Here is a 112,864-nt window from a genome sequence, read left to right as displayed (position 1 = left end):
GCCTTCTGCTGGGCCTCCCGGGCGACCACCTGCGCGAGCCGGGTCTTGCCGAGGCCGCCCGCGCCGACGATCGACACGACCCGCCAGGTGCGCAGCAGTCCGGCCACGGCCGCGATGTCGTCGGCGCGGCCGAGCAACGGGTTCGGCTCGTGCGGGATGCCGCGGCGCACGCTGGGCGTCTCCTCCCGCAGCAGTTCCTGGTGGACGGTGCGCAGGGCGGGGCCAGGGTCGGTGCCGAGGTCGTCGCGCAGGGCGCGGCGGTGGGCGTCGTAGCGGGCGAGCGCGGCGGCCGGGCCGGCGGTCGCGGCCTCGCAGCGCAGCAGCTCGGCGAGGATCTCCTCGTCACGTGGGTGCCCGGCGGCGAGGGCGGTGAGCGGTTCGACGGCCTCCGCGCGGCGGCCCAGGCGCGCCAGCGCCAGCGCGCGGGCGCGCACCAGGGCGGTGTACGTCGTCGCGCGCGCCGCCCGCAGCGCCGAGACCGGGTCGTCGGCCGGTACCTCCCAGTGGGCGGGTCCGGCCGGGGTCCGCTGTCAGTGGCCCGTGCGATGCTGACGGCGTGGATGTGGAGGACCTGGTCCGGCTGCGGCGGGCGCGCGACCGGATGGACCGTGAGTACGCCGAGCCGCTGGACATACCGGCGCTGGCGCGCACCGCGCTGATGTCGCCGGGGCACTTCCAGCGCAGCTTCCGCGAGGCCTACGGGGAGACGCCGTACAGCTACCTCATGACCCGCCGTATCGAGCGGGCCAAGGCGCTGCTGCGACGCGGGGACCTGACGGTGACGGAGGTCTGCATCGCCGTGGGCTGCACCTCGCTGGGGTCCTTCAGCTCACGGTTCACGGAACTGGTCGGCGAGACCCCGAGCGCCTACCGGGCGCGGTCGCACGAGCAGGGGGCGGCGATACCGCCGTGCGTGGCGAAGGGACTGACGCGCCCCCGCCGGGGGCGGCCGGGCGACACGCGGACAGATCCCCGTGAGCAGCTGTAGCGCTCTAGCCTGGCCTCATGGACGTGAAACTCTCCCAGTGCTTCATCGCCGTCGACGACCACGACAAGGCGCTCGCCTTCTACCGGGACGTCCTCGGCCTGGAGGTGCGCAACGACGTCGGTTTCGAGGGCATGCGCTGGGTGACGGTCGGCTCCCCGCTCCAGCCGGACGTGGAGATCGTCCTGGAGCCCCCGGCGGCCAACCCGGACGCCTCCCCCGCCGACCGCCGTGCGATGGCGGAGCTGCTCGCCAAGGGTCTCCTGCGCGGTGTCATCTTCTCCACCGATGACTGCGACGCCCTCTTCGCCCGCGTCCAGGCGTCCGGCGCGGAGGTCCTCCAGGAGCCCATGGACCAGCCGTACGGCGTGCGGGACTGCGCCTTCCGCGACCCGGCGGGCAACCTGCTGCGCTTCAACGAGCGCCGCGGCGCCTGACCCACGGGAAACGCGTTTGCGCGACCGGACGGCGAGGGGAGACGGTACGAGCCCGTGAACCGTCTGCCAGGGAGAGCGCGTGCCCCTCATGAGCGAACCGATCCGCTGGACGTACGTCTTCGTCGACCGGCCCGCCGAGGAGTTCGGCCGGGCTTGCGACTTCTGGACCGCCGTCACCGGCACCAAGCCCTCCGAACCGCGGGGCGACGACGGTGAGTTCGTCACGCTGGTACCGGAGGCGGGCGACGCCTGTGTGAAGGCCCAGGCGGTGCGCGCGGGCGGCGGCGCCCATCTCGATCTCGCCGTCGAGAACGTGCCCGCGCTCGTCGCGGCGGCGCGAGGGCTGGGCGCGGACCTCGTCTCCGACCATCCCGGCTGGGCGGTCCTCCGCTCACCCGGCGGCGTGCTGTTCTGCGCGGTGCCCTGGCACGGCGAGTCGGCGCGACCGCCGGCCGTCGAGGGCCCCGGCGGCTCGGCGACGCGCCTCGACCAGGTGTGCCTCGACCTCGCCCCGGCCGTGTTCGACGCCGAGGCCGCCTTCTGGACCGAGCTCACCGGCTGGGAGTCCTCCCCCGGCTCGCTCCCGGAGTTCCACGTGGTCAGGCCGCCCGCCGGCCTCCCCGTCCGTATCCTGCTGCAACGCCTTGGCACCGACCGCCCCGCCTCGGCCCACCTGGACCTCGCGTGCGCGGACATCCAGGCGACCCGGGCCTGGCACGAGCGCCTCGGCGCCACACACGTCTCCGACGGCACCCACTGGACCGTGATGAGCGACCCGGCGGGCGGCACCTACTGCCTGACGGGCCGCGACCCCTGGACGGGCGGCCTGCCGGGCTAGCGGTCTCTCCTGGTGCGTTCGCCGTGCCGTTTCGGCTGCGTCTCCCCGGGTTCCCGCACGTACGCCGGGCATTGCGGATTCCGGCAGGGGCCGGGGCGCCATACGGGGACGACGGCGCCCAGCGTCTTGTGGCGGCGTACGACGGTGGCGACGGGCTGCCCGCAGGACGGGCAGAGGGTGTCCTGGCTGCCCATGCCTCCAGCCTAGGCCGGGTCGGGGGGCCTGCGCCCGTCCGCCGACCGCGTCGCCAGGTTCAGCGGTTTTTTCAGCGCGGCTCGCGCCACATCGGCCACATCCGCGGGCCGTCCGGGAGGTCCAGGGTGCGTCCGGTGAAGGCGAAGCCGAGGCGTTCGTACAGCCGGGTGCTGCGGGCGCTGCTCGCCTCCAGATAGGCGGGCCGGCCCTCACTGTCGCAGCGGTCGAGGACGTGCTGGATGAGCGCGGTGCCCAAGCCCCGGCCCTGGTGTCCGGGGGCCACGCCGATCATCCACAGGTACTCGTGGGCGCGGTCCGCGGGGTGCGCCTCGGCCATCAGCCGGGCGATCCGCTCCACGCGCTCGTTCTCCGGGTCGACGGCCTCGCGCAGCCGCATCCCGTCGTCCCCCTCCTCGGCCTCCGCCCTGTCCTTGCCCACGTCCGCCGAGTGGTCGCCCGCGGGTATGGACAGCCACAGCGCGCACGCCGTGCCGTCCTCGGTCACGTCGATGCGCCCGTCGGCGAGCACGATGTCGGTGAACGCGGCCATCAGCCGGTGGTGCGTCCTGCGGCGGTGCTCCTCGTCAGGGAACACCCAGCTGCTGACCGGGTCGTTCCGGAACGCGTCGTCCAGCAGCCGGACGACCAGCTCCCGGTCGCCTCGGTCAGCCGCCCGAATGGCCACGCCCATCAGCCCACCCCTTCACGTCAACTCCCCTTGCGTGTACGGCGGTTGCAGCCTAACCGGAACTCGATCGGCCGGGGCGACGCGGGTGGGAAGGGGCGGTCCCCCGCACATCCTGGGGAGGTGCGGAGGGCCGCCCCGGGCCGGAGTCCCCGGGACCGCGCGGGGTCAGGAGCCGCGCGGGCCCGGGTCTCCGGGGTCCAGCGGCGGTGCCGGTCAGGTGCTGCGCCGGGTGACGAACTCGGCCAGCGCCAGCAGACCACCCGCCGCCTCCGGGTCGGGAACCGCGCGGGAAAGCTCCTGCATCGCCCGGCCCATCCGGTCGGCCGCCTGTGACTGCGCCCAGTCACGACCGCCCGCCCGCTCGACGGCGAGCACGGTGCGCTCCAATTCCCCCTCCTGATACGGCCCCTCGTACAGCTCCGCGAGATCGGCCGCCGCCGGTGTACCGGAGGCGAGCGCGGCGACCACGGGCAGCGACTTCTTGCGGGCCATGAGATCCGCGCCGGCCGGCTTGCCGGTGCGGCTGGGGTCACCCCAGATGCCGATCACGTCGTCGATGAGCTGGAAGGCGAGCCCCGCCTCACGGCCGAACGCGTCCAGCGCCTCCACGTCCGCCGCGTCCGCTCCCGCGTACAGCGCGCCCAGCGCGCAGGCGCAGCCGAGCAGGGCGCCCGTCTTCGCCTCGGCCATGGCGAGCACCTCGGCGAGGGTGACCTCGTGGGGGCCGCGCCGCTCCATGGCCGTGTCCGCGTGCTGCCCGGCGCACAGCTCGACGACGCAGGCCGCGAGGCGGGCGGCGGCCGCGGCCGAAGCCGGGTGCGGGTCCTCGGCGAGCAGCCGCAGGGCCAGCGCCTGCAGGGCGTCTCCCGCGAGGATCGCGTCGGCGTCACCGAACACGGTCCAGGCGGTGGGGCGGTGCCTGCGGGTGGTGTCCCGGTCCATCACATCGTCGTGGAGCAGCGTGAAGTTGTGGACGAGTTCCACCGCGGCGGCGGCCCCTACGGCGGCCGACTCCTTCCCGCCCAGCGCCCGGACGGCGGTCAGCACGAGCGCGGGTCGTATCGCCTTGCCCGCCTCGCCGGTCGCCGGGGTGCCGTCCGCGTGCTCCCAGCCGAAGTGGTAGCGCGCGATCCGGCGCATCGAGCCGGGCAGCGAGTCGACGGCCCGGCGCAGCTCGGGGTCGACCGTGGCGCGGGCACGCTCCAGGATCGCCGCGGCCTCGTGTCCGTCGGGCGGCGCCGGCCGGCCAGGGAGCGGGTCACGCCGCCTCGGGATACCGGCCGGGCCGCGCCGCGCGAGGGCCGGGCCCCGCTTCGGCTCCGTCATGAACTCACTCATGGAACCGCCTCGTAGAGTCTGCGGACGGTGACGCTTCCGCTGCCGCTGGGCACATTCCCGGAGGATCTACCCACGGTGACGGGCGGAACACCGAGTGCCGCTTCTGGGCCGCGATCGAACGCGCCCCCGTGGACGGACGAGCCGGGGAAGAGCATCACCTCCAGCGACCGATCTCGACGTTCTCCAGGACCCCCAGCGCGTCCGGGACCAGGACGGCGGCCGAGTAGTACGCCGTCACCAGATAGCTGATGATCGCCTGCTCGTTGATGCCCATGAACCGCACCGACAGGCTCGGTTCGATCTCGTCGGGGATACCGGACTGGCGCAGTCCGACGACGCCTTGGTCCTCCTCGCCGGTACGCATGGCGATGATCGAGGTCGTACGGGCCTCGGTGACCGGGATCTTGTTGCACGGGTAGATCGGCACCCCGCGCCAGGTGGGGATGCGGTTGCCTCCGATGTCGATGGTCTCCGGGACGAGTCCGCGCTTGTTGAGTTCGCGGCCGAACGCGGAGATCGCACGTGGATGGGCGAGGAACAGCTTGGTACCGCGCCGCCTGCTGAGCAGCTCGTCCATGTCGTCGGGGCTCGGCACGCCGTCGTGCGGCTGCAGCCGCTGGTCGTACTCGCAGTTGCTGAGGAGCCCGAAGTCGGGGTTGTTGATCAGCTCGTGCTCCTGGCGCTCCTTGAGGGCCTCGACCGTCAGCCGGAGCTGGTGCTCGGTCTGGTTCATCGGCTGGTTGTAGAGGTCGGCCACGCGCGTATGGATGCGCAGGACGGTCTGGGCGATGCTCAGCTCGTACTCGCGGGGCGAGGCCTCGTAGTCGACGAAGGTGTGCGGGATCTCCGGCTCACCGGTGTGGCCGGCGGCGAGGTCGATCGCCTTCTCGCCGTACTTGTTGGTGCGCTGGGCGGGGATCGAGCGCTGCCGGTGAAGGTGGTCGCGCAGCGACTGGGCCCGCTCCGCGATCTGGTCGACGTCCCGGCGGGGCAGGGCGAGCACCGTACAGGTGGTGACCGCGCGGGCCGTGTACTCCCAGATGGCGTCCGGGTCGAGCAGCGCCTGGTCGCCGAAGTAGGCGCCGTCGGCGAGGACGCCGAGCACCGCGTCGTCCCCGTAGGGGCCCGTGCCGATCTTCTCCACCTTGCCGTGCGCGAGCAGGAACACCTCGTCGGCCTGACTGCCGAACTCGGCGAGCACGTCCCCCGGTGCGAACCTGCGCTGCTGGCAGCGCTGGGCGAGTTCGCCGAGCACGTCCAGGTCGTCGTACGCGCGCAGGGCGGGCAGCTCGCCCAGCTCCGCGGGGATGACCGCGACCTGGTCACCGGTCTTCACGAAGGTCACACGGCCGTCGCCCACCGCGTAGGTCAGGCGGCGGTTGACCCGGTACGTGCCACCCTGCACGTTCACCCACGGCAGGGTGCGCAGCAGCCACCGTGAGCTGATCTCCTGCATCTGGGGTGCGGACTTGGTGGTGGTGGCCAGGTTCCGCGCCGCCGCGGTGCCGAGGCTCTGCTGCGGCCTGTTCTCCTCGGCGCGGACCTCTTCGCCTACCGACATTGGTAACGCCCCTCCCGGTCATGCATCCGATCTGCGAGGACAAGCCTTCCATCACGCAGCGTGGTCGCACCATTACACGAAAGAGCGGGAATGGATCATCGCTGCGCTGGGCACTTGAGCGCGCGTTCCCGAGCACGCTCGGCCGGTCGCCGGTGTTCGACAATGTCGGGGTGACCAGCCCTGACGCGCGAGACGATCGCGACACGCCCGACCCGGCGACCGCGCTGCGCCCGCGCCTGCCGTCGCCGCTGCGGGAGGTCGTGGACGAGCGGTTCGCGCGGTACGGCGTGCGGCTGCTGCTCAAGCGCGACGACCTGATCCACCCGGACCTGGTCGGCAACAAGTGGCGCAAGCTCGCCCCCAACCTGCGGGCCGCGGCAGGCCGCCCCCTGCTCACCTTCGGCGGCGCGTACTCCAACCATCTGCGGGCCACGGCCGCGGCGGGCCGGCTGCTGGGGCTGGAGACGATCGGAGTGGTGCGCGGCGAGGAACTCGCCGACCGCCCGCTCAACCCCTCGCTGGCCCGGTGCAGGGCCGACGGCATGCGACTGCACTTCGTCGACAGATCGACATATCGCTACAAGGCGGAGCCGGAGACACTGACCGGCATCCTGCGGGCGGCGGACGCCGAGGAGGCGTACGTGGTTCCGGAGGGTGGGAGCAACTCCCTCGCCGTGCACGGCTGCCGCGCGCTCGGTGAGGAGCTGCGCGGCCGGGCGGACGTGGTCGCCGTGGCCTGCGGCACCGGCGGCACGCTGGCGGGCCTCGCGGCCGGCCTGGCCCCCGGCCAGCGAGCCCTCGGCATCCCCGTCCTGAAGGGCGGCTTCCTGACCGCCGAGGTGACCGCCCTGCAGAACCGCGCCTTCGGCGCCCGCCGCGGCACCTGGTCCCTCGACGACCGCTTCCACTTCGGCGGGTACGCCCGCACCACCCCCGAACTGGAGGCGTTCGCGACCGGCTTCGCCTCCCGCCACGGCCTGCCGGTGGAACGCCTCTATGTCGCCAAGCTGCTGTACGGACTGGTCACGCTGACCCGGGAGGGGGCGTTCCCGAGGGGGACGACGGTGGCGGCGGTGATCACGGGTCGCCCCTTCCCCTAGGGCAGCCCTCGCCCCGGCCGTGGGCTCATGTCGCCTCCCGGTACGCCGCAGCCTCCTCCAGGTCCAGGCGACGCAGCAGGGTGCGGAGCATCTCGTCGTCGATGTAGCGGTGGTTGCGGAGTTTGACGAAGACCTCCCGCTCGGCGCCGATCATCTCGCGGGACAGCCGCCGGTAGGTGTCGTCGACCGTTTCGCCGGTCACCGGGTTCACCGAGCCCAGCCGCTCCCAGACAGCGTTACGGCGGCGCTCCAGGACGGTGCGGAGCCGGTCGGCCAGTGGCGGCGGCAGTGCGTTGCGCTCGTCCTCCAGGAGTTCCTCGAGGCGCTGCTCGGCGGCCCGGGACGCCTGTGCCTGCGCGTTCGCCTCCGCGAGCGTCTCCGCCTGGAGGTCGCGCCTCGGCAGGCGCAGCAGCCGGATGATCGGCGGCAGGCTCAGCCCCTGCACCACCAGCGTGCCGATCACCGTCGTGAAGGTCAGGAAGAGGACCAGGTTGCGGTCGGGGAACGGGCCGCCGCCGTGCACGGTTCGCGGGATCGAGAAGGCGATCGCGAGTGACACGACCCCCCTCATCCCCGCCCAGCCGATGATCAACGGCCCCTTCCACGTCGGGTTCTCCTCGCGCTCCCGGATGTGCCCGAAGAGGGCACGCGGCAGGAAGGTCGGGTACACCCAGACGAACCGGGACACGACGACCACCAGGAACACAGCCACCGCGTACCAGGCCGCGCGCGGGCCCTCGTACGGACCGAGCCCCCTGAGGACGACCGGCAGCTGCAGTCCGATGAGCGCGAACACCGCCGACTCCAGCACGAACGCGACCATCTTCCACACCGCCTCCTCCTGGAGCCGGGTCGCGAAGTCGACCTGATAGTTGTGGTAGCCGAGGTAGAGGGCGACGACGACCACGGCGAGAACACCGGAGGCGTGCGCCCATTCCGCGGCGCCGTAGGCGACGAACGGGATCAACAAGGAGAGCGTGTTCTGCAGCAGCGCCTCCTTCAGGTGGGTGCGCAGCCAGTGGAGCGGCATCATCAGCAGCAGACCGATCACCACACCGCCGACCGCCGCGAGCAGGAACTCCCGCACCCCGCCCGACCAGGTCGCGCCTTCGCCGACCGCCGCGGCCAGCGCCACCTTGTACGCGGTGATCGCGGTCGCGTCGTTCACCAGCGACTCCCCCTGCAGGATCGTGGTGATCCGCGAGGGCAGGCCCACCCGCCGGGCGACCGCCGTCGCCGCGACCGCGTCCGGCGGCGCGACCACCGCACCCAGGACCAGCGCCGCAGTCAGCGGCAGGCCCGGCACGATCAGGTATGCCGCCCAGCCGACGGCGAGCGTCGCGAAGAGCACGTATCCGACGGACAGCAGGGCGACCGGCCGCATCTGCGCCCTCAGGTCCAGGTAGGAGCTGTCGGTGGTCGCCGTGTACAGCAACGGGGGCAGCACCAGCGGCAGGACGATCTCGGGGTCGAGGGTGTACTCGGGCACCCCGGGCAGGTACGAGACCGCGAGGCCCACGGCGACCAGCAGCAGCGGCGCCGGCACCGGGGTCCGGCGCGCCGCCCCGGCGACGGCCGCGCTGCCGGCGACCAGCAACAGCAGTGGCAACACGTTCATCGTCTTCCGCCCGCCCTCTTTTTCCGCGCCGCTTCCCGCGGACCCGTCGTAATCTGGCCATCATGAAACAGTGCACGCACGGCGACGCGCTGCCGGAACCCGAGCCCAAGCCCCAGAGCGAGACCTGCCTGGAGTGCCTCGCCGCCGGTACGCACCCGGTGCAACTGCGTCTGTGCCTGGAGTGCGGACACGTCGGCTGCTGCGACTCCTCACCCCTTCGGCACGCCACGGCGCACCACGAGGCCAGCGGCCACCCGGTGATGCGCACTTTCGAACCGGGTGAGAACTGGCGCTGGTGCTTCGTCGACCATGTGCTCGTGTGACCCCGGACCGGCGCCCGTGTGACCCTAGACCCGGACGGTTCACCGGTCCGACGTCCGGGTACGTCAAACCGGCGCACGCTCTTCCCGATTGGTTCCGCCAGACCCCTAGCCACTGTGCGTATACATGGGTTTACTATGAGTGACAGCAAGGGGTCGGGGTCCCGGGGACAGGTACGTTGAGAGCGCGATAGCGTCACCGCTGAACCACGAGGGGCGTTACCCCGGGGGGCGGCCCTCGGCCCCCGAAACAGCTTGTACCACCTTGGAGGTGAGGGTGTCCCAGATCGCAGGCGAGCCCGCGACCCAGGACTTCGTGGAAGTCCGGCTGCCGGCTGCGGGTGCCTACCTGTCGGTGCTGCGCACGGCCACGGCCGGTCTCGCGGCCCGTTTGGACTTCACCCTCGACGAGATCGAGGACCTGCGCATCGCGGTCGACGAGGCCTGCGCGATCCTGCTGCAGCAGGCCGTGCCCGGCTCGGTGCTCAGCTGTGTCTTCCGGCTCATCGACGACTCGCTGGAGGTCACGGTCGCGGCCCCGACCACGGACGGCCATGCCCCCTCGCGGGACACTTTCGCCTGGACAGTCCTGTCGGCCCTGGCCGGCAAGGTCTCCTCCGCGGTCTCCGACGACAAGACCGTGTCCATCAGCCTCTACAAACAGCGCGGCGCGGGACCCGGGCCGGCGTGACGAACGGGGACGGGCCGGTGCGGGACGAAGAGCGCGGCACACGGAAGTTCTCCGCCGGGAGCGCGGGCGGCCCGGGCGGGGCGCCGCGCATGGCGGAAGGCGTGGACGGCATCCCCGAGCAGGCCCGTCCGCACCCGGAGGGCCAGGCGTCGGCGGTCATGGCACCCGTGCAGACGGGTACGGCCGGAGCGGACGAGGCGCTCTCCGTCCGGGGCGGCGCACGACGGGATGCAGGCGGAGCCACGGGCACGTCCTCCGGAGGGCGGCGGACGACGGGCGGGACGATGAGCGAGCACGAGCGAAACGCTGAGCAGGGTGTGCCGGTCGGCGCACAGCACGACCCACAGGACCGCAGCGGCGCGCGGGCGATGTTCGTCGAACTGCGCAAGCTGAAGGAAGGCAGCCCGGAGTACGCCGAGCTGCGCAACCGGCTGGTCCGTATGCACCTGCCGCTCGTCGAGCACCTCGCACGCCGCTTCCGCAACCGCGGTGAGCCGCTGGACGACCTGACCCAAGTCGCCACCATCGGGCTGATCAAGTCGGTCGACCGCTTCGACCCGGAGCGGGGCGTCGAGTTCTCGACCTACGCGACCCCGACGGTCGTCGGCGAGATCAAGCGGCACTTCCGCGACAAGGGCTGGGCGGTGCGGGTGCCGCGGCGCCTGCAGGAGCTGCGGCTGGCCCTGACGACGGCCACGGCCGAGCTGTCCCAGCAGCACGGCCGCTCTCCGACGGTCCACGAGCTGGCCGAGAAGCTGGCCATCTCGGAGGAGGAGGTCCTGGAGGGCCTGGAGTCCGCCAACGCGTACTCGACGCTGTCCCTGGACGTCCCCGACACGGACGACGAGTCCCCGGCGGTCGCTGACACGCTCGGCGCGGAGGACGAGGCGCTGGAGGGCGTCGAGTACCGCGAATCGCTGAAGCCGCTGCTGGAGGATCTTCCGCCGCGGGAGAAGCGGATCCTGCTGCTGCGCTTCTTCGGCAACATGACGCAGTCGCAGATCGCGCAGGAGGTCGGCATCTCGCAGATGCACGTCTCGCGTCTGCTGGCGCGGACGCTGGCGCAGCTGCGGGACAAGCTGCTGGTGGAGGAGTAGGACGGCGACACGCGGGGCTGCCGGTCAGCGGCGCCCCGCGACTACCGAGCGTTGCCCCGCCCCCGCGTCGGCCCGGGGCGCGGAAGGTCGGCGGCGGCCGCGAGGTCGCCGGGGTCGGTGGGGTCGCTGCTGTAGTCGGGCAGGGAAATCATCGGGCGCGGTCCCGTGCTCGGCGTCGCGACGCCCAGCCGGCACGGCCGGACGTTGCTACTCTCCGGCTGCTCCGCGGGGCCGGACGCCGACCACCTCTTCGACACCGACCACCGCTTCGACTCCTCCGCGGAGCCGGACACCGACCACCGCTTCGGCTCCTCCGCGGAGCCGGACGCCGGCTACCGCTTGGGCTCCTCCGCGCGGCCGGGTCCGCGGATTCCGAGGGCCTGGGTCGTGGCGGGGTTCACCAGGAGCACCAGGGCCGTCACCGCGACGATCGCGAGCACGATGCCGACCGGGATCGCGACGCTGTCGGCGCGGAGCAGGTTGTACGCCACCGGCAGCGCCATGATCTGGGTGATGACGGCGGGCCCCCGGCTCCAGCCGCGCCGCAGCAGCAGACCACGCGCGGCCAGCAGGGGAAGCAGCGCGAGCACGATCAGGGTGATGCCGAGGGTGACGGCCTGCTGACGATCGTCCGGCGAGCCCGTGAGGCCGAGGACGAGCGTCCAGACGCCGCCCGCGACCAGGGCCAGCCCCTCCAGGCCGGCCAACGCCGCCGCGGCGGTCAGCCGCGCGGGGCGGGGCCCGGCTTCGCGGGCCTCAGGGGTGGGGTTCTGCTCAGCGCTCACCCCTGAAGGGTAGCCCTCGCCCCGGGCACCGCCGCCGAGGCCTTCGGCCCCTCCCGTGCCCAGACCACTCCCGGCCCTCTTACCGGATCCCTACCCGGGCTAGGGGCGAGTACCGCCCAGTAGGTACGCTGCACACCATGCGTGCACTTCTCGTGGTCAATCCGGCGGCAACCACCACAAGCGCACGTACCCGTGACGTCCTCATCCACGCGCTGGCGAGCGAGATGAAGCTCGAGGCGGTGACCACCGAGTACCGGGGGCACGCCCGGGACCTCGGTCGGCAGGCCGCGGAGAGCGAGGACATAGACCTGGTCGTGGCGCTCGGCGGGGACGGCACGGTCAACGAGGTCGTCAACGGCCTGCTGCACCACGGCCCCGACCCCGACCGCCTCCCCCTGCTCGCCGTGGTGCCCGGCGGCTCGACCAATGTCTTCGCCCGGGCCCTGGGCCTGCCCAACGACGTCGTGGAGGCCACCGGCGCCATCCTCGACGGCCTGCGCGAGCGCCGTGAGCGTGTGGTCGGCCTCGGTCTGGCCGCGGGCACCCCGGGCACCGAGGACGAGGCGGTGCCCTCCCGCTGGTTCACCTTCAACGCAGGCTTCGGCTTCGACGCGGGAGTGGTCGGACGGGTGGAGCAGCAGCGGGAACAGGGCAAGCGGTCCACGCATGCGCTTTACCTGCGCCAGATGGTCCGTCAGTTCCTGGACGAACCCCATCGCAGGCACGGCACGATCACCCTGGAGCGGGCGGGTGAGGAGCCGGTCACCGATCTGGTCATGTCCATAATCTGCAACACCGCGCCCTGGACGTTTCTCGGCAATCGTCCGGTGTACGCCTCACCTAAGGCCTCGTTCGATACCGGCCTCGACGTGCTGGCCCTCAGCCGCCTCTCGACAGCCTCGGTTGCCCGGTATGCGACCCAGTTGCTCACTTCGTCCCCCGAGCGGGGACCCCAGGGCAGGCATGTGGTCTCGCTGCACGACCTGACGGGCTTCACCTTGCATTCCAAGGCGCCCCTGCCCCTGCAGATGGACGGCGACCACCTGGGGGTGCGTACGAGCGTGACGTTCACAGGCGTACGCCGTGCACTGCGTGTGATTGTGTGAGCAGAAGGGGCTAAAGTCCTTTCACTCGAACGTTTAGGCCAGGATCCACCCCTTGGAAGTACGGCTGTGACCTAGTCGACACCAAGGAATCAAAAAAAACTTTCCGGAAGGGGTTGTATCCGCCGCTGAGGTTTGCGAGTCTCTACGTGGCGCTCGGGACAGCCCGCAACACCGGCTCCCATCGAGAGTGCCCGAACCCCTCCTCAATCCACAGGACCACGTCAGTGAGTCTGACGATCGGCCCTTCACTTGTTGAGGGATTCGTGAAAGCGTTCACATTCACAAGCAATCTGCACGTAATACCACGGAGAGGTAGCAGCCATGGACTGGCGTCACAACGCCGTTTGCCGCGAGGAAGACCCCGAGCTCTTCTTCCCCATCGGCAACACTGGTCCTGCGCTGCTGCAGATCGAGGAAGCCAAGGCCGTCTGCCGTCGCTGCCCGGTTATCGAGCAGTGCCTGCAGTGGGCGCTCGAGTCCGGCCAGGACTCCGGCGTCTGGGGTGGTCTCAGCGAGGACGAGCGCCGCGCCATGAAGCGCCGCGCCGCCCGCAACCGGGCCCGTCAGGCCTCCGCCTGACACACCCGCCCCGACGAGCCTGAGCTTGGCGGCGCGTACAGCGAGTACGCTTCTCCCGCCCCCGAGCCGCAGCGCGCAGTCGCTAGCAGCAGCTGGCACCAACGAGCTTTAGCCCCGGACCACTTGGTGGTCCGGGGCTCATTGCTGTGGGGACGACACCCTGAGGGGCCGGGAGGACGGCGGTGTCCGTACTCGCTCGGCGACCGCCCGGGCTCACTTCTGCGCACGGACCGGGATGTCCAGGATCACCCGAGTGCCGCGCCCCGGAGCCGGGACCATGTCGAAGGTCCCGCCCAACTCGCCCTCCACCAGAGTCCGTACGATCTGCAGCCCGAGGTTGCCCCCGGTCTGCGGGTCGAAGCCCTCGGGCAGGCCGACCCCGTCGTCCTGGACGGTGACCAGGAGGCGCGCCTCCTTCGGCGTACCGCCGCGGACGGCCGAGACCTCGACCGTGCCGGTGTCGCCCTGACGGAAGCCGTGCTCCAGCGCGTTCTGCAGGACCTCGGTGAGCACCATGGACAGCGGGGTGGCGACCTCCGCGTCGAGGATGCCGAAGCGGCCGCTGCGCCGGCCGGTGACCATGCCGGGCGAGATCTCCGCGACCATGGCGAGCACCCGGTCGGCGATCTCGTCGAACTCCACGCGCTCGTCCAGGTTCTGGGACAGCGTCTCATGGACGATGGCGATCGAGCCGACCCGTCGCACGGCCTCCTCGAGGGCCTCCCTGCCGCGATCGGACTCGATGCGGCGGGCCTGCAGGCGGAGCAGGGCGGCGACCGTCTGGAGGTTGTTCTTCACCCGGTGGTGGATCTCCCGGATGGTCGCGTCCTTGGTGATCAACTCTCGCTCGCGGCGCCGCAGTTCGGTGACGTCCCGCAGCAGGACCAGCGAGCCGATGCGCGTGCCCTTGGGCTTGAGGGGGATCGCGCGGAACTGGATCACCCCGTCCTTGGCCTCGATCTCGAACTCGCGTGGCGCCCATCCGCTGGCCAGCTTGACCAGTGCCTCGTCCACCGGTCCCTTGGTCGGGGCGAGCTCCGCGGTGGTCTTGCCGAGGTGGTGGCCGACGAGGTCGGCGGCGAGGCCGAGCCGGTGGTACGCCGACAGCGCGTTCGGTGACGCGTACTGGACGATGCCGTCCGCATCGAGCCTGATCAGGCCGTCGCCGACGCGCGGTGAGGCGTCCATGTCGACCTGCTGGTCGGGGAACGGGAAGGCACCGGCCGCGATCATCTGGGCGAGGTCGGAGGCGCTCTGGAGGTAGGTGAGCTCCAGGCGGCTAGGGGTGCGCACGGTCAGCAGGTTGGTGTTGCGCGCGATGACGCCGAGGACGCGCCCCCCGCAGCGTACGGGGATGGACTCGACCCGGACCGGGACCTCCTCGCGCCACTCCGGATCGCCCTCACGCACGATCCGGCCCTCGTCCAGGGCCGCGTCCAGCATGGGGCGGCGGCCGCGGGGGACGAGGTGCCCGACCATGTCGTCCTGGTAGGACGTGGGGCCGGTGTTGGGGCGCATCTGGGCCACCGACACATACCGGGTGCCGTCGAGGGTGGGCACCCACAGGACCAGGTCGGCGAAGGAGAGGTCGGACAGCAGCTGCCACTCCGACACCAGCAGATGCAGCCACTCCAGGTCGGAGTCGCTGAGGGCGGTGTGCTGGCGGACCAGTTCGTTCATGGAGGGCACGTCTGCGAGGGTACCTGGGCGTTCGGACATCGATCGAAATCGGCCGGTGCAGGTACCCCGCGGTACGACCCTGCCGGGGAGGCGGTGCAGGTGCTGTGCTCGTACGGCCCCGAAAGCACCCGCGGGCCGCGGCGCCTGGGAGGGACCCTCAACCCTCCCGGCACCGCAGCCCGGAGCTTCAACGGCCGCGGGGTGTGCGGTCCCGGTCGGCCGAAGGTCGAGGAGCCGGAGCAGTCAGGGCAGAGAGCGCCGGTTCCTCGGTCCGTCTTCCTGTGCGGGGAAGACGGGGCTTGTGGCTTTACTTACTTTACCCAGCGTTGTCGGCCTGGTGGACTAGACCACGCGGACGACACCATGGTGCCCGGGTCCTGGTGCGTGTGTCCATGCGTTTGAGGATGTTTGTTGTTGTCTCTTTATCAGACATCCACGCCTCTTCGCATCCGTCCTGGCCATCCCGACGGCCCACTTGGAGCGTAGTCCCCGTCGGTTCGTGCGTGGGGCCAGACGGCGAGGGCGACCTCGGCGAGCGCTTCGAGTTCCTCCCGGCTGGCCCCGTCGCGCGCCTGCTGGGACATGCCCTGGATGATCGCTCCGGTGTACCGGGCGAGGGCGCGGGCATCGGTACCGGCGGGCAGCTCACCGGCGGCGACTCCGGCCCGGATACGGCTCTCGAAGGCGTCGATGTTGGCGTTGCGCCGCGCCCGCAGGGACTCCTCGATCTCCGGCGTCGTGCAGTTGGCGGCGGCATGGATGACGAGGCAGCCGTGCGGGTGTCCGGGGGCGGTGTAGATCTCGGCGGCCTCGCGCAGCACCCGCTCGACAGCGGCACGAGCGGTGGGCTCCTCGGCGAGGGCACGGTCACCGAAGGATCCGTACCGCTCGTCGTAGACGCCGACGACCTCCTCGAAGAGGGACCGCTTGTCACCGAACGCCGCGTACAGGCTCGGCGCACCGATACCCATGACCCGGGTGAGGTCGGAGACCGAGGTGGCCTCGTAACCGTGCTCCCAGAACGCGAGGAGGGCCTTTTCGAGCGCGGTCGCACGGTCGAAGGAACGGGGGCGTCCGCGTGGGCGGGAGGACCCGGAACCGCCGCGCGCCGGCGTCGACTTGGTCGCCGGCTCGCCCTCGGCCGCGGCGCGCGTCAGCCCCCCGGGTAGCGGCTCGGTCTGCCGGTCGCTGTCCTGGCTCTCCACCATGGGGTGGATTTTATAGCGGGTGCTAGAGAAATGACCCCGCCCTGCAGTACGGTCTTTTCTGTATCGATCGCTAGGGAATGGGAGGGACGTCGGCATGGGCGTGCTCACGGGGAGGACCGCGCTCGTCACCGGGGCGAGCAGGGGCATCGGCCGGGGAATCGCCGAGCGGCTGGCGCGTGACGGTGCGCGGGTGGCCGTGCACTACGGCCGGAACGAGGCGGCGGCGAAGGAGACGGTGGCGGGGATCGAGGCGGCCGGCGGTTCCGCGTTCGCGATCGGCGTCGAGCTGGGGCTGCCGGGCGACGCCCAGGCCCTGTGGGAGGCGTTCGACCGCCATGCGGACGGCGTGGACATCCTGGTCAACAACGCGGGGATCGGCGGTGCACCCCCGCTGTCGGAGATCGAGGAGGAGGAGTACGACAAGGTCTTCGCGGTGAATGTGAGGGCGCCGTTCTTCATCGTGCGCCGCGGCCTGGACCGGTTGCGGGACGGCGGTCGCGTCATCAACATCTCCTCCGGCCTGTCCAGGACCGCGGCGATGCCGCAGCAGGTCGCCTACGCGATGACGAAGGGCGCCCTGGACGTCTTCACCCGCGACCTGTCCAAGGTGCTGGGCCGTCGCGGCATCACCGTGAACTCGGTGGCGCCCGGGATCATCGACACCGACAACACCGCCGGGTTGCTGCACGGCACGCAGGACGGCGCGGCCTGGGCCGCCTCCATATCGGCACTGGGCCGCGTGGGCACCCCTGCGGACGTCGCCGACGTGGTGGCCTTCCTGGCCTCCGACGCCGGCCGCTGGGTCACGGGCAGTTGGGTGGACGCGACGGGAGGTTCGCTGACCTAGGGCCTCCCCGCGGACTTCCGGCACATCCAGCCGCTTCTCAGTGCGTCTCCGTCACCTTCGCCAGGGCCCGCGGGGCGTCCGGGTCCTGGCCGCGGGCGATGGTGACCTCGTACGCGAGGAGCTGGAGCGGGATGATCTCCAGGATCGGCTGGACCTCCTCGGCCACGCCCTCGGTCGGCAGGACGAACCCCGCCGATGCCTGCTCGACCTGGCCCGGCGGTCCGATGACGACGAGGTCGGCGCCGCGGCCACGCAGCCGGTCGAGTACGGGCTGGAGCGCGGCGCCGCCCTTGCCGTCCGTCACGACGGCGATGACCGGCGAGACGTTGTCGACCATGGCGAGCGGGCCGTGCAGGAGATCGGCGCCGGAGTAGGAGAGCGCGGGGATGTAGCTGGTCTCCATCAGCTTCAAAGCGGCTTCCTTGGCGGTGGGGTAGCCGTAGCCGCGCGAGGTGATGACCATGCGCTCGGCGAAGCGGTAGCGGGCGGCCAGGGTGCGGACCTCGTCCTGGCGGGCGAGGAGTTGCTCGGCGAGGTCGGGCAGTGCCTTCGCGGGGGCGCCGTCGCCGCCGCGCAGTCCTTCGACGAAGAGATAGAGGGCGAGAAGGGAGGCGGTGTAGGTCTTGGTCGCGGGGAGGGCCTTCTCCTCACCGGCCATGACGTCGATGTGGTATTCGGAGACGGCGGCCAGCGGTGAGTCGGGGTTGTTGGTCACGGCGAGCGTGAGGGCGCCGGCCTCGCGGGCGGCCCGCGTCGAGGCGACCAGGTCCGGGGAGCCGCCGGACTGGCTGACGGTGATGACGAGGACGTCGGTCAGGTCGGGGCGGGCGCCGTAGGCGGTGGTCGTGGACATCGAGGTGAGACCGCAGGGCAGGCCGAGGCGGATCTCCAGGAGGTACTTGGCGTAGAGCGCGGCGTTGTCCGAGGTGCCGCGGGCCGTCAGCAGCACGAACCGGGGCTTGCGGGCGGCGACCTCGCGGGCCACCTCCCGGATGCGCGGCGCCCCCTCGTCGAGGATGCGGCGCAGCACGGCGGGCTGTTCGGCCATCTCCCGGGCCATGGTCCGTCCCGGGAGGTCTCGCTCAAGGTCCGGTGTCGTCGGCGTCATGGGGGTTCCTCCCGGGGTGGGCAGTGCCTCTCGCTCTGGCCTGACGGCTCCTATTCCACCCCCTCGGACCCGGCGATGCCTCGGCGGGGAGGCAGTGGCGGATCCGCGCCGGGCGATACCGGGCAGAGCGGGGCAGATCTGTAAGCCTGGCGGCCCGAATCCGCCAGGTAAGCGGCCTTGGGCAGGCCCCGCGTTCGAGTCGCCGCCGGCTCCCGCCGGACGGCCGCGTCACCTCCCGACCGACACCCCTGTCCGCAGCCCCTCCGACGGCCCCGCTCTGTTAGATTGGTCTAAACCACATGGTCCCTTTCCCCGGTTCCCAGTCCCCTCTCCTCAGATCGGCAGGCCCAGCGTGGAAGTTGTCATCGTTCCGGACGCCCAGGCGGGTGGCGAGCTCATCGCCGAGGCCATGGCACAGCTGCTCCGACGCAAGCCCGACGCCCTGCTCGGTGTGGCCACCGGGTCGACACCGTTGCCCGTGTACGAGGCCCTGGCGGCCAGGGCGCGTTCCGGTGCCGTGGACGTTTCGCGGGCGCGTGTCGCCCAGCTCGACGAGTACGTAGGACTGCCCGCGGACCACCCGGAGTCGTACCGCTCCGTCCTCCGGCGGGAGGTGCTGGAGCCGCTCGGGATAGGCATGGACGCCTTCCTGGGGCCCGACGGCACTGCGCAGGACGTGCAGGCCGCGTGCGAGGCGTACGACAGGGCGCTCACCGAGGCCGGTGGCGTGGATCTGCAGCTGCTCGGGATCGGGACCGACGGGCACATCGGGTTCAACGAGCCGTGCTCCTCGCTCGCCTCCCGGACCCGTATCAAGACGCTCACCGAGCAGACCCGCATCGACAACGCCCGCTTCTTCGACGGCGACATCGATCAGGTACCGCACCACGTGATCACCCAGGGCATAGGCACCATCCTCGAGGCGCGGCACCTGGTGCTGCTGGCGACCGGCGAGGGCAAGGCGGACGCGGTCGCCGCGACCGTCGAGGGCCCGGTCGCCGCCGTCTGCCCGGCCTCCGCGCTCCAACTCCACCCGCACGCGACCGTCGTAGTGGACGAGGCCGCCGCGTCCAAGCTGAAGCTCGCCGACTACTTCCGCCACACCTACGCCAACAAGCCCGACTGGCAGGGCATCTAGCACCCTCACAAGGAAGACGCCTCACAAGGAGGACGCCGGGTCCGGACGGCACCCGGACCCGGCGTCCTCCCCGCCACGGCTCAACGGCCCGCGATGGCCTCCGCCGCCGCCCGACCGCACACCCGTGCCGCCCCGTGGGTGGCGATGTGCAGGGCGCCGCGAGGAGCGGCCTGGGGCACGCCCATCTCGACCACGATCGTGTCGGGACGCTGCGCGAGGAGCGTGTCCAGGGCGGAGGCCATCCAGGGGTGGCGGTGCTCGTCGCGGACCACCGCCACGATCCGCCGGGGCCCGGCGGCCGCCAGCGCCGCACGGCCCGCCGCCTCCCCGGCGAAGCTGCCCGTCTCCGTGCCGGGAATCAGGCGGAGCAGGTCGGCGGCCACGCCCCACGGGGTCTCGTCGCCCACCGCGATGTTGGCGACGGGGGTGAGGGCGGCGACGTAGGGCGGCTCGGTGAGCGGGGTGAAGCCCTCTTCGCCGGTGACCGTCAGCGCGCGGCGGGCCGCGAGCAGTCCGATGTCGGCGACGGGCGGCCGGTGCGGGCCGGCGCCGTCCGCTGCCGCCGAGGCCGTCCACCGCGCCAGTGCCCGTACGCGTTCCGCGGCCTCGGCGAGCCGTTCCTCGGCCAGCTCGCCGGAGCGGACGGCCGCCACCAGGGCGTCCCGCAGGCGTCGTACCGTCTCGTCGTCCGCGAGGCCGCCGCCCACGCAGATCGCGTCGGCACCGGCCGCGAGGGCGAGGACGCTGCCGCGCTCGATGCCGTACGTCCCGGCGATCGCCTGCATCTCCATGCCGTCGGTGACGATCAGGCCGTCGTAGGCGAGTTCGTCGCGCAGCAGGTCGGTCAGGACGCGCCGGGACAACGTTGCCGGACGGTCCGGGTCCAGGGCCGGGACCAGGATGTGCGCGCTCATCACCGCCCGCGTGCCGGCGGTGATCGCCGCGCGGAACGGGGCGAGGTCGCGGTCCTGGAGCACCGCTGGTTCCGCGTCGATGCGCGGGAGGGCGAGGTGGGAGTCGACCTCGGTGTCGCCGTGGCCCGGGAAGTGCTTGGTGCAGGCGGCGACACCGGCGGACTGCAGGCCGGTGACGTAGGCGGCGGTGTGGCGGGCCGCCAGCTCGGGGTCGGCGCCGAAGGACCGGACGCCGATCACCGGGTTGGCGGGGTTGGAGTTCACATCGGCCGACGGCGCCCAGTTGAAGTTGACCCCGCACTCGGCGAGGCTGCGGCCGAGTGCGTACGCCACCTCGCGGGTCAGGTCGGCGTCGTCGACCGCGCCCAGCGCGTGGTTGCCCGGGAAGGAGGAGCCGGTCCGCACCTCCAGGCGGGTGACGTCTCCTCCCTCCTCGTCGATCGCGACGAGCACGTCGTCGCGTTCGGCGCGCAACTGGGCGGTGAGGGCGGCGAGTTGCCCGGGTGAGGTGATGTTGCGGCCGAACAGGCCCACGGACGCCAGGCCCTCGCCGAGGCGCCGCAGCAGCCAGTCGGGGGCGGTGGTGCCGATGAAGCCGGGTTGGAGGACCGTCAGCGCGTCGCGCGTCAGAGTGTCCGTGCCGCTGGCGAATGTCGTCATCAGGGGGCGTTATCCCTTCACGGCGCCCGCGGTGAGGCCCGCGGCCATCTTGCGCTGGACGAGGAGGAAGAGCACGACGATCGGCACCGCCATCATCGTGGCGCCGGCCATCATCGGGGCGTACTCGGTGCCGTGCTTGGTGGTGAAGTTGCCGAGCCAGACGGTCGCGGTCTGGTGCTGCTGGCTCATCAGCATCAGGGCGTACAGGTACTCGTTCCAGGCCTGGATGAAGCCGTAGACCGAGGTGGCGACCAGACCGGGGGCCAGCAGCGGGAAGACCACGCGCAGGAAGGCGCCGGTGCGCGAGCAGCCGTCCACCATCGCCGCCTCCTCCAGTTCGCGCGGGATGTTGACGATGAAGCCGCGCAGCGTCCACACCGTGAACGGGAGGATGAAGGTCAGGTAGGTGATGATCAGGCCGGACAGCTTGTCGTACTGGTCCAGGTCGTTGAGCAGCAGGAAGACTGGGATGATCATGGCGACCAGCGGGACCATCTGGACGGCCAGGATGCCCACGATCACGATCTTCCGGCCGCGGAAGGCGAACCGGGAGATGGCGAGCGCGGCCAGCGTGCCGACGACGATGCCGATCGCGACCACCGACAGCGACACGATCAGACTGCGTCCGACCGGTCCCCAGAAGTCGGCGATGTCCAGCGCCCGGCGGAAGTTGGCCAGTGTGATGCCCGTGGGCAGCAGGCTCGGGTCCGGGTCGATGGCGTCCTTCGCCGGTTTGAACGCCGTGTCGATCATCCAGTAGACGGGGAAGCCCACGGTGAGGAAGACGAGCAGGCCGAGGAGGTTCCAGCCGAGCCGGGACCTGGTCCGGCGGCGGGCCATGGCGCGCCCGGTGAGCGTCACCGCACTCGTGGCGTTCATGCCGCTCATGCCGCTCATTCGACTTCTCCGATCTTCAGCATCTGGCGCATGTAGAGGGCGACGACGCCGAGCAGCAACAGCACGGTGATCAGCGCGATCGCGGAGCCCTGCCCGTAGTCGTTGACCACGAACGCCCGGTCGTACGAGTACGTGGTGAGCAGCTGGAACTCGGCCTCGGGGTGGCCGCCGCGCATCACGAAGACCTGCGGGAAGACGCCCATGTCCCAGATGACGGAGAGGGTCGTCAGCATCACGATGATCGGCTTCAGCACGGGAAGGGTGACATGGCGGAACACGCCCCAGGAGCCGGCGCCGTCGAGCCGGGCCGCCTCCTCCAGCTCCTTCGGCACCTGGGTGAGGCCCGCGCCGAGCGTGATGACGACGAACGGGACGGCCCCCCAGACCACGAGCAGCATGATCACGGCCAAGCCCTGCGGTCCGCTCGCGAACCAGTTGTGGCCGATCAGATGCACGCCGGGCAGCTTGCTCAGCAGGGCGTTGAGGATGCCGTAGTCCGAGTCGAACAGCCACTTGAAGACGGTGGTGGCCACGATGACCGGCATGCCCCAACTGGCCACCAGCGCGATGTTGATCAGCGTCTTCATCCAGCCGGAGACCCGCTGGAGCAGCAGTGCGATCAGCATGCCGAGGACCATGGTGAAGATCACCGAGCCGGCCGCGAAGACGACCGTGCGCACGACGACCGCCCAGAACTCGCCGTCCTGGAGCACGTTGGTGAAGTTGGCGAACCCGGCGGACTGTGCCGGCTGGAACCCCCACAGCTGGGACTGGCCGAACTTCTGGAAGGACAGGGTCACCAGGCGGACCAGCGGATAGCCCATCACCAGGGCGAGGACCAGCAGACAGGGGGCGAGCAGCGCCCAGGGGACGGCGGCCCCGCCCGGTGCCCGCCCTCTGCGTGGCCTCGCGGCGGCGACGCCCGGTGGTGGAGGCGCCGGCCGCGGCGGCGGCACCTTGGCAGGGGTGGTCGTGTCTGCGGCACTCATCGCGCGCTCCTCAGCGGTCCCTGTAGGTCGTACGAGACGCAGGGCCCCTCCCCGAACACCCCCCGGGGTCCACGGGGCCCTGCCGTCGGCTCACTTCGTGTTGATGACCTTGTCGATCGCGGCGTCCGCGTCCTTCGCGGCGGCCTCGACCGACTTCTTGCCGGTGCCGATGTCCTGCAGCATCGTCTGCAGGACCTGCGCCTTCTCGACCTGGCCCCAGCCGGGTGCCATGGGGACGAACCAGTTGGACTCGGCCGCGGTGGCCGGGACCGCCGTCGCCGGGTCGTTCTTCAGGGTCGCGAGGTCGGTCTTGTTGTTGGGCAGGTTGCCCTTGGCGATGAGGCCCTTCTGGCCCTGCGATCCGGTGAACGCGTTGATCCACTCGGCGCCCAGCGCCTGCGCCTTGGACTTCACCGGGATCGCCAGGTCGGAACCGCCCAGGAAGACGGGCATGTTCTTGCCGGACGGACCGGGCATCACGAAGTTCTCGAGGCTGGTCTTCAGCTTGCCCCCGGTCTTGTCGGCCTTCGGGTCGGCCGCGGCCGCGCCCTCCCAGGCGGCGCCGAAGATCATGGCGGACTTGCCCTGGCCGTAGACGATGTACCGGTCGGACTCGTCCTTGGTCTTGTCACCGTGCATGTACTTGTCGATGACCGTCTTGAACTCGCTGAGGCCCTTGAGGGACTCCGGCGAGGAGAGGTTGGCCTTCCACTGGCCGCCGTCCTGCTTGGCGATGGAGCCGCCGGCGTCGTAGACGAAGGACATGGCGGCGTACCAGTCGCGCGTGGGCTGGTACCAGGCGCTGAACCCGCTGCCCTCCTTCTTCTGGATCTTGTCCAGGTCGGCGGTGAGCTCCTGGTACGTCTTCGGCGGCGTCTTGGCGCCGACCGAAGCGGCGATGTCCTTGCGCCAGTTGGCGACGCGGCCGCCGGCGTAGTAGGGGACACCGTAGGTCTTGCCGTCGTACGTCACGGAGGCCTTGAGGCCGTCCAGCCACTGGGCGGAGTTGTCGAACTTGGCCACGTCCACGGGGGCGAAGGCGCCCTTGACCATGTAGCCGAGCATCTCGGTGTTGCCCATCTCGACCACGTCGGGCGCCTTGTCGGTGGCGAGGACGGCGTCGAGCTTCGTGTTCTTGTCCGGCCAGCCGTAGTACTCGTGGTTGATCTTCAGGCCCGGGTGCTTCTTCAGCACCGCGTCGTCGGCGGCCTTCACCAGCGCCGGCCAGTTGTTCTGTGCGTCGACCGTCAACCAGACGGTGAGCTCCTTGGCGTCCGCCCCCGTGCTCGACCCGCCGGACTTCCCGCCCCCGCACGCCGCGATGGAGATCATCATGCCCGCGATACCGATCGCGACTGTCAGTTTGCGCTTCACGCCATCCTCCTCAGGGATGCCACAAACCCCCCTTGTCCCCGCGGCGTGACGACGCGCACCGCCCGTGGGGCCGGGACCTGGACCAATGGTGTAGACCAGTAGGGGGGAGCTTGGCTCAGACCAATAGGCGCGTCAAGGGTGTTCGAGCCGCTCAGGACGTTCGTTATGCGACCTACATATGAAAGGACCTTTAAGTAGGAACCCAGCGAAAACGGGCATCCGGATTCTCGCGGCCGCGACTGGACCACTTCCACGATGTGGACTAGACCAGCGAGGGTGCCGACGGTATACAGAGGGGATCCCCGTCCGTGGAACGGGGATCACGGAGCGTGGGGCTCTGCTCCCCATGAAGCCGTGCCACGATGTGAGCCGTGACCGACGGCCTGTCGGTCGCTTCGGCATCCGGAGCCGGGAAGGCAGAGCATGAGCACCGACGTCAGCAGTGCGGAGAGCGAGGGCGGGACGACCGTCCGCACCGCGCGCGTGCCCAAGTACTACCGTCTGAAGAAGCATCTGCTCGACATGACGGAGACGTTGGCGCCGGGCACGCCGGTGCCGCCCGAGCGCACTCTGGCCGCGGAGTTCGACACCTCCCGCACCACGGTGCGCCAGGCGCTGCAGGAGCTGGTCGTCGAGGGACGGCTCGAACGCATCCAGGGCAAGGGCACGTTCGTCGCCAAGCCGAAGGTGTCCCAGGCGCTGCAACTGACCTCGTACACGGAGGACATGCGCGCGCAGGGCCTGGAGCCGACCTCGCAGCTGCTGGACATCGGCTACATCACGGCCGACGACACGCTCGCCGGGCTGCTCGACATCTCGCCCGGCGGCCGGGTGCTGCGCATCGAGCGGCTGCGGCTGGCGAGCGGCGAGCCGATGGCGATCGAGACGACCCACCTGTCCGCCAAGCGCTTCCCGGCGCTGCGCCGCTCGCTGGTGAAGTACACCTCCCTCTACACGGCGCTCGCGGAGGTCTACGACGTCCATCTCGCGGAGGCCGAGGAGACCATCGAGACCTCGCTGGCCACTCCGCGCGAGGCGGGCCTGCTCGGCACGGACGTGGGCCTGCCGATGCTGATGCTCTCCCGCCACTCGCTGGACCGCGAGGGCAAGCCGGTGGAGTGGGTGCGGTCCGTCTACCGAGGGGACCGCTACAAGTTCGTGGCCCGGCTGAAGCGGCCCTCGGAGTAAACCAGCAGCGCTTTTCCGACCTGGTCACGACCGATATGCGGACGAGGGCTTCCGCTTTCATGACGGGGTCACCTACATTGCCTGCGCATTACACAGGTGCACAGGTGACAGTGAGGGGACGGAGCCGCATGTCCGATCAGCCAGATGCAGCCAGAGCGGCGGTGGTGACGCCGGTGCGCGTCGTCATCGCCCTCTGCCTTGTAGCACCCTTCGTCGCGATGCTGTGGGTCGGCTCGTACGCCAAGACGGACCCCGCGTTCATCGGCATCCCGTTCTTCTACTGGTACCAGATGCTGTGGGTGCTCATCTCCACGGCGCTGACGATGCTCGCGTACAAGCTGTGGCAGCGTGACCAGCGCGCCCGCGCCGGCCAGAAGGGGGGTGCGTCGCAGTGAAGAACGGCGTGAACGGCGTCGCGCTCGGCGTCTTCATCTTCTTCTTCCTGGCCGTCACCGTCATGGGCTTCCTGGCGGCGCGCTGGCGCAGGGCCGACAACGAGCACAGCCTCGACGAGTGGGGCCTCGGCGGCCGCTCGTTCGGAACCTGGATCACCTGGTTCCTGCTCGGCGGCGACCTGTACACCGCGTACACGTTCGTGGCCGTCCCGGCGGCGATCTACGCGGCGGGCGCCTCGGGCTTCTTCGCGGTGCCCTACACCATCCTGGTGTACCCGCTGATCTTCACCTTCCTGCCGCGCCTGTGGTCGGTCTCGCACCGGCACGGATATGTCACGACCTCGGACTTCGTGCGCGGCCGGTTCGGTTCGAAGGGCCTGTCGCTGGCGGTGGCGCTCACCGGCATCCTGGCCACCATGCCCTACATCGCGCTCCAGCTGGTGGGCATCCAGGCCGTGCTGGACGTGATGGGCGTGGGCGGCGGCGAGAACACCAACTGGTTCGTGAAGGACCTGCCGCTGCTGATCGCCTTCGGTGTGCTGGCCGCGTACACGTACTCGTCGGGCCTCAGGGCGCCCGCTCTGATCGCGTTCGTGAAGGACGCGCTGATCTACATCGTCATCGCGGTGGCCATCATCTACATCCCGATCAAGCTGGGCGGGTTCGACGACGTCTTCGCGAAGGCGGGCCAGGCGTTCGCACAGGTCAACCCGGCGACGGGCAAGCCGCGCGGGGCCCTCGCGCCCGTGGAGGCGACCCAGTGGACGTACGCCACGCTGGCGCTGGGCTCGGCGCTCGCGCTGTTCATGTACCCGCACTCGATCACGGCGACGCTGTCCTCGCGCAGCCGTGACGTGATCCGCCGCAACACCACGATCCTGCCGCTGTACTCGCTGATGCTGGGACTGCTGGCGCTGCTGGGCTTCATGGCGATCGCCGCGGGCGTGAAGGTCAAGAACGGGCAGCTGGCGATTCCGCAGCTGTTCGAGAACATGTTCCCGGACTGGTTCGCGGGCGTGGCCTTCGCGGCGATCGGCATCGGCGCGCTGGTGCCCGCGGCGATCATGTCGATCGCGGCCGCGAACCTCTTCACCCGCAACATCTACAAGGACTTCATCAAGCCGGACGCGACGGCGGCAGAGGAGACCAGGGTCTCCAAGATCGTGTCGCTGCTGGTGAAGGTGGGCGCCCTGGTCTTCGTCCTGACCATGGACAAGACGGTCGCCATCAACTTCCAGCTGCTGGGCGGCATCTGGATCCTGCAGACCTTCCCGGCCCTGGTCGGCGGTCTGTTCACCCGCTGGTTCCACCGCTGGGCGCTGCTTGCGGGCTGGGCGGTCGGCATGGTCTACGGCACGCTGGCGGCGTACGGCGTGGCGTCCCCGACCCAGCCGCACTTCGGCGGCTCCGCCAAGGAGATCCCCGGCATCGGGGAGATCGGCTACATCGGCCTGACGGCGTTCGTGATGAACGTGGTGGTGACGGTGGTGCTGACGTTCGTCCTGAAGGCGCTGAAGGCTCCGGAGGGCATCGACGAGACGAGGCCGGAGGACTACACGGCGGACGCGGGCGACCCGGGGGTGCAGGTGGAGCTGCCGCCGGCCACGGCCGGCACCTCGCACTGAGTCCACGTCGTACGCGGGTCAGCGGGCCGTCGGAGAAAATCCGGCGGCCCGTTGTCGTACCCGTCCGGCACACTCGGCCCCATGGACCTCACCATCCGGCAGGCGACCCCCGACGAGTACGCCACGCTCGGCGAGATCACCGCGCGGGCCTACCTCCAGGACGGCCTCCTCGACTTCGGGGAGAGCGACGCCTACCTCGACGAACTGAAGGACGTGGCAGGGCGGGCGGCCGCGGCAGAGGTACTGGTGGCCGTGGCGGACGGGCATGTGCTCGGCGGCGTCACCTTCGTACCGGCCGGCGGCGGCCCCATGGCCGACATCGCGGGACCGGGGGAGGCCGAGATACGGATGCTCGCGGTCGCGCACGCCGCCCGCGGCCGGGGCGCGGGAGAGGCTCTCGTCCGCGCCTGCGTCGACCGCGCACGGGCCACGGAAGGCTGCGTACGGGTCGTCCTGTCGACCCAGCGCACGATGCGCACCGCCCACCGCATCTATGAACGCCTGGGCTTCGTTCGCACACCCGAGCGGGACTGGAGCCCCCTCCCCCATCTCGACGACATCACTCTCCTCACCTACGAGTTGACGCTCTGAGGCCACTGGGACACAACATCTGGGGGTGGCGTCGCAGCCCGGCACAAGATGTATGCTCATGCTCGCTGTCGCCGCAGGGGAATCCGGTGCGAATCCGGAACTGTCCCGCAACGGTGTACTCGTACACGTATGCCTGCATGTCGTCGTACGAGCGTCAGTCCGAGGACCTGCCGACAGCGCGCCCGGCCGTCCGGTCCGGGTGCCCTGACGTCCGGGCCTCGCGGAATGGGCCGGTGGACGCGACGCCGCGTGCGCTCGTGAGCTGCCCCCTGCCCTCCGCCAGGCCCCGTGCCGAGCGAGGGAGAGCCCCACGTGACCATCGCGCCAGTCGATCCGGCTTCAGCCACGGGCCTGGAAACCGACGGTCCCGGTGCCGCGCTGCTGCGGACCCTGACCGAGCTGACCGCCGACCTTCCCGACGCCGACCCCGGCCGGGTCGCCGCCGCCGCGCTGCGCGGCCGGTCCGCCCGCGCCGACGAGGCGGAGCTGCGCGAGCTGGCCACGGAGGCGGCCGCGGGCCTCATCTCCGAGGACCCCGCCTACTCGAAGCTGGCCGCCCGCCTGCTGACCATCGGCATCCGCGCCGAGGCCGCCTCCCAGGGCGTCACGTCGTTCACCGAGTCCATCGCCGTCGGCCACCGGGAAGGGCTCATCGCGGACCGCACCGCCACGTTCGTACGCCTGCACGCCGACCGTCTCGACGCCCTGGTGGACGAGCGCGCCGACGACCGCTTCGGCTACTTCGGCCTGCGCACCCTGCACAGCCGCTACCTCCTGCGCCACCCGATCACCCGCAAGGTCGTCGAGACGCCCCAGCACTTCATGCTCCGCGTCGCCTCCGGGCTCGCCGAGGACACTGCGTTCGATCCACAGGCGGGCAGCCGGGCGGTGGACGACGTCGCCGCGCTGTACGAGCTCATGAGCCGGCTCGACTACCTCCCCTCCTCCCCCACCCTCTTCAACTCCGGCACCCGGCACCCCCAGATGTCGTCCTGCTACCTCCTCGACTCCCCGAAGGACGAGCTCGACTCCCTCTACGAGCGCTACCACCAGGTCGCCCGCCTCTCCAAGCACGCCGGCGGGATCGGCATCGCCTTCTCCCGCATCCGCTCCCGCGGCTCCCTGATCCGCGGCACCAACGGGCACTCCAACGGCATCGTCCCGTTCCTGAAGACCCTCGACGCCTCGGTCGCCGCCGTGAACCAGGGCGGCCGGCGCAAGGGTGCCGCCGCCGTATACCTGGAGACCTGGCACTCCGACATCGAGGAGTTCCTCGAGCTGCGGGACAACACCGGCGAGGACGCCCGCCGCACCCACAACCTCAACCTCGCGCACTGGATCCCGGACGAGTTCATGCGCCGGGTCAACGCGGACGAGCAGTGGTCGCTGTTCTCCCCCTCGGACGTGCCCGAGCTGGCCGACCTGTGGGGCGAGGAGTTCGACGCCGCCTACCGCAGGGCCGAGGCGGCAGGTCTCGCCAAGAAGACGATCCCCGCCCGCGACCTGTACGGCCGCATGATGCGCACCCTCGCGCAGACCGGCAACGGCTGGATGACGTTCAAGGACGCCGCCAACCGCACCGCCAACCAGACGGCCGAGCCGGGCCACGTGATCCACTCCTCCAACCTCTGCACGGAGATCCTGGAGGTCACCGACGACGGGGAGACGGCGGTCTGCAACCTGGGCTCGGTCAACCTCGGTGCCTTCGTCGACACCGCGACCGGCGACATCGACTGGGAGCGGCTGGACGAGACGGTCCGCACGGCCGTGACCTTCCTCGACCGCGTCGTGGACATCAACTTCTACCCGACCGAGCAGGCGGGCCGTTCCAACGCCAAGTGGCGCCCGGTCGGCCTCGGCGCGATGGGCCTGCAGGACGTCTTCTTCAAGCTGCGGCTGCCCTTCGACTCCCCGGAGGCCAGGCAGCTGTCCACCCGTATCGCCGAGCGCATCATGCTCGCCGCGTACGAGGCCTCCGCCGACCTCGCCGAGCGCAACGGCCCGCTCCCGGCCTGGCAGAAGACCCGTACGGCCCGGGGCGTGCTGCACCCCGACCACTACGGCGTCGAGTTCACCTGGCCGGAGCGCTGGGCGGCGCTGCGCCGGCGGATCGCGACGACCGGGATGCGCAACTCGCTGCTGCTGGCCATCGCCCCGACCGCCACCATCGCCTCGATCGCCGGCGTGTACGAGTGCATCGAGCCGCAGGTCTCCAACCTGTTCAAGCGGGAGACGCTGTCCGGGGAGTTCCTCCAGGTCAACTCCTACCTGGTGAACGACTTGAAGGAGCTGGGCGTGTGGGACGCCCGGACCCGTGAGGCGCTGCGCGAGTCGAACGGCTCGGTGCAGGACTTCACCTGGATCCCGGCCGACGTACGGGCGCTGTACCGCACGGCCTGGGAGATCCCGCAGCGCGGTCTGATCGACATGGCCGCCGCGCGCACCCCGTTCCTGGACCAGTCCCAGTCACTGAACCTGTTCATGGAGACGCCGACCATCGGCAAGCTCTCCTCGATGTACGCGTACGCCTGGAAGCAGGGCCTGAAGACGACGTACTACCTGCGTTCCCGCCCGGCGACCCGTATCGCCCGCGCCGCCCAGGGCCAGGCCCAGTCCCAGAAGCCCATCCCCGTCCAGCAGGCCGCCGACCCCGAAGCGGTCGCCTGCTCCCTTGAGAACCCCGAGTCCTGCGAGGCCTGCCAGTAATGACCACCCGATTCCAGAACCTCCTCGACCCGGGCTTCGAGCTGACCCTGCGCCCCATGCGCTACCCGGACTTCTACGAGCGCTACCGGGACGCCATCAAGAACACCTGGACCGTGGAGGAGGTCGACCTCCACTCGGACGTCGCCGACCTCGCCAAGCTCACCCCGGGCGAGCAGCACCTGATCGGCCGACTGGTGGCCTTCTTCGCGACCGGCGACTCGATCGTCGCGAACAACCTGGTGCTGACCCTCTACAAGCACATCAACTCCCCCGAGGCCCGGCTGTACCTGTCGAGGCAGCTCTTCGAGGAGGCCGTCCACGTCCAGTTCTACCTGACGCTCCTGGACACCTACCTCCCCGACCCGGACGACCGGGCGGCGGCCTTCGCGGCCGTGGAGAACATCCCGTCCATCCGCGAGAAGGCCGAGTTCTGCTTCAAGTGGATGGACTCGGTGGAGAAGATCGAGCGTCTGGAGACCAAGGCCGACCGCCGCCGGTTCCTCCTCAACCTGATCTGCTTCGCCGCGTGTATCGAGGGTCTGTTCTTCTACGGCGCCTTCGCGTACGTCTACTGGTTCCGCAGCCGGGGCCTGTTGCACGGCCTGGCCACCGGCACCAACTGGGTGTTCCGCGACGAGACGATGCACATGTCGTTCGCGTTCGACGTCGTGGACACCGTCCGCAAGGAGGAGCCGGACCTCTTCGACGACGAACTCCAGCAGCAGGTCACCGACATGCTCCGGGAGGCCGTCGAGGCCGAGCTGCAGTTCGCCCGCGACCTGTGCGGTGACGGCCTGCCGGGCATGAACACCGACTCGATGCGGCAGTACCTGGAGTGCGTCGCCGACCAGCGCCTCACGCGCCTCGGGTTCGCCCCGGTGTACGGCTCGGAGAACCCCTTCTCCTTCATGGAGCTGCAGGGCGTCCAGGAGCTGACCAACTTCTTCGAGCGGCGTCCGTCGGCGTACCAGGTCGCGGTGGAGGGCACCGTCGACCTGGACGAGGACTTCTGAACGCCTGCCGGCGCGGGTTCAGGCGGCCCGAGGGCCGCCTGTACCTGCGTCCGGTGCGGGTGGTCAGCGGGGCAGGGCCCGCAGCAGCAGCCGGCGTGGGCGGAGCGTGATGCCGATGCGGGGCCCGGGCTCGGACCCGGGTGCCTGTTCGAAACGGTAGGCGGAGGCCATGGCCGCGGTGAGGAGCGTGAGTTCGGCCATCGAGAAGTGGTCGCCCGGGCACTTGCGGTTGCCGACGCCGAACGGGGTCATCGCGTGCTTGGGGACCTCCTTGGCCCGCTCAGGAAGCCACCGGTCGGGGTCGAACTCCAGATGCCGCCCGTACGAGCGCGGATCACGCTGGATCGCGTACGGGCTGTAGACGACGTCGGCCCCGGCCGGGATGCGGTACCCGCCGAGCTGCGTGTCGGCCACCGCCCGCCGCGTCAATATCCATACCGCGGGATGCAAACGCATTGTCTCGACGATGACGTGCGCGGTGTACGTCAGCTTCCGGACGTCCTCGAATGCGACCGGCCGGTCGCCCACGACGGTTTTCACCTCGTCGCGGATCTTGTCACCCTGGTCCGGGTGCTCGGTGAGGACCTTCAGGAGCGACATGATCATGGAACCGACGGTTTCGCTTCCGGCGGTGATGATGGCGACGACCTGGTCGTGGATCTCCTGTTCCCCGATGGCCTCGCCATTCTCGTCCTTCGCCTCCAGCAAAGCCGTCAGCAAATCGTCCGGCTTTTGACCGGATGCCCGGCGGTCGGCGACGATCTCGTCGACCAGGAGATGCAGATCGGCCAATGCCCGGTTGAATTCGCGGTTGGCCGGAAGCGGCAGGCGATAAAGCGGCCCCAGGGGCAGGACCATGCGCTGGTACATACCGCTGAACAGTGTGGTGAGCGCCGCACAGATCCGCTCGGCCCGGGCGTCCATGTAACTGCCGCGCATCAGGCAGCGGGTGGCGACGCGGACGGCCACGCGGAAGGCCTCCGTGGTGGCGTCGAGGGCGGCGCCGGAGCGCCAGCGTTCCACGAGCGCGTGCGCCTCCTCCGCCATGATCGGGCCGTAGGCGGGGATGGCCTCGAGCCGGAAGGCGGGCTGGATGGCCCGCCTCTGGCGCCTGTGCAGCGGCCCGTTGCTGGTGGCCACACCCTGCTTGCCGAGCAGGTCCTCGAGCGACTCCCACAGCGCCCCGCCGATCTGGAAGTCGGTGCTGAGCGCGAGGGCGCCGGCGAGTTCGGGGCTGGTGACCGCGTACAGCGTCTTCGGGCCGATCCTCAGCCGTACGACGTCGCCGTCGTCCCGCAGCCGGGTGAGGAAGCCGAGCGGGTCGCGGGCCAGTTTCCAGCCGTGTCCGAGAGCGGGGACGCCGCCCGCTGCGAGTGGCGGAACAGACGGCTCCATGGGCGCCTGGGTCCTGACCGATTCCAGAGTCATTTCTCACCTGCCGCTTCGTTGTCGACGTACGGGGGTGTCGACCGGTCGTCCCAGCTGTCGACCCGGTACCGGCCGGACTCGTGATGGAACCAGTACACGGTGCTGAACCAGTTCCGCATGTTTGCGACGATCGCCCTGACCGCGATGCCAAGTTCCTTTTCCCGCACCGTTCCGGCCGCGAGGGTGTCGGCGAAGCGCAGTGCCTCCTTTTCGGCGGCGACGAAATCGGTGACGCATTGCCCGACCCGCCGCCGTATTTCCGTGACGGCCTCTTCGAGCGTCAGCCCCTCATGATGGATGAGACTGATTCCGAGATTGTGGACCTCGTCCCCCGCTATTTCCTTGGGGAGCGAACACAGGTCGTTGTACCAGGCGGCGAACTCCTGGCTCAGCAAGGCCGCCCGTCGGTATGCGGGGTGTTTCCTGACGTGGTCCGGCAGTTCGCATTCGGCGCTCAGCTCCAGCAGATCCGTCCAGATCCAATGCGCGAAGGTGAGCCGGCGCAGTTCGAGGTAGGCCTCCACCGTCGGGACGCGTCCCAGGGTGCGGTTGCGGAACTCCCGGTCGTACGCCTCGATCACCGCGTGGAAGTGCCGGGCGAAGCGCGCGTTCCACGTGGGGCCGAGGAACGAGTACAACCGCAGCACGCTGTCCGCGAACCCGGCGACCAGGGGATCCCGGTGGTGCAGATGGTCCGCGGGAGAGTCCAGGGCCGTGTGCAGTCGCGACCTCAGCCTCCCCCAGGCGGCGGGCCGGCGGTGCACGATGTCCCGGTCGTGGCGGTCGTCCCAGACGAAAAACCACGCGCTGTAGTCGGCTATCGCCTGCAGGACCTCGTCGGGAGCGCCGATGTAGTAGCCCGCCATGAGGTCGGTGTAGCACAGTCCGTCGGCATATTCCTCGACCTTGTCCGCCGGCATGAGCCGCTTTTCCAGCAGCCAGGAACGTGTCTTCTCCTGCAGGCAGGGCCAATACGGGTGCAGTCGACGGGGAAACGCGGCCTCGATCACCGGCAGTCGGAGCGCCGGTGGAACCGCGGCCGCGGTCGCCGTCGGTGAAGTGCTGTGTGGGAAAGCTGGCACGAACAAACCCCTCTCAGCAGCCGGTTGGCGCCGCGCCCCCTCCGTCGTGCCGGGCGCACCGCCGTCGCGTTGTCCCGCGCATTCCATTCAGCACTACAACTGACCGGCATGGGAACGGATTTGCTTCACTCACTCCCCTACTGTGCCGAGATTCTCCCCTTGTGTGACTGATTAAGGATCAGTTCATGCGTACAGGGGATCGAATGTGCGACGCACACATGAACGCGACACCTACGCGAACGGCGCCGGGCAGGGCGGAGTGCCCGGCCCGGCGCCGTCGACGAGGGAGTGCCGGGGGTGTCCGAGACACCCCCTGGGGTTCAGTCGTTGGCCACCACGGGGTAGCGGGGTTCGTTCTCGGCCATCTGCCGCAGGGCATCCTTGCGTTCGCGCTTGGAGAGCCGGTCGATGTAGAGGTAGCCGTACAGATGGTCCGTCTCGTGCTGCAAACACCGCGCGAAGTAGCCGGTGCCGCGCACCTTGATCGGGTTGCCCTTCTCGTCCTGCCCCGTGACCTCGGCGTAGTCGGGGCGGGCGAGCGGCGCGTAGGCGGTCGGCACGGACAGGCAGCCCTCGTTGCTGTCGTCCAGACGGCGCTTGTCGGCGGGCAGGTCGACGAGCTTGGGGTTGCAGACCACGCCCACGTGGCGCACACCCTCGTCGTCCTGGCAGTCGTAGACGAAGACCTTCAGATCGACACCGATCTGGTTCGCGGCCAGGCCCACGCCCTCAGCGGTGCGCTGGCTGGCGAACATGTCCGCGACCAGCTGCTCGAGCTCCTCGCCGAACTCGGTGACGTCCTTGCACTCCTTGTGCAGCACCGGGTTGCCGACGACCGTGATCGGCCGCGAGGTGCCCCGCTCCCGCCAGGCCGTCTCGCGCTCCTCGCAGTCCTCCGTGTCGACGACGAAGCCCTCGCCGTCGACGGGGAGCACGCCCGCGTGCTGCTGATCGGTGTCCTGCTGCGCCATGACCGACGTACGCCTTCCTGCAACCATGGGAAATCTGCGAGTACAGCCTACGGGGCGTGGTCGGGTGACTTCCCCGGGAGGCCGGTGAAGGCCCGGTCAACACACCTCTTCGAGGTCCCGCCAGTCCCGGGAATCGGGACTGTCCGCGACCCACCCGTCCAGCAGCCCCCGAACGAGCGAAGCCGGCGCGGCCACCCCGCACTCCCGCTCAGGCACCCACAGCTGCCCGTCCGTACGGTGCCCCAGCGGCCCCGGGTGGCCGGGCTCGCTGTGGTCGTGCGGGTCGAGGTGCTCGCCGTCGCCCTCGTCGGCCGGCATCCGGGACTCGGAGCACGTACGGCACAGCAGCCGCACGGACGAGGACCAGTCCTCCGCGGCGAACCCGGCGTCGGCGGCCAGCTGCTCCAGCGCGTCCCGGTCGGCCTCCGTGGCGGCCTCCAGCAGGACCACCCAGGTGGGCACCGGCGAGGGCGCCCACAGCTCGATCTCGTCGAAGACGGGGTAGGTGTGCCCGGCGGCCGTCGTGCGCTCCCCGTGCGGCACCCCGTCGTGCAGCACGACCTCGCCCCAGCGGCGCCCGGAGGACGGCAGCGGGATGGAGAGCACCTCGATACGGGCGGGGTCCAGCCGGCGGCCCCAGACCACCTCGGCCTCGCCCTCCGGCGACAGCCGCACGGCCGCGCTGCCCAGTTCCATCCCGGCGGGCTCCGAGGATACCGCGGCACCTCCCGGCACCTTCAGCCCGTACGCCTGCCAGGCGCGGCGGGCCAGCGGCCAGTCCTGCAGGGCGGTAGCGGCGATGCCCACGTTCCACCAGTCGGGCGCCCCGGTCTCCTTCTCGAGCAACGCCACGGCGCGCAGCCCGGCGGTACGGGCCTGCTCCCAGTCGTGGCGGAACTTGTGCAGCAGCGCCAGGTTGAACCAGGACTCCGATAGCCAGGGCTCCAGGTCCGCGGCACGGGTCAGCAGCGCTCCCGCGTCCTCGTACCGGCCGTCACCGATCAGGGTGAACGCGCGGTCGGTGGCCTGCCGCCAGGAGGCGGAGGGCCGGTGCCGTCCCTTCCCGAAGATCCTCACGATTCCGCCTGCCAGTCCCTTGCGATTCCCGCCTGCCGGATTCCTGCCGTCTGCGGGGGCCACGGACCGAGCTGTGCCCCCGAACACCCTCTCCTCGCATCCAACCACGTACGGCCGGACGGGCGCTCATTACCGATGGGTTACCCCACCACTGGGGCCCTCAGACCGTCTCGCTGCAGCACTCGTGCGAGTGATTCCACGACCTCCGGCTGGTAGTCGCGGGCGCAGGCGAGCCGCAGCCGCTCCAGCGCGCTGAGCGGTCCCCCCGGTCCTGTCTCTTCCCTCGCCATCTCCTCGTACGCGTTGACCGCCCGGACGATTCTGGCGCTCACCGGCTGTTCCCGGTAGGGGTCGGCCTGCCGTTCCACGACGACGGCGACCTCGGCGTCCACACCGGTCTGACGCACCACGGCGCCGCCGAGCAGGGCGATGCGCCGCTGTTCCTCGGCCGGCAGCCGGGCGGTGGCCCCGGCGGGAACGGGATCGACCAGGCTGAGCTGCCCGATGTCGTGCATGAGGGCCGCGTACTCCAGGACGGTCAGCTCGGGCTCGGTGAGGCCCATCTCACGGCCGACGGCCCGGCTGAGCTCGGCCACGCGGCGGGCGTGTCCGGGGGGCGTGTACCCGGCGATCTCGGTGGCGCGGGCCAGGGAGGCGATGGTCTGCCGGTAGGTGGTGCGCACGGCCGCGTAGCGCCGGTAGGAGAGCTGGGTGAGCAGCAGCGGAAGCGAGAAGACGGGCAGCGCCCACAGGCCGGCGACCGCGACGGCCAGGGACATCACGGCTCCCGTGGCGCACACCGCGGAGCCGATGCCGCACCTGCCGCGCAACTCCTCGCGCAGCAGCGGCCCGAACGGCCAGCGGGTCCGGCAGTGCGCGAGCGCGGCGGCGAGCACCGCGTCGCAGAGGGTGGTCAGGACGAGCAGGGCGACGACGATCAGCGCGTACGCGGGTCCGCTCCGGTGATGCGGTCCGCCGTGGTGGTAGAGGGGCTGGAAGCAGACGGCGGCGAAGCCGACGGTGAGCAGGCGGCGGGTGAGGTGGTCGGTGGTTGGGCCGCGCCCGCGGGCCACGTGCGGCACGCAGCCGGCGAGGGAGGCCGCGAGCACCACGGCGACGACCTGGGGCACGCCGTGGTGGGTGGGCCGGCCGGCGGTCTCCCCGAGCAGGGCGTAGGCGAGCGCCCCGGCCGCCCCGAGGGGTGCGGGCTCCCGCTCGCCGCTGCCGCTCCACCGGCCGAGCTCGCCGACGCCGACCAGCACCCCGAAGGCGAGGGCGGCACCGGGTTCCTCGATGCCGTGCCAGAGGGTGGGGGCGAGAGCGCCGGCGCCGAGGAGCCCGGCCGCCGCGTGGGCGAGGAGGAGGGGGAGGCGGCGGGCGGTCATGCACCGCCCCCACCGGGTCCCCGCCCGGCCGGGCGGCCGGCCACGGGCAGGGCCGGAGGCGGTACGTTTCCGCGCGCCCGGGCGTCCCGGGCCTCCTCGCGCCGTTCCTCGTCCGCGGTCACCACCGGGTGCCAGCCGTGGCGCGCGAGGGCCCGGACGAACGCCCCCACCATCGCCGGGTCGAACTGCGACCCCGCGCACCGCCGGAGTTCGTCCAGGGCAGCGGCGACGGGGCGGGCCCGCCGGTAGGAGCGGGTGGAGGTCATGGCGTCGAAGGCGTCGGCGACGGCGACCACACGGGCGCACTCGGGGATGCGGTCGCCCGTCAGCCCGTACGGATACCCGCTGCCGTCGAGGCGTTCGTGGTGGTGGAGGATCGCGGACCGCGCCTCGTCGAGGAACCCGATGCCGCGGACCATCTCGTGGCCGTACTCGGGGTGCAGTTCGATGATCCGCCGCTCCTCGGGGGTGAGCGGCCCGTCCTTGCGCAGCAGCCGGGTGGGCACGCCGAGTTTGCCCACGTCGTGCAGGATCCCGGCGAACCGCAGCACCTCGACGCGTTCGTCGTCCATGCCGAGTTCCCGGGCGATCATCATCGAGGCCTGTCCGACCCGTTCGCTGTGCCCGCGGGTGTAGCCGTCCTTGATGTCGACCGCCTGGACGAGCGCCCGGATCGTGGCCTGATGGGCCGCCCGCTCGCGGTGGTACTGGGCGAAGACCCAGCAGGAGACGTACATGGGCAGCAGCACGAGCAGAGCCGCGACCGGCCCGTACGTGCTGCGCCACAGCACGGCCATCATCAGCCCGGCCAGGCCGTGCACGGTGACGGGCGCGAGGGAGCGCAGGAACAGGCCGCGCCAGGCGGTGTGCGCCGGTACGCCCTCGGCGAGCGCCAGGATCCCGCCGTCGAGGGCGGTGAGCGCCAGGCAGAACGCCACCACGGCGGCGCCCGCGGGCAGGAGCGCGTACGGGAAGCGGGCGCCGACGACCGCGTCGTGGCCGCCGAGCGACCAGTGCACCCGGGAGGCCGCCCACACGGCCAGGGCGAGCTGTGCGGCCCGCCACGTCCGGCGCAGCCGGGCCGGCCGCCCGTCGACCCGGGCGAGCAGGGCACCCGGCAGCGGCACGAGCGCGGCGGCCGGGGGCGGCAGCAGGAAAGCTCCGGCGAGCAGCACGGGGAAGAACGTGCCCATGCCGTCGGGTGCGTGGCGGCCCACGAGGGAGCACCGGGGGACCTGCTCGCAGCCGGCGTAGAGCACGGCGAGCAGGGCGACCGCCCACCAGGGGACGGGCAGCTCCGGCACCGGGGCCACGCAGAACAGGGCGGCCAGGGCGGCACAGCCGACGTACACGTAGCCCCAAGGCCGAACCGGTCCCACGACGCCACCTCCCGCCGACCGGCGCCCGGCCTGGAACCGGGCGGGCCCGGTCATGCCCCATTCAGGCTCGGGAGCCTAGAGGGGGAGGTGGCGCACCGGGGCGGCATTGGCCGAATCCATGGGCTTCCGGCCCGTGGATTAGCACGTTCGAGTGACGAACTGCCGAGGATTGACCGAGTGTCCGAACTCGAGTTCAGGACTCCTGCGGAGTGGCGGTCACATCGTGCTCGGGGACCGTCTGGCCGGAGCGGATCAGCTCGATGCGGCCCATGACCTTCGCCCGCAGGTCCGTCGGCACGTCGTCATGGCCGCAGCACCGCTTGACCAGCTTCTTCACGGCCTCTTCCAGCCCGTACTTCTCCAGGCAGGGAGAGCACTCCTTGAAGTGCTGCTGGAACTTGGTGCGATCGACGTCCGGCATCTCACTGTCGAGGAACTCGTAGAGATGGTCCAGGACCTCACTGCAGTCCGTCTCGTGCGGCTCTCCGCAGCTCATGAGCCCGAGCCTTTCTCGTTCGACTCTCCGGCGCCGGCCGGGACCAACCCGCGCTCGCGGGCGTAGTCCTCGAGCATGCCGCGCAGTTGACGGCGGCCCCGGTGCAGCCGGGACATCACCGTGCCGATGGGTGTCCCCATGATGTCGGCGATCTCCTTGTACGCAAAGCCCTCCACGTCCGCGAGGTAGACGGCGATGCGGAATTCCTCGGGGATCGCCTGGAGCGCTTCCTTGACGTCCGAGTCGGGAAGGTGGTCGAGCGCCTGCGACTCCGCCGAGCGCAGACCGGTCGACATGTGCGACTCGGCACGTGCCAGCTGCCAGTCCTCGATCTCCTCGGCCGCGCTGCGCTGGGGTTCGCGCTGCTTCTTGCGGTACGAGTTGATGAACGTGTTGGTCAGGATCCGGTACAGCCAGGCCTTGAGGTTGGTGCCCTCGCGGAACTGGTGGAAGGACGCGTACGCCTTCGCGTACGTCTCCTGCACCAGGTCCTCGGCGTCGGCCGGGTTGCGCGTCATGCGCAGCGCGGCCGAGTACATCTGGTCGAGGAATTCGAGCGCGTCCCGCTCGAAGCGCGCACTGCGCTCGGCGGACGACTCCATGCCCGTGCCCCGGCCCTCGGGCTGCTCCGCCTGGCCGTAGTCGGTCCCTGCGTCGGTACCGGTGACCGGACCCACCTCCTCCAGCGACATGGCAGGACCGAAACCGATCCCACTCGAATCGGAGGATAGACGAACATCGTTGCCCGCCGCCGCTCGAATCGGAGCGGTCTTGGCCGCGTGCAGCACCGTCCAGTCCAGGTCAGCGCTGCTGCTGCGGCGCGAATCAGACTCCGCCGGGCGCAGCCCGTCCACGGGGTGGTGGTGGGCGACGGGCGGGCAGATGGTCGAACCCATGCGGCGGACTTCCTCTCGTCGGTGCGTTCAGCACGCCCGGTGCTGTCTGATCCCGACAACAGTGGTCCGCCTCGCCACATTCCCGGCCGTCACCCGAGTGACGTGGCCCACTTCACCACGGCGTCGGTGATGGTCTCCAGGGCCTGTTCCTGGGTGATGTCCGCGCGCTTGGGCACGGCGAAGCCGTGGTCGCCGTACGGCACCTCGACGATCTCGTAGGAGCCCCGGGGGAACTCCTCCGGCTTGCCGAACGGGTCGTTGCCGCCCTGCACCACCAGCGTGGGCACGCCCGCGCCCAGCAGTTCGTCCGCGCGGGACTTCTCCGGCTTGCCCGGCGGATGCAGCGGGAAGCTCAGGGCGAGGACCGCGTGCGCGCCCAGCTCGGCGGCGGTGCGGCAGGCGACCCGGGCCCCGGCGCTGCGTCCGCCCGAGATCACCGGCAGCCCGGGGGCGACGAGCGCGGGCCACACCCCGAGCCAGCCCAGATCCAGCGTCTTCGGCGCGGGCGCCACCTTCTTGCCGGCGACGCGCCAGGGCTGCTCCACGAGCGCGACGCTCACGCCGTGCGCGGGCAGGACCCGGGCGAGCGCCTGGAGATCGCGTGCCTCGATACCGCCGCCGGCGCCGTGGCTCACGGCCAGGACCAGCCTCGCCTGCTTCGCCCGGTGCCAGGTGACGCGGGCCGTACCGGCGTCCGTCTCGACGCTCTGTGTCACATCGGTCACGTCAGAACAGTGTGCCCTCTTCGGGCCCCGCCAGCTCCTTCAGCAGCTCCGGGCCGTTGTTGCGGACGTTGCTGACCGCCGTGGAGACCGGGTAGGCGCGCATCAGGCCCGGGGGTGGCGGGTCCAGCAGGGAGCGCAGCTCGTCGGGGTCCGTGCGGGAGGGGTCGAGCCAGGCGTCCCAGCGGTCCGGGGTGAGCATCAGCGGCATCCGGGGGTGGATGTCTGCCAGGGTGCGCGGGCCCTCGGCCGGCGCCACGGCCAGCGGTGTCGTCTCCGCCTCCGTGGTGATCACCGAGCAGGTCGCCCACCAGGCCTGCGGGTGGTCGTCGGGCAGGGTCCTGTCCCTCCAGAACTCGTACAGCCCGGCCATCGCGAAGACCGACCCGTCGGCGGGCAGCACGAAGTACGGCTGCTTGCGCGGGCGCTTGCGCCTGCCCTCGACCTCCAGGTCGCGCTCGTCCTTGCCGGTGACCCACTCGTAGTAGCCGTCGGCGGGGATGATGCAGCGCCGGGCGGCGAAGGCCCGGCGGTACGACGGTTTCTCGTGCACGGTCTCGGCGCGCGCGTTGATCATGCGGGCGCCGCCCTCGGGCGTCTTGGCCCAGGAGGGGACGAGGCCCCACTTGAGCCGGCGCAGCTGGCGAACCGGGCGTGGGTCGCCGGCGTCCTTCACAGGACGGTCCAGGACCGCGTAGACCTCCTTGGTCGGAGCCACGTTGTAGTCGGGCGCCAGTGTCTCCTCCGGCTCCCTCCCCCCAGCTCTCGGCTCCGCTCCGGCAGAGGGGACCCCCATCTCGATCTCGAAGATTCCTGCGAGATCCTCGGGCCTGCGACTCGCTGCGTACCGTCCGCACATGCGTGCCACACTGCCAGATCCGCCGACACCCCTGGAGCCACTCACCGCAATGGACAGCCTCGCCTCGACCTCGCTGAGTTCGCTGCCCGATCTCTGGGACGCGGTCTTCGGCAGCCAACCGGACCCCGCTCTGTGGGTGGTGATCGCCACGATGGTCGCGGCGCTCGCCGTGGTCGTCCCGCACAACCTGTGGCGGATATCCCGTAACGCGATCACCATCGCGCACGAGGGCGGCCACGGCCTGGTCGCGCTGCTGACCGGCCGCACGCTCACCGGCATCCGGCTCCACTCGGACACCAGCGGCCTCACGGTCAGCCGTGGCAAGCCGTACGGGCTCGGCATGATCCTCACCGCCGCCGCGGGCTACACCGCTCCCCCGCTCCTCGGCCTCGGCGGCGCGGCGCTGCTCGCCACCGGGCACATCACCGCGCTGCTGTGGCTGGCCACCGCGCTGCTCGTGTCGATGCTGGTCATGATCCGCAACGCGTACGGGGCGCTGACCGTGCTGCTGACCGGCGGCACGTTCCTGGCGGTGTCCTGGCTGACCGGCCCGCAGGTGCAGGCGGCGTTCGCCTACGCGGCGGTGTGGTTCCTGCTCCTCGGCGGCGTACGCCCCGCCTTCGAGCTGCAGGCCAAGCGGTCCCGCGGGAGCGCCGGGGACTCGGACGCCGACCAGCTCGCCCGGCTGACGAACGTGCCCGCCGGGCTGTGGCTGTTCCTGTTCCACGCGGTGTCGCTGTGCTCCCTGATGGGCGGCGGACGCTGGCTGCTGGCGATGTGACGCCGAACGGGGCGCCACCGTGCCGATGTGCGGCTCCGCCGCGTCGGGGTCCCCCTGTCCGAACCAGGCCGAGGACTCGGGCAGCGACCGGCCACGACGGCGCCGCTCCCGAACGATGCTCCCCTCAACAGCGCCCTTATAGAGTGGGGCCATGGCCCCGAACCCCCCGCACACCGCCCTCTGGCCCGCCCCGCACGCGAGCGGAGCCGTCGACGCGACGGTTCACGTGCCCGGTTCCAAGTCGGTCACCAATCGCGCCCTCGTGCTCGCCGCCCTCGCCTCCGAGCCGGGCTGGCTGCGCCGCCCGCTGCGCTCCCGCGACACCCTGCTGATGGCCGCGGCCCTGCGCGCGATGGGCGTCGGCATCGAGGAAGGGGTCGGCCCGGACGGCTCCGGCGAGACCTGGCGCGTCATCCCCGCCGCACTGCACGGCCCGGCCACGGTCGACGTCGGCAACGCCGGCACCGTGATGCGCTTCCTGCCCCCGGTGGCCGCGCTCGCCGACGGCCCGGTCCGCTTCGACGGCGACCCGCGCTCGTACGAACGCCCGCTGAACGGCGTGATCGACGCCCTGCGCATCCTCGGCGCCCGCATCGACGACGACGGCCGCGGCGCGCTGCCGCTGACCGTCCACGGCGGCGGCGCGCTGGACGGCGGACCGGTGCCGGTCGACGCGTCCTCGTCCTCCCAGTTCGTCAGCGCCCTGCTGCTGTCCGCCCCCCGTTTCAACCAGGGCGTCGAGGTCCGCCACACCGGTGCGACGCTGCCCTCCCTGCCGCACATCCGCATGACGGTCGACATGCTGCGCGCGGTCGGCGCCCAGGTGGACACCCCGGAGTCGGGTGGCGAGCCCAATGTCTGGCGGGTCACGCCGGGCGCCCTGCTCGGCCGTGACCTGACCGTCGAGCCGGACCTGTCCAACGCCCAGCCGTTCCTCGCCGCCGCCCTGGTGACCGGCGGCAAGGTCGTCATCCCGGACTGGCCCGCCCGCACCACCCAGCCCGGCGACCGCCTGCGTGAGATCTTCACCGAGATGGGCGGCTCCTGCGAGCTGACCGAACGGGGCCTGGTCTTCACCGGTTCCGGTGCCATCCACGGCATCGACGTGGACCTTGGCGAGGTCGGCGAGCTGACCCCGGGCATCGCGGCGGTCGCGGCCCTCGCGGACTCCCCGTCCACCCTGCGCGGCGTGGCCCATCTGCGGCTGCACGAGACCGACCGCCTGGCCGCCCTGACCAAGGAGATCAACGAGCTGGGCGGCGACGTCACCGAGACCGCCGACGGTCTCCACATCCGCCCGCGCCCCCTGCACGGCGGGGTCTTCCACACCTACGACGACCACCGCATGGCCACCGCGGGCGCCGTCATCGGCCTCGCGGTCGAGGGCGTGCGGATCGAGAACGTGGCGACCACGGCCAAGACACTGCCGGACTTCCCCGACCTGTGGACCGGGATGCTGGGGAACTGACGGGCGGACTGACGACCATGCGCCGCTACGGCAAGCACACCGACGAGGACGACATCCGCACGCGTCCCAACCGCAGGGGCAACCGGCCGCGTACGAACATCCGGCCGAAGCACGAGGACGCGGCGGAGGGCATGGTCCTCACCGTCGACCGCGGGCGGCTGACCTGCCTCGTCGACGGCCGTACGGTCATGGCGATGAAGGCCCGTGAACTGGGCCGCAAGGCCGCGGTGGTCGGTGACCGCGTCGCCCTGGTCGGCGACCTGTCCGGCCAGAAGGACACGCTCGCGCGGATCGTCCGCATCGAGGAGCGCTCGTCGGTGCTGCGCCGCACCGCCGACGACGACGATCCCTACGAGCGCGTGGTCGTCGCCAACGCCGACCAGCTGGCCATCGTCACCGCCCTCGCGGACCCCGAGCCGCGCCCGCGCCTGATCGACCGCTGCCTGGTCGCGGCCTACGACGGCGGCCTGGAACCGCTGCTGGTGCTGACCAAGTCGGACCTCGCCCCGCCCGAGAAGCTCCTGGAACTGTACGGCGACCTGGACATCCCCTACGTCGTCACCAGCCGTGAGGAACTGGAGACCGGCGACGCCGCGGACCGGGTGCGCGAGCATCTCGACGGCAAGGTCACCGCGTTCGTCGGGCATTCGGGCGTGGGCAAGACGACCCTGGTCAACGCGCTGGTTCCGGAGGACCGGCGCCGTCTGACGGGGCACGTCAACGCGGTCACGGGCCGCGGCCGGCACACCACGACCTCGGCGCTGGCGCTGCCGCTGTGGGAGGCGGACGGCTGGGTCGTCGACACCCCGGGCGTACGGTCCTTCGGCCTGGCCCACATCGACCCGTCCCGCGTCATCCACGCCTTCCCGGACCTGGAGCCGGGCACCGAGGGTTGCCCGCGGGCGTGCAGCCACGACGAACCGGACTGCGCGCTCGACGCGTGGGTCGCCGAGGGGCACGCGGATCCGGCCCGGCTCTACTCCCTGCGCAGGCTGCTCTCCACAAGGGAACGCAGGGAGGGCGACTGACCTCGCCGGTGTTTGCGTCGCTCACCCGCAGGTAAAGGCTTACTCGCATCGAGATCCGACAGGACCTGAGCAGTCGGCGTGGGGACGCGGGAGGACGACACATGGCGTGGCTGCTGGTCATCGTGGCCGGACTTCTCGAGACCGGTTTCGCCGTCTGCCTCAAGCTCTCCCACGGTTTCACCAGGCTCTGGCCGACCATCGCGTTCTGCTGTTTCGCACTGGGCAGCTTCGGCCTCCTCACGCTGTCCTTGAGGAAGCTGGACGTGGGTCCGGCGTACGCGGTGTGGACGGGGATCGGGGCAGCGGGGACGGCGATCTACGGGATGGTGTTCCTGGGGGACCTCGTGTCCACGCTGAAGATCGTCTCGATCTCGTTCGTGATCGTGGGCGTGATCGGCCTGCAGCTTTCGGGTTCGGCTCACTGAGACCGAGGGTCACGCCCGTTGAAAGGCGCGGGGCCGGCGGCGCACCGTCACCGAACCTGCCGCGGCAGAGCGGCCCGCACCAGTTCCGCGACCCCACCCTCCCCCGGCGGTGCCGCCACACACGACAGCGACAACCGGACGGCCACCTCACAGGCACGGGCCAACTCCGCGGCATCGCCCTTGCCCATCCCGGGCCCGGCCACCGTCGCCACGGCGCGATCACGGACCAGGCCCACGAGATCCGCCGGTGAGGGCAGTGGCCCATCGGCCCGCCGCTGTGCCGGTACGGCGGAGCCGGACGGCACGGCGGCGAGCGGCGGCGACGGCAACGACTCGCTCCAGCATCCGGTGAGCATGGCGCGGACGAGGACGTTCTCGCGGGCCGCCGAGACGGTCCACTCCGCGGCCGAAGCCAGTCGCTCGCCGACGTCCCCGTGTGCGGCGAGCGCCCTCTCGACACCGGCGAGGTACCCGTCCGCCTCCCGGCGCACCAGGGCGCGGGCGAGCCCGTCCTTGCTGCCGAACTCGTTGTACAGCGTCTGGCGGGAGACACCGGCCGCCGCGGCCACGTCCACCATGCGTACGGCGGACCACGGACGGCGCAGGAGCGCCGTATAGGCGGCGTCCAGCAGGGACTCCCGCGCTGCAGGCATCATCGCCTCCCTCGGGACCAGCGGCTCTGACGCACAGGGTTGACGCGTGCACCAACAGTGTCAAGGGTTCCCGGCGGCATTGAAGGGCGCGTACCGGCCGTCACACGCCGCGATCACACGGCAGCGCGGGGCCGCCCGCGGAGGCGCCCCAGGAAGATCCCGCGTCCCGTGTGGCCGGTCCGGCGAAGGGGCAGATACGGTTCGGTCATGCCCGACTATCTCGATGACCTGCGGCTCGCCCATGTGCTCGCGGACGCGGCCGACGCCGCGACCACGGGCCGGTTCAAGGCCCTTGACCTCAAGGTCGAGACGAAACCGGACATGACACCGGTGAGCGAGGCGGACAAGGCGGCCGAGGAGCTCATCCGCGGCCAGCTCCAGCGCGCCCGGCCGCGCGACGCGATCCTCGGCGAGGAGTACGGCGTCGAGGGCACGGGTCCGCGCCGCTGGGTGATCGACCCGATCGACGGCACCAAGAACTACGTGCGGGGCGTGCCGGTGTGGGCCACGCTGATCTCGCTGATGGAGGCGGGCGAAGGGGGCTACCAGCCCGTCGTCGGTGTCGTCTCGGCGCCCGCGCTGGGGCGCCGTTGGTGGGCGGCGAAGGGGCACGGCGCGTTCACGGGGCGCAGTCTGTCCTCGGCGTCGCGGCTGCACGTCTCGCGCGTCTCAAGGCTGTCGGACGCGTCCTTCGCGTACTCCTCGCTGTCCGGCTGGGAGGAGCAGGGCCGGCTGAACGGCTTCCTCGACCTGACGCGCGTGGTGTGGCGCACCCGCGGCTACGGCGACTTCTGGCCGTACATGATGGTCGCGGAGGGGTCGGTGGACATCTGCGCCGAGCCGGAGCTGTCGCTGTGGGACATGGCGGCGAACGCGATCATCGTGACGGAGGCCGGCGGCTCCTTCACCGGCCTCGACGGCCGCCCGGGCCCGCACAGCGGCAACGCGGCTGCGTCCAACGGGCTGCTCCACGACACCCTGCTCGACTATCTGAACGACCGGTACTAGTCCATACCGGATGTGAACGACCGGTACTGGCCCCTACCGGCCGGTACGAGACACCAGGGGTGCACAGTGGTGGTTCTGTGCACCGCGAGCGCCCCTGAACTCGCGTCGTGCGCCCTCTTGTTGACCGGCCCTTTGCCTGGGAACCTAGGCATCACCCACTTGTGAATTTGTGAAGCCTGGGGCGGGCGTTTCCGGCGGGCGGCATCCTACGGTTCCGGAGCCCTGAGCCAGTGCGGTCGAGTGGGTTCGGTCCAGCGCACTCGCACTTGTAGCTCCAGCGCACTCGTAGGAGGTGGCTCCGCCCCATGCTCGTCCGCGACGCCATGAGCACCGTGGTCCTCACCATCGGCCCCGCACACACTCTCCGCCAGGCAGCAGCCCTGATGTCCGCCCGCCGGGTCGGCGCGGCCGTGGTCCTCGACCCGGACGCCGGCGGCCCCGGCATCCTCACCGAGCGCGACATCCTCAACTCCGTCGGCCTGGGCCAGAGCCCGGACATCGAACGGGCCCAGGCCCACACCACCATGGACGTCGTGTTCGCCGCGCCGTCCTGGACCCTCGAGGAGGCCGCGCGGGCCATGGCCCACGGCGGTTTCCGGCATCTGATCGTCCTGGACGACGACGAACCGGTCGGCGTCGTCTCGGTCCGCGACATCATCCGCTGCTGGGCCCCGGCCCACCGCCCGGCAGCGGTGAGCTGATGCACCACGGTGCCTGTACGGACAATCCGTACAGGCACCGCACTCGACCGCGACCATCGCTCGGGCGACCCCGACGGCGGGCAACCAGGTCCGCGTGAGCGGCGCCGGTTCAGTCGCGAAGGGGGCGCAGGGCCTGCACCGCGGCCTCCAGGCGCTTGCCGAAGTCGTCGTCGGCCCGACGGAAGTTGTCGATCGCGCGCTCGACGATGTCGTCGTGCGAGACCTGCGAGAGGGAGCCCGCGAGGTTGCCGATCAGGCGCTCCCTCTCGTCCTCGGACATCAGGCGGTACAGGTTGCCCGCCTGCACGAAGTCGTTGTCCTCGGCGTGCACCGGGGCCTCGTGGTTGCCCGTGGCGCCCTGCACCGGGACCGGCTGCCACAGTGGCCGGTCGGTCTGGGACGGGCCGCCGAAGCTGTTCGGCTCGTAGTTCCTGGCGCCCTTGTGGCGGCCGTCGTACAGGAAGCCGTCCCGGCCGTGGGTGCGCGCCTCGGTGGCGTGCGGGCGGTTCACCGGCAGCTGGTCGGCGTTGATGCCGACGCGGTAGCGGTGCGCGTCGCCGTAGGCGAACAGGCGACCCTGGAGCATCTTGTCCGGGGAGGGACCGATACCGGGCACGAAGTGGGCGGGGCTGAAGATCGACTGCTCGACCTCGGCGAAGACGTTCTCCGGATTGCGGTTGAGCTCGAGCTTGCCGATCTCGACCAGCGGGTAGTCGCCGTGCGGCCACACCTTGGTCAGGTCGAAGGGGTTGAAGCGGTAGGTCGCCGCCTCGGCCGCGGGCATGATCTGGACGGAGACGGTCCAGGTCGGGTACTCGCCCCGCTCGATGGCCTCGCGCAGGTCGCGCTGGTGGGAGTCGGGGTCCTTGCCCGCGAGGATCCCGGCCTCCTCGGCGGTGAGGTTCTTGATCCCCTGGTCGGTCTTGAAGTGGTACTTGACCCAGAAGACCTCGCCGGCCTCGTTGTTCCACTGGAAGGTGTGCGAACCGAAGCCGTCCATGTGGCGGTAGGACGCCGGGATGCCGCGGTCGCCGAAGAGCCAGGTCACCTGGTGGGTGCTCTCCGGGCTGAGGCTCCAGAAGTCCCAGACGTTGTCCGCCTCCTGGCTGCCCGTGTACGGGTCGCGCTTCTGGGTGTGGATGAAGTCGGGGAACTTGATGGCGTCCTTGATGAAGAAGACCGGGGTGTTGTTGCCGACGAGGTCGTAGTTGCCCTCTTCGGTGTAGAACTTCAGCGCGAAACCGCGCGGGTCGCGGACGGCGTCCGCGGCGCCGAGGTTGCCGGCCACGGTCGAGAAGCGCAGGAAGACCTCGGTCTGCTTGCCGATCTCGGAGAGGAAGGCGGCACGCGTGTACGGGGTGACATCGGCGGTGACCGTGAAGGTGCCGTAGGCACCCGCGCCCCGGGCGTGCACCACTCGCTCCGGGATGCGCTCCCTGTTGAAGCGGGCGAGCTTCTCCAGCAGGAGCTGGTCCTGAACGAGAACCGGGCCGCCGACGCCTGCCGTCTCGCTGTTCTGGTTGTCGGCCACCGGAGCACCGGCTTCCGTCGTGAGCGGTCCCTGCGTCACCTGAGCCTCCTGAGTCACTGCCACTGCCTTCTTCCAGCCCGGTCACCCGACCAGCGCTGAACTCGATCCTATATTAGACGAAGTCCAAGTCAAGCAGGCATCCAAAGTCACACCTATTCGGAAACTGGTCCCTTGCTGTTAGGCTGGGGGGTATGAGTGACCTGTTGGAACGGCTGCGCGGACGTGGATGGCGGATGACCGCGCAGCGGCGCGTCGTGGCCGAGGTCCTCGACGGCGAGCACGTCCACCTGACGGCCGACGAGGTGCACGCGCGTGCCGTCGCGAAGCTGCCGGAGATCTCCCGGGCAACCGTCTACAACACGCTGGGTGAGCTGGTGTCCCTCGGCGAGGTGCTCGAGGTCGCCACGGACAAGCGCGCCAAGCGGTACGACCCGAACGCGCACCGGCCGCACCACCACCTGGTGTGCGCCAACTGCGGCACGATCCGCGACGTCCACCCGATGGGCAACCCGCTGGCGGACCTCCCCGACTCGGAGCGCTTCGGCTTCACGGTGTCGGACGTAGAAGTGACGTATCGCGGGCTGTGCCCGAACTGCGCGGCGGCGTAGCGGCGCTTCCCCGGGCTTTGCGTCCGCCCGCGCAAGGGGCGCATCACAGCGTCACAAGGGACGCATCAACAGACCGAGGCCGGAACCCATTTGGGCTTCCGGCCTCGGTCTTTCAGTAGCGGGGACAGGATTTGAACCTGCGACCTCTGGGTTATGAGCCCAGCGAGCTACCGAGCTGCTCCACCCCGCGTCGGTGAACGCAACACTACGTCAACGACAAGGACAGAGGCAAATCGCTTCAGCGGCCCCCGCTCCTCCGGTGCCCGCAGCGGCTCTCCGTCACGCCGACAGCTCCTCCCGCAGAGCGTCCCGCAACCGCGCCGCCCGCTCCGTCACCTCCGCCGGCCCCAGCGACACAGCCCGGTCGGCCCACCGCTGCCCCTCCGCCAGCTCCCCCCGACGCGCGTAGACCAGCGCCAGGCGCAACGCCGCCCGACCGTGCCCGGCGTCGGCCGCCCGGGTCCACCACAGCGCGGCCTCCGGCTCGCTCCCCTCCCGCGCCAGCAGCAGCCCCAGATTGAACGCGCCGTTGCGCGACCCGCCCTCCGCCGCCTCCCGGTACCACCGCGCCGCCTCCACCACGTCCCCCCGCGCGGCGGCCAGCATCCCGACCCTTACCTGCGCCCGCCGGTGCCCCTGCGAGGCGGCACGCTCGTACCACTCCTCGCACTCGCTCTTCTCCTGCGACGGCTCCCCCAGCTCGTGCGCGGGCGCCGGGGGCCGCCGCGCGTCCAGGAGCGTGGCCAGCCGGTACGCCGCCTCCGCGCTGCCGCCCCCCGCGGCGCAGCGCAGATGCCGCTCGGCCGTCTGCTCGTCCCCCTGACGCAGCCGGGCGATCCCGACCTGGAGCGCCGCCTCGGTGTGCCCGGCGGCAGCCGCCCGCTCGTACCATCCGAGGGCCGTGTCGTCGTCGCCCCGCCCGGCGTAGAGGATGCCCAGGTTGAACGCGGCGTCCACGCTCCCCGCCTCCGCCGCCTTGGAGAACCACGGTTCCGCCCCCGTCGCGTCCCCGCCCTGCAGCAGCAGGATGGCGAGCGCGTTCGCCGCCTCCCGATGCCCGGCGTACGCCGCGCGCCGGTACCACTGCTCGGCCTGCGCGGTACGCCCCTGCTCGGCACAGAGCAGCCCCAGGTTGTACGCGCCGTTGACGTCGCCCGCGTCCATCGCCGCCCGGTACCACCGCTCGGCGGTCTGGGTCTCTCCACGCTCGGCGTGCAGGGCGCCGAGCGCGTTCGCCGCGTTGCCGTCGCCCTCCTGGGCGGCTCTGAGCCACCACACCGCGGCGCTCTCGGTGTCCCCCGCGTCCCGCAGCAGGAAGCCGAGCGCGCAGGCGGCCCGCGCCTCGCCGTCCTTCGCGCTGGTCAGGTACCAGCGACCGGCCTCCTTCAGATCGCCCCGCCGCTCCAGGATCGCCCCGAGGTGCAGCGCCGCCCGCCGGTGCCCGCGCGCGGCGGCCTGCCGGTACCACTGCTCGGCCTCCTCGAGCGCGGACGTCTCGAGCGCGGACGTCTCGACACCGTTGTCGGCGCCGGCCTCCTGCTCACACAGCGCCCTGCGGTCGAGCGTTCTCGCCAACCGGTACGCGGCCTCACGGTGCCCGCGCTCCGCGGCGGCCCGCATCCACTGCTCGGCGCTGTCGTCACCGCGGTGCTCCAGCAGGTCGGCGAGCGCGTACGCGCCCAGAACATGCCCCTGCTCGGCCGCCTGGCGCAGCCAGTACTCGGCCGCCGGCTCGTCCCCGCGCTCACGGTGGTGCCGCCCGAGCGCGTGCGCGGCCGCGGCGGACCCGGCGACGGCGGCGATGCGCCACCAGCCGGCCGCCTCCTCGGCGTATCCGCGCTGGTGCAGAAGGACACCCAGGTTGTTGGCGGCGGCGCGGTCGCCCGCGGCGGTGGCGGCGCGCAGCTGGGGCTCGGCCCCGTCGAGATCGCCGCGGCGCAGCAGCATGGCCCCGAGGACACTCATCGCCTGGACGTCGCCGGCCTCGGCGGCGAGCCGCTGCCGCGCCTCCTCTGCCGCCTCACCGGCCTCGTCCCCCTCGACGGCCTGATCGACGGAGGGGTCGACGGAGGAATCGGCCGAGTGGTCGACGGACTGGTGGGCGAGCCGGTGGGCGGACATGTCGGCGGACTGCTCGGCCGGCCGGTCCACGAGCCGGTCGGCGGACCGCGCAAATCGGCCCGTCCCGAACAGAGTTGCCTTGTCCCCCATAACGTCCATCGTCGCACCACCTGCAACCTGGGTACACCTGGTATACCGCAGCCAGTGAGGTCACTTCAGCGTTTTGTCGACATGCCCACAGAGAGACAAGTCAAACACAGAAGTGGCCAACTGCCCCCACAAGCAGCCGCATTTCAGGCAAGTCGCCTGGTCACGCCGTACGCCCCTCGTGTCGCACACACGTCGAGGGCCCGGATCCACGATCAGGATCCGGGCCCTCGACTTCAGTAGCGGGGACAGGATTTGAACCTGCGACCTCTGGGTTATGAGCCCAGCGAGCTACCGAGCTGCTCCACCCCGCGCCGTTGTTTACCCACCGTATCACGGCGCGGGAGGGGCCTGGTTCAGCCCCCGCCGGAAGCGCTCGGGGAACTCCTGGGCGAACCGCTCGGGCTGCCGCTCGGCGAACTGCCGGGCGAGCTGCCGGGAGTGGCGGAGGGACTGCTGCCGCTCCCGCCGCTGCCACCGCCACTGGTCTTCCCGGCCTTGGTCTGGGCCTCCTCGGCCCGCTTCAGCGCGTCCTGGAGGTCCTTCTGCGCCCGCCCGTACGCTTCCCAGTCGCCCTTCTTGAGGGCCTCCTGGCCCGCGTCGAAGGCCTTCTGGGCGTCCTGGAGTGCCTGTTGGACGGTCGGGTTGCCGGGCGTCGGCTGGTTGCCGGTCCCGGTGTCCGGCGGCGGGGTGGGACCCTGTGCGCCGAAGACCTTGTTCAGCGCCTCGTCGAGCGTGTCCTCGAACGCGGTGTTGCCGCCGTAGGTCACCAACACCTTGCGCAGCAGCGGGTACTTGAGCCCGCCGCCGCGGACGTAGACGGGTTCCACGTACAGCAGTCCCCCGTCGAGCGGCACGGTCAGCAGGTTGCCGTACTCGATGTCGGAGTCGCCGCCCTTCAGCAGCCTGATCGACTCGGCGATGCTCTGCTCGGAGTTGAACTGGCTCTGGACCTGCTTCGGCCCGTCCACCGTTCTGCTCGTCGGCAGCTTCAGGATTCTGATCTTGCCGTAGTCGGGGGTGCCCGCCTCGGAGTCGACCGCCATGAAGGCGCTCAGGTTGTCACGGCCGTTCGGCGTGAGCGTCGTCGTCAGGGAGAACGCCTGCGCCTGCTGGTCGGGCATCTTCATGCTCAGGTAGTACGGCGGCACCGCGTTGCCCGTCTTGTTCGTCGGGTCGTCGGGCACCTGCCAGACCTCGCTGCCGCTGAGGAACGTCTGCGCGTCCTTGACGTGGTAGCGGGTCAGCAGCTCGCGCTGGACCTTGAACAGGTCCTGCGGGTAGCGCAGATGGGACATCAGCGACGGCGAGATGTCGCTCCGCGGCTTCACGGTGCCCGGGAACGCCTTCATCCAGGTCTTCAGGACGGGGTCCTCGGTGTCCCACTGGTAGAGCTTGACCTCGCCCGTGTACGCGTCGACGGTCGCCTTCACCGAGTTGCGGATGTAGTTGACCTGGTTCTGCTGGGCCATCACCGCGCGCTGGGTGTTGCCCGCGGTCAGCGAGTCGGCCGTCGTGTCACCCAACGTCGTACGGGAGGAGTACGGATAGCCGTTCGACGTCGTGTAGGCGTCGACGATCCACTGGATGCGGCCGTCGACGACCGCGGGGTAGGCGTCACCGTCGATGGTCAGCCACGGCGCGACCGCCTCGACGCGCTCCTTGGGCGTGCGGTTGTACAGGATCCGCGAGCCGTCGCCTATGGCGCCGGAGTAGAGGATCTGCGGCTCGCTGAACGCCACCGCGTATGCGGCCCGGTTGATCGGGTTGGAGAGGCTGACCCCGCTCTTGCCCCGGTAGCTGGTGGTCTTCTCGCCGTTGTCGTCGGAGTAGTCGATCTCCTTCTGGGGACCGCCGACGATCGAGTACGTGCTGGTCTTCTCGCCGTAGTAGATCCGCTGTTCGTACGTCCCCAGGTCACCGGTCGACGGCAGGTCGGACTCGGTGAAGACGGGCTGGCCGTTGGCGTCGGCGGTGGTGCCCTTGGCGGCGACCACACCGTAGCCGTGGGTGTAGCGGAAGTGGTCGTTGATCCAGTTGTTCTTCGGAATGCCGTTCAGGTTCAGCTCACGCAGACCGATGACCGTGTCCTGGTCCTTGCCGTCCTTCGTGTACCGGTCGACGTCCAGGTTGGTCGGGAAGGCGTAGTAGTTCTTCATCTGCTGGAGCTGCTGGAACGTCGGCGAGACGATGTTCGGGTCCAGCAGGCGGATGCTCGCCGTGGCGTCCGCGGCGTCGCGCAGCGTGCTCTTGTCCTTGGTGCTGCTCGTCCCGGCGTACTCGCTGACCTGGGCGTCGTCGATGCCGTAGGCCTCGCGGGTCGCCTTGAGGTTCTTGTCGACGTACGGCGCCTCCTTGGCCTGCTCGTTCGGCTGGACCTGGAACTTCTGGACGATCGCCGGGTACAGCCCGCCGATGAGGATCGCCGAGAGCACCATCAGGCCGAAGCCGATCACGGGCAGCTGCCAGGTGCGCCGCCACAGGGTGGCGAAGAACAGCAGCGCGCAGATGACCGCGATGCAGAACAGGATCGTCTTGGCCGGCAGGTAGGCGTTCGCGTCGACGTACCGCAGGCCCGTCCAGTTGCCGGTCGCCTTGAAGTCGCTGGACTTGACCGCCAGTCCGTACCGGTCGAGCCAGTAGGCGACCGCCTTCAGGGCGACGAAGACACCGAGCAGCACGGACAGGTGCCCGGTGGCGGCGGCCGTGGCGCGCGCTCCCGGGGAGGTGATCCTCAGCCCGCCGTACAGGTAGTGGGTGAGCGCGGCGGCGATCAGCGACAGGACCGTGGCGGCGAAGCCGAAACCGAGCAGGAAGCGGTACCAGGGCAGGTCGAAGGCGTAGAAGGAGACGTCCAGGTGGAACTGGGGGTCCTTCTGGTGGAACGGCACGCCGTTCACCCACATCAGCCAGGTCCGCCACTGGCTGGACGCCGACGCGCCCGCGACCAGGCCCACCAGGGCGGTGATCCCGAGCAGCAGCCACGTCTTGTAGGGCGCGATCCCCATCCGGTAGCGGTCCAGGCTCTGCTGCTCCATGGACATGGCGCTCAGCGGCGGACGCAGCCGGTGCGCGAGCCAGATGTTGACGCCGACCGCTGCCGCCATCAGCAGACCGAAGACGAAGAAGAGCCCGATCTTGGTCCACAGGGTGGTGGTGAAGACGGACGAGTACTTCACCGACCGGTACCAGAGCCAGTCCGTCCAGAAGCCGGCGAACATGACGAACGCCATACCGAGGACGGCGAGGACCCCGAGCGTCATGAGCAGGGTCCGGGCCCGCCCGGACGGGCGGCCCACTCTGATCCGTGGCCCCGTCGGGCCTCCGCCGCGGTCCGGCATCTGGAAAGCCAAGGTGCGCACCTCGAAGTTCGCTGTTGATCCGAGTTGATCCGTCAGGCCCCCGTGAACGCGGACCATGGATGAGGCTCCACGATCGCGGAGCCTCACCTATGCAACTTACTGGCGCTTTACTCGGTTCCCGCTTCCGGGTGGGAACGAGGCAGGATTGTGACCATGTCCAACACTCCCATGGCAGCGAACCCGCTCACCCGGGCCGTGCTCGAGATCGACGAGTACGCCTCCGGCCTCGGCTGGGACCAGCCCGCTCGCCTCTTCGCCCTCGTCGACACCGCGCGTCTGCGGACCGAGGAGCCCGCGCTCGCGACCCAGCTCGGCCTGGAGGTCGAGTCCGAGGCCGCGGGCCTCACCCCGATCGAGCAGGACGAGATCCCTGCCGACCGGCCGCTGGACGAGTTCCTCGGCACCATCGCCTGGCCCGACGCGGTGGCCGGCTGTGCGCTCACGGTGGAGCGGCTGATGCTGCCGCCGTCCGCGGAGTCCCAGGTCCCCCAGGGACTGAGCGAGAAGAAGCTGGCCGCGTGGGTCGCCGAGCACCCGGAGCGCCAGGAGGTGCGGATGACGGTGGCGGTGCTGCGGGACGGCGCGCGGGAGTCGGCGCTGCGGCTGCGCGAGAAGGACTCGCCGACGGAGGTGTTGACGGGCCCGGACCTGGTGCCGGGCCTGGCGGAGGCACTGGCGGCGACGTTCGAGGACTGAGCGCTCCGCGTACACGTGGGGGCGCCTGGAGGTTTCCGGGCGCCCCCCACTCATGTGAAGGCTCTGCCCGTCAGCCCTTGGCGGTGCACTTCGGCAGATCGGCTGTCTTGCCGGTGCGGATGTCCTTGAGGGCGTTCAGGGCGTCCTCGATGGTGTTGACCTTGACGAGGGTGAGCCCCTTGGGGGTGTCCTTGGCGGCGGCCGCGCAGTTGTCCTTGGGAGTCAGGAAGTACTGGGCGCCCTTGCTGCGCGCGCCGACGGTCTTCATCTCGACACCGCCGATCGGCCCGACCTGGCCGTCGTCGCCGATGGTGCCGGTGCCGGCGACGAACTTGCCGCCGGTGAGGCTGCCCGGGGTGAGCTTGTCGTAGATGCCGAGCGCGAACATCAGCCCGGCGCTCGGTCCGCCCACGTCGGCGAGCTTGATGTCGATGGTGAACGGGAAGGTGTGATCGGTCCCGGCGGAGATCCCGACGATGGCGCGCTCCCTGCCGGTGTCGTGGGACCTCGTCGTGGTGATCGTCACGTCCTTGGTTTCGGAGGCCGTCTTGTGCGCCTTCTCGGCGGCGACCTGCTCCTTGGCGGGCACGATCGTGAACACGACCTTCTCGCCGGGCTTGTGCTTGGTGACCAGCTTGGCGACGTCCTCGGGCACCTTCACGGCACTGCCGTCGACGGCCTTGATGACATCACCGGCGTGCAGCTTGCCCTCGGCGGGCGACCCCTTGAGCACGGTGGAGACGATCACCCAGGACGTCACCGGGATGCCCAGCTCCTTCAGGGCGGCCACCTTGGCGCTCTCCTGGGACTGGCTGAACTCCTCGGCGTTCTCCTGCGTGGACTGCTGTTCGGTCTTGCCGTCCGGGTAGAGCGTGTCGTGCGGGACCACCTTGGTGTCGTGCGCCAGCCAGCCGTAGACGGCCTCCACCAGGTTCATGTTGTAGTCGGCGCTGGTGACCCGGACGGTGGTCATGTTCAGGTGTCCGCTCGTCGGGTATGTCCTGCGCCCGGAGATCTGCAGCACCGGCTGGCCGTCGTGGTCGTCCAGGGTGTTCACCGTCGGCCCCGGGGACATCTCCGAGTACGGCACTTTGATGAACACTCCCGCACACAGGAGCGCGATCAGCATCAAGGTGGAGGCGAGCATCGTCGCGGTGCGGCGTGGCATGGAACGACAGTACGGGACGGTGCTGTCAGCGGACCGTCAGGGCCGTCCGTGCGAGCACGGGCGGCCCCTGGATCCTCGGCGCGCTCAGCCGCCCGAGTGGGACCTCTCCATGGCCTCGCGGAAACGCGCGTACCCGGCGAGCTCGGAGCCGTCGCCCGCGGCCTTGCGGTTCCGACTGGCCCAACTGCCCCACAGTCCTGCACCGATCGCAGCCATAAGCGGAATCAGCAACCAGGCGAGCGCCGCCATGCCGACCTCCCAACCCCGATGAGCGACCGCAACTGACTGATCAGCAGATTAATCATCCGCAATGTCAACGCTCACGCGAGGGGTACGGTTACGCAACCGGAGCCCGGGTGAGAGGTTGGTTAACCCCAGGAGAGGTATGGGCTCCCCCACTCAGCAGGCACCCACCCGCCCTCCCGTCGCCCGGCCACCACCCCTCAACGACGGCGCTACGCGCCGACCCATTCATCGGTGCCATCGGAGAACCTCTGGTGCTTCCAGATGGGCACCTCGTGCTTGAGGTCGTCGATGAGCTTGCGGCAGGCCTCGAAGGCCTCGCCCCGGTGGGGACAGGCCACGGCGACGACGACGGCGAGATCACCTACGCGCAGGTCCCCCACACGGTGCACCGCCGCGAGCGCCCGCACGGGGTACTCGGCGACGACCTTCTCGGCGATGCGCCGCATCTCGGCCTCGGCGGTCGGATGGCACGAGTACCCGAGCGCGTCGACGTCGGCCCCGTCGTCATGGTTGCGCACGGTCCCGACGAACATGGCGATCCCTCCGGCGGCGTCGTCCCCGACGGCCCGGAAGACCTCGTCGACGGAGAGCGGGGTGTCCCTGATGGCCAGCAGCTTGATCGGCTCGTCCGCCACCTGCTCACCGGGGTGATCACTGTTGGGTGCCATGCCCCCATCGTGCCGTACGCCTGCGACAACCAGGAACAGTCCGCTGTGCTCGGCTCAGCGGAGCCCGGCCACATCCAGCCCGTCCGGGGCCCTCCTCGAAGAGCTTCGGAGAGTTAGAGGACGAGGCCGAAGGCAGATGAGCGGGGTCTGGGGGCGTAGCTCCCGAGCAAGGGTGCAGGGGACGCAGTCCCCGGCGGGGACCGGGGGGCGGAGCCCCGGGGGATGGGAAGGACAAGGGCGGCGGGGGCGATCCCCCTCGGCCCCCCAGCCAACCCCTCAGCCCCTCCGCCGCGCCTTCCGTGCTCTCCGCACCACCGCCGCCGCACCCAGCAGAGCGACCGTCGCCCCCGCGGCTCCCGCCGCCGTCGCGTCCTTGCGTCCCAGCCGCCGCCCCACCACGGTGTGCCGCCCGGCCACCTCCTCCAGCAGCTCGGCCAGCACCTCCTCGTTCGTCCACTTCGGCCGCCACCCGGCGTCGTGCAGCCGACTCCCGCTCACGACCCACGGGTACATCGTGTACGCGAGGTCCCCGGCCGGCGACGGCGTCAGCCCGATCCGGTGCAGCCGGGCCGCCGCGCCCAGCGCGACCGCGGACGGCAGCTCCATCCGCCGGATCCCGCTCAGCTCCTCGACCTCCTCCTGCTCCAGCCACCCCTCGCACCCGACGGCCAGTTCCCCCTCCACCTTCTCCAGAACGGCGTACTCCAGGGCACTGCACAGGTCCTCGACGTGGCAGAACTGCCACGCCGGCCGCGACCCCGCCACCACCAGAAGCCGAGGCGACTCGAAGTACCTGGTCAGCGCCGTGTCCGTGCCCCCGACCAGCACAGCGGGCCGCACCACGGTCACGTTGAGCCCCGGATGCGCCCTCGGCGCCCGCCGCGCGAGCCGCTCGATCTCCAGCAGGTCTCCGACCCCGGTCGCCTCCGCCGTCGCCCGCAGCTCGGCGTCCTCCGACAGCGGCAGCTCGTTGTCCGGCAACGCCCCGTAGACCATCGCGGACGTGCACAGCACCACCCGGTGCACCCCGGCGGCCGCCGCCGCGGTCAGCACGGTCTGCGTTCCGCGCACGTTGTACGCCGTACGCGCCGCCGGGTCCGTCTCCAGGTCCAGGTCGAGCGCCAGGTGCACCACCACGTCCGCACCCCGCAGCTTCTCCGCGATCGCCGGGTCCCGCACGTCCAGGATGTGCCACCGCGCCGCCGCGCACTCCCCGCGCCGCTCGTCGATGGCGACGACCTGCCTGATCTCGTCGGACGCGGCGAGCCGCTCGGTGAGCAGCGCGCCGACCCCGGACGCGGCGCCGGTGACCGCGACGACGGGCCCGCGGATGGCGGGACTGGTTGAATGGTTTCGCGCTGCGCGAACCTGCGGATCTGGGGAACTCACCGGGCGTCTCCAGCGGTTGTCTTCCATACGGACGCAAAGCACGCGTGCGTACCAGGTGGCATCCATCCTGCCGCAGGCCGGGAGTCGGCGAAGCACCCAGGCCCGATCGGGTCAAGGTGTCTACGCTGGGTGGTGTTGTCGGGCAGCCAGCCGCCGGAAGGAACCGGTGGCCTTACCAGCCGAGGAATCCCGTGAGTGACACCCCATTCGGATTCGGCCTTCCGCCGGAGGAGCCGGAGAACGGCGACGAGGGCAAGAAGAAGGACCAGCAGAGCGGCGGTGGTCAGGGACCGGCCAACCCGTTCGGTTTCGGGCTGCCCGGAGCCGGCGGAGCCGGAGCCGACAACCCGCTCGCAGCGATGTTCGGTTCCCTGAACCCCACCGACCTGGGCGCCGCCTTCCAGCAGCTGGGCCAGATGCTCTCCTACGAGGGCGGCCCGGTGAACTGGGACATGGCCAAGCAGATCGCCCGCCAGACGGTCTCCCAGGGCACCCCCGACGGCACCAAGGACCAGAGCGTGAGCCCCGGCGAGCGCTCCGCCGTGGAGGAGGCCGTCCGCCTGGCCGACCTGTGGCTCGACGACGCGACGTCGCTGCCGTCCGGATCGGGCTCCGCGGTGGCCTGGAGCCGCGCGGAGTGGGTCGAGGCCACCCTGCCGGTGTGGAAGGAGCTCGTCGACCCGGTCGCCGAGCGCGTCGGCGCGGCCATGGGCGACGTCCTGCCGGAGGAGATGCAGGCCATGGCGGGCCCGCTGATCGGCATGATGCGCTCCATGGGCGGCGCCATGTTCGGTACGCAGATCGGACAGGCCGTCGGTGTGCTCGCCGGCGAGGTCGTCGGCTCCACCGACATCGGTCTGCCGCTCGGCCCGGCCGGGAAGGCCGCTCTGCTGCCGCTGAACGTCGAGGTGTTCGGCAAGGATCTGGGCGTGCCCAAGGAGGAGGTGCGGCTGTACCTCGCGCTGCGCGAGGCCGCCCACCAGCGCCTGTTCGCGCACGTGCCGTGGCTGCGCTCGCACCTGTTCGGCGCCGTCGAGGGCTACGCCCGCGGCATCAAGGTCGACACGGCGAAGCTGGAGGACGTGGTCGGCCAGTTCGACCCGCAGAACCCGGAGGAGCTGCAGCAGGCGCTCCAGCAGGGCATGTTCCAGCCGGAGGACACACCGGAGCAGAAGGCGGCCCTGGCCCGTCTGGAGACGGCGCTGGCGCTCGTCGAGGGCTGGGTGGACGCGGTGGTGCACGCGGCCGCGAAGCCGCGCCTGGCCTCCGCGGACGCACTGCGCGAAACCCTGCGCCGCCGTCGCGCCTCGGGCGGCCCGGCCGAGCAGACGTTCGCCACGCTGATCGGCCTGGAGCTGCGCCCGCGCCGGCTGCGGGACGCCTCCCGTCTGTGGGCGTCGCTCACGGACGCGCGCGGTGTGGACGGCCGGGACGGCCTGTGGGCCCACCCGGACATGCTGCCGACGGCGTCCGACCTGGACGACCCGGACGGCTTCGTACACCGCGAGCAGATCGACTTCTCCGAGCTGGACAAGATGCTCGGCGAGGCGGCGGACGGCTCCGCTCCGAAGCCTGACCTGAAGAAGAAGGACGACGGCGAAGCCGAGGGTGACGACGCCGAGTGAGCCTCTACGACGACGCGGTCCTCGTGCTCAAGTCCTACGAGGACCAGGAAGAGCTGCGCCAGGCCTATCTGGATCACCTCCAGGCGCACCCGGACGGCATGTGGAAGTCCTGTGGGGACGGGCACATCACCGCGAGCGCACTGGTGATCGACCCCGAGCACGGCCGGGTGCTTCTGACCCTCCATAAGAAGATCCGGATGTGGCTGCAGATGGGCGGCCACTGCGAGCCGGACGACGCGACGCTGGCGGACGCGGCACAGCGCGAGGCGACCGAGGAGTCGGGCATCGAGGGACTGATCCTGCTGCCGGGCGGGCCGGTGCGCCTGGACCGGCATCACACGCCGTGCGCCTGGCACCTCGACGTCCAGTACGCGGCGCTCGCCCCGGCCGGTGCCGTGGAGGCGATCAGCGACGAGTCCCTGGACCTGCGCTGGTTCCCGTACGCCGAGGTGGCGGACGTGGCGGACGACTCCGTCGTACGGCTGCTGGAGGCGACGCGCGCCAGGCTGTGAAGGTGTGAACGGGCAAGGGTGACCGCCGCTGCGGTCACCCCTCACTCATGCTCAGCTCCAGACGTTGCCCTGGTTCTGTCCCCGTGCCCCTTGCTGCCCCATGCCGAACTGCGCGGCCAGCCCCTGCCCGATCTGGGCGTTCTGCGGCGGCAGCAGCTCGCTGGGCTGCACCAGCGCGAAGCCGTTGCCCATGAAGCTGAGCTCCCAGCCCTCACCGGTGTTGCCGCGGCGCCGCCACACCCCGGAGGAGTGCGTCTGGGCCTGCATCTGCACCCGCAGGCCGGTGGACCAGGCGACGATCGCGTCGGCGTCGCAGTTGACGTACTTGTCCGGCGTGACCTGCAGCAGCAGCGGCGCACCCGACGTCATCAGCGCGACCTTGCCGCGGCCGGTGATGTTGAGCTGGTACTTGCCGGAGCCGGAGATCCCGTACAGGCTGTCGACGGCGATGACCTCATGGTGCAGCGAGGAGTCCATCGCGAGGACGTAACTGCTGTCGACGGTCAGCCCGTCCTGCTCGACGTCCATGATGTGCACGTGCTGGGCGAGGTTGGCGAGGTAGACGGTGCCCTGTCCGTGACAGCGCATCAGGTCCAGGCCCTCGCCCGTGTGGGCACGCGCACGCCGCTGACCGCCGCTCTGGTACTCGGCGTCGAACTCGATGAGCCCCTGGTAGGCGACCATGGTGCCCTTGCGCGCCAGGACGTCGTCGTGGCCCTCCATCAGGACGCGCAGCATCTGCGGGTTCTGCAGGCTGTAGCGCTCCTGGGTCTGCTGCTCGTTGTAGGCGAAAAGCGAGCTCTGCATGGTGTGCGGTTTCCCCCTCAGCCCCGGATCCGGAGGCGGTCGGTGCTGTCCTCGCTGGGCTGGACGACCACGATGCCCTGCCCTGAGAACGCCATCTGGTAGGCCTCGCCGCTGCCGCGCCCGATGAGCGACTGCGCCTTGAAGCTGCGCTTGCCCTTCACCTTGAGGTTCGGTGACCAGGCGACGAGGGCGTCCGGGTCGACGTACGTCTCGTCCTCGCCTCCGCCGCAGTCGACCACGATCGGGGTGCCCCGGGAGGTAAGGGCCACCCAGCCCTGCCCGGAGATCTTCGTGTTCCACAGGCCCTGTCCGGCGAACTTGGCGAGTCCCTTGACGCGTTCCACACCCCACTGCAGGTGGGCGTCGAAGGCGAGCAGGTTGGTGGCGTTCACGGAGATCGCGTCGCCGCCCAGGTTGATGACGACGACGTTCGCCCCGTAGTCGGCGAGGTAGAGCAGACCGTCGCCGGAGCACTTCATCAGGGGCGCACCCTCGCCGGTCATCCAGTCCCGCGCGACCTGGCGCACGGCGGGCGGGTTGGGCTCGTACTGGATGAACCCTTCGTAGGCGACCATCGAGCCGACGCGCGCGAGGAGGTCGTTTCCGGTCTGCATGGCGACCTTCAGCATGTGGCTGCCGTGGTTCTCCATGCGGGCGGTGACGGGTGCGGGGGCGTAGCCCGCGAGCGGCTGGTTCATGACGGGCTCCCTCAGACCTCGTACGGCTGGACGACGACGAAATTGCCGGGCGCGGCGCGGAACTGCAGGTTGACGCCCTCCCCGGTGTGGCCCGGGTAGGCGTTGCGGCGCATGCGCACCTGACTGGAGACGATCACCTGGGCGGCGGCCGACCAGGCGACGACGGCGTTGGAGTCCACGAACGTCGTCGGGGTGACGGGCAGCACCACGGGTGCGCCGTGCGTCTTGACGACGATCGTGCCGGTCCCCTGGAACTGCATGGTGAACAGGGCGCCCCCGGGGATGCCGTGCCCCTCGATGCGCCGCACCTCGTGCTGGAGGGATTCGTCGAAGGCGAGGACGTTCTCCGCGGAGACACAGATCGCGTCCCCCTGGAGCTCGATCGGGTGCAGATCGGTGGCGTTCTCCGCGAGGAACACCTGCCCCTGGCCCGTGCAGCGCATGAGCTGCATCTCCTGGCCGGTGGCGTTGCCCACGATCCGCCCGGCGAAGCCGGCGCCCTTGTAGCCGAAGTCGACCTTGCCCTGGTAGAGCACCATGCTGCCCTGGCGGGCCAGTACGGGCTGGCCGCCGATGCCGAGGTCCACGCGGACGAGCTTCTTGTTCTGCTGCGTCCACCGCTGCCCGGTGGGCGTCTCCTTGAACGCCTGCAACGCGGCGGCCACACCGGCGGCCTGCGGAGCGCCCTGGGGAGCGCCGTACGGGGAGGGGGCGCCGGGCGGGGCGGGGTACTGGCCGGGAGCCTGGCCGTACGGCGGCTGCTGTGCGTATCCGGGTGGCATCGACGCGGCCGGCTGCTGTCCGTATCCGGGCGGGGGGCCGGGCGGAGCGGGCGGCTGGGCGTGCGGCGCCGGGCCCGGCGGCGGCACGGCTCCGGCGGGAGGCGTGTTCAGGGGCGCGACGATGGTGGGCGCGGCGTGCACGGAGGGAGCGGGCGCCGGGGCGTGCGGATTGGCTCCCTGAGACGGCGCGTAGCCCTGGGGGACGGGCTGCGGCATCGGCGCGGGAGCGGGTGCCGGAGGTGCGGGGGGTGCGGGCGCCGGAGCAGGTGCGGCGGGGGCGGCGAACGCCGGCGGGGCGAACCCCGGGGCGGCTCCGGTCCGCGGCTGCTGCGGGGCGGGCGTCTGCTCCTCATCGAGGACCTCCCCGCCGAAGTTCTTCAGCAGTGCCTCGAGGCCGCCGTCGAAACCCTGCCCGACCGCGGCGAACCGCCAGACGTCCTTGAGGTAGAAGTCGCCCAGCATGACGGCGCGTTCGGTGGTGAACTCCGAGCCGCTGAAGGGGTAGCGGGCCACTTCCTCGCCGCCCGCGACGATACGCAGGTACCCGGGGCCGATCTGCGACATCTGTCCGGTGCCGTCGATCGTCGCCGTGAAGGACAGCTTGTGGATGTGCGGCGGGATCTTGTCGAGCGTGACCCGGAAGGACTCCGTGTCCCCCGCCTGCGGACCGAGGAGCTGAATGGCCTCCTCCGGCGTCTTCGGCTGGTTGAAGAAGACGAAGTACCGGTCGTCCGAGAGCCGTTCGTCGGCGTCCAGCCCGAAGCAGCTGATGTCGAAGGCCAGTCCCGGCCCGGAGATCTGCACCCCTACGTACAGGTCCGTGCCCGCCGTGAGGTCACTGATCCTGGCCTTGTGGCCGCGTTGGAATTCCCTGGCCATGCGTAACGACCGTCCCCCATCCCGAATGCGAGTGCGTCGCGCCAGGCTAACGGCAAACGCACGGAGCGGAGCGAGCCGGTACAGACCCGGTACACAACCGCATCGTCGCGAGGACCCGACTGCTTCTGGCCGCTCTGCGGCGTGCGCGCGGAGTACGGAAGTGACTCGTACGACCGCTGAGACCGGTGCGGGCGGGGCGCCTCTACTCCTCGTCCTGCGCCGGCCGGTACGGCAGCCGGTCGGCCGCGACCACCCCTTCCAGATAGCCGCGGGCACGCTCGGTGCGCGGATACGCCTCCAGCAACCGCCAGAAACGCGGCCCGTGTCCCGGTACGAGCAGATGTGCGAGCTCGTGCAGCAGGACGTAGTCGATGACGTACTCGGGCATGCCCTGCAGCCGGTGCGACAGACGGATGCTGCCCTCGGTCGGGGTGCACGAGCCCCAGCGTGTGTTCTGGTTGGTGACCCAGCGGACCGAGGCGGGCCGCGCCCGGCCGTCCAGGTACTGCAGCGACAGCCGCTCGGCGCGCTCGGCCAGATCGGCGTCGCCGATCACCCGGCGGCTCTCCTGGGCGGCCAGTTTGTCGAGCATGACGGTCACCCAGCGCTGCTCCTCCGCCTTGGACATCCGAGCGGGGATGAGCACGACGGTGCGATCACCTTCGCGGTACGCGGACACCGTTCTACGGCGTCGCGCGCTTCTGCGAACCTCGATCGCGCTCGTCCCCGAGCCGCTCGGCGGCTGGCTCGTCGTGCTGCGCTGTGGCTTTCCGGCACGGTGTGGTGGGTCGGCGGGCACGCCCCGACGTTACCCGCTGCACACGGGGGAAGTCCCGCCTCCGGCGCGGTTCCGCACCTATCCCCACCCCCGCGCACTTGATTCATATGACGAACGCCTCCGCCTGTGGACAACTCTCGGCACGCTCCCGCCGGGTCCAGGCATGCTGGCATGCGTCGGCGGACCGACACATCCGCCGCCACATGACGACGTACTGGCGCATTACGGACTACGGGGGCCGGTCATGCATCCGATGGTGAAGCCCGCGCTGCGGCGCGGCTGGCGCGATCTGAACACCGTCCAGTTCGGGATGGCACCCGCGCACGCGATGGTGCTGGGACCGGTGGACACCGCGACGGGCAGCTTCCTCACCCTGCTCGACGGCACCCGCGGGCTGCCGCTGCTGCGCGAGGAGGCCCGCCGCATGGGCCTGCCGGACGGACACGTCGACGCGCTCGTGGGCAGTCTGTCGGGCGCGGGCCTGCTCGACGACGCCACCGGCGGTGGCCCGCAGGCCGACAGCCTCCGCGGCAAGGCGACCCTCCTCGACCGCCTCCGTGCCGATCTGGCATCCCTGTCCCTGGTCACCCGCTCACCCGGCGAGGCCGCCCGGCGTCTGGCCGCCCGCCGCTCCCTCCGCGTCCAGGTCCGCGGCGCGGGCCGTGTGGGCGTCCTCCTCGCCTCGCTCCTCGCGGGCGTCGGCGTCGGCGAGGTCGACGTCCGCGACACCGGCTGCGTCGAGCCGTGGGACGTGGCCCCGGGCGGCTTGCTGGCGGACGCGATCGGCGAGCGCAGAGAGGAGGCGGCCCGCCGTGCGGTCCGCGCGGCCGCCCCCGACCGGTCCCCGCGCCGGGAACGCGCCGCGCGCCGCTCTCTCCACGACGACCCGGACCCCGGCTTCTCGCTGGTGATCCTCGCCCCGCGCGACGGCGTCGACGTGCACGCTCCCGACCCGCTCGGCGCGGAACCGCTGATCGCCTCGGGAACACCCCATCTGTATGCGGGTGTCGCGGAAGGCACGGGCATCGTCGGCCCGTTCGTCCTGCCGGGCGAGACGAGCTGCGCCGGCTGCCTCGACCGGGGGCGCGCCGACCGGGACGAGACCTGGCCACGTCTGGTCGCCCAGTGGCGCTCGGGGCGCCCGCCCCAGGTCCAGGCGTGCGACCTGGCGTTGGCGACCGCCGTCGCGGGAGTCGCCGTCGGGCACGCGCTCGCCTTCCTGGACGGCTCCGAGCCCGCCAGCTCGGGCGCACGCTGGGAGGCGTCCGTACCCCGGTTCGATTGGCACGCCCGGCCGGTGTGGGCGCATCCCGCATGCGGATGCGGCGCGACGGAGAGAGGTAACGAAGGACACACCTCAAAGGACGAGGAGCCGCGCGAGACAATGGCGGAGCAACGGCCGTCGAGGAACCTCTCCCGCAAGGCACACGCGGCACGGCTGTCTGGGACTTGGAGGGCGCATGTCTGATCTTCCCCGGAAGGCGGTCACCCGGACCGCCAAGCTCGCCGCGCTCCCGCTCGGCTTCGCCGGGCGGGCTACCTGGGGGCTCGGCAAACGGATCGTCGGCGAGTCCGCGGAGATGGTCGGCCGCGAACTTCAACAGCGCACAGCCGAACAACTGTTCAAGGTGCTCGGGGAGCTCAAGGGCGGCGCGATGAAGTTCGGGCAGGCCCTGTCCGTCTTCGAGTCGGCGCTCCCCGAAGAGGTCGCCGGCCCCTACCGCGCGGCCCTGACCAAGCTTCAGGAGGCGGCCCCGCCGATGCCGACGCGCACGGTGCACGGGGTCCTCGAGGCGAGGCTCGGCGCGGACTGGCAGGACCTGTTTCTGGAATTCGAGGACAAGCCGTCGGCGGCGGCCTCGATCGGGCAGGTGCATCGCGGGGTGTGGCACGACGGCCGCGAGGTCGCGGTCAAGGTCCAGTACCCGGGCGCGGGCGACGCCCTGCTCTCCGACCTGAACCAACTCAGCCGTTTCGCCCGTCTGCTGGGCCCCCTGATCCCGGGCATGGACATCAAGCCGCTGATCGCGGAGCTGCGCGACCGGGTTTCGGAGGAGCTGGATTACGGGCTGGAGGCGCAGGCGCAGCGGGCCCACGCGGAGGAGTTCGCGGGCGACCCCGACGTCACGGTGCCGGCGGTGGTGCACCAGTGCGAGCAGGTCCTGGTGACCGAGTGGATCGACGGCATACCGCTGTCGGAGGTGATCGCCGACGGCACCCCGGAGCAGCGGGACCGCGCCGGGCAGTTGCTGGCCCGCTTCCTCTTCTCTGGTCCGGCCCGTACGGGCCTGCTCCACGCGGACCCGCATCCGGGCAACTTCCGTCTCCTGCCCGGCCCCCGCCGCGGTGAGGGGAAGGACGGCTGGCGCCTCGGCGTCCTGGACTTCGGCACGGTCGACCGCCTGCCGGGCGGCCTGCCCACCCCGATCGGGCACTCCCTGCGCATGACCCTGGAGGGGGACGCCCAATCGGTGTACGAACTGCTCTGCGAGGAGGGCTTCGTCAAGGAGTCCATCGCACTCGACCCCGACGCGGTCCTCGACTACCTCCTCCCGATCATCGAACCGGCACAGGCGGAGGAATTCACCTTCACCCGCGGCTGGATGCGCAGCCAGGCGGCCCGTATCGCCGACCCGCGCTCACCCGCCCACCAGCTGGGCAAGCAGCTCAACCTTCCTCCGGCCTACCTCCTCATCCACCGGGTGACCCTGAGCACGATCGGCGTGCTGTGCCAGCTGGGCGCGACGGTCCGCCTGCGTGACGAACTGGAGGAGTGGCTGCCGGGCTTCCTGCCGGATGAGGCACCGGAGGAGGAGCCGGCGGCGGAGGCCTGACCGGCCTGGCCCCGCACCGGTCCGGGCTGCCCGTGGGCGACCGGTTCGCCCCGCATCTCCCAACGCGCCGCAGGGGCCGGCCCCTCGGGCCGGCCCCTGCGTGGTTGTCCTGGTGCCGACGGCGGTCGGCTACTGCATCACGGCCATGGCGAGCGCTCGGCGGGCGCGCAGCGAGGCGCGCTCGGCCCGGCGCTGCATCCGGCGGGCCACCGCCAGACGCACCGCCTGGCGTTCCCGCTCGGCCTCGTGCAGCCGCTCGTGCATATGCGCACGAGCCAGGGCTTCTGGGATGAGTTGCATCTCTCGGGTCCTGTTCTGACGCGAGGCGTTCGCGCCGCTGGTGGTGACGTCTGGGATCGCGGAGCCCATGGGCTCACTCGTGGACGGCTTCATCGGGGCCTGCTTCTTGGGGTCGTGCGTGAGGGGGCGGTCGATCGTTCCTGCGGTGTTCATGCCGTGACCGGGTTCTTGCGCGGGCGGCCACGCGGCCGCTTCCGGGCGACGACGACACCCTGGACGAAGAGCTCGCCACCCCAGACGCCCCAGGGCTCACGCCGCTCCTTGGCGCCGGCGAGGCAGGCCTCGATCAGCGGGCAGGTACGGCAGAGGGACTTGGCGTACTCGACGTCGGCCGGCGACTCGGCGAAGAAGACCTCCGGGTCGTACGAGCGGCACGGGACGGGTACGCCGAGGTTCTCGATGGCGTCGTCGAGCGCGGTCAGCGCGGTGAGCGGGGTCAAGGTGGAGTCCTCCGTGAGGCCGGGCGGGGGGATCGTTTCGGAAGGCGGTACGGACGGGGCGTGCGCTTCGAGTTGCACGGTTCGTCTTCCTCGTCTGGTCGTTCCGGTCCGATCGGACCGGGTGGCGGCTGGTACCGGGTTCTTTTCTTGTCCCGAGGCCCCTTCGCTCCGCCGTCCCCGTTCGGGGAAAACAGAAGGGCCGCGGATCCCGGATGGGGTTCCGCGGCCCTGAAGGCGCCGGCCTGATCATCGATCAGGCTGGATCACTCCAGGGTTCTGGCCCACGGAAGGCCCACATCAGGTGGTGCTGCGTCGTCTGCTTCCGGAATCCGGCACCGGCCGCCGCAAAGGCATAGGCATGGGCCTGTGCCACTACTGCTTCCAGTGCCTTGGTCGGTCGCTCATTGCGCTCGCGGATGGGAAGACCCGCGAGAGACAGGGAGGACGCCGGACGCACGGCACGAATGCCGGACAGACCGGTGCCCAGGTCGGAGGCGCCGAGCATGCACGTGGAGACGACCGAGCGATCGGTCAGTTTGGCGGTGCTGGTGGAGCGGGTGCTGATGCTGATCACTTCAATCGCCTCCTCTCGGCGTCTCGGGGGACTGGGGTGAGCCAGTCCGACGGATATGCAAGTACAACACGGAATCAGGGCCTCCGAGAAGGCCGCTGTCCCCGTGGCTAAGAACCTATGGGGATCGCTGGGGCATGCGCAAACTATTTTTTCGACGAGTTGGTATCAGTCACCGTTGTCCTGTTCCCCGACATCGCGACCTGCGCAGATGGCCAGAACATCGGCTCCGTAGCGGCCCAGTTTGCGCGCTCCGACCCCCGGAATGCGGGCCAGTTCACGTTCATCGGCGGGCGTGGCCTCGGCGATCGCGATCAGCGTCCTGTCGGTGAAGACGCAGAACGCGGGCTGCCCGCTGCGCTGCGCCTGCACCGACCGCCACTCACGCAGCCGTTCGTACAGGCCCTCGTCCATGTCGGAGGGGCAGTCGTCACAGCGCATCAGCTTCATCTCCCCCGCCTCGGACAGCGTGCGCCCGCAGACCCGGCAGCGGGCCGGAGTTCTGCTGGTACGGCGTGGGGCGAGGGCCGTGGCGGCCGTGCTGAAGGCGCTGACGCCCCGTTCGATGCCTCCGGTGCCCCCGGTGGAGGTACGGCCGGTGGTGGCGGAGGAGCCGGGACGCAGTCCGTCGAGGAAGCGGCTCGGCCGTCTCACCGGGCGGCCACCCGGTGAGCGGGACAGGGACCAGGAGACGTGGAGGCGTTCCCTCGCGCGGGTGACGCCGACGTACAGGAGGCGGCGCTCCTCCTCGATCTGCTCGTCGGTCCTCGCGTAGGTGATGGGCATCATGCCCTCGGCGACCCCGACGACGAAGACGGCATCCCACTCCAGCCCCTTGGCGGAGTGCAGGGAGGCAAGGGTGACGCCCTGCACGGTCGGGGCGTGCTGGGCGTTCGCCCGCTCGTCGAGTTCCGCCACCAGGTCGCCGAGGGTGGCGCCGGGTTTGGCCGCGGCGAAGTCCTGGGCCAGGTTCACGAGCGCGGCCAGCGACTCCCACCGCTCTCTGACGGCTCCGGAGCCCGCGGGCGGCACGGATGTCCATCCTTCGCCCGCAAGGACGGCACGCACCTGGGAGGGCAGGTCGACGGCGTCGTCGAGGAGGGAGTCGTTCGCGCCGAAGCGGGCGGCGCCGCGCAGGGCGACGCCCGCCTTGCGCACCTCGGGGCGGTCGAAGAACCGTTCGGCGCCACGGAGCTGATAGGGCACCCCGACGTCCGCGAGGGCTTGTTCGTAGATCTCGGACTGGGAGTTGGTGCGGAACAGGATGGCGATCTCGGACGCGGGCACACCGTCGGCGAGCAGGTCGCGGATGCGGCGGGCGGCGCCCTCCGCCTCGGCGGGCTCGTCGGCGTACTCCGTGTAGACGGGTTCCGGGCCGGGGTCGCGCTGCGAGACCAGTTCGAGGCGGTGTTCGGCGGCGCGCCCCCGGGCCTGGGCGAGCAGGCCGTTGGCGAGGTGGACGACCTGCGGGGTGGAGCGGTAGTCCCGGACCAGCTTGACGACCGTGGCTCCTGGGTGGCGGATACGGAAGTCGAGCAGGTAATCGGGCGTGGCGCCGGTGAAGGAGTAGATCGTCTGGCTGGCGTCGCCGACCACGCACAGGTTGTCGCGGTCGCCGAGCCACAACTCCAGCAGACGCTGCTGCAGGGGGCTGACGTCCTGGTACTCGTCGACGACGAAGTGCTGGTACTGGGCACGGACCTCCTCCGCGATGTCGTGCCGGTCCTGGAGGATGCCGACGGTGAGGAGGAGGACGTCCTCGAAGTCGATGACGCCGCGTTCCCGCTTGAGGTCTTCGTAGGCGGCGTAGAGCTGGGCGATCTCGGCGGGGTCGCGGGGCGCTTCGCGGCCGGTCTTGGCGGCCGCGGCGGCGTAGTCGGCGGGGACGGTCTGGGTGACCTTGGACCATTCGATCTCGGCCGTGGCGTCCCGTAGCTCGTTGCGGTCGAGACGGATGCGGCAGGCGGTGGCCGCGTCCGCGACGATCTGCACCTTGCGGTCGACGATCTTCGGGAGGCTGCCGCCGATCGCTTTCGGCCAGAAGTACTGGAGCTGGCGCAGGGCGGCGGAGTGGAAGGTACGGGCCTGGACGCCGGCGGCACCGAGCTGGCGGAGGCGCCCGCGCATCTCGCCCGCGGCACGGTTGGTGAAGGTGACAGCGAGCACGCTGGAGGGCTGGAGGATGCCGGCCCGCACTCCGTAGGCGATGCGGTGGGTGATGGCCCGTGTCTTGCCGGTGCCGGCGCCGGCCAGCACGCACACCGGTCCGTGCAGGGCGGTCGCCACCTCGCGCTGCTCGGGGTCGAGCCCTTCGAGCACGGCGTCCGCCCCGCTCGGCGGAGCCGAGTACGGGGAACTGCCGGAAACCGGGGAGAAGAGGGTGGAATGCCTTGCTGCTGTCACCCCGCCATGCTGCCAGGTCGGCGGAGGCGGGTGCGGCGGTTGTCCACAGGCGGACGGTTACGGTCGTACTAATACGACTGCGACAGCCATCACGCCCATACGACGGCCGTCACGTCGGTGCGCACGTCGGCGCGGGCGGGGAATGGTGGAACCTTCACGGACGTTGCCTCCTCAGCGACCACGCACCATAGCCGTAAAGGAGCGCAACCGACATGTCGGGCACTGTGACGATGTACAGCACCTCGTGGTGCGGCTACTGCCGTCGGCTGAAGAGCCAGCTGGACCGTGAGGGAATCGCGTACAACGAGATCAACATCGAGCAGGACCCGGAGTCGGCCGCGTTCGTGGAGAAGGCGAATGGCGGAAACCAGACGGTCCCGACCGTGCTGTTCCCGGATGGGACGACCCTGACGAACCCGTCGCTGGCACAGGTCAAGCAGAAGATCGGCGCGTAACGGCCGCAGGGGCCGGCCCCGCGCGGAAGGCGGTTCCTGAGATGTCTCAGGGGCCGCCTTCTTGTGGTTTGTCCCAGATCAGCGTGTACCGCCACAGGAGCCTGCGGCGGAACCGGCAACCGGGCAGCAGTTGCCGGGCAGTCTTCCGGACCTGACCCCAGTGCATGGTCGAGTCCTCGATCGGCATGCCGACCGGGCCGCGCTTGCCTCCGTGCAGCAGCGCGTGAAGCCGGCTCGCCGACAGGCCACAGCCGCTGATCACCCAGTCCATGGATGTCCGGTTGTACGCCAGCCCGACGATCACCAGTCGGCCGCCGGGTGCCGTGAGCCGCACCAGACGCCCCACCGCCTCCTCGAAGGCCGCGTGGTGCACGACGGCGACCGCGCTGACGAAGTCGTACCCGCCTTCCGGCAGCGAGGCGTCGTCGAGGTAGTCCGCTTCGAGGAACGTGACGTTCGGGGGCACGTCCCGGCGCGCCAGCCGGATCATGTCCGGCGAGCGGTCCACGCCCGTGACGGATCCCGCCCTCGACGCGAGCTTCCGGGCGAGCAGGCCGTCGCCGCAGCCGACGTCCAGAGCCGCGCCGCAGTCGTCGGGGACTGCGGCGAGGACCGCTGGGTGGTAGTGGACGTTGTGGTTCCAGTACGGGTCGTTCGTGCGCGCCGGCACCAGGTCAGACGCTCCGGGTCGGCAGGGGCTTGCCGTACCAGAGCTCGATCAGACGGGCCGCGATGGAGATTCCGTACGGCGGCAGGACCTCTCCGGTCTCGAACGCGGAGCGCAGTTCCTCCCGGGAGAACCAGCGGGCCTCGTGGATCTCGTCCCCGTCGACGTCGATGTCCGTGGTGGTGGCGTGCGCGAGGAAGCCGAGCATCAGGCTGGACGGGAAGGGCCAGGGCTGGCTGGCGATGTACTGGACCTCGCCGATGGTGATGCCGACCTCTTCGAACACCTCGCGCCGCACCGACTGCTCGATGGACTCCCCCGGTTCGACGAAGCCGGCGAGGGTCGAGAAGCGGCCCTCGGGCCAGTGCACCTGGCGGCCGAGCAGGATGCGGTCGTCGTCGTCCGTGACCGCCATGATCACCGCCGGGTCGGTGCGCGGGTAGTGCTCGGCGCCGCAGGCGGGGCAGCGGCGAATGTGGCCGGCGGCCGCGATGACCGTGCGCTCGCCGCAGCGCGAGCAGAAGCGGTGCAGGCGCTGCCAGTTCTCCAGCGCGACCGCGTGCACCATCAGGCCGGCGTCGCGTGGGGACAGCAGCAGTCCGGCCTCGCGCAGGCCGGCCGGGCGCGCCGACTGGTCGATCCGGCCGGGAAGTGCGTCCTTCTGGAGGGCGAAGTAGCTGACGCCGTCCGCGTCGGTGCCCAGGAAGTAACGGTGGGCCTCGGTGAGCGGTGCCTCGAAGGAGGGGGTCATGACGAGTTCGGTCCGGCCGTCGGGCGTCTCGTCGATGAGGGCCTGGCCCCCGGAGACCACGAAGCAACGCGTCGAGGGGTGGCTCCATGCCGCGGCGAGCCATGCCTCGTCGAGCCGGTGGTGGGCGGCCCGGTCGATGCCACTCGGCGCGGTGAGCGAGATGGGCCGGTCGGCGGTGTGGTCGGTCCAGGTGGTCACGAGTGCTTCCAACTCCCCCGGTGCAACGGTGGTTTCGGCGGGCGGTTCAGCGAGGCTTAGGTCGGGCGGGGACCGGGTCGGGCGGGCCTGAGGCGGGCGGGGCGGCCCTTCCAGTGTGCCGCGCCGGACGGTTCGCCCGGGCGACCCTGTGCCCCGCGCCTTCGTCAGTCGGTATCGCGCCGGTTCTCCCCCAGGTCGTCCCACAGGTATGCGGCGGTTTCCACGCCTTTGAGGAGCAGATCGAGTTCGACCTTCTCGTTCGGCGCGTGCCAGCCGTCGGAGGGGATGGAGATGCCGAGGAACAGGACGGGTGCGCCGAGGACCTCCTGGAGGTCGGCGGCGGGTCCGGATCCGCCCTCGCGGGTGAAGCGGACGGGCTGCTGGAAGGCGCGGCCCATGGCGCGTACGACGGACTGCAGAGCGGGGTGGTCGAGGGGCGTCAGGCAGGGGCGGGTGGCCGAGCCGAACGTGATCTCGTGCCGTATCCCGGCGGGCAGCGCGTCCGCCGCCCAGGCGCGCACCACCTTCTCGACGTGGTCGGGGTCCTGGCCGGCGACCAGCCGGAAGGAGAGCTTGACCATGGCGGAGGACGGAATGATCGTCTTGCTGCCGGGGCCCTGGTAGCCGCCGCCGATGCCGTTGACCTCGGCGGTGGGGCGGGCCCAGATGCGCTCCAGCGTGGTGTGTCCCGCCTCCCCGTACGTGGCGGTCGACCGGGCGGCCCTCAGCCACTGCTCCTCGTCGAAGGGCAGTTCGGCGAAGAGTTCGCGTTCGCGGTCGGTGAGGTCGACGACGCCGTCGTAGAAGCCCGGTATCGCCACGCGCGCGTGTTCGTCGTGCAGGGCGGCGACCAGGCGGGCGGCCGCGGTGGCCGGGTTGGGCACGGCGCCGCCGAAGGACCCGGAGTGGATGTCCTGCTCGGGTCCGTACAGGGTGATCTCGCATTCGGCGAGGCCACGCATTCCGGTGCAGACGGTGGGGGTGTCCGCGGACCACATGCCGGTGTCGGAGACGATCACCGCGTCGGCGGCGAGCCGGTCGGCGTGCCGTTCGACGAGGGTGCGGAAGTTCGGGGAGCCGGATTCCTCCTCGCCCTCGATCAGCAGCTTCAGGTGGACGGCCGGGGCGGTACGCCCGGTGGCGGCGAGGTGGGCGCGGACGCCGAGTGTGTGGAAGAACACCTGGCCCTTGTCGTCGGCCGCCCCGCGCGCGTACAGGCTGCCGTCGCGGATCACCGGTTCGAAGGGGTCGCTGTCCCAGCCGTCCTCGCGGGCGGCGGGCTGGACGTCGTGGTGGCCGTAGACGAGGACGGTGGGTGCCTGCGGGTCGTCGGAGGGCCACTCGGCGAAGACCGCGGGGGCTCCGGCGGTCGGCCATACCTCGGCCGTGGGGAAGCCGGTCTCCCGGAGCTTGGCCGCGAGCCAGTCGGCACTGCGCCGCACGTCCGCCGCGCGCTCGGGCTGGGCGGACACCGACGGGATGCGCAGCCACTCCGCGAGGTCGTCGAGGAAGGCGGCGCGGTGGCTGTCGATGTACGTGCGGACGGCACTGTCCGGGGTCTCGCTCATGGTCACGAGCCTATCGGCCCGCGCCGACATCCTGGTCCGCCGGTTCCCCACCGGAGGGGCCGGCCAGCAACAGCCGCTCGAGGGCGGCCCGGTCCGGGAGTCCCTCGGGGCTTACGACCTCGCCACTGCGGACGTACAGGAACGCGGCCCTGACGGCGTCCAGGGGCACGCCCTGCTGCTCTGCCCAGGCGAGCCGGTACAGGGCGAGCTGGAGCGGGTCGGCGGTGCGGGCCCGGCTGGTCTTCCAGTCGACGATCTCGTACTGCGTGCCGTCCTCGCCGTCCACGCGGTAGACGGCGTCGATGCGGCCCCGCACCACGCGGCCGGCGATGCCGAGCTGGAAAGGCGCCTCGATTCGGTACGGGGTCCGATGGGCGTACGGGGTGCGTTCGAAGGCGTCCTTGAGGGCCTCCAGGTCGCGCTCGTCGGCGATCTCGGCGTCGCTGCCGGGCAGCTCCTCCGGCTCCAGCACGGGCAGCCGCAACTCCTCGAAGCGTGCCTCCACCCAGGCGTGGAATCGGGTGCCCCGGCGCGCCGCCGGCTGCGGGGGGCGGGGCATGGGGCGTGCGAGTTCCTGTGCGAGCCCATCCGGGTCGGCGGCCAGGCGCAGCACCTGGGAGGCGGTCAGCGACGGCGGCAGCGGCACGTCGGTGACGGCCGCGCGGGCGCGCAGCAGCTCTCCGGTGAGGGCGTCCAGATCGCGGTCCCAGGAGGCGACGGTGCGGGCCTCCTCCGGGGTGAGCGCGGGGGCGTCCTCGGACGGGTGCCGCCGGGCGTGCGGGACGGTGGGGGTGCCCTCGCCCGCGGGTACGCGCGCGTGGGGGGCCGTGGCACGGTGGGTCGTCCAGGAGTCCCAGTCGGAGGCGTCCTCTTCGGGGTGGTCGTCCCAGGCGGCTTCCTCCTCGGCGGGCGGCAACGCGCCGTGGGCGGCTTCCTCCCCGTCGAGGTCGTCGTAGAGGTCCTCGTCGTCCGGCGGTGGCGGCCATTCCGGGTCGTCGTACGCGGAGGGGTCGTGATCGGCCGCCGGGTGGGCGTCTTCGTGTGAGGCGACCTGCTCCAGGTGGGCGAGTACGGTCACGGCGGCGGCGCGGCGGCGGGCCAGGGCCGCCTCGTCCAGCGGGAGCGGCCAGGCGTGGTCGGTGGCGGCCTCGTGGAGTGCCGGGTTCTCCTCGTCCTCGGCGGGCGGGTCGGCCCACACCTCGATCTCGCCGTACCCGGCCTCGCAGTGCTCGTAGAGGGCCTGGAGGAAGTCCGAGGGACCTCGGGGGCGCTTCTGGGCGGGGCCCCACCAGTGGCCGGAGCCGATCAGCAGGGAGCGGGGACGGGTGAAGGTGACGTAACCGAGGCGCAGCTCCTCGGTGTGCTGGTGTTCCTTCATGGCCTCGTGGAAGGCCTTCAGGCCGCGGGAGTCCCAGGTCTCGACGTCGGGGAGGGTGTCGGCGTCGCCGCGCAGCGCGTGCGGCAGCACCTTGCCCTGCGCGGTCCACTTCTCTCGGCCCTGGGCGCTCGGGAAGGTTCCTTTGACCAGCCCCGGGACGGCGACGACGTCCCACTCCAGGCCCTTGGACTTGTGAGCGGTGAGCACCTTGACTGTGTTCTCGCCACCGGGGAGGGCGTTGTCCAAGCCCTTCTCGTACTGGGCGGCGGTGCGCAGGAAGCCGAGGAACGCCAGAAGGCTGGCGTCCGGTTCGTTGGCGGCGAAGGACGCGGCGATGTCCAGGAAGTTCGAGAGGGTCTCGCGGCGGCGGGCGGCCAGCGCGTGCGGGGACGCGGACAGCTCCACTTCCAGGCCGGTGACGGCGAGCACGCGGTGCAGGACGTCCATCAGCGGGTCGGCGAGGGAGCGGCGCAGGTCGCGCAGTTCGGCGGCCAGCCGTGCGAACCGTACGCGCGCGTCGGGCGAGAACGGCAGCCCGTCGTCCTCCCGGTCGGCCTCCATGGGCAGTTCGAGGAAGGTGTCGAGGGCATCCGCGAGCGAGATCACCTCGGACGGGTCGACGCCCTCGACGGCGGCGGCGAGCCTGCGGTCCGGGTCGTCGTCGCCGTCCACCCGCGCGTGCGACACGAGAACCCGGGCGCGCCGGCCGAGGAGCGCGAGGTCGCGGGGGCCGATGCGCCAGCGCGGCCCGGTGAGGAGGCGGACCAGGGAGGCGTTGGCGCCGGGGTCCTGCAGGACCTCGCAGACGGCGACGAGGTCGGCGACCTCGGGCAGGTGCAGCAGTCCGGACAGGCCCACGACCTCGACCGGGATGTCGCGTGCGACGAGGGCGCCCTGGATCTGAGCGAAGTCGGTCGCGGTGCGGCACAGGACGGCGATCTCACCGGGAGCGGTGCCGGTGCGCACCAGGTGGGCGAGGGAGTCGGCGATCCAGTCGATCTCCTCGGAGTGGGTGCGCAGCAGGGCGCAGCGCACCAGGCCGTCACGCTCGGCGCCCGGGGCGGGGCGCAGGGCCTCCACGCCCGCGTGCATCGCGCGCAGGGGGGCGGCGAGGCCGTTGGCGAGGTCGAGGAGGCGGCCGCCGCTGCGGCGGTTCTCGCTGAGGGCCTGGCGGGTCGCGGGGCGGCCGTCGGCGTCCGGGAAGTGCTCGGGGAAGTCGTCCAGGTTGGCGACGGAGGCTCCGCGCCAGCCGTAGATCGCCTGGCAAGGGTCGCCGACGGCGGTCACGGGATGGCCGCTGCCGCCGCCGAACAGTCCGGCGAGCAGGACGCGCTGGGCCACCGACGTGTCCTGGTACTCGTCGAGCAGGACCACGCGGAACTCGTCCCGCAGGATGCGGCCCACCTCGGGGAGGCCCGCGAGCTGGGCGGAGAGGGCGATCTGGTCGCCGAAGTCGAGCAGGTCCCGCTCGCGCTTGGCCGCCCGGTAGCGGATCACCAGCTCGGTGAGTTCCCGGCGGGCGGCGGCCGTCTCGGGAACCTTGCGCAGGTCGGCGTTGGTGAGCCGGACGCCTTCCAGGGTGCGCAGCAGCCCGGCGTCGTGGGCGCGCAGGTCCTCCGGAGCCACGAGGTGCTCGGCCAGTTCGGCGTCGAGCGTGAGGAGGTCGCCGACGAGGTCCGGGAAGGACCGGGTCAGCGCCGGATAGGGGCCCGGCGCCTCCCGCAGCACGCGTGCGGCGAGCTGGTAGCGGGTGGCGTCGGCGAGCAGGCGTGATGTGGGTTCGAGCCCGATGCGCAGGCCGTGGTCGGTGAGGAGCCTGCCCGCGAAGGCGTGGTACGTGGAGATCACCGGCTCGCCCGGCGGGTCGTCCGGGTCGATCACGTCCGGGTCGGTGACGCCCGCCTTGATCAGCGCCTTGCGGACACGCTCGGCGAGTTCACCGGCCGCCTTGTTGGTGAAGGTCAGGCCGAGGACCTGCTCCGGGGCGACCTGACCGGTGCCGACGAGCCACACCACGCGGGCCGCCATCACCGTGGTCTTGCCCGACCCGGCTCCGGCCACGATCACCTGCGGGGCGGGCGGCGCGGTGATGCAGGCCGTCTGCTCCGGGGTGAAGGGGATGCCGAGGAGCTCCTTGAGCTGCTCGGGGTCGGTGATACGAGCGGGCATGACGGAGAGGCTATCGGTGGCCACCGACAGTGGGTGCCGAACTGCCTGCCGCGCCGGACGATGTGCTGGTCAGCACGGGTGGTGCGACTGGTCACACCACCCGTGCTGTCAGTCCACGACCTGCCGGCCCTCCGGCCGCGCGCTGCACGACGCCCGGAACGCGCAGTGCGTGCAGTGCTGCCCGGTGGTCGGCGAGAAACGCTCGTCGAGGACCTTGCCGGCGGCGGTGGCCAGCAGCTCCCCGGCCCACTCACCTTCCAGGGGGTGCTGCGCCTGCACCTTGGGCAGCGTTTCCCCGCCGTCCTTCCTGGCGGCGCCCTGCCGCAGGTGGACCAGTTCCGCACCGCCCGGCTCGGGACGCCGGCCGCCGAACGCCTCGTCGACGGCGCCCTCACGCACGGCCAGCTGATACACCGCGAGCTGCGGGTGACGGTCCACCTCGGCGGCGCTGGGCGCCTGCTTGCCGGTCTTGAAGTCGACCACGTAGGCGCGGCCCTCGGCGTCGGATTCCACCCGGTCCATGGAGCCGCGGATGCGCACCTGGTAGTCGCCCGCTTCCAGGGTGACGTCGAAGTCGTGCTCGCTCGCCACCGGGGTGCGCCCGGCGCGCGCGCCATTGGAGTCGACGTGCCACTTCAGGAAGCGTTCGAGTGCCGCGCGCGCGTTTTCCTTCTCCTGGGCGGACTTCCACGGCGCGTCGAAGGCGAGCGCGTTCCACACCGAGTCCAGCCGTTCCATGAGCACGTCCAGGTCGGCGGGGGTGCGACCGGAGGCGACCTCGTCGGCGAGGACGTGCACCACGTTCCCGAACCCCTGGGCGGCGGTCGCCGGCGTGTCGGCCTTCACCTCACGGCCCAGGAACCACTGCAGGGCACAGGTGTTCGCGAGCTGGTCGAGGGCGCTTCCGGAGAGCACGACGGGCTGGTCGCGGTCGCGCAGTGGCACCTTGCTCTCGGTCGGGTCCCACATGCCCCACCAGCGGTACGGGTGGGCGGACGGCACCAGGGGCCGTCCGTCGTCGTCGGTGAGGGCGGCGAGCCGGGCCAGCCGGCGGGCGGCGGCCGCACGGAGGGCGTCGGAAACGCGCGGGTCGACGGTCGTGGCGCGCAGTTCGGCGACCAGGGCAGCGACGGACAGGGGACGGCGTGGGCGGCCGGTGACGTCCCTTGGTTCGACGCCGAGTTCCGCGAGGAAGCGGGAAGGCTGGTCGCCGTCGTCGGCGGGGGCCTTCACGGCCGTGACGACCAGCCGCTCGCGCGCGCGCGTGCAGGCGACGTAGAACAGGCGGCGCTCCTCCGCGAGCAGCGCGCCCGGGGTGAGGGGTTCGGCGAGCCCGTCACGGCCGATGCGGTCGGCCTCCAGGAGGGAGCCGCGGCGGCGCAGGTCGGGCCACAGGCCCTCCTGGACGCCGGCGACGACGACCAGGCGCCACTGCAGTCCCTTGGAGCGGTGCGCGGTCATCAGGCGGACGGCGTCGGGCCGCACGGCGCGGCGGGTGAGCGTGTCGGCGGCTATGTCCTGGGCCTCGATCTCCTCCAAAAAGTTCAGGGCGCCCCGGCCGCCGGTGCGCTCCTCCGCGCGCGCGGCGGTCGCGAACAGGGCGCACACGGCGTCCAGGTCACGGTCGGCGTTGCGCCCGGCCGCGCCGCCGCGCCGGGAGGCGTTCTCCAGGCGCCTGGGCCACGGCGTGCCGTCCCACAGCACCCACAGGGCCTCCTCTGCGGTGCCGCCGTCCGCGAGCCGCTCGCGGGCCTTCCTGAGCAGCGCACCGAGGCGCTGGGCTCCGCGCGCGTACGCCGGGTCGTGCGTCACCAGTCGCTCGGGTTCCGCCAGCGCCCGGGCGAGCAGGTCGTCGGAGGGCGGGGGTACGGGATTGCCGGCCGCCCGCTCCTCCTCGCGCAGCGCACGGCCGAGGCGGCGCAGGTCCGCGGCGTCCATGCCGGCGAGCGGGGAGGCGAGGAGGGTGAGCGCGGTCTCGGTGTCCAGCCAGGGTTCCGGTTCGGCCCCCTCCTGCTGGGCCGCTTCCTGCTGGGCCCCCTCCTGCTGGTTCCCTTCCTGCTGGGCCACCTCCGGCCCTGTTCGCGACGCCTCCGCCCGCGCCACCGCTCGCAGCGCCGTCAGCAGCGGGGCCACCGCCGGTTCGTGACGCAGCGGCAGGTCGTCGCCGTCGATGTCCAGGGGAACTCCCGTGGCCGTCAGGGCGCGGCGGACCGTCGGGATCGTGCGGGCTCCGGCGCGCACCAGGACGGCCATCTCGCTCCACGGAACGCCGTCCTCCAGGTGCGCCCGGCGCAGGATGTCGGCGATGTTGTCCAGTTCCGTGCCGGGGGTGGGGTACGTGTAGACCTCGACGCGGCCCCCGTCCCGGACGGCGGCGAGTTCCCGGTGGGCGCGCACCTTCTCCGCCGGAAGCCGGGTCAGTGGCATGCGCTGGGTCAGCAGCCGGGTCGCGGCGAGGAGAGCGGCTCCGGAGCGGCGGGACGTCCTGAGGACCTCGACGGGCGCCGGTGCGCCGTCGGTGCGCGGGAAGGCGTGGGGGAAGTCCAGGATGCCGTTCACGTCGGCACCCCGGAACGCGTAGATCGACTGGTCGGGGTCGCCGAAGGCCACCAGGGTCCGGCCGTCGCCCGCGAGCGCCCGCAGGAGCCGTACCTGAGCGGGGTCGGTGTCCTGGTACTCGTCGACGTAGACCGCGTCGTACTGGCCGGCAAGGCGCTCGGCGACGCCGGGGCGGCGGGCCAGCAGGACCGCGCGGTGGACCAGCTCCGCGTAGTCGATCACTCCCTGGAGGTCGAGGACGTCCAGGTACTCGGCGAGGAAGACGGACGCGGCCTGCCAGTCGGGGCGGCCCGTCCGCTCGGCGAAGCGGCGCAGGGCGTCCGGGCCGAGGCCGAGTTCACGACTGCGGGCCAGCACGGCACGGACCTCGTCGGCGAAGCCACGCGTGGTCAGACAGGCGCGCAGCTCATCGGGCCAGCGCACGTGTGCGAGGCCGAGGCGCTCCAGATCCGGCTGGCCGGCGAGCAGCTCGCGCACGGCCACGTCCTGCTCGGGACCGGACAGCAGCCGCAGGGGCTCGGCGAAGAGGCGGCTGTCCTGGTGGGCGCGGACCAGGGCGTAGCAGAACGAGTGGAACGTGGTCGCCTGCGGGGCGTGCGCCGCGCCGGTGCGCAGCGCCATCCGGTCGCGCAGGTCGACGGCGGCCTTGCGGCTGAACGTGAGCACCAGGATGCGTTCCGGGTCGCCGCCGCGGGCGATCCGGGCGGCGACGGACTCCACAAGCGTGGTCGTCTTCCCGGTGCCCGGACCAGCAAGAACGAGCAGGGGGCCGGACCCGTGCTCAACCACCGCGCGCTGGCTCGCGTCCAGTCGAGGGGGATCCACCCGGACAGGCGGGGTACGCACCAGTCGGTAAGCGCCACGGCTCCCCTCCCGCACCCGGGGGTGCGGCAGGCGCCTGGTGGAGGAAGAGGAGCTCACGTGGTTCGCCGGTCCTGGTGGTCGTACTCGTGCTGGTCACTGCAGGCGTGGAACGCCGTCGTCGAGGGTGGTCGTCGGGCGGCGGCCGGCAGGGCTGCCGCGCGTGGCGGGCGGTGGTGACGGGATGAGAGGGACGCGCGTCCTCGACGCTACGCCCGCCCGGTCCGCGGAAGCAGGGCTTCCCCGACCTCCCGCATGCCCCTGCTGTCACCGGCCTCACGGCGGTCGCCCAGTCCACGAAGGTACGCCACGCCACGCTGGTGCCGCACTTCACCCGTTCGAGCGATGCGTGCCCGTTCGGCCCGTCCGATGCCGGAAGCTGTCAGACGTGACCCTCCGCGCGTTCGGCGCCGTCCCAGCGCGCCCGCCTCATGTCGACCCGCGGCAGATGCCCCTCCGAGGCGCGGCCGGCCTGCCGCAGTGGGGTGCCCTCCGCCCGGTAGTGGCCGAGCGCCTCCAGTTCATGGCCCGGGAGCAGTACGCCGTCCGCGCGGATGACGCGCCACCACGGGACCGCTCCGCCGTAGAGAGCCATCACACGGCCCACCTGGCGCGGACCCCCGTCCCCCAGCCACTCGGCGACGTCCCCGTACGTCATCACGCGGCCCGGCGGAATGCGTTCGGCCACGTCAAGGACCCGTTCCGCGTACTCGGGCAGGGCGTGCGCCGCAAGGTTCTCCTCGCTCATCCGCCCCATCCTGCCCCACGCCACCGACAATGTGATGAGAGAGCGGCCGAGCGTGACCCTCGCCCCGGCGCAGCGCTTCGGGCAGACTGTGCGCCCCCGCATTTGCACCCTGATGCCCCCGTGTGTCGGGTGGGCATGCCACCATCGTGCGGGCGGTGACCGGTGATACGAGACCAAGAAGAGACGATGAAGCAGCAGGGCGTGCACCCCGACGGCGCGGAGGGCACCCCTGGGGGTTCGTCGCGTCCTGACACCGCCGCCGCAGGCCAAGGCGCCGGCGAAGAGGCGGACGAAGAAGCGAACAAGGAGAGGCGCGGCGACGGCCTCACGCGCGAGACGGCGCAGGACAGCCGCGGCGAGAAGGCGCCCGACAGCGAAAACGCACCCGCCCCGGCACCCGGCGACGACACGCCGCGGACAGCGGCTCACCATCGGGGACCGCAGCGGGACGAGAAGAGCGCCGACGCCCACAACGACGAGGTGGAGGGCGACGAACCGCTGCTCCCCGCGCGCGTGCACCGTCCCTCGGACCTGATGCGGCTTCTGGTGGGCGTGCTCGGGATCGTGGTCCTGCTCGCGGTCGCCGCGTTCGCGCACGGCACCACTTCGGGGCTCGAGCAGGACATCAACAGGGGCACGGGGCAGGCACCCGATCTGCTGATCAAGATCGCGGGTCTGGCATCGAGCATCGCCATCCTGCTGGTGCCGGTCGCCTTCGCGATCGAACGGCTGATCAAGCGGGACGGGGTGCGCATCGCCGACGGCGTCCTCGCGGCGGTCCTGGCCCATGGAGTGACACTCGCCACGGACCTGTGGGTCGCCCGGGCCGCCCCGCCTTCCATCCAGGAAGCGCTCACCCAGCCCTCCCCCGGCGACATCCATGCCCTGACCGACCCGGTGCACGGTTATCTCGCACCCGTCATCGCCTATATGACGGCCGTGGGCATGTCACGCAGGCCGCGTTGGCGTGCCGTGCTGTGGGTGGTGTTGCTGCTCGACGCCTTCTCCATGCTGGTCACCGGCTACACCACACCGTTCTCGATCATCCTGACGGTGCTGATCGGCTGGAGTGTCGCGGCCGGAACGCTGTACGCGGTGGGCTCGCCGAACGTACGGCCCACCGGGCGGACCCTGATGGCGGGGCTGCGCACCGTCGGCTTCCGCCCTGTGAGCGCGGCGCGCGAGGAGATGCACGACACGGCGGACAACGGCGACCGCGGCCGCCGCTACTTCGTCACCTTGGAGGACGGCCCGCCCCTCGACGTCACCGTCGTCGACCGCGAGCAGCAGGCGCAGGGCTTCTTCTACCGCGTGTGGCGGCGGCTGACGCTGCGCGGGATCACCACGCGGCGCAGCCTGCAGTCGCTGCGGCAGGCCCTGGAACAGGAGGCGCTCCTCGCGTACGCGGCCATCGCGGCCGGCGCCAACGCGCCCAAGCTGATCGCGACCTCCGAGCTGGGCCCCGACGCCGTGATGCTCGTCTACGAGCACACCGGCGGCCGCACCCTGGACCAGCTGGCCGATCAGGAGATCACCGACGAACTGCTGCACGACACCTGGCAGCAGGTGCGGGCGCTGCAGTCACGGCGCATCGCGCACCGTCGGCTCGCTGGTGACGCCCTCGTGGTGGATCGTTCCGGCACCGTCATCCTGACGGATCTGCGCGGTGGCGAGATCGCGGCCGGTGACCTGGTGCTGCGCATGGACATCGCGCAGCTGCTGACCACGCTCGGGCTCCGGGTCGGCGCCGAGCGGGCGGTGGCATCCGCGGTCGACGTGCTCGGCCCGGACGCGGTCGCCGACTGTCTGCCCATGCTGCAGCCCATCGCGCTGACCCGCTCCACGCGCGCGACGCTCCGGAGGCTGGCCCGGGAACGGGCCCAGCGCGAGCGGGAAGCGGTCCTGGAGGCGTCCCGGCAGGCCAAAGCGGCCCGTGGGGAGGAGACCCACGACGGCTCCGGAGTCGTCCTCGACAAGCCCGACAAGAAGGCGGTACGCGCCGAGCAGCGGGCCGAGAAGCGGGCGATCGACGAGGCGCTGGAGGAGGCCCGCGAGGAGGACCTGCTCACCCAGATCCGCCACCAGGTGCTGCGCATCCGGCCACAGGCGCCGGTGGAGCCGGCCCGTCTGGAGCGGGTCCGGCCGCGCACACTGATCAGCTTCATGGCGGGCGCCATCGGCGCGTACTTCCTGCTGACGCAGCTCACCCACATCCAGTTCGGCACGCTCTTCGCCAACGCCGAGTGGGGCTGGGTGGCGGCGGCCGTGTTCTTCTCCGCACTGAGCTACGTGGCGGCGGCGATGGCGCTGCTGGGCTTCGTGCCCGAGCGGGTGCCGTTCCTGCGGACCGTGGCCGCGCAGATCGCCGGGTCGTTCGTGAAGATCGTGGCGCCCGCCGCGGTCGGGGGCGTCGCGCTCAACACGCGGTTCCTCCAGCGCGCGGGGGTGCGGCCGGGGCTCGCGGTGGCGAGCGTGGGCGCCTCCCAGCTGTTCGGGCTTGGCTGTCACATCCTGATGCTGCTGTCCTTCGGCTACCTCACGGGCACCGAGAAGACGCCGTCCCTGTCCCCGTCCCGCACGGTCATCGCGGGCCTGCTGACGGTCGCGGTGCTCGTCCTGGTGGTCACGTCCGTGCCGTTCCTGCGGAAATTCGTCGTCACGCGCGTGCGGTCGCTGTTCGCGGGCGTCGTCCCGCGCATGCTCGACGTACTGCAGAGGCCGCAGAAGCTGGTCACCGGCATCGGCGGCATGCTGCTGCTGACCGCGTCCTTCGTGATGTGCCTGGACGCCTCGATCCGGGCGTTCGGGCACGAGGAGAGGACCACGCTGAGTCTGGCCAGCGTCGCGGTCGTCTTCCTCGCCGGCAACGCCCTCGGCTCGGCCGCCCCGACCCCGGGCGGTGTGGGCGCGGTCGAGGCGACCCTGACGGTCGGTCTGATCGCCGTCGGCCTCCCCAAGGAGGTCGCGGCGCCCGCGGTGCTGCTGTACCGGCTGCTGACGCTGTGGCTGCCGGTGCTGCCCGGGTGGCTGTTCTTCAACCATCTGACACGCAAGGGCGCCCTCTAGAACTACTACGGCACGCGCGCGTGGGCTCGCAGGCACACCCGGTGCTGCCCTCACCGTCCTTGGCACAGGCGACACGCGGTGACGGCAGCCGGGAGTCACCCGCACGGACCGCGTCCCGAGCGCCCCGGGCCGTGCGGTCGCACGATGGGGACATGCCGAACCGTCTCTCGAAGCGCGCCGCCGCCGTGAGCGCCGCCGCCGTGCTTGTGTCCTCCCTTCTGACGGGCTGCGCCAGCGGCTTCGTGGACGGGGAGCTGTCGAGTCAGAAGCTGATCTGGAACAACTGCCCGGCGCCGTCCGCGTCGGAGGGCGGCGGCACCGCCCCCTCGCCGCTGCCGAACGGCGGACGGTGGCAGTGCGCGACCATGAAGGCGCCCCTGAACTGGGACGACCCCACGAGCGGAACCATCGACATCGCGCTGATCAGGGTCAGGTCCAGCGGCCCCCCGAGCCAGCGGATCGGTTCCCTGATCTTCAACTTCGGCGGCCCGGGCGGCTCCGGCGTGACCGCGCTGCCCGCCTTCGCACCGGACTACGAGACTTTGCGCACCCGCTATGACCTCGTGAGTTTCGACCCACGCGGGGTCGGCCGGAGCGCGGGTGTGAAGTGCGAGGACGACCAGCAGCTCGACGCCTTCTTCCAGCAGGACGAGACTCCCGACAACGCGACCGAGCTGACGGCCTTCCTCAACAGCACCAAGCAGTTCAACAACGCCTGCCAGAAGCACTCCGGCAGAGTGCTGCCGTATGTGCGGACCACCTACGCGGCACGCGACATGGACCTGCTGCGCCAGGTGCTCGGCGACAACAAGCTGCACTACTTCGGCATCTCGTACGGCACCGAACTCGGGGGTGTCTACGCGCACTTGTTCCCGAAGAACGTCGGACGGGCCGTGCTGGACGGGGTCGTCGACCCGACGCAGGACCCGGAGCAGAGCGCGCTCGGACAGGCCAAGGGGTTCCAGCTCGCGCTCGACAACTACGCCCGGGACTGCACCTCCAAGAGCACCGGATGCCCGGTCGGCCGCACCCCGCAGGATGTCGAGAACCGGATCGTCGCCCTGCTGAAGAGACTCGACACCAACCCGATCCCCGGAATCTACCCCCGCAAGCTGACCCAGACCGCCGCGACCAACGGCATCGCAGAGGCGCTGTATTCCAAGGACTTCTGGGGCTACCTGACCGAAGGGCTCCAGCGGGCCTACGCGGGCGACGGGGAGGTGCTGATGGTGCTCTCGGACGCGATGAACGGGCGCGACGAGAACGGCCGGTACAGCAACCTCATCCCCGCGAACGTCGCCATCAACTGCGCTGACGAGAAGCCGCGGTACACGCCGGCCGACGTGAAGGCCAAGCTGCCGGCGTTCCGGGCCGCCTCCCCGGTGTTCGGCGACTTCCTGGCCTGGGGCATGCTCAGCTGCACGGGCTGGCCCGTGCCAGGAGCCGCCAACCATCCGAACGTGAGCGCGCCCGGCGCCCCGCCGATCCTCGTGATCGGCAACACCGGCGACCCGGCCACGCCCTACGAGGGCGCCAAGAGGATGGCGGACGCGCTGGGCAAGGGCGTCGGCGTGGAGGTGACGTACAAGGGCCAGGGGCACGGCGCCTACGACAGCAAGAACAAGTGCGTGCAGAGCGTCGTGAACGGCTACCTGCTGAACGGAAAGGTCCCCGCGGCCGGCACCGTCTGCGCCTGACCGACGCACCTGCACCCGGCCAACCGGCCCCCACCCACCCGCAGAGGAAAATCCCACAGGTCAGATGGTTGTCCACAGGCCGATATGGGCTCCGCTCGACCCGCCTACCATGGCCTCATTGCTTTCCGCGGCACCGAGCGGGGAGAGGAGGAGGGGGGTACAGATGTCACGTTTTCCACGGTGGACGGCCGCGATCGCCGCCGCGCTGCTGGTGGCCGGCTGCGGTGGCGGTTCGTCCGGCGGAGGCGGGACCTCGGGGCTGCCCGCCTCGCTCACCGCGCAGAAGCTCGACTGGGGCCGCTGCAAGGGGGCGTCGGCGCCGGGCGGCGACTGGCAGTGCGCCAGGCTGAAGGCACCGCTGGACTGGGCGAAGCCGGACGGTGAGACGATCGGCCTGGCGCTGATCCGGTCCCGGGCCGACGGGGGCGACCGGATCGGCTCACTGCTCTTCAACTTCGGCGGTCCCGGCGGCTCCGGGGTCTCGATGATGCCGTCGTTCGCGAGCATGGTCTCCACCCTGCACGAGCGGTACGACCTGGTGAGCTGGGATCCTCGCGGCGTCGGCGCCAGCGGGGGGATCCGCTGCCGCAGCGACCGGGCGATCCAGGCCGCCGAGAGCATCGATGTGACACCGGACGACACTGCCGAGGAGAAGGCATACCTCGATGACGCCGCCGCCTTCGGCAAGGGCTGCGCGAAGGCAGCCGGGCAGCTGCTCGGGCACGTCTCGACGACCGACACCGCGCGGGACATGGACCTGATGCGCCAGGTCCTCGGCGACCGGAGGACGCACTACTTCGGCATCTCGTACGGCACCGAACTGGGTGGCGTGTACGCCCACCTGTTCCCGAAGAACATCGGGCGCATGGTGCTGGACGCCGTCGTCGACCCCACCGCGGACAGCGTCGGCCACGCGAAGAACCAGGCCCTCGGGTTCCAGCGCGCGCTGGACGACTATCTGAGGTCGACGGGGCAGGACCCGAAGCAGGGCTCCAAGAAGATCACGGAGCTGCTGCGACGGATCGACGCGAAGCCGCTGCCGACGTCGTCGGGCCGGGAGCTCACCCAGACACTGGCCGTCACCGGCATCGTGCTGCCGCTCTACAGCAAGCAGAGCTGGCCCATGCTCGCCAGCGCCCTGCAGGCGGCCGAGGCGGGCGACGGTTCCGGGCTGCTGACGCTGGCCGACGACTACAACGAGCGGGACCCGTCGGGCCACTACGGCACCACGACACACGCCCAACGGGTCATATCGTGCCTGGACGACAGGCAGCGGCCGACACCCGAGTCGGTGAAGAAGCTGCTGCCGGAGTTCGAGAAGATCTCACCCGTCTTCGGCGACTTCCTGGGCTGGGACACGGCCGGCTGGTGCCACGACTGGCCGGTCGCCGGGGAGTTCGACCATCCGGTGGTCAGCGCGCCGGGAGCCGCGCCGGTGCTGCTGGTGGGCAACACCGGAGATCCCGCGACGCCCTACGAGGGCGCCCGGAAGATGGCCGACGGGCTGGGCAAGGGTGTCGGAGTGGAGCTCACCTGGAAGGGCGAGGGCCACGGGGCGTACGGAAGCGGGAGCACCTGCGTGGACTCCGCGGTGAACGCGTATCTGCTGAACGGGACCGTGCCGAAGGACGGAACGGTCTGTTCATGACGACGGCGGGGGCCTCGGACACCCATGGCACCCGAAGCCCCCGCCGTCCAGGGGGAGGTGAGCACGTCATGGACTTCGAAGCCCTGGCCCGCTTGCATGGTCACCGACCGGGCAGGTGACCGAGTGCGTGGCCAAGAGCCAGAGCAGCCAGAGACATGCCGTCCTCGATACGCCCCTGAGCTACCCAATGCCATAGTTCTCGGATGTGAAGCCAGCGCACGGCCGACACTTCTTGCACATCGACTACGTGCCCTATGGGGTCGTTGACTCGTGCGAGCACTATGGCAACCCGGGTCGCCAGCATTCCCGAATCTGGTGTCATGACGCTCAGACGTTGGAGTTCGGCGTCTTGCACACCAAGCTCTTCGCGGAGTTCCACCCGGGCACTGACGAGGGGATCGTGATCATGAGAGAAACCCCGAGGCAGGCCCCACTGCCATGAGCCCACCGGGTAACGGTACGTATGGACCAGCCCGACGGTCATTCCATGGATGGGCAAAATCACCACACCTGGGCCTTCGCCGCGATTTGCGATTCTCAGGTATCGGCCAAGGGTCCCGTCCGGGAACTCCACCTCGTCATCGAAGACCTCGGCGAAGGGATTCGCATAAGCGAGGACCTCGCGCTTCCGGCGGATTGGCTCTTGGCGTTCCGCGTCCCTCAAGGTTGATATCCCCTCACGTCGACAACTCTTCCGAGCGCATGGGCCGTGCGCCGCGTGCCCTGCCAACGGCGGATGGATTGAACTCCCTTTTTAGCCACGGCAGGGGCGACTGCCCCGATTGCTGTCGCAGGGAACTCGAGGATGCCCGGCACTTGCCAGAGAGCAGCCGCAATTGCAGGTCCGGCGGCACCACCACCGGTAAGGAAAACCTGAACTCCAAATTTGCCCACCAGGCCGGCATCACCCCGACCGCCGAGAATGGACGCAACGCAGGAAAGGTGATCATCGAGTGCATTGCGGGCGGCTGTCGCATCCTCTGCCGCAGCCAATTTGTCCAATCCCTTCCAGAAGGGCGACCGGGCCCGGCCCCGGCCGCCCCGCTGCGCTCGCGCGTCAAGGAGTGCGGCGATGGCGTCTACCGCACTGTCCCGCAGATTTGACAGTTGGCCACGGGTTTGACTTTCCGTAGCGGCCGCTTGTGAATTGAGCCGCACTTCGAACAGGGGATGCTCCTCCGACTCACCTCTCGAAACATCCTCGTGCGGCAACCAGGCTGCTTGGTGCGCCCCGGAACGATATTGCGCGATTGCAAGCTCTTGGGCAATGGCGCGTGAGATGAGGATCCGATCCCCGGCGGCCACATCAGTACTGAAGGTCGCGGGCGCAACCCCGATTGAATCAGCCACGATCGCATTGTACAAGGTGTCGACGAACTCGATTACGAGGTCCAGAGTATCCTTGCTTCCGACTATTTCCTCTGGCGTCCTACGAGCTGAATCGTTGGGCCATGGTTCTGCGATTCGGAGTCGACTGCGTTCGTTGAACGCCCGAGACCGCGTCGGATCAAGGCGCCGAATCGCGCCGACGAGGTCTGCATACACCTCACGGAAAGGCTCCGGAAGAGATTGTGCCGCTCGACCCATCAGGGATCCCTCCTCAATGGTGGAGGCGAGCAGCTTTCCCAGTTCCAATGGTGCCGCCGGGGATTTTGCCCTCACTCGGGGGAGGCCTCGAAATTCCGCACGGATATCGTTCAGCGCCTGTGCCCGGTCGACGCCTATCCAGTCGCTATTGAGCAGACGATCGAGGTTCTCGGACTGCCAGCGAACGTCGCGAGGATCGAGGCCATATTGTTCCGGCTTGTGAAGTTCCGGCAGTAAGGAACTGAAAAACGGGCGGTTCTTGTCGAAGACGCGACCGAGCATGCCTGCTGCGGCATCCTCGAAAGAATCCGCACTGAAGAGATGAAGCCGGAAGGGGTGTTCATCAATTGCTGCCCTGTTGCGAGCCTGGAGGACGGTGCGCGCGAGGGTGAGAAATCCGGGGGAGTCGAAAGCATAGGACTGAGGAACGACGACATCGCGCCCCAGTACAAGGGTCATGAGCACTTCGACAAAGATCTGAAGCTCAAGGTCATCCCGTCGTTGTCGCTCGGAGTCCGAGATGCCAGTCGGACCTGGCCAGGGCATCCGCACGGAGTCAAGTGACTCCAGGTACTGGAGGTCTTGACCGCTTGAGAAAGCCATATCCGCTCCCAAGTCGCCACTACTGAACGCTGCCGCCAAGCTGTGCGGGATGCTTATGAAGCTGTTCCAGACAGGCCTCTGCCCCTGTCAGCTGTGGCGCCCCTGTCTCAGCCTCCGGCGCCCGCGGCCATCCGGCACGACCCACGCAGCCTACGATCGGGTGATCAAGCGTGGCTAGCTCACTCGGCTGCACCAGGGGGCCTGACGGCTCATCACTGGGCCCCCTCCGGGCCGTCCAAGGTCAGCCGAAGCCGACCGACAACGACAGAAGCCCACGGCATCCGACCTGGTCAGCGCCGTGGGCTTCTCCTCTGCCGCTGGCCAGCGGCAGAGCTGATTAATACACCGGCTTGTGCGGCTCGATCTGGTTGACCCAGCCGATCACGCCGCCGCCCACGTGGACGGCGTCGGAGAAGCCCGCCGACTTCAGGACGGCGAGGACTTCCGCACTGCGGACACCCGTCTTGCAGTGCAGGACGATCTTCTTGTCCTGCGGCAGGGTCTCCAGAGCGGTGCCCATCAGGAACTCGTTCTTCGGGATCAGCCTGGCGCCCGGGATGGAGACGATCTCGTACTCGTTCGGCTCGCGGACGTCGATGATGTCGATGTTCTCGCCGTCGTCGATCCACTCCTTGAGCTGCTTGGGAGTGATCGTCGAGTCGGCGGCCGCCGCCTGGGCCTCCTCGGAGACGACGCCGCAGAAGGCCTCGTAGTCGATGAGCTCGGTGACGGTCGGGTTCTCACCGCAGACCGCGCAGTTCGGGTCCTTGCGGACCTTGACCTGGCGGTACTGCATCTCCAGGGCGTCGTAGATCATCAGTCGGCCGACCAGCGGCTCGCCGATGCCGGCGAGAAGCTTGATCGCCTCGTTCACCTGGATGGAGCCGATGGACGCGCACAGCACGCCGAGGACGCCGCCCTCGGCACAGGAGGGGACCATGCCCGGCGGCGGGGGCTCCGGGTACAGGCAGCGGTAGCAGGGGCCGTGCTCCGACCAGAAGACGGAGGCCTGGCCGTCGAAGCGGTAGATCGAACCCCACACGTACGGCTTGTTCAGCAGCACGCACGCGTCGTTGACCAGGTAGCGGGTCGCGAAGTTGTCCGTGCCGTCGACGATGAGGTCGTACTGGCTGAAGATGTCCATCACGTTGTCGGCCTCGAGCCGCTCCTCGTGAAGGACCACGTTCACGTAGGGGTTGATGCCCTTGACCGTGTCACGCGCGGACTCGGCCTTCGAGCGGCCGATGTCGGACTGGCTGTGGATGATCTGCCGCTGCAGGTTCGACTCGTCGACCTCGTCGAACTCCACGATGCCGAGCGTTCCCACGCCCGCCGCGGCCAGGTACATCAGCGCCGGCGAGCCCAGACCGCCGGCGCCCACACACAGCACCTTGGCGTTCTTCAGCCGCTTCTGCCCGTCCATCCCGACATCGGGGATGATCAGGTGGCGGGAGTACCTGCGGACCTCGTCTACGGTGAGCTCGGAAGCCGGCTCGACCAGGGGTGGCAGCGACACGGGGACTCCGTTGGTCGGTCAATCACTACGGTTGTTCTCCTGGTAACACTGCCACGCCCTTCTTCATTCCGAGACACCCGTTCCGAGACGCGAGACGATGTCGTCCCAGTAGCCGGGCATGGCCTCCCAGGGGACGGTGCGGCCACCGCGGTCCGTGCGGTCGGTGAACCAGATGGTGGCGGCGCCCTGCCAGCGGGCGATGCGCAGCGCCTCCTCGAGGTGGCCGCGGGGCACGCCGTGCACGAAGTGGCAGAAGCGCTCGGGCGGGTGCTCGGCGGTCCACTCGGCGACCTGCGACCAGCGGTAGTCGCTCCAGGAGCCGGAGAAGGTGACCAGTTGGTCGGCGTGTTCGGCGTATCCGGGATACGGGTGGCTGCCGTGGCCCAGGACGATGTGCCCGTGGCCGAGGAGCGCGCGCAGCGTGGTGACCGTGCGGCCGGTCTCGGAGAGGAGCGCGCGTTCGGTGGGGCAGCGGTCCAGGAGGAAGCCGTCGACCTGGTACCAGTCGAGATAGCGGTCCGCCTCGGAGATCAACTCGCCGAAGGGGCGGGCGCCCCAGACGACGTCGAGGTGACCGAGAACACGGACGCCGGCGGTGTGCAGCCGCCCCGCGGCCTGCAGGCAGTGCGGGTCGGGCCGGGTGCCGGGACCGTTGCTCACGTTGAGGGCGGCCCAGTGCACCGGGGTGCCCGGACGGGCGAGTGCGCCCCACTCCTCGGGGGCGAGGAGTGGGTGCGCATAGCCGGGGGTGCCGAGGCCCAGGCCCAGGTCGGTGCTCGCGGTGCTCGCCGGGGTGTTGGTCAGATGCGGCATGCCGCCTCCATCCAGATGTCCGCTAGGGACTCCTCGAGGTTGATCCGGGGCCGCCAGCCGAGCCGGTCGCGGGCGGTGCGGACATCGGCCTGCTGCCAGCTGCCGCAGCCGTCCGGGTAGGGGTAGGCGACCGGGACGGCGTGCTCGGGGTCGCCCCGGTGGTGGCCCAGGACCGGCCGCACCGGGCTGGTAGGGCCGTCGAGTTCGTGCAGGGCGCCGCCGTAGCCGGCCACGCGGGCGAGGACGGCGGCGGCGTCACGCAGGCGCACGGCGCGGCCCGAGCCGATGTTGATCACGCCCTGGGCGGCGGAGAGGGAGGCGGCGTGGACGGCGCGGGCTACGTCGCGTACGTCGACGAAGTCGCGCTGGACACCGAGGCCGCCGAGCTTGAGTTCGCCGTCGCCGGACTGCATGGCGCGGCGCAGGGCCTCGGCGAGGCGGCCGAGCGGGGACCCGGCGGGGGTGCCGGGCCCGGCGGGCGAGAACACGCGGAGCACGACGGCGTCGAGCCCGGAGCCGAGGACGAGTTCGGTGGCGGCGAGCTTGCTGACGCCGTACGGTCCGCCGGGGCGCGGGACCGCGTCCTCGGCCGTGGAGGAGCCGGGCTGACTGGGTCCGTACTCCGCGCTGCAGCCGATCTGCACCAGACGGGCCCCGCAGCCGCTGCGGCGCAGGGCCTCGCAGACGGTGGCGACGGCGACGGTGTTGTGCCGGGTGAGTTCGCGGGCGCCGCCGCGGATGGCACCGGCGCAGTTGATGACGACTCCGGGGTGCACGGCGTCCAGGAAGCGGGTGAGTGCGCCGGGGCTGCCGGCGGCGAGGTCGAACCGTACGTCGGCGTCGTCGCCGCGTCCCAGCGCGGTGAGTTGCACGGCCGGGTCGGCGAGCAGGCGGTCGGCGACGAAGCGGCCGATGTATCCGTTGGCTCCGATCAGCAGGACCCTCATCGGGCGGCTCCCGGGGCGGACTCTCCGGTTCGGGAGGTGATCATCTGGCGTTTCTCCTTAACGAGGGTGGTGCCGTGGGATGAGAGAGGCCCCGCGGTGTCGGCCCCGCGGGTGGGGGTGCCGGGGATCGGGTCCCGGGCGGCGGTCGCGGCTCCATGAGTCCCAGAGGCCATGGGCCGACGGCTCAGGGTGATCCGGGCGGCCGGGCGTGGGCCGAGGCCCGGGTCAGGGTGCGGATCGCGTGGATCAGCAGGGTCAGGGCGGCCAGGGCGCAGACGAGGGCCGGCACGGCGTCGGTGCCCCAGGCGTCCGTCAGGGTCTCGACCGGCGTGACCAGGGCGGAGCAGCCGGGGAGCCGGGCGGCGAAGACCGTGGCCAGGGCGGTCGCCTCGACGGCGGCCGCGGTGCCGAGGACGACGGTCGGGGCCCGCCCGGCGCCGTGGACGGCGAGCAGCCGGGCGAGCAGCAGGAGTGCGCCCAGGGCACCGGCTCCCACCGAGACGGCGGGTTCGCCGAGGAGGGATCCGGTGAGCGCGAGCAGTGCGGCGAGGGCGGCCAGGAAGAGTGCGAACACGCCGAGGAACAGCGGGGTGGCGGAGGCCGCGAACTCCTCGAGGCCGCGGCTCGCGGCGAGCCTGCGGCGGGCGTGGACGGCGAAGAGGCGGGCGCACCAGGCGGCCGGGCCGCAGGCCAGAGCGAGGGCCAGAACGGGCGCGGTGGCCAGGGGCCAGGGGCCGTCGGGGCCGCCGTCCAGGGTGGCGCGCAGCAGGCCGTCGCCGAGGAGTGCGTCGGCCAGCAGCCAGCATGTCCACACGCGCGCGGCAGCGGACGTGGTGTGGGCGGAGGCGCGCAGCGGGCCTCGGCCGAGCGCCACGCGCAGGCCGAGCGTGACCGCGAGGGCGCCGAGTACGGCGACGGCGAGGTGGGCCCGACCCTCGGTGGCCCGCAGGCCGAGGACGGCGGCGGTGCACAGGGCGCCCGGGAGCAGGGCGAGGACGGCCCACGCCCGGTGCTCGCGGGGGCCGCCCGTGGGGGCGGGGCGCGGTGGGGGCCGGTCGTCGTCGCGGGATACGCGCGCGTACATCTCCTCGGCGAGCGAGAAGACGTCCCGGTGCCGGTAGCGGGCGGCGGCCCGGTCGGTCAGTCCGTGGGCCTCCAGACCGGCCGCGATCTCCAGTGGGTCGACGGCCCGTTCGCACAGCTCGCGGTGCCGGTGCATGAGCGCCTTGACGGGGTCGGCGGCAGCTCGGCGGGCAGGGGGCTTGCGGGCGGGGTCCGCGCTCCCGGCGTCCGCGGCGCGCACGGCACCGGCGGTGTGGGGCGCGGTTTCCGCCGCGACGGCTCGGGGCGCACGATCCGACGCGACGGCCCCTGTGCGCGCCTCCGTCGTCTCCTCCGCGCTCGTGTACGCGCTCGTGTACGCGCTCTCCGCCCCCAGGTCCCACTCCTCGGGCCTTGTGTCCCAGGCGTCGGAGCGGGGCCGTTCGCCCACGTCTCTCACGTCTCTCATCGCGCGCCCTCCGCTGCCGGAACGGCTGCGTGCGGCCACATGGCGGCGCGTACGGGTGCCGGCGCGGCGTCCTGCTCGCATGCCCAGCGGGGCCGGGCGCCGGGGGGCCGGGGCTCGGTCCAGCGGCCGGGCAGATGGGCTTCCGCGGGCGCTCCGAAGGGCAGGGGTTCGCCCGCGTCGTCCACCACTACCCGCCGTACCGGCGCGTGGGAGACGATCTCCAGGTAAATGCTGTGAAATGCCGCCACGTTCTGCTCGACGGTGAACAGTTCGAGGGCTCGTGCGCGGGCGGCCGCGCCGAGGCGCTCACGGCGCGCGGAGTCGCGCAGCAGTGCCAGGCACGCCTCCGCGAGCGCCCGGGGGTTGCGCGGCGGGACCACGAGGCCGGTTCCGCCGATGACCTCCACCACCGCGCCCACATCCGTGGACACCGTCGCGCGACCGCAGAACATGGCCTCCACCAGGCTGATCGGAAACCCTTCGACGACGCTCGACAGGACGACGACCGCCCCGGCCGCGTAGGCCTCCGCCAGGTCGGGCACCTCCGGGTCGCCGATCTCCTCGAAGGACACCGGGTTGTCGCCGACGGCGTGCACGCCCTCCGCCTCGTCCGGGAACAGCTGCGCGGCAAGGGCCCTGCACTGTCCGAGGTACTCCGCCCCCTCGGCGTCCGCCGCGGTCCCGACGACACGCAGCCTGGCCTTCGGCTCCGCCTTGCGGATCTCCGCGAAGGCGTGCAGCAGGCAGACCAGGTCCTTGGCGGGTTCGACACGGCCGACCCAGACCAGGGTGTACGGGTCCGCGCGGTCGGCGGCCTCGCCCACCTCCGTGAAGCGGGACGCCTCCATGCCGGGGTAGACGGTGCGCACCTTGGCGTGGTCGGCGCCGCACCGCTCCTGCCAGCGCCGGGCGTGGGCGTTGCCGGGCGTGACGCAGGCGGCCCGCCGGTAGACCTCGGCGGCCAGCCGGCGCTGGAAGGAGGCGAGCAGCGCGCGCACCGGACGCGTCTCCTCCGTCGCGCCCAGGTAGTGCGCGCGCAGCCGTACGCCGTACTCGGTGACCAGTAGCGGAATGCCGGCGAAGTGCCCGGCGAGCAGCCCGGGCAGGGCCGCGGCGCCGCCCGACGCGGCGTGGCAGAGGTCGACGGAGCCGAGTCCGTCGTCCTCGTACCAGTCCAGCGAGAGGGGGCGCAGGGCGCGTTCGACGTATGCGGCCACCTCGAGCAGGTCGGGTACGCCCGCCGCGCGTGCCGCCCGGAGGGCACCCGGCGCGCGGCAGGCGCCCTCCAGCGCGCGTACTGCGGTCTCGGAACGCAGCGCGCGGGCCAGTCCGCCCTCGTCACGGGCGAGTTCGGCGAGCGCGTAGAGGGCACTGCCGAAACGGTCCGCCTCGGGGCCGGCCGGTTCGGGCGCCCCCTGCGGCGCCCCTGGCTCCGGTGCCGCGCACAGGGCGGCGGCCAGCTCCCCGTACGCCTCGGTGAACCGTCGCCGCACCCGGCGCCCGTACGCGACCCCGTCGTCCTGAGCGGTCCACAGGGGTGCCGTGCGTACCCGGCCGACGTGCGGCGGCAGCGGGATCCAGCCATCGGCCTCCTGCCGCTCGGTGCGGCAGAGCGCGTAGACGTCGAACTCGTGCTGCCGAAGTCCGCGCACGAGCCGGTCGCACCAGAGCCTGGCGTCACCGCTCACATACGGATAGCCACCCTCGGTAAGCAGTCCGATGCGCACGTGTGCACCCCCGATCTCCCGTAGGGAGCCGCCGTCGTCCGGCGGCCCGCAGCGGGACGAACGTACGCGGACGGGGCGGTGGCACGACGGACGGTTGTCCGTCGTGCCACCAAAAGGGGTGAACGGGCGTAACTTTCCCGCACAGGCCGCGTTCGATCGCGCTACGCCCTGTCGTCGAACTCCCGTCGTTCGCCCGGAGGCCGGCTCATGGCTCACTTTCGGCCGTGCGGCCGGGTCATGCCGCGGTGAGCTCCCTGCGGGCCGTGCGCCGTTCGGCCGCGACCGCCGGATCCAGCGCGGGGACGGCGGCCAGGAGCTGCTTGGTGTACGGGTTCCGGGGCGACTCGTACACCTCGTCGGTCGGGCCGTACTCGACGATGCGGCCGCGCCGCATCACCGCGACCCGGTCGCTGACCTGGCGCACGACGGCGAGGTCGTGCGCGATGAACACGAGTGCCAGCCCGAGTTCGCGCTGCAACTCGGCGAGCAGGGCCACGACCTGCGCCTGGGTGGTGACGTCCAGCGCGGAGACCGGCTCGTCGCAGACGATGACGCGCGGCTTCGCGGCGAGTGCCCGCGCGATGCCGACGCGCTGGCGCTGACCGCCGCTGAACTCGTGCGGGTACCGGTCGTAGTGCGCCCCGTCGAGGCCCACGCGCTCCAGCAGTTCGCACACGCGCCCCCGGATGCGCTGCTCATCCCTCCCCCGCTCTCGGCTCCGCCCGAGCGGGGGGACCCCCGTCCCCCGCGCCCGCAGCGGGTCGGCGATGGACTCGCCCACGCTGCGCCGGGGGTTGAGGGAGGAGACGGGGTCCTGGAAGACCATCTGCACGCCCGGGTCCACCCCTGCCCGTGCGATGCCCCCGTGGCGGACCTCGCCGGCCGTGGGTTCCAGCAGCCCGACCAGCATGCGCCCCAGGGTGGTCTTGCCGCTGCCGCTCTCCCCCACGATGCCGAGGGTCTCGCCGCGCCGCACCGTCAGCGACACGTCGTCGACGGCCGCCGACTTCCGTTTGCCGCGGCCGAACTCGCGGCGCAGTCCCACCGCCTCGATGACGACCTCGTCCGACGCGGCGCTCTCCTCGACCCGCGGCGCGTCCACACGCGGCACCGCGCCCAGCAGTTCGCGGGTGTACTCCTCACGGGGCTCCCCCAGCACGGTCGCGACGGCGCCGTGCTCGACGGCCCTGCCGTGCCGCATGACGAGCACCTCGTCGACGCTCTCCGCGGCGACGCCCACGTCGTGCGTGACGAGGAGCAGCCCCATCCCGGTCTCCTCGCGCAGGGTGTGCAGCAGGTCGAGGATCTGGGCCTGGACCGTCACGTCCAGCGCGGTGGTGGGCTCGTCGGCGATCAGCAGGTCGGGTTCGCACGCGAGCGCCATGGCGATCAGGGCGCGCTGACGCATTCCGCCGCTGAACTCGTGCGGGCGCGAGCGGGACCGTCGTGCGGCGTCCGGGATGCCCACCCGGTCCAGCACCTCGACGGCACGCGCGCGTGCCGCACGCCGGGACGCGCGCGTGTGCACCCGGTACACCTCGGCGATCTGGTCGCCGATCGCGTAGTACGGGTCCAGGGACGACAGCGGATCCTGGAACACCATCGCGGCCCTGCCGCCGCGCAACTGCCGCAGGTCGTCGTCGGACGCCCGCCGGACGTCGGTGCCGGCGACCCGGATCGAACCGGTCACCCGGGCGCCCGTGCCGCGGTGCAGACCGAGGAGCGCGGAGGCGACGGTCGACTTGCCGGAGCCGGACTCGCCGACGAGGCCCAGGGCGGCGCCCTCGGCCAGCCGGAAGGAGAGGCCGTCGACGGCGCGCAGGGAGCCGAACTCGACGGTCAGGTCCGTGACTTCCACCAGGCTCATGCGAGCACCACCCGTCGGTCGGCCACCGCGTACAGGACGTCCGCGACGGCATTGGCCAGGACCACGAAGAAACCGATCACCAGGACCATGCCGACGACGACCGGCAGGTCGACGACCTTCACCGCCTGGACCAGTTCCTGTCCGATCCCCGGCAGTCCGAAGAGGGTCTCGGTGAGCACCGCGCCGCCGACGGCCGAGCCGAAGGTGACGGCGTTCAGGGAGATGACGGACGCGAACGCCCCGCGCAGCGCGTGCCGCGCGATGACCGAGCGCTCGCCGACCCCGTAGGCGCGGAACGTCCTGATGTGGTCCTCGGCCAGCGTCTCCAGCATCGAGGCCCTGGTCAGCCGGGCGAAGTTGGCGGCTTCGATCAGGGCGAGCGAGAGCCAGGGCAGTAGCAGGTTCCACGCCCACTGCTCGGGATCGTCGCTGAAGTCGACGTACTGCGGGAAGGGCAGCAGTTGGAGCTGACCGCAGATGACGATCATGAGGATCAGGCCGATGACGAACACGGGTGTGGCCACGCCGGCGAGCGTGATCGCGGTCAGCGCCCGCTCGGTGACCCGGCCGCGCCGCCAGGCGGACAGCACACCGGTGCCGATGCCCAGGAGGAGCCAGATCACCATCGCGCCGAGCACCAGCGAGAAGCTGACCGGAAGCTTCCCCAGGATGATGCCGGTGACCTGCTGGTCGCTCTGGTACGACAGGCCGAGGCAGGGCGCCGGGCAGTGCTCCACGGACGTGCCCGTCGAGTAGTCCTGGCCGACGAACAGGCCCTGAAGGAAGTGCCAGTAGCGCACGTACAGCGGGTCGTCGAGTTTCAGCTGCTGGGCGACCTGGTGCACCTGTTCCGGCGAGCAGCGCGGTCCGCAGGTGATCTGGGCGACGTTGCCGGGGGTCACGTAGAAGACGACGTAGATGATCAACGAGAGGGCGAACAGGGTGACCAGCGCGCCGACGACACGGCGCAGTACGAAACCGCCGAAGCCGCTCATGCTCCCTCCTCCTTCCGTGCGGCCGCGTCCGCCCTGGCCTCCCGCTTGCGTCCGGTTCCGACGCGCAGACGCGAGGCCGCGCGCGGGTCGAGCGCGGTGCGCACCCCGTCACCGAGGACGGTGAGCGCGAACACGGTCACGAAGAGCGCGCCCGCGGGCAGCAGCAGGTACTGCGGGGCGGCCTGGTACCAGACGTCGGCGGCGGTGAGCATCTGCCCCCACGACGGCGTCGGGGGCTTCACACCGACGCCGAGGAAGGACAGGGCGGCCTCGACGGAGATGTTCTGCGGCACCAGGAGCGCGGCGTACGTGATGACGGGCGCGGCCAGGCCGGGCAGCAGCTCACGGCGGGCGATCCGGACGGTGCTCCAGCCGCTGAGCCGGGCGGCGGAGACGTAGTCGAGCCCCTTGAGCGTGAGGGTCTGGGCTCTCACCATCTTGGACAGCGTGCCCCAGCCGGAGACCAGGCCGACGATGAGCGCGACGAGCACGGGTCGCGGAAAGCTGCTCGGGACGATCGCCAGCAGCGCGAGCGCCATGATCATCAGCGGCATGGAGATGAAGATGTCGGTGATCCGGCTCAGGATCAGGTCGACCCAGCGGTTGCCGAGTCCGGCCGCGATACCCATGACGACACCGAGCAGGACCTGCACCACCGTGGCGGCGAGTGCCACGCCGAGCGAGACCCGCGCGCCGTAGACGAGCCGCGCGAACAGGTCGCGTCCGGTCTGCGGCTCGACGCCGAGCCAGTGGTCGCCGCTCATGCCGCCGAACGGCCCCGTGGGGACGCCGCCGCGCGCCGAGTCGATGAGCGCCGGATGGTACGTGGTCGGGTCCTGACCCTCGAGCGCGGTGAGCAGCGGCGCGGCGAGTGCGACCAGGACGAGGAGCGCGACGACGGCCGCCGCGACGAGGACGGCGCGCTGTGCGCGCAGCCGCCGCCAGAACAGACGGGCCCCCGAGGCCGCCGGGACGGGTGCGTCCGTCCCGGCGGCCTCGACGGCGACAAGTGCCTCACTCACGGCGCTACTTCACCGCGACCTGTGAGATGTCCAGAACACCGGTCCAGTCACTGATCACGATGTTCCTGACGTCCTTGCCGTACAGACGCTTGTAGACCGGGTGGAACAGCGGCACCACCAGGGCCTGCTCGCCGATCTTCTTGTCCAGTGCGCCCCAGCGCTCGGCGGCCGCGTCGAGATCCGTCAACTTGTTGATCGCGTCGATCTCGGCATTGACGGACTTGTCGTTCAGCAGGCCGGTGTTGAAGTTCGCGCCGTCCTTGACGATCTGCCGGCCGTCGAAGATCGGGGCCAGGAAGGGACCGCCGGAGGGCCAGTCGGCGCCCCAGTGGGCCAGGAAGAGGCCGGGCTCCGTCTTGACGCCGTGGATCTTGTCCTTGTAGTCGTTCTCCTCCAGTCCCTGGAGCTTGACCGTGATGCCGGCCTTCTTCAGCGCGTCCTGGACGGCGGTCGCGATCTCCGGGCTGGTCTCGAAGTCCTTGCTGTTGGAGTGGGTGAGAGTGACGGTGACCCCGTGCGGGTAACCCGCCTCCTTCAGCAGCTCCTTGGCCTTGGCCGGGTTGCCGGTCGCCCCCGCCGGGAAGAGGTCGTACGGCGTGTAGCCGAAGGACTTCTGGTCGGGAAGGAACGTGGTGGCGGGCTCGGCCAGCGAGGAGCCGCCCGCCGCGTTGATGACGGACGACCGGTCGATGGCGTACGAGATCGCCTGCCGCACCTTGACGTTGTCGAACGGCTTGACGGTCGGGTTGAACGCGATGTAGTTCGTGTAGCCGAAGTGGCCGGTGCCGACGCGGGAGGCCAGTTCCTTGTCGCCGGTCACCTTGGCGAGTTCGGCAGGGCCGAGGTTGGTGTCCGTGGTGACCGCGGCGGCGTCCGCACCCTGGGACGCCGACAGCCGCTGGTTGATCACCGAGGAGTCGAGCCCGGAGCGTACGTCGATCTTGTCCGGGTAGGCCTTGCGCTGGTCGTCACCCGACCAGTACGTGTTGCGCTCCAGGATGAGCCGCTCGCCGTCGTTCTGGTTCTGGACGACCTTGTAGGGGCCGGAGGAGATCGGGTGCTCCTCGTACTTGGTACCGGTGTCCCTGGCCTTCGGGACGGGTGTGAACTGGGTCTGCGTGGCCAGGTAAGGGAACTCGCCCTCGGGCTTGTTCAGGTGGAAGACGATGGTCCGGCTGTCCGGGGTCTCGATCGCGTCGAGGCCCTTCTTGTCCTTGTACGGGCCCTGGTAGTCCGCCGCGCCGACCAGCCAGTCCCTCAGATAGGGGGCGCCGCCGGAGAGTTCGGGCGCGAAGGAGCGCTCGATGCCGTACTTGATGTCGGCCGAGGTGATCGGCGTGCCGTCCTCGTACTTCAGGCCCGTCTTCAGGGTGTACGTCCACACGGTCGCGTCCTTGCTCGGGCGCCCGGTGTCGGTGGCGAGGTCCGGGACGACCTTGGCGCCGGCCGCGCCGTTCGCGCGGTTGCGCGTGGTGAGCGTGCGGAAGACGAGGGAGGGGACGTTGCCGCCGCCGGAGGTGTACAGGCGGGCCGGGTCGAAGTCCTGCTGCGGATCGGAGTTCAGAACGGTCAGCGTGCCGCCCTTGTGCGGCGTGGAGTCGCCACCGGAAGCCTTGACACCGTTGTCCTTCGGCCCGCAGGCGGCGGCGCCCGCTGCCACGACCAGGCTGACGGATGCCGCTGCCACACGGCGCGCTATGACGGACGGTTGACGCATCGGAATGACGACCTCTCGGGACTCGTCCCGCATGGCGAGACGGATAAGCGGAATGTGAGACAGATCTGGTCGGACGTCTGCCTCGGCGCCGGGTCGTCGAAAAAACGTGAACCGGTGTCGGCGCATGCCGACGGGTCACGGAAGAGAGAGGAAAGTCGCGACGCGAACGCCTGAGGCGGTCGTCAGCGACAGTGGATGTCGGCCACGCAGAGCGCGGTCACGCCGATGAGCGCCAGCTCGATGGCGGCGCGAGGGGTGGCATGACGGGGCGACATGGGCAGCAATATGAACGAAGTTTCAGCGTGTGTCAATGTGACGAGAGCTGCCACCGTCAACTCCCGGGGTACGGCCAGGGATTGGGACGGCAGTGGATTCCGTCGTGGTCGAGGAACTTGGTCTGCTGCTGCATGACCGGGGCGAGCTCGCCGTTCTTGTCGCAGGTCACATGGCCGTAGCCGAGGCGGTGGCCGACCTCGTGGTTGATCAGCATCTGGCGGTAGGCGTGAATTTCGTCACCGTAGGTCGTCGAGCCCTGCGCCCAGCGATAGGCGTTGATCATCACGCGCTCGGTGGAGGCGGAGTCGCAGGAGACGTTGTCCTCGGCGGTGTCCAGACCCGACTTCGCGCACCAGGCGGCGGTGGTGCCGGGGCTGGCCAGCGTGATCACGAAGTCGGGCTTGCCGGAGTGGATGCGCTCGAAGGTACGGGCGCCGTTGTGGGCCCAGCTGCGCTCGTCGTTGAGGGTCTTCTGCACGGCCTGGGCGAAGAGTTCGCCGTCCAGACCGAGGCCGTTCTCGACGTCCACGCGGTAGGTGTACTTCCGTCCGGTGCCGGGTGCCTTGGCGGTGCCGGGGACCGCGGAGAACGTGCCGGGTCCCTTCAGCGTGGCGCTGAGCGGGTACGTCCTGTCCATCGCCTGCTCGTACGTCAGCGGCGTCGCGCCGGGCGAGACGGAGACGGTGGGGTCGGCGCCGGTGACCGGGCCGGAGGTGTCGCGGGCCTGGTCGGTGACGGCCCGGGACGGTGCGGCGGCGCGCTGCTGTCCGGCGAGGAACTGGCCGGCGACGACGACCGCGAGCACGGTGGTCACGGCGGCGGCCACGATCCCGGCGTACGAGCGTCCCCTGCCGCCCCTGCCGCGAGCGGCCTCACCGGTCCCGGTGGGCGACGCGGTCTCCTCGGTCTGCGCACCGGGGTGGCGTTCGTCGGTCAGGGGTGCGTGTTGCGGGGTGCGACCGGTGCGACGCGGCGTGAAGACGTCCTCGTCCTCGTCGAAGGCGTCGAGGTACTCCTGGCGGGGGCCGGGCTGCGACCGCTGCCGCGGGATACGGGGCACGGCACCTTGGCGCGGCACGTCCTGGGCCGCGCCGGCCCTGAAGTCTCCCCAGGCGCCGCCGCCTTCGCGATGCTCGGGGTGACCGCCGCGGGCCTGAAGGGCACCGTCGGGAAGGCGGGGCACGCCATGGGCGGGGGTGCCGTCGGCGAACCGCGGAACGCCTCGGCCGGGCGTCCCGTCGGCCGTACGACGCGTGCCGCCGACCGCGGCACCCCGTGGCGAACCCTCCGCCGCGGATATGCCCGGCGCCGCCTCCGTGTCACCGTTCGTCCTGTCGGCCCGCCCCTTGCGGCTGTGTCGTCCCACGCCGCGTCTCAGCTCCTCGTGTCCGCCGTGCCGGTGCCGTCGCTCGCCGCGTCCTTCAGGGAGGTCCCGGTGTCCTGCGTGGAGGTCCCGGTGGAGGTCCCGCCCGTCGCCGCCGAACCCGCGCCCGCCGAACCCGCGCCCGCCGGATCCGCGCCCGACTCGCCCGCGTCCGCGAGGAGTTCGCGGAACGCCGCGGCCACCACGTCCGGGTATTCCATCATCGCCACATGCCCCGCCTCGGGCAGGGTCAGCAGGCGGGAGTCGCGGAAGGCACGGGCCGCGCGCTGGGCCTTGCGGAACGACACCAGCTGGTCCCGGCCGCCGTAGACGAGCAGCGTCGGGGCGAGGACCCGCTCCGCCTGGCGCCACAGCCCGTGCTGTCCGCCCAGCGTGTAGGCGTTCACGATCCCGCGTGCCGAGCGTGCCATCGCGTCCCAGAAGTAGGGCAGCCTCAGCCGCCGCTCCATCTCCTCCACCGCGTTGCGGAAGCCCTCCGGCGTGACCCGTCCGGGGTCGCCGTAGCACAGCGCCATGACCCCGCGGACACGCTGTTCGGCCGTCCACTCCTTGGTGTACCGGGTGAACAGGGCGGCGACCCCGGGCAGCGCGAGCAGGCCCGTCGGGATGGCGCCCCGCTGGATGAGGATCTCGGGGAGCGCGGGCGAGACGAGCGTGAGCGTGCGCACGAGATCGGGGCGGACGGCCGCCACGCGCGTGGCGACGGCTCCACCCATCGAGTTGCCGAACAGGTGCACAGGACCGCGTCCGGCCGCGTCGAGATAGCGGATGACCGCGCGCGCGTGCCCGGTGACGGAGTAGTCGCCGTCGTCCGGCGGCGGTGAGTCGCCGAAGCCCGGCAGATCGACGGCCTCGCCGTCGACGTGCCCGTCGAGCAGCGCCATCAGCGCCGACCAGTTCTGGGAGGAACCCCCGAGTCCGTGGACGTACAGCGCGGGCGGCAGCCCCTCGTGCCGCGGTGGTCTCGACCGCACCGTCAGCGTGATCCCCGGCAGCGCCACCGACCTGAGCCGCTCGCCTTCCTCGACCCTGACGGGTGCCACCTTCGGGAGAACATTGGCGGCCGCGATGGACGGCAACTCGGTCGAAGACATGCGGCAATGTTACGAGACGATCACGTAGTGGTTCGTGTGTTCGCTGTCACAACGGCTGGGGTCCGCCCGTCGAATCAGGCCGGGCGACGCCCGGCGTGCGGCGTTCCCCGCACCCCGGCGTGAAGCGTTGCACGCACCACGCGGAGGCCGTCACCACACATAGCGTCCGGTTCCTGTGTCTCCTAGGCTCGTAGCAGGGCACCCGCACATGGACCCCGCCTCTTCAGGGACGTTCCAGAAGTTCCAGGAGTTCTAGGAAGGGAGCCCATCATGGCCGTAGACCCCACTGATCCCGAGACGTTCGAGGACGAGGCGAACGACGCCGCCGAACTCGACGTGGAGGCCCCGGAGAACGACGCCGCCGAACAGCACGCCGAACTGGCCCCCGAGCGGGACGAGACCCCGACCGGGGACGACATCCTGCGCGCCAACGAGGCGGACCTCGCGGAGCAGGCACGCATCGTCGCCCTCGACGAGGACGACTACCGGTGAGCGCTCGGAGGGTGGCCAGATCGGTGAGGTACGACGACCACGCCAGGTAACGGAACGAGTGCGTGTGGTGAGCAGCCGTCGGCCGTCACGCGGGCGGGGGGCGTCCGTTCGCCCTCCCTGCCCGTGTATGGCGCGTTCCGCACGGCTTTCGCCGCCGTCCGGTCCGTGAAATTCTGCGTTCGCACCGCGCACAGCAGGGTTACCGAAAAGTACGATGGCGGCGCGGCACACACCGCATGTGGACGATTTTGGGAGGCGGCGTGACAGCCATCGAGCAGACAGAGGCGGCACGCCCGCGGGGCACGCGCCTGCCGCGCCGTGCCCGACGGAACCAGCTGCTGGGCGCCGCGCAGGAAGTCTTCGTGGCGCAGGGCTACCACGCGGCCGCGATGGACGACATCGCCGACCGCGCCGGCGTCAGCAAGCCGGTGCTCTACCAGCACTTCCCGGGCAAGCTCGACCTCTATCTGGCCCTGCTGGACCAGCACTGCGAGGCCCTGCTGCAGGCCGTACGGCACGCGCTGGCGTCGACGACCGACAACAAGCAGCGCGTACGGGCCACGATGGACGCGTACTTCGCGTACGTGGAGGACGACGGCGGTGCCTTCCGGCTGGTGTTCGAGTCCGACCTGACGAACGAGCCCGCCGTGCGCGAGCGCGTCGACAAGGTCACGAACGAGTGCGCGGAGGCGATCTGCGACGTGATCGCCGAGGACACCGGTCTGTCGCGGGCCGAGTCGATGCTGCTGGCCTCGGGGCTCGGCGGCCTTGCCCAGGTGGTGGCGCGCTCCTGGCTGCACAGCGACCGCAGCGTGCCGCGCGACCAGGCGGTGCAGCTGCTGACCTCGCTGGCGTGGCGGGGCATCGCGGGCTTCCCGCTGCACGGGAGCGAACAGCAGCACTGACCCCTCGGGGATTCGATCGACAGCCGTACGGCCCCGTCCGGACACCACCGGGTGCGGCCGTACGGCTGTTTTGTTCCCGGCGGGTGTTCGCTCCTGGCGTGCCGGAGCGGAGCGTGTACGTCCCCTCACCGGGCTAATGTGTGCTGGTACGGCGCGGACGGCCGCGCACATCACTGACCGTCGGAGGGACAAAGCCGTGGAGGTCAAGATCGGCGTGCAGCACGCGCCCCGCGAGATCGTTCTGGAGAGCGGGCAGAGTGCCGAGGAGGTCGAGCGCGTCGTGTCCGAGGCGCTGGCCGGCAAGTCGCAGCTGCTGTCCCTTGTGGACGAGCACGGCCGCAAGGTCCTGGTCCCGACCGAGCGTCTCGCCTACGTGGAGATCGGCGAGCCCACCCCGCGCAAGGTGGGTTTCGGCGCGCTGTAGTTCCGGACGGAGCAGCGGAAGGGGCCCGGCGGTCGGTGTACCGCCGGGCCCCTTCCGCTGTCCGGGGAGCGTGCCGCTCGGGAACACACAGACGGAGCACATCCGCCCCACAGGGGATGATTGTGTTCCGCGCGCCGCGGGTAATACCGGCTACGACCGATTTGCCCAGGCAGCAGCCGTGCGGGAGGGAACCTCGTCATGCTCTTGGAAGCGCTCGGCTCCGCCGTCCTCGGGCTCGCCCTGGCATGGGTGGCCGCACGCCGGCTGCCGCACCGTCTGCCCAGTCGTGTCCTGGTGCTGTCGACGGGTGCGGCGGGGGCGCTCTTCGGGGCGTTCCTCACCCACAGCGCGCTGGGCCCGGCGGGTCTCCTGGTGATCCTGGCCGGGGCGCTGGTGGTCTCGGCGGCGTCGCTGTCCCTGCTGCTGAGGCCCTCGGAAGGGTTTCGCCGCCGCTCGGCGACGGCCTGAGGGCCGCCGCCGGAGCCGACCCGAAGCCGGCCGCCGCAGACGGCGACGGCCGGGGCACCTGTGGTGAGGGGGCGCGTGGCCCGCGCCGTACGGCCGGCCGTCGCCGAAGCGTGCGGTGACGGCCGGGCACACAGCGGGCTCGGCCGGGGGCACCCCGGCGGCCGGTGGTGGGCGGCCTCAGGCAGCCAGCCCCAGCGCCGCCATCCGCTTCGTGTGGGCCTCCGTGATCCGGGAGAACATCCTGCCGACCTCCGCGAGGTCGAAGCCGTCCGCCACACCGCCCACCAGCATGGTGGACAGCGCGTCCCGGTCGGCCACCACCCGCTGGGACTGCGACAGCGCCTCGCCCATCAGCCGCCGTGCCCACAGGGCGAGCCGGCCGCCCACGCGCGGCTCGGCGTCGATCGCGGCGCGCACCTTCTCCACCGCGAAGTCGGCGTGCCCGGTGTCGTCGAGGACGGCCAGGACCAGTTCGCGCGTGTCGGTGTCGAGGCGGGCCGCGACCTCGCGGTAGAAGTCACTGGCGATCGAGTCGCCCACATACGCCTTGACGAGCCCCTCCAGCCAGTCAGAGGGCGCCGTCTGCCTGTGGAAACTGTCGTACGCCGCCACGAACGGCTCCATCGCCTCCGTGGGCTCGGCCCCGATCTCCTTCAGCCGGTCCCGGATCTGCTCGAAGTGGTGGAACTCGGCGGACGCCATCTTCGCCAGTTCCGCCTTGTCCGTCAGCGTCGGCGCGAGCTTCGCGTCTTCCGCGAGCCGTTCGAACGCCGCCAGCTCCCCGTACGCGAGCGCGCCCAGCAGGTCCACGATCGCGGCACGGTACTGCGGGTCGGCGGAGGCGGTCGCCCAGTCCTGGGCGGCCACTCCGGTGGGTCCGGCGGGGGCCTCGGGGCTGTCGGGGGCGTTGTCAGGCGTCGTCATGAAGCGCACAATAGCCCGCTCACCGCCGCCTGGAAGTCCCTGGTCAATCACTGTGATGACGGCTACGTGACCGAATCGGCCACCGCGAGTGCGTGATTCCGGGGTATGGTGGTAATGCGCCTGCTGAGTGCGTACGTCTATGAAGACGACGTATCTCGACGGGCCGCATGTTTGAGGATGCCCGGTCGGTGGCCCGATCGGCTCCGACCCGACAGCCCTCCTCGGGCGTACGGCACCTGGCGTGCGCGTTCGGAGGGACCCTCAGCGGTACGAGCGCTGGAGCGTCGGCGTGGTCCCGTGCCACAGGCCCGTCCCCCAAGCAGGCCGACGTTCATCCGGCACGGTCACGACCCCCGCGCTCGCCTCGCGCCGCCCACACAGAAGAGGCAGCACCCTGACTACGACTTTTCGCGAACTCGGAATCCTTCCCGAGACAGCCGAGGCCCTGGAAGCCGTCGGCATCATCAATCCCTTCCCCATCCAGGAGATGACGCTCCCGGTAGCCCTCTCCGGCACCGACGTCATCGGTCAGGCCAAGACCGGTACCGGTAAGACGCTGGGCTTCGGACTCCCGCTCCTCGAGCGTGTCACCGTCCCCGCCGACGTGGAGGCGGGCCGCGCGAAGCCCGAGGAGCTCACCGACGCGCCGCAGGCGCTCGTCGTGGTCCCCACGCGCGAGCTGTGCACCCAGGTGACGAACGACCTGCTGACCGCGGGCAAGGTGCGGAACGTACGGGTGGTCGCGATCTACGGCGGCCGCGCCTACGAGCCCCAGGTGGAGGCCCTGAAGAAGGGCGTCGACGTGGTCGTCGGCACCCCCGGCCGGCTCCTCGACCTCGCCGGGCAGAAGAAGCTGGACCTGAAGCACGTCAAGTGCCTGGTGCTCGACGAGGCCGACGAGATGCTCGACCTCGGCTTCCTGCCCGACGTCGAGAAGATCATCGACATGCTGCCGGCCAAGCGGCAGACCATGCTGTTCTCGGCCACCATGCCGGGCGCGGTCATCGGCCTGGCGCGTCGCTACATGTCCCGGCCCACGCACATCCGCGCCACCGCGCCGGACGACGAGGGCGTGACGGTCGCGAACATCAAGCAGTTCGTCTACCGCGCGCACTCCATGGACAAGCCGGAGATGATCGCCCGCATCCTGCAGGCAGAGGGCCGCGGACTGGCGATGATCTTCTGCCGTACGAAGCGCACGGCCGCCGACATCGCCGAGCAGCTGCAGCACCGTGGCTTCGCCTCCGGCGCGGTCCACGGCGACCTCGGCCAGGGCGCCCGCGAGCAGGCCCTGCGCGCCTTCCGCAACGGCAAGGTGGACGTCCTCGTCTGCACCGACGTCGCCGCGCGCGGCATCGACGTCGAGGGCGTCACCCACGTCATCAACTACCAGTCCCCCGAGGACGAGAAGACGTACCTGCACCGGGTCGGCCGTACGGGCCGCGCGGGCGCCAAGGGTACGGCGATCACGTTCGTCGACTGGGACGACATCCCGCGCTGGCAGCTGATCAACAAGGCGCTGCAGCTGGACTTCAACGACCCGGTGGAGACCTACTCGAGCTCCCCGCACCTGTTCTCCGACCTCGGCATCCCCGAGGGCACCAAGGGCGTCCTGCCGCGCTCGGAGCGAACCCGCGCCGGGCTCGAGGCGGAGGAGCTCGAGGACCTCGGCGAGACGGGCGGCCGGGGCTCGCGGGGCCGCCGCTCCCCGGACGCGTCCGCGCAGGGCGAGCGCCCGGCGCGTACGCCGCGCCGTCGACGCCGTACGCGGAACGGTACGCCGATGGACTCGTCGGCCACCACGGACACGGCCACCACGGAGACGGCCGCGACGGAGGCGACCGAGTCGGCGGAACGCCGTACCCCCCGCCGACGCCGCCGTATGCGCGGCGGGGCGCCGGTGGAGGCGACAGCGGCACCGGTGACGCCGGTGACCACGGAGCCGGCCGCGCCCGAGGCCACGAAGGCGGCGGAGACGGCCATGGAGACGGTCGAGGCCACGGAGACGAAGCCGCGCCGCCGCCGCACCCGCAAGACGGCCGAGTCCGTCCCGGTCGCGCCCGAGGCCACCGCCGCGACGGAAGCGACCCCGGCTGCCGCCGAGACCGCCGTGGACACCGCGGAGGCCACGGAGGCCAAGCCGCGTCGCCGCACCCGCAAGACCACGGAAGCGGCACCGGCCACCGCCACCGAGGCCGCCGAGGCGACCGAGGTCAAGCCGCGTCGGCGCACCCGCAAGACCGCCGAGACGGTCCCGGCCGCCGACGCCGCAAGCGAGGCCGCGGAGGCCGTG

98 protein-coding genes, 2 tRNA genes, 1 pseudogene and 1 riboswitch (1 of these 102 cut by a window edge) are annotated in these 112,864 nt (G+C 71.1%); of the genes and pseudogenes, 38 read left to right on the top strand and 63 right to left on the bottom strand.

What is annotated here, in order from left to right; all coding sequences use genetic code 11:
• Window positions 1-500: pseudogene (locus ACIRC0_RS11345) on the bottom strand (BTAD domain-containing putative transcriptional regulator) (its annotated part extends 376 nt beyond the left edge of the window); the annotation flags it as partial.
• 56 nt (window positions 501-556) lie between these two features.
• On the opposite strand from ACIRC0_RS11345, the gene ACIRC0_RS11340 reads away from it, so the two are divergent.
• The 3 genes from ACIRC0_RS11340 (at window position 557) to ACIRC0_RS11330 (ending at window position 2,260) form a co-directional block, all read left to right on the top strand.
• Window positions 557-988: a helix-turn-helix transcriptional regulator gene (locus ACIRC0_RS11340; protein ID WP_403614298.1), complete on the top strand. Its 432-nt coding sequence runs from the start codon at window positions 557-559 to the stop codon at window positions 986-988.
• A gap of 17 nt (window positions 989-1,005) precedes the next feature.
• Window positions 1,006-1,422: a VOC family protein gene (locus tag ACIRC0_RS11335; protein ID WP_263232005.1), complete on the top strand. Its 417-nt coding sequence runs from the start codon at window positions 1,006-1,008 to the stop codon at window positions 1,420-1,422.
• Window positions 1,423-1,510: 88 nt separating this feature from the next.
• Window positions 1,511-2,260 carry a VOC family protein gene (locus ACIRC0_RS11330; RefSeq protein WP_403614296.1) on the top strand — a complete coding sequence of 250 codons (750 nt, stop codon included), beginning with the start codon at window positions 1,511-1,513 and terminating at the stop codon, window positions 2,258-2,260.
• On the opposite strand, the gene ACIRC0_RS11325 is transcribed toward ACIRC0_RS11330, so the two are convergent.
• The 4 genes from ACIRC0_RS11325 to ACIRC0_RS11310 all read right to left on the bottom strand — a co-directional run bounded on the left by ACIRC0_RS11325 (window position 2,257) and on the right by ACIRC0_RS11310 (window position 6,042).
• Window positions 2,257-2,454 (bottom strand): hypothetical protein, encoded by a 198-nt coding sequence (locus ACIRC0_RS11325; protein WP_403614293.1) that lies wholly within the window; start codon window positions 2,452-2,454, stop codon window positions 2,257-2,259. The genes ACIRC0_RS11330 and ACIRC0_RS11325 overlap by 4 nt on opposite strands.
• 71 nt (window positions 2,455-2,525) lie before the next feature.
• Window positions 2,526-3,146: a GNAT family N-acetyltransferase gene (locus ACIRC0_RS11320; RefSeq protein ID WP_403614291.1), complete on the bottom strand. Its 621-nt coding sequence runs from the start codon at window positions 3,144-3,146 to the stop codon at window positions 2,526-2,528.
• 210 nt (window positions 3,147-3,356) lie between these two features.
• Window positions 3,357-4,481 (bottom strand): family 2 encapsulin nanocompartment cargo protein polyprenyl transferase, encoded by a 1,125-nt coding sequence (locus ACIRC0_RS11315; RefSeq protein WP_403614288.1) that lies wholly within the window; start codon window positions 4,479-4,481, stop codon window positions 3,357-3,359.
• Between the two features lie 154 nt (window positions 4,482-4,635).
• A complete protein-coding gene (locus tag ACIRC0_RS11310; RefSeq protein WP_403614285.1) occupies window positions 4,636-6,042 on the bottom strand; it encodes a family 2B encapsulin nanocompartment shell protein in 1,407 nt (468 codons plus the stop codon).
• 170 nt (window positions 6,043-6,212) lie between these two features.
• Here ACIRC0_RS11310 and ACIRC0_RS11305 point away from each other — a divergent pair, with 170 nt between their 5' ends.
• Window positions 6,213-7,142, top strand: coding sequence for a 1-aminocyclopropane-1-carboxylate deaminase/D-cysteine desulfhydrase (locus ACIRC0_RS11305; RefSeq protein ID WP_403614283.1), 930 nt, complete (start codon window positions 6,213-6,215; stop codon window positions 7,140-7,142).
• 25 nt (window positions 7,143-7,167) lie between these two features.
• On the opposite strand, the gene ACIRC0_RS11300 is transcribed toward ACIRC0_RS11305, so the two are convergent.
• A complete protein-coding gene (locus tag ACIRC0_RS11300) occupies window positions 7,168-8,760 on the bottom strand; it encodes a Na+/H+ antiporter (protein WP_403614280.1) in 1,593 nt (530 codons plus the stop codon).
• A gap of 62 nt (window positions 8,761-8,822) precedes the next feature.
• On the opposite strand from ACIRC0_RS11300, the gene ACIRC0_RS11295 reads away from it, so the two are divergent.
• From ACIRC0_RS11295 to ACIRC0_RS11285, 3 genes are all read left to right on the top strand, one after another.
• Window positions 8,823-9,083, top strand: coding sequence for a UBP-type zinc finger domain-containing protein (locus ACIRC0_RS11295; RefSeq protein ID WP_403614277.1), 261 nt, complete (start codon window positions 8,823-8,825; stop codon window positions 9,081-9,083).
• Window positions 9,084-9,357: 274 nt separating this feature from the next.
• Window positions 9,358-9,771 (top strand): anti-sigma regulatory factor, encoded by a 414-nt coding sequence (locus ACIRC0_RS11290; protein ID WP_103839295.1) that lies wholly within the window; start codon window positions 9,358-9,360, stop codon window positions 9,769-9,771.
• Window positions 9,768-10,868 (top strand): RNA polymerase sigma factor SigF, encoded by a 1,101-nt coding sequence (locus tag ACIRC0_RS11285; protein ID WP_403614274.1) that lies wholly within the window; start codon window positions 9,768-9,770, stop codon window positions 10,866-10,868. The genes ACIRC0_RS11290 and ACIRC0_RS11285 overlap by 4 nt, the downstream gene beginning before the upstream one ends.
• A gap of 332 nt (window positions 10,869-11,200) precedes the next feature.
• Here the strand turns inward: ACIRC0_RS11285 and ACIRC0_RS11280 are convergent, their stop codons facing one another.
• Window positions 11,201-11,653, bottom strand: a complete 453-nt coding sequence (locus ACIRC0_RS11280) for a hypothetical protein (protein WP_403614271.1) — start codon at window positions 11,651-11,653, stop codon at window positions 11,201-11,203.
• A 137-nt stretch (window positions 11,654-11,790) separates the two neighbouring features.
• On the opposite strand from ACIRC0_RS11280, the gene ACIRC0_RS11275 reads away from it, so the two are divergent.
• The gene (locus ACIRC0_RS11275; RefSeq protein ID WP_403614268.1) at window positions 11,791-12,759 is read left to right on the top strand and encodes a diacylglycerol/lipid kinase family protein; all 969 of its coding nucleotides are present in this window, start codon (window positions 11,791-11,793) and stop codon (window positions 12,757-12,759) included.
• A 321-nt stretch (window positions 12,760-13,080) separates the two neighbouring features.
• Window positions 13,081-13,338 (top strand): WhiB family transcriptional regulator, encoded by a 258-nt coding sequence (locus ACIRC0_RS11270; protein WP_003992873.1) that lies wholly within the window; start codon window positions 13,081-13,083, stop codon window positions 13,336-13,338.
• Window positions 13,339-13,551: 213 nt separating this feature from the next.
• On the opposite strand, the gene ACIRC0_RS11265 is transcribed toward ACIRC0_RS11270, so the two are convergent.
• Both ACIRC0_RS11265 and ACIRC0_RS11260 read right to left on the bottom strand, forming a co-directional pair.
• Window positions 13,552-15,018 carry a sensor histidine kinase gene (locus ACIRC0_RS11265; protein WP_403614732.1) on the bottom strand — a complete coding sequence of 489 codons (1,467 nt, stop codon included), beginning with the start codon at window positions 15,016-15,018 and terminating at the stop codon, window positions 13,552-13,554.
• Window positions 15,019-15,443: 425 nt separating this feature from the next.
• Window positions 15,444-16,226, bottom strand: a complete 783-nt coding sequence (locus ACIRC0_RS11260; RefSeq protein ID WP_403614266.1) for a TetR/AcrR family transcriptional regulator — start codon at window positions 16,224-16,226, stop codon at window positions 15,444-15,446.
• A gap of 94 nt (window positions 16,227-16,320) precedes the next feature.
• On the opposite strand from ACIRC0_RS11260, the gene ACIRC0_RS11255 reads away from it, so the two are divergent.
• Window positions 16,321-17,073, top strand: coding sequence for an SDR family oxidoreductase (locus ACIRC0_RS11255; protein ID WP_403614263.1), 753 nt, complete (start codon window positions 16,321-16,323; stop codon window positions 17,071-17,073).
• Window positions 17,074-17,110: 37 nt separating this feature from the next.
• On the opposite strand, the gene ACIRC0_RS11250 is transcribed toward ACIRC0_RS11255, so the two are convergent.
• Complete coding sequence (locus tag ACIRC0_RS11250; RefSeq protein ID WP_403614261.1) at window positions 17,111-18,181, bottom strand: SIS domain-containing protein; 1,071 nt, start codon at window positions 18,179-18,181, stop codon at window positions 17,111-17,113.
• Window positions 18,182-18,533: 352 nt separating this feature from the next.
• Here ACIRC0_RS11250 and nagB point away from each other — a divergent pair, with 352 nt between their 5' ends.
• Entirely contained in the window at window positions 18,534-19,319 is a 786-nt protein-coding gene (gene nagB / locus ACIRC0_RS11245; protein WP_403614259.1) for a glucosamine-6-phosphate deaminase, read from the top strand.
• Between the two features lie 80 nt (window positions 19,320-19,399).
• On the opposite strand, the gene ACIRC0_RS11240 is transcribed toward nagB, so the two are convergent.
• The 4 genes from ACIRC0_RS11240 to ACIRC0_RS11225 all read right to left on the bottom strand — a co-directional run bounded on the left by ACIRC0_RS11240 (window position 19,400) and on the right by ACIRC0_RS11225 (window position 24,153).
• Complete coding sequence (locus ACIRC0_RS11240) at window positions 19,400-20,893, bottom strand: glycoside hydrolase family 3 protein (protein WP_403614256.1); 1,494 nt, start codon at window positions 20,891-20,893, stop codon at window positions 19,400-19,402.
• 9 nt (window positions 20,894-20,902) lie between these two features.
• Window positions 20,903-21,772, bottom strand: coding sequence for a carbohydrate ABC transporter permease (locus ACIRC0_RS11235; RefSeq protein WP_403614729.1), 870 nt, complete (start codon window positions 21,770-21,772; stop codon window positions 20,903-20,905).
• 14 nt (window positions 21,773-21,786) lie between these two features.
• On the bottom strand, window positions 21,787-22,779 hold the full coding sequence (locus ACIRC0_RS11230; protein ID WP_403614254.1) for a carbohydrate ABC transporter permease: 993 nt from the start codon (window positions 22,777-22,779) through the stop codon (window positions 21,787-21,789).
• Window positions 22,780-22,869: 90 nt separating this feature from the next.
• Complete coding sequence (locus ACIRC0_RS11225; protein WP_403614251.1) at window positions 22,870-24,153, bottom strand: extracellular solute-binding protein; 1,284 nt, start codon at window positions 24,151-24,153, stop codon at window positions 22,870-22,872.
• 423 nt (window positions 24,154-24,576) lie between these two features.
• Between ACIRC0_RS11225 and ACIRC0_RS11220 the strand changes: the two genes are divergently transcribed.
• The 6 genes from ACIRC0_RS11220 to ACIRC0_RS11195 all read left to right on the top strand — a co-directional run bounded on the left by ACIRC0_RS11220 (window position 24,577) and on the right by ACIRC0_RS11195 (window position 31,671).
• Entirely contained in the window at window positions 24,577-25,341 is a 765-nt protein-coding gene (locus ACIRC0_RS11220; protein WP_403614248.1) for a GntR family transcriptional regulator, read from the top strand.
• A 128-nt stretch (window positions 25,342-25,469) separates the two neighbouring features.
• Window positions 25,470-25,736: a DUF3311 domain-containing protein gene (locus ACIRC0_RS11215; RefSeq protein ID WP_403614246.1), complete on the top strand. Its 267-nt coding sequence runs from the start codon at window positions 25,470-25,472 to the stop codon at window positions 25,734-25,736.
• Complete coding sequence (gene mctP / locus ACIRC0_RS11210) at window positions 25,733-27,361, top strand: monocarboxylate uptake permease MctP (protein ID WP_403614243.1); 1,629 nt, start codon at window positions 25,733-25,735, stop codon at window positions 27,359-27,361. The genes ACIRC0_RS11215 and mctP overlap by 4 nt, the downstream gene beginning before the upstream one ends.
• Before the next feature lie 81 nt (window positions 27,362-27,442).
• Window positions 27,443-27,952, top strand: a complete 510-nt coding sequence (locus tag ACIRC0_RS11205; protein ID WP_403614240.1) for a GNAT family N-acetyltransferase — start codon at window positions 27,443-27,445, stop codon at window positions 27,950-27,952.
• Between the two features lie 77 nt (window positions 27,953-28,029).
• Window positions 28,030-28,120: riboswitch (cobalamin riboswitch) on the top strand.
• Between the two features lie 144 nt (window positions 28,121-28,264).
• Window positions 28,265-30,658, top strand: coding sequence for a ribonucleoside-diphosphate reductase subunit alpha (locus ACIRC0_RS11200; RefSeq protein WP_403614237.1), 2,394 nt, complete (start codon window positions 28,265-28,267; stop codon window positions 30,656-30,658).
• Window positions 30,658-31,671, top strand: coding sequence for a ribonucleotide-diphosphate reductase subunit beta (locus ACIRC0_RS11195; protein WP_403614234.1), 1,014 nt, complete (start codon window positions 30,658-30,660; stop codon window positions 31,669-31,671). Before ACIRC0_RS11200 ends, ACIRC0_RS11195 begins: the two co-directional genes overlap by 1 nt.
• A 63-nt stretch (window positions 31,672-31,734) precedes the next feature.
• Here ACIRC0_RS11195 and ACIRC0_RS11190 read toward each other — a convergent pair whose 3' ends face one another.
• The 10 genes from ACIRC0_RS11190 to ACIRC0_RS11145 form a co-directional block, all read right to left on the bottom strand.
• Window positions 31,735-33,099, bottom strand: coding sequence for a cytochrome P450 (locus ACIRC0_RS11190; RefSeq protein ID WP_403614231.1), 1,365 nt, complete (start codon window positions 33,097-33,099; stop codon window positions 31,735-31,737).
• A complete protein-coding gene (gene cyc1, locus ACIRC0_RS11185; RefSeq protein WP_403614228.1) occupies window positions 33,096-34,181 on the bottom strand; it encodes an epi-isozizaene synthase in 1,086 nt (361 codons plus the stop codon). Before cyc1 ends, ACIRC0_RS11190 begins: the two co-directional genes overlap by 4 nt.
• Window positions 34,182-34,501: 320 nt before the next feature.
• Complete coding sequence (gene def, locus ACIRC0_RS11180) at window positions 34,502-35,152, bottom strand: peptide deformylase (RefSeq protein WP_403614225.1); 651 nt, start codon at window positions 35,150-35,152, stop codon at window positions 34,502-34,504.
• Between the two features lie 96 nt (window positions 35,153-35,248).
• Window positions 35,249-36,229 (bottom strand): tetratricopeptide repeat protein, encoded by a 981-nt coding sequence (locus ACIRC0_RS11175; RefSeq protein ID WP_403614222.1) that lies wholly within the window; start codon window positions 36,227-36,229, stop codon window positions 35,249-35,251.
• A 140-nt stretch (window positions 36,230-36,369) separates the two neighbouring features.
• Complete coding sequence (locus ACIRC0_RS11170) at window positions 36,370-37,614, bottom strand: HD-GYP domain-containing protein (protein ID WP_403614220.1); 1,245 nt, start codon at window positions 37,612-37,614, stop codon at window positions 36,370-36,372.
• Window positions 37,611-38,993 (bottom strand): HD-GYP domain-containing protein, encoded by a 1,383-nt coding sequence (locus ACIRC0_RS11165; RefSeq protein ID WP_403614217.1) that lies wholly within the window; start codon window positions 38,991-38,993, stop codon window positions 37,611-37,613. The genes ACIRC0_RS11170 and ACIRC0_RS11165 overlap by 4 nt, the downstream gene beginning before the upstream one ends.
• A 193-nt stretch (window positions 38,994-39,186) precedes the next feature.
• Window positions 39,187-39,489: a mycothiol system anti-sigma-R factor gene (gene rsrA, locus ACIRC0_RS11160; protein ID WP_388990925.1), complete on the bottom strand. Its 303-nt coding sequence runs from the start codon at window positions 39,487-39,489 to the stop codon at window positions 39,187-39,189.
• Window positions 39,486-40,166 carry an RNA polymerase sigma factor SigR gene (sigR, locus tag ACIRC0_RS11155; protein ID WP_219822307.1) on the bottom strand — a complete coding sequence of 227 codons (681 nt, stop codon included), beginning with the start codon at window positions 40,164-40,166 and terminating at the stop codon, window positions 39,486-39,488. The genes rsrA and sigR overlap by 4 nt, the downstream gene beginning before the upstream one ends.
• 308 nt (window positions 40,167-40,474) lie before the next feature.
• On the bottom strand, window positions 40,475-41,101 hold the full coding sequence (locus ACIRC0_RS11150) for an alpha/beta family hydrolase (protein ID WP_403614725.1): 627 nt from the start codon (window positions 41,099-41,101) through the stop codon (window positions 40,475-40,477).
• A gap of 10 nt (window positions 41,102-41,111) precedes the next feature.
• The gene (locus ACIRC0_RS11145; RefSeq protein ID WP_403614214.1) at window positions 41,112-41,966 is read right to left on the bottom strand and encodes an SOS response-associated peptidase; all 855 of its coding nucleotides are present in this window, start codon (window positions 41,964-41,966) and stop codon (window positions 41,112-41,114) included.
• Between the two features lie 49 nt (window positions 41,967-42,015).
• On the opposite strand from ACIRC0_RS11145, the gene ACIRC0_RS11140 reads away from it, so the two are divergent.
• The 4 genes from ACIRC0_RS11140 to ACIRC0_RS11125 all read left to right on the top strand — a co-directional run bounded on the left by ACIRC0_RS11140 (window position 42,016) and on the right by ACIRC0_RS11125 (window position 45,668).
• On the top strand, window positions 42,016-42,747 hold the full coding sequence (locus ACIRC0_RS11140) for a M50 family metallopeptidase (protein WP_403614722.1): 732 nt from the start codon (window positions 42,016-42,018) through the stop codon (window positions 42,745-42,747).
• 151 nt (window positions 42,748-42,898) lie between these two features.
• On the top strand, window positions 42,899-44,215 hold the full coding sequence (gene aroA, locus ACIRC0_RS11135) for a 3-phosphoshikimate 1-carboxyvinyltransferase (protein WP_403614211.1): 1,317 nt from the start codon (window positions 42,899-42,901) through the stop codon (window positions 44,213-44,215).
• A 17-nt stretch (window positions 44,216-44,232) separates the two neighbouring features.
• The gene (gene rsgA, locus ACIRC0_RS11130) at window positions 44,233-45,243 is read left to right on the top strand and encodes a ribosome small subunit-dependent GTPase A (RefSeq protein ID WP_403614719.1); all 1,011 of its coding nucleotides are present in this window, start codon (window positions 44,233-44,235) and stop codon (window positions 45,241-45,243) included.
• Between the two features lie 101 nt (window positions 45,244-45,344).
• On the top strand, window positions 45,345-45,668 hold the full coding sequence (locus tag ACIRC0_RS11125; protein ID WP_366023644.1) for a multidrug efflux SMR transporter: 324 nt from the start codon (window positions 45,345-45,347) through the stop codon (window positions 45,666-45,668).
• 47 nt (window positions 45,669-45,715) lie between these two features.
• Here ACIRC0_RS11125 and ACIRC0_RS11120 read toward each other — a convergent pair whose 3' ends face one another.
• Window positions 45,716-46,324 carry a TetR/AcrR family transcriptional regulator gene (locus tag ACIRC0_RS11120; RefSeq protein ID WP_403614208.1) on the bottom strand — a complete coding sequence of 203 codons (609 nt, stop codon included), beginning with the start codon at window positions 46,322-46,324 and terminating at the stop codon, window positions 45,716-45,718.
• A gap of 204 nt (window positions 46,325-46,528) precedes the next feature.
• Between ACIRC0_RS11120 and hisN the strand changes: the two genes are divergently transcribed.
• Together hisN and ACIRC0_RS11110 are read left to right on the top strand one after the other, a co-directional pair.
• The gene (hisN, locus tag ACIRC0_RS11115; RefSeq protein WP_403614205.1) at window positions 46,529-47,329 is read left to right on the top strand and encodes a histidinol-phosphatase; all 801 of its coding nucleotides are present in this window, start codon (window positions 46,529-46,531) and stop codon (window positions 47,327-47,329) included.
• 305 nt (window positions 47,330-47,634) lie between these two features.
• The gene (locus tag ACIRC0_RS11110; protein WP_403614202.1) at window positions 47,635-48,030 is read left to right on the top strand and encodes a cyclic nucleotide-binding/CBS domain-containing protein; all 396 of its coding nucleotides are present in this window, start codon (window positions 47,635-47,637) and stop codon (window positions 48,028-48,030) included.
• 109 nt (window positions 48,031-48,139) lie between these two features.
• Here the strand turns inward: ACIRC0_RS11110 and ACIRC0_RS11105 are convergent, their stop codons facing one another.
• Complete coding sequence (locus ACIRC0_RS11105; RefSeq protein ID WP_403614200.1) at window positions 48,140-49,600, bottom strand: catalase; 1,461 nt, start codon at window positions 49,598-49,600, stop codon at window positions 48,140-48,142.
• 152 nt (window positions 49,601-49,752) lie between these two features.
• On the opposite strand from ACIRC0_RS11105, the gene ACIRC0_RS11100 reads away from it, so the two are divergent.
• On the top strand, window positions 49,753-50,169 hold the full coding sequence (locus ACIRC0_RS11100) for a Fur family transcriptional regulator (protein ID WP_200419219.1): 417 nt from the start codon (window positions 49,753-49,755) through the stop codon (window positions 50,167-50,169).
• A gap of 116 nt (window positions 50,170-50,285) precedes the next feature.
• On the opposite strand, the gene ACIRC0_RS11095 is transcribed toward ACIRC0_RS11100, so the two are convergent.
• The 4 genes from ACIRC0_RS11095 to ACIRC0_RS11080 form a co-directional block, all read right to left on the bottom strand.
• Window positions 50,286-50,359 (bottom strand) — tRNA-Met (locus ACIRC0_RS11095).
• Between the two features lie 89 nt (window positions 50,360-50,448).
• Window positions 50,449-52,389, bottom strand: coding sequence for a sel1 repeat family protein (locus ACIRC0_RS11090; protein WP_403614198.1), 1,941 nt, complete (start codon window positions 52,387-52,389; stop codon window positions 50,449-50,451).
• 228 nt (window positions 52,390-52,617) lie between these two features.
• Window positions 52,618-52,691: transfer RNA gene (locus ACIRC0_RS11085), tRNA-Met, on the bottom strand.
• A gap of 42 nt (window positions 52,692-52,733) precedes the next feature.
• A complete protein-coding gene (locus ACIRC0_RS11080) occupies window positions 52,734-55,718 on the bottom strand; it encodes a UPF0182 family protein (RefSeq protein WP_403614717.1) in 2,985 nt (994 codons plus the stop codon).
• Between the two features lie 174 nt (window positions 55,719-55,892).
• On the opposite strand from ACIRC0_RS11080, the gene ACIRC0_RS11075 reads away from it, so the two are divergent.
• Window positions 55,893-56,435, top strand: a complete 543-nt coding sequence (locus ACIRC0_RS11075; RefSeq protein WP_403614195.1) for a PPA1309 family protein — start codon at window positions 55,893-55,895, stop codon at window positions 56,433-56,435.
• A 70-nt stretch (window positions 56,436-56,505) separates the two neighbouring features.
• Here the strand turns inward: ACIRC0_RS11075 and ACIRC0_RS11070 are convergent, their stop codons facing one another.
• The 4 genes from ACIRC0_RS11070 to ACIRC0_RS11055 all read right to left on the bottom strand — a co-directional run bounded on the left by ACIRC0_RS11070 (window position 56,506) and on the right by ACIRC0_RS11055 (window position 59,906).
• Entirely contained in the window at window positions 56,506-57,603 is a 1,098-nt protein-coding gene (locus ACIRC0_RS11070) for a PDZ domain-containing protein (protein ID WP_403614192.1), read from the bottom strand.
• A gap of 84 nt (window positions 57,604-57,687) precedes the next feature.
• Window positions 57,688-57,819, bottom strand: coding sequence for a hypothetical protein (locus ACIRC0_RS11065; RefSeq protein ID WP_366024263.1), 132 nt, complete (start codon window positions 57,817-57,819; stop codon window positions 57,688-57,690).
• Between the two features lie 239 nt (window positions 57,820-58,058).
• The gene (locus ACIRC0_RS11060; protein ID WP_403614190.1) at window positions 58,059-58,517 is read right to left on the bottom strand and encodes a molybdenum cofactor biosynthesis protein MoaE; all 459 of its coding nucleotides are present in this window, start codon (window positions 58,515-58,517) and stop codon (window positions 58,059-58,061) included.
• A 276-nt stretch (window positions 58,518-58,793) separates the two neighbouring features.
• Window positions 58,794-59,906, bottom strand: a complete 1,113-nt coding sequence (locus tag ACIRC0_RS11055; RefSeq protein ID WP_403614187.1) for an SDR family oxidoreductase — start codon at window positions 59,904-59,906, stop codon at window positions 58,794-58,796.
• A 191-nt stretch (window positions 59,907-60,097) separates the two neighbouring features.
• On the opposite strand from ACIRC0_RS11055, the gene ACIRC0_RS11050 reads away from it, so the two are divergent.
• Window positions 60,098-61,531: a zinc-dependent metalloprotease gene (locus tag ACIRC0_RS11050; protein ID WP_403614185.1), complete on the top strand. Its 1,434-nt coding sequence runs from the start codon at window positions 60,098-60,100 to the stop codon at window positions 61,529-61,531.
• Window positions 61,528-62,043, top strand: coding sequence for an NUDIX hydrolase (locus ACIRC0_RS11045; RefSeq protein ID WP_403614183.1), 516 nt, complete (start codon window positions 61,528-61,530; stop codon window positions 62,041-62,043). Before ACIRC0_RS11050 ends, ACIRC0_RS11045 begins: the two co-directional genes overlap by 4 nt.
• Window positions 62,044-62,094: 51 nt before the next feature.
• Here the strand turns inward: ACIRC0_RS11045 and ACIRC0_RS11040 are convergent, their stop codons facing one another.
• The 4 genes from ACIRC0_RS11040 to ACIRC0_RS11025 form a co-directional block, all read right to left on the bottom strand.
• The gene (locus tag ACIRC0_RS11040) at window positions 62,095-62,850 is read right to left on the bottom strand and encodes an AIM24 family protein (protein ID WP_403614181.1); all 756 of its coding nucleotides are present in this window, start codon (window positions 62,848-62,850) and stop codon (window positions 62,095-62,097) included.
• 17 nt (window positions 62,851-62,867) lie between these two features.
• Window positions 62,868-63,548, bottom strand: a complete 681-nt coding sequence (locus tag ACIRC0_RS11035) for an AIM24 family protein (protein ID WP_403614178.1) — start codon at window positions 63,546-63,548, stop codon at window positions 62,868-62,870.
• 11 nt (window positions 63,549-63,559) lie between these two features.
• Window positions 63,560-65,209, bottom strand: a complete 1,650-nt coding sequence (locus ACIRC0_RS11030) for a TerD family protein (RefSeq protein ID WP_403614175.1) — start codon at window positions 65,207-65,209, stop codon at window positions 63,560-63,562.
• A gap of 202 nt (window positions 65,210-65,411) precedes the next feature.
• Window positions 65,412-66,008: a M48 family metallopeptidase gene (locus ACIRC0_RS11025; protein WP_403614172.1), complete on the bottom strand. Its 597-nt coding sequence runs from the start codon at window positions 66,006-66,008 to the stop codon at window positions 65,412-65,414.
• A gap of 223 nt (window positions 66,009-66,231) precedes the next feature.
• Here ACIRC0_RS11025 and ACIRC0_RS11020 point away from each other — a divergent pair, with 223 nt between their 5' ends.
• Together ACIRC0_RS11020 and ACIRC0_RS11015 are read left to right on the top strand one after the other, a co-directional pair.
• A complete protein-coding gene (locus ACIRC0_RS11020; RefSeq protein ID WP_403614169.1) occupies window positions 66,232-67,455 on the top strand; it encodes a ThiF family adenylyltransferase in 1,224 nt (407 codons plus the stop codon).
• Complete coding sequence (locus tag ACIRC0_RS11015) at window positions 67,448-68,821, top strand: ABC1 kinase family protein (protein ID WP_403614166.1); 1,374 nt, start codon at window positions 67,448-67,450, stop codon at window positions 68,819-68,821. The genes ACIRC0_RS11020 and ACIRC0_RS11015 overlap by 8 nt, the downstream gene beginning before the upstream one ends.
• Window positions 68,822-68,950: 129 nt before the next feature.
• Here ACIRC0_RS11015 and ACIRC0_RS11010 read toward each other — a convergent pair whose 3' ends face one another.
• The 4 genes from ACIRC0_RS11010 to ACIRC0_RS10995 all read right to left on the bottom strand — a co-directional run bounded on the left by ACIRC0_RS11010 (window position 68,951) and on the right by ACIRC0_RS10995 (window position 72,535).
• Window positions 68,951-69,274 (bottom strand): hypothetical protein, encoded by a 324-nt coding sequence (locus tag ACIRC0_RS11010; RefSeq protein ID WP_403614164.1) that lies wholly within the window; start codon window positions 69,272-69,274, stop codon window positions 68,951-68,953.
• Window positions 69,271-69,639, bottom strand: a complete 369-nt coding sequence (locus ACIRC0_RS11005; protein WP_019072119.1) for a WhiB family transcriptional regulator — start codon at window positions 69,637-69,639, stop codon at window positions 69,271-69,273. Before ACIRC0_RS11005 ends, ACIRC0_RS11010 begins: the two co-directional genes overlap by 4 nt.
• A gap of 175 nt (window positions 69,640-69,814) precedes the next feature.
• A complete protein-coding gene (locus tag ACIRC0_RS11000; protein ID WP_403614162.1) occupies window positions 69,815-70,135 on the bottom strand; it encodes a hypothetical protein in 321 nt (106 codons plus the stop codon).
• 165 nt (window positions 70,136-70,300) lie between these two features.
• Window positions 70,301-72,535 (bottom strand): ATP-dependent DNA helicase UvrD2, encoded by a 2,235-nt coding sequence (locus ACIRC0_RS10995; protein WP_403614160.1) that lies wholly within the window; start codon window positions 72,533-72,535, stop codon window positions 70,301-70,303.
• Window positions 72,536-72,747: 212 nt separating this feature from the next.
• On the opposite strand from ACIRC0_RS10995, the gene ACIRC0_RS10990 reads away from it, so the two are divergent.
• Window positions 72,748-72,990, top strand: a complete 243-nt coding sequence (locus tag ACIRC0_RS10990; protein ID WP_403614157.1) for a mycoredoxin — start codon at window positions 72,748-72,750, stop codon at window positions 72,988-72,990.
• 46 nt (window positions 72,991-73,036) lie between these two features.
• Here ACIRC0_RS10990 and ACIRC0_RS10985 read toward each other — a convergent pair whose 3' ends face one another.
• The 6 genes from ACIRC0_RS10985 to ACIRC0_RS10960 form a co-directional block, all read right to left on the bottom strand.
• A complete protein-coding gene (locus ACIRC0_RS10985; RefSeq protein ID WP_403614155.1) occupies window positions 73,037-73,660 on the bottom strand; it encodes a methyltransferase domain-containing protein in 624 nt (207 codons plus the stop codon).
• Between the two features lie 4 nt (window positions 73,661-73,664).
• Window positions 73,665-74,606 (bottom strand): NAD(+) diphosphatase, encoded by a 942-nt coding sequence (gene nudC / locus ACIRC0_RS10980; RefSeq protein WP_403614152.1) that lies wholly within the window; start codon window positions 74,604-74,606, stop codon window positions 73,665-73,667.
• A gap of 164 nt (window positions 74,607-74,770) precedes the next feature.
• Window positions 74,771-76,174: a dipeptidase gene (locus ACIRC0_RS10975; RefSeq protein WP_403614149.1), complete on the bottom strand. Its 1,404-nt coding sequence runs from the start codon at window positions 76,172-76,174 to the stop codon at window positions 74,771-74,773.
• Between the two features lie 10 nt (window positions 76,175-76,184).
• Window positions 76,185-79,721 (bottom strand): UvrD-helicase domain-containing protein, encoded by a 3,537-nt coding sequence (locus tag ACIRC0_RS10970; protein ID WP_403614146.1) that lies wholly within the window; start codon window positions 79,719-79,721, stop codon window positions 76,185-76,187.
• 108 nt (window positions 79,722-79,829) lie between these two features.
• Entirely contained in the window at window positions 79,830-83,201 is a 3,372-nt protein-coding gene (locus ACIRC0_RS10965) for an ATP-dependent helicase (RefSeq protein WP_403614144.1), read from the bottom strand.
• A gap of 322 nt (window positions 83,202-83,523) precedes the next feature.
• On the bottom strand, window positions 83,524-83,889 hold the full coding sequence (locus tag ACIRC0_RS10960) for an MGMT family protein (protein WP_403614141.1): 366 nt from the start codon (window positions 83,887-83,889) through the stop codon (window positions 83,524-83,526).
• Window positions 83,890-84,075: 186 nt separating this feature from the next.
• Between ACIRC0_RS10960 and ACIRC0_RS10955 the strand changes: the two genes are divergently transcribed.
• The 3 genes from ACIRC0_RS10955 to ACIRC0_RS10945 all read left to right on the top strand — a co-directional run bounded on the left by ACIRC0_RS10955 (window position 84,076) and on the right by ACIRC0_RS10945 (window position 90,300).
• Complete coding sequence (locus tag ACIRC0_RS10955; protein ID WP_403614139.1) at window positions 84,076-86,955, top strand: lysylphosphatidylglycerol synthase domain-containing protein; 2,880 nt, start codon at window positions 84,076-84,078, stop codon at window positions 86,953-86,955.
• Window positions 86,956-87,107: 152 nt separating this feature from the next.
• Complete coding sequence (locus ACIRC0_RS10950; RefSeq protein ID WP_403614136.1) at window positions 87,108-88,652, top strand: alpha/beta hydrolase; 1,545 nt, start codon at window positions 87,108-87,110, stop codon at window positions 88,650-88,652.
• Window positions 88,653-88,815: 163 nt separating this feature from the next.
• Window positions 88,816-90,300 (top strand): alpha/beta hydrolase, encoded by a 1,485-nt coding sequence (locus ACIRC0_RS10945; RefSeq protein ID WP_403614134.1) that lies wholly within the window; start codon window positions 88,816-88,818, stop codon window positions 90,298-90,300.
• A 100-nt stretch (window positions 90,301-90,400) separates the two neighbouring features.
• Here ACIRC0_RS10945 and ACIRC0_RS10940 read toward each other — a convergent pair whose 3' ends face one another.
• The 14 genes from ACIRC0_RS10940 to ACIRC0_RS10875 all read right to left on the bottom strand — a co-directional run bounded on the left by ACIRC0_RS10940 (window position 90,401) and on the right by ACIRC0_RS10875 (window position 107,358).
• Window positions 90,401-90,964, bottom strand: coding sequence for an NUDIX hydrolase (locus ACIRC0_RS10940; RefSeq protein ID WP_403614132.1), 564 nt, complete (start codon window positions 90,962-90,964; stop codon window positions 90,401-90,403).
• Window positions 90,961-92,490 carry a hypothetical protein gene (locus ACIRC0_RS10935; RefSeq protein ID WP_403614129.1) on the bottom strand — a complete coding sequence of 510 codons (1,530 nt, stop codon included), beginning with the start codon at window positions 92,488-92,490 and terminating at the stop codon, window positions 90,961-90,963. Before ACIRC0_RS10935 ends, ACIRC0_RS10940 begins: the two co-directional genes overlap by 4 nt.
• A gap of 337 nt (window positions 92,491-92,827) precedes the next feature.
• Entirely contained in the window at window positions 92,828-94,006 is a 1,179-nt protein-coding gene (gene moeZ, locus ACIRC0_RS10930; RefSeq protein WP_200419177.1) for an adenylyltransferase/sulfurtransferase MoeZ, read from the bottom strand.
• 63 nt (window positions 94,007-94,069) lie between these two features.
• Window positions 94,070-94,819, bottom strand: coding sequence for a spherulation-specific family 4 protein (locus ACIRC0_RS10925; RefSeq protein ID WP_403614125.1), 750 nt, complete (start codon window positions 94,817-94,819; stop codon window positions 94,070-94,072).
• Window positions 94,807-95,766, bottom strand: coding sequence for an NAD-dependent epimerase/dehydratase family protein (locus ACIRC0_RS10920; protein WP_403614122.1), 960 nt, complete (start codon window positions 95,764-95,766; stop codon window positions 94,807-94,809). The genes ACIRC0_RS10925 and ACIRC0_RS10920 overlap by 13 nt, the downstream gene beginning before the upstream one ends.
• Window positions 95,767-95,950: 184 nt before the next feature.
• Window positions 95,951-97,276 carry a hypothetical protein gene (locus ACIRC0_RS10915; protein ID WP_403614119.1) on the bottom strand — a complete coding sequence of 442 codons (1,326 nt, stop codon included), beginning with the start codon at window positions 97,274-97,276 and terminating at the stop codon, window positions 95,951-95,953.
• A complete protein-coding gene (locus tag ACIRC0_RS10910) occupies window positions 97,273-99,003 on the bottom strand; it encodes a DUF3492 domain-containing protein (protein ID WP_403614117.1) in 1,731 nt (576 codons plus the stop codon). The genes ACIRC0_RS10915 and ACIRC0_RS10910 overlap by 4 nt, the downstream gene beginning before the upstream one ends.
• Before the next feature lie 235 nt (window positions 99,004-99,238).
• On the bottom strand, window positions 99,239-100,870 hold the full coding sequence (locus ACIRC0_RS10905) for a dipeptide ABC transporter ATP-binding protein (protein ID WP_403614115.1): 1,632 nt from the start codon (window positions 100,868-100,870) through the stop codon (window positions 99,239-99,241).
• Entirely contained in the window at window positions 100,867-101,865 is a 999-nt protein-coding gene (locus ACIRC0_RS10900; RefSeq protein ID WP_403614112.1) for an ABC transporter permease, read from the bottom strand. Before ACIRC0_RS10900 ends, ACIRC0_RS10905 begins: the two co-directional genes overlap by 4 nt.
• Complete coding sequence (locus tag ACIRC0_RS10895; RefSeq protein WP_403614109.1) at window positions 101,862-102,887, bottom strand: ABC transporter permease; 1,026 nt, start codon at window positions 102,885-102,887, stop codon at window positions 101,862-101,864. The genes ACIRC0_RS10900 and ACIRC0_RS10895 overlap by 4 nt, the downstream gene beginning before the upstream one ends.
• Before the next feature lie 4 nt (window positions 102,888-102,891).
• Complete coding sequence (locus ACIRC0_RS10890) at window positions 102,892-104,604, bottom strand: ABC transporter substrate-binding protein (RefSeq protein WP_403614107.1); 1,713 nt, start codon at window positions 104,602-104,604, stop codon at window positions 102,892-102,894.
• 182 nt (window positions 104,605-104,786) lie between these two features.
• Entirely contained in the window at window positions 104,787-104,879 is a 93-nt protein-coding gene (locus ACIRC0_RS10885; protein ID WP_403614103.1) for an Ms4533A family Cys-rich leader peptide, read from the bottom strand.
• A 56-nt stretch (window positions 104,880-104,935) separates the two neighbouring features.
• The gene (locus ACIRC0_RS10880; RefSeq protein WP_403614100.1) at window positions 104,936-106,246 is read right to left on the bottom strand and encodes a DUF3152 domain-containing protein; all 1,311 of its coding nucleotides are present in this window, start codon (window positions 106,244-106,246) and stop codon (window positions 104,936-104,938) included.
• A gap of 8 nt (window positions 106,247-106,254) precedes the next feature.
• Window positions 106,255-107,358 (bottom strand): alpha/beta fold hydrolase, encoded by a 1,104-nt coding sequence (locus tag ACIRC0_RS10875; RefSeq protein ID WP_403614097.1) that lies wholly within the window; start codon window positions 107,356-107,358, stop codon window positions 106,255-106,257.
• A 270-nt stretch (window positions 107,359-107,628) separates the two neighbouring features.
• Between ACIRC0_RS10875 and ACIRC0_RS10870 the strand changes: the two genes are divergently transcribed.
• From ACIRC0_RS10870 to ACIRC0_RS10855, 4 genes are all read left to right on the top strand, one after another.
• Complete coding sequence (locus ACIRC0_RS10870) at window positions 107,629-107,850, top strand: hypothetical protein (protein WP_403614094.1); 222 nt, start codon at window positions 107,629-107,631, stop codon at window positions 107,848-107,850.
• 260 nt (window positions 107,851-108,110) lie between these two features.
• Window positions 108,111-108,755 (top strand): TetR/AcrR family transcriptional regulator, encoded by a 645-nt coding sequence (locus ACIRC0_RS10865; protein ID WP_403614092.1) that lies wholly within the window; start codon window positions 108,111-108,113, stop codon window positions 108,753-108,755.
• Between the two features lie 196 nt (window positions 108,756-108,951).
• Complete coding sequence (locus ACIRC0_RS10860) at window positions 108,952-109,179, top strand: DUF3107 domain-containing protein (protein WP_103843673.1); 228 nt, start codon at window positions 108,952-108,954, stop codon at window positions 109,177-109,179.
• A 198-nt stretch (window positions 109,180-109,377) separates the two neighbouring features.
• Entirely contained in the window at window positions 109,378-109,647 is a 270-nt protein-coding gene (locus tag ACIRC0_RS10855) for a hypothetical protein (protein ID WP_403614090.1), read from the top strand.
• A gap of 177 nt (window positions 109,648-109,824) precedes the next feature.
• Here ACIRC0_RS10855 and ACIRC0_RS10850 read toward each other — a convergent pair whose 3' ends face one another.
• Window positions 109,825-110,571: a ferritin-like fold-containing protein gene (locus ACIRC0_RS10850; protein WP_403614088.1), complete on the bottom strand. Its 747-nt coding sequence runs from the start codon at window positions 110,569-110,571 to the stop codon at window positions 109,825-109,827.
• A gap of 487 nt (window positions 110,572-111,058) precedes the next feature.
• Here ACIRC0_RS10850 and ACIRC0_RS10845 point away from each other — a divergent pair.
• Window positions 111,059-112,864 (top strand): DEAD/DEAH box helicase (locus tag ACIRC0_RS10845; protein WP_403614085.1); only part of this gene is annotated, 1,806 nt, incomplete at its 3' end.

The organism is Streptomyces sp. NPDC093984, assembly GCF_044764595.1.
GTDB classification, from domain to species: Bacteria; Actinomycetota; Actinomycetes; order Streptomycetales; family Streptomycetaceae; genus Streptomyces; species Streptomyces cynarae.
Note: the sequence above shows the minus strand (reverse complement) of the source record. Positions and strands in the feature narration are given on the sequence as shown.

What these genes read in the sequence shown, in the direction of transcription:
- ACIRC0_RS10890 (WP_403614107.1), bottom strand. Translation starts at nt 104,604, where the DNA reads ATGCGTCAACCGTCCGTCATAGCGCGCCGTGTGGCAGCGGCATCCGTC.
- ACIRC0_RS11265 (WP_403614732.1), bottom strand. Translation starts at nt 15,018, where the DNA reads ATGAACGAACTGGTCCGCCAGCACACCGCCCTCAGCGACTCCGACCTG.
- ACIRC0_RS11170 (WP_403614220.1), bottom strand. Translation starts at nt 37,614, where the DNA reads ATGACCGCCCGCCGCCTCCCCCTCCTCCTCGCCCACGCGGCGGCCGGG.
- ACIRC0_RS10870 (WP_403614094.1), top strand. Translation starts at nt 107,629, where the DNA reads ATGGCCGTAGACCCCACTGATCCCGAGACGTTCGAGGACGAGGCGAAC.
- ACIRC0_RS11250 (WP_403614261.1), bottom strand. Translation starts at nt 18,181, where the DNA reads ATGACGCCGACGACACCGGACCTTGAGCGAGACCTCCCGGGACGGACC.
- hisN (WP_403614205.1), top strand. Translation starts at nt 46,529, where the DNA reads ATGCCCGACTATCTCGATGACCTGCGGCTCGCCCATGTGCTCGCGGAC.
- ACIRC0_RS11320 (WP_403614291.1), bottom strand. Translation starts at nt 3,146, where the DNA reads ATGGGCGTGGCCATTCGGGCGGCTGACCGAGGCGACCGGGAGCTGGTC.
- ACIRC0_RS11070 (WP_403614192.1), bottom strand. Translation starts at nt 57,603, where the DNA reads ATGCCACGCCGCACCGCGACGATGCTCGCCTCCACCTTGATGCTGATC.
- ACIRC0_RS11315 (WP_403614288.1), bottom strand. Translation starts at nt 4,481, where the DNA reads ATGAGTGAGTTCATGACGGAGCCGAAGCGGGGCCCGGCCCTCGCGCGG.
- ACIRC0_RS11020 (WP_403614169.1), top strand. Translation starts at nt 66,232, where the DNA reads ATGCATCCGATGGTGAAGCCCGCGCTGCGGCGCGGCTGGCGCGATCTG.
- ACIRC0_RS11120 (WP_403614208.1), bottom strand. Translation starts at nt 46,324, where the DNA reads ATGATGCCTGCAGCGCGGGAGTCCCTGCTGGACGCCGCCTATACGGCG.
- ACIRC0_RS10945 (WP_403614134.1), top strand. Translation starts at nt 88,816, where the DNA reads ATGTCACGTTTTCCACGGTGGACGGCCGCGATCGCCGCCGCGCTGCTG.
- ACIRC0_RS11195 (WP_403614234.1), top strand. Translation starts at nt 30,658, where the DNA reads ATGACCACCCGATTCCAGAACCTCCTCGACCCGGGCTTCGAGCTGACC.
- ACIRC0_RS11230 (WP_403614254.1), bottom strand. Translation starts at nt 22,779, where the DNA reads ATGAGTGCCGCAGACACGACCACCCCTGCCAAGGTGCCGCCGCCGCGG.
- ACIRC0_RS11140 (WP_403614722.1), top strand. Translation starts at nt 42,016, where the DNA reads ATGGACAGCCTCGCCTCGACCTCGCTGAGTTCGCTGCCCGATCTCTGG.
- ACIRC0_RS10920 (WP_403614122.1), bottom strand. Translation starts at nt 95,766, where the DNA reads ATGAGGGTCCTGCTGATCGGAGCCAACGGATACATCGGCCGCTTCGTC.
- ACIRC0_RS11145 (WP_403614214.1), bottom strand. Translation starts at nt 41,966, where the DNA reads ATGTGCGGACGGTACGCAGCGAGTCGCAGGCCCGAGGATCTCGCAGGA.
- ACIRC0_RS10970 (WP_403614146.1), bottom strand. Translation starts at nt 79,721, where the DNA reads ATGCCCGCTCGTATCACCGACCCCGAGCAGCTCAAGGAGCTCCTCGGC.
- ACIRC0_RS11300 (WP_403614280.1), bottom strand. Translation starts at nt 8,760, where the DNA reads ATGAACGTGTTGCCACTGCTGTTGCTGGTCGCCGGCAGCGCGGCCGTC.
- ACIRC0_RS11080 (WP_403614717.1), bottom strand. Translation starts at nt 55,718, where the DNA reads ATGCCGGACCGCGGCGGAGGCCCGACGGGGCCACGGATCAGAGTGGGC.
- ACIRC0_RS10955 (WP_403614139.1), top strand. Translation starts at nt 84,076, where the DNA reads ATGAAGCAGCAGGGCGTGCACCCCGACGGCGCGGAGGGCACCCCTGGG.
- rsgA (WP_403614719.1), top strand. Translation starts at nt 44,233, where the DNA reads ATGCGCCGCTACGGCAAGCACACCGACGAGGACGACATCCGCACGCGT.
- ACIRC0_RS10975 (WP_403614149.1), bottom strand. Translation starts at nt 76,174, where the DNA reads ATGAGCGAGACCCCGGACAGTGCCGTCCGCACGTACATCGACAGCCAC.
- ACIRC0_RS11030 (WP_403614175.1), bottom strand. Translation starts at nt 65,209, where the DNA reads ATGGCCAGGGAATTCCAACGCGGCCACAAGGCCAGGATCAGTGACCTC.
- ACIRC0_RS10850 (WP_403614088.1), bottom strand. Translation starts at nt 110,571, where the DNA reads ATGACGACGCCTGACAACGCCCCCGACAGCCCCGAGGCCCCCGCCGGA.
- ACIRC0_RS10925 (WP_403614125.1), bottom strand. Translation starts at nt 94,819, where the DNA reads ATGCCGCATCTGACCAACACCCCGGCGAGCACCGCGAGCACCGACCTG.
- ACIRC0_RS11035 (WP_403614178.1), bottom strand. Translation starts at nt 63,548, where the DNA reads ATGAACCAGCCGCTCGCGGGCTACGCCCCCGCACCCGTCACCGCCCGC.
- ACIRC0_RS11335 (WP_263232005.1), top strand. Translation starts at nt 1,006, where the DNA reads ATGGACGTGAAACTCTCCCAGTGCTTCATCGCCGTCGACGACCACGAC.
- ACIRC0_RS11190 (WP_403614231.1), bottom strand. Translation starts at nt 33,099, where the DNA reads ATGACTCTGGAATCGGTCAGGACCCAGGCGCCCATGGAGCCGTCTGTT.
- ACIRC0_RS11060 (WP_403614190.1), bottom strand. Translation starts at nt 58,517, where the DNA reads ATGGCACCCAACAGTGATCACCCCGGTGAGCAGGTGGCGGACGAGCCG.
- ACIRC0_RS10875 (WP_403614097.1), bottom strand. Translation starts at nt 107,358, where the DNA reads ATGTCTTCGACCGAGTTGCCGTCCATCGCGGCCGCCAATGTTCTCCCG.
- ACIRC0_RS11325 (WP_403614293.1), bottom strand. Translation starts at nt 2,454, where the DNA reads ATGGGCAGCCAGGACACCCTCTGCCCGTCCTGCGGGCAGCCCGTCGCC.
- ACIRC0_RS10885 (WP_403614103.1), bottom strand. Translation starts at nt 104,879, where the DNA reads ATGTCGCCCCGTCATGCCACCCCTCGCGCCGCCATCGAGCTGGCGCTC.
- ACIRC0_RS10935 (WP_403614129.1), bottom strand. Translation starts at nt 92,490, where the DNA reads ATGGCTTTCTCAAGCGGTCAAGACCTCCAGTACCTGGAGTCACTTGAC.
- ACIRC0_RS10905 (WP_403614115.1), bottom strand. Translation starts at nt 100,870, where the DNA reads ATGAGCCTGGTGGAAGTCACGGACCTGACCGTCGAGTTCGGCTCCCTG.
- ACIRC0_RS11125 (WP_366023644.1), top strand. Translation starts at nt 45,345, where the DNA reads ATGGCGTGGCTGCTGGTCATCGTGGCCGGACTTCTCGAGACCGGTTTC.
- ACIRC0_RS11075 (WP_403614195.1), top strand. Translation starts at nt 55,893, where the DNA reads ATGTCCAACACTCCCATGGCAGCGAACCCGCTCACCCGGGCCGTGCTC.
- ACIRC0_RS11015 (WP_403614166.1), top strand. Translation starts at nt 67,448, where the DNA reads ATGTCTGATCTTCCCCGGAAGGCGGTCACCCGGACCGCCAAGCTCGCC.
- ACIRC0_RS11295 (WP_403614277.1), top strand. Translation starts at nt 8,823, where the DNA reads ATGAAACAGTGCACGCACGGCGACGCGCTGCCGGAACCCGAGCCCAAG.
- ACIRC0_RS11090 (WP_403614198.1), bottom strand. Translation starts at nt 52,389, where the DNA reads ATGGACGTTATGGGGGACAAGGCAACTCTGTTCGGGACGGGCCGATTT.
- ACIRC0_RS11110 (WP_403614202.1), top strand. Translation starts at nt 47,635, where the DNA reads ATGCTCGTCCGCGACGCCATGAGCACCGTGGTCCTCACCATCGGCCCC.
- ACIRC0_RS10915 (WP_403614119.1), bottom strand. Translation starts at nt 97,276, where the DNA reads ATGAGAGACGTGAGAGACGTGGGCGAACGGCCCCGCTCCGACGCCTGG.
- ACIRC0_RS11270 (WP_003992873.1), top strand. Translation starts at nt 13,081, where the DNA reads ATGGACTGGCGTCACAACGCCGTTTGCCGCGAGGAAGACCCCGAGCTC.
- rsrA (WP_388990925.1), bottom strand. Translation starts at nt 39,489, where the DNA reads ATGAGCTGCGGAGAGCCGCACGAGACGGACTGCAGTGAGGTCCTGGAC.
- ACIRC0_RS11040 (WP_403614181.1), bottom strand. Translation starts at nt 62,850, where the DNA reads ATGCAGAGCTCGCTTTTCGCCTACAACGAGCAGCAGACCCAGGAGCGC.
- ACIRC0_RS10990 (WP_403614157.1), top strand. Translation starts at nt 72,748, where the DNA reads ATGTCGGGCACTGTGACGATGTACAGCACCTCGTGGTGCGGCTACTGC.
- ACIRC0_RS11215 (WP_403614246.1), top strand. Translation starts at nt 25,470, where the DNA reads ATGTCCGATCAGCCAGATGCAGCCAGAGCGGCGGTGGTGACGCCGGTG.
- ACIRC0_RS11330 (WP_403614296.1), top strand. Translation starts at nt 1,511, where the DNA reads ATGAGCGAACCGATCCGCTGGACGTACGTCTTCGTCGACCGGCCCGCC.
- ACIRC0_RS11310 (WP_403614285.1), bottom strand. Translation starts at nt 6,042, where the DNA reads ATGTCGGTAGGCGAAGAGGTCCGCGCCGAGGAGAACAGGCCGCAGCAG.
- ACIRC0_RS11065 (WP_366024263.1), bottom strand. Translation starts at nt 57,819, where the DNA reads ATGGCTGCGATCGGTGCAGGACTGTGGGGCAGTTGGGCCAGTCGGAAC.
- ACIRC0_RS11275 (WP_403614268.1), top strand. Translation starts at nt 11,791, where the DNA reads ATGCGTGCACTTCTCGTGGTCAATCCGGCGGCAACCACCACAAGCGCA.
- aroA (WP_403614211.1), top strand. Translation starts at nt 42,899, where the DNA reads ATGGCCCCGAACCCCCCGCACACCGCCCTCTGGCCCGCCCCGCACGCG.
- ACIRC0_RS11240 (WP_403614256.1), bottom strand. Translation starts at nt 20,893, where the DNA reads ATGACGACATTCGCCAGCGGCACGGACACTCTGACGCGCGACGCGCTG.
- ACIRC0_RS11235 (WP_403614729.1), bottom strand. Translation starts at nt 21,772, where the DNA reads ATGAACGCCACGAGTGCGGTGACGCTCACCGGGCGCGCCATGGCCCGC.
- ACIRC0_RS11205 (WP_403614240.1), top strand. Translation starts at nt 27,443, where the DNA reads ATGGACCTCACCATCCGGCAGGCGACCCCCGACGAGTACGCCACGCTC.
- ACIRC0_RS10950 (WP_403614136.1), top strand. Translation starts at nt 87,108, where the DNA reads ATGCCGAACCGTCTCTCGAAGCGCGCCGCCGCCGTGAGCGCCGCCGCC.
- ACIRC0_RS10960 (WP_403614141.1), bottom strand. Translation starts at nt 83,889, where the DNA reads ATGAGCGAGGAGAACCTTGCGGCGCACGCCCTGCCCGAGTACGCGGAA.
- ACIRC0_RS11255 (WP_403614263.1), top strand. Translation starts at nt 16,321, where the DNA reads ATGGGCGTGCTCACGGGGAGGACCGCGCTCGTCACCGGGGCGAGCAGG.
- ACIRC0_RS11260 (WP_403614266.1), bottom strand. Translation starts at nt 16,226, where the DNA reads ATGGTGGAGAGCCAGGACAGCGACCGGCAGACCGAGCCGCTACCCGGG.
- ACIRC0_RS11220 (WP_403614248.1), top strand. Translation starts at nt 24,577, where the DNA reads ATGAGCACCGACGTCAGCAGTGCGGAGAGCGAGGGCGGGACGACCGTC.
- ACIRC0_RS11010 (WP_403614164.1), bottom strand. Translation starts at nt 69,274, where the DNA reads ATGAACACCGCAGGAACGATCGACCGCCCCCTCACGCACGACCCCAAG.
- ACIRC0_RS10855 (WP_403614090.1), top strand. Translation starts at nt 109,378, where the DNA reads ATGCTCTTGGAAGCGCTCGGCTCCGCCGTCCTCGGGCTCGCCCTGGCA.
- def (WP_403614225.1), bottom strand. Translation starts at nt 35,152, where the DNA reads ATGGCGCAGCAGGACACCGATCAGCAGCACGCGGGCGTGCTCCCCGTC.
- ACIRC0_RS10900 (WP_403614112.1), bottom strand. Translation starts at nt 101,865, where the DNA reads ATGAGCGGCTTCGGCGGTTTCGTACTGCGCCGTGTCGTCGGCGCGCTG.
- ACIRC0_RS11100 (WP_200419219.1), top strand. Translation starts at nt 49,753, where the DNA reads ATGAGTGACCTGTTGGAACGGCTGCGCGGACGTGGATGGCGGATGACC.